The 108,044-nt window shown below is 63.7% G+C and carries 103 protein-coding genes and 5 tRNA genes (1 of these 108 running past the window's edge); 56 read left to right on the top strand and 52 right to left on the bottom strand.

Translation table 11 applies throughout. The features are described 5' to 3' along the window. Positions 1 to 25, top strand: partial view of an FAD binding domain-containing protein gene (locus RA21_RS00535; protein ID WP_039145483.1) — the 3' portion only. Its footprint begins 764 nt before the window's first position; 25 of the gene's 789 nt are visible here — the last part of the coding sequence; the start codon falls outside the window, past its left edge; it ends in the stop codon at positions 23 to 25. Between the two features lie 55 nt (positions 26 to 80). Here RA21_RS00535 and RA21_RS23385 read toward each other — a convergent pair whose 3' ends face one another. Both RA21_RS23385 and infC read right to left on the bottom strand, forming a co-directional pair. Beyond that, a complete protein-coding gene (locus tag RA21_RS23385; RefSeq protein WP_019295919.1) occupies positions 81 to 719 on the bottom strand; it encodes a methyl-accepting chemotaxis protein in 639 nt (212 codons plus the stop codon). 130 nt (positions 720 to 849) lie between these two features. Further along, complete coding sequence (gene infC / locus RA21_RS00545; RefSeq protein ID WP_342586016.1) at positions 850 to 1,407, bottom strand: translation initiation factor IF-3; 558 nt, start codon at positions 1,405 to 1,407, stop codon at positions 850 to 852. A gap of 360 nt (positions 1,408 to 1,767) precedes the next feature. On the opposite strand from infC, the gene RA21_RS00550 reads away from it, so the two are divergent. Continuing rightward, positions 1,768 to 2,325, top strand: coding sequence for a hypothetical protein (locus RA21_RS00550; protein WP_052257558.1), 558 nt, complete (start codon positions 1,768 to 1,770; stop codon positions 2,323 to 2,325). Between the two features lie 95 nt (positions 2,326 to 2,420). Here RA21_RS00550 and RA21_RS00555 read toward each other — a convergent pair whose 3' ends face one another. The 7 genes from RA21_RS00555 to cobA all read right to left on the bottom strand — a co-directional run bounded on the left by RA21_RS00555 (position 2,421) and on the right by cobA (position 7,964). After that, positions 2,421 to 2,933, bottom strand: coding sequence for a hypothetical protein (locus RA21_RS00555; protein ID WP_241483455.1), 513 nt, complete (start codon positions 2,931 to 2,933; stop codon positions 2,421 to 2,423). 135 nt (positions 2,934 to 3,068) lie between these two features. Then, positions 3,069 to 3,935, bottom strand: coding sequence for a ferredoxin--NADP reductase (locus RA21_RS00560; RefSeq protein ID WP_029204787.1), 867 nt, complete (start codon positions 3,933 to 3,935; stop codon positions 3,069 to 3,071). Positions 3,936 to 4,076: 141 nt separating this feature from the next. Then, the gene (locus RA21_RS00565) at positions 4,077 to 4,472 is read right to left on the bottom strand and encodes a DUF934 domain-containing protein (RefSeq protein WP_039145487.1); all 396 of its coding nucleotides are present in this window, start codon (positions 4,470 to 4,472) and stop codon (positions 4,077 to 4,079) included. Positions 4,473 to 4,477: 5 nt separating this feature from the next. Beyond that, positions 4,478 to 5,239: a phosphoadenylyl-sulfate reductase gene (locus RA21_RS00570; protein WP_052254166.1), complete on the bottom strand. Its 762-nt coding sequence runs from the start codon at positions 5,237 to 5,239 to the stop codon at positions 4,478 to 4,480. 4 nt (positions 5,240 to 5,243) lie between these two features. Next, positions 5,244 to 6,908 carry a nitrite/sulfite reductase gene (locus RA21_RS00575; protein WP_039145489.1) on the bottom strand — a complete coding sequence of 555 codons (1,665 nt, stop codon included), beginning with the start codon at positions 6,906 to 6,908 and terminating at the stop codon, positions 5,244 to 5,246. After that, the gene (locus RA21_RS00580) at positions 6,901 to 7,209 is read right to left on the bottom strand and encodes a DUF2849 domain-containing protein (protein ID WP_019295911.1); all 309 of its coding nucleotides are present in this window, start codon (positions 7,207 to 7,209) and stop codon (positions 6,901 to 6,903) included. The genes RA21_RS00575 and RA21_RS00580 overlap by 8 nt, the downstream gene beginning before the upstream one ends. Continuing rightward, on the bottom strand, positions 7,209 to 7,964 hold the full coding sequence (gene cobA / locus RA21_RS00585; protein WP_019295910.1) for a uroporphyrinogen-III C-methyltransferase: 756 nt from the start codon (positions 7,962 to 7,964) through the stop codon (positions 7,209 to 7,211). Before cobA ends, RA21_RS00580 begins: the two co-directional genes overlap by 1 nt. Before the next feature lie 209 nt (positions 7,965 to 8,173). Here cobA and RA21_RS00590 point away from each other — a divergent pair, with 209 nt between their 5' ends. Beyond that, positions 8,174 to 8,641 carry an Lrp/AsnC family transcriptional regulator gene (locus RA21_RS00590; protein WP_019295909.1) on the top strand — a complete coding sequence of 156 codons (468 nt, stop codon included), beginning with the start codon at positions 8,174 to 8,176 and terminating at the stop codon, positions 8,639 to 8,641. Positions 8,642 to 8,674: 33 nt separating this feature from the next. On the opposite strand, the gene RA21_RS22775 is transcribed toward RA21_RS00590, so the two are convergent. Then, a complete protein-coding gene (locus tag RA21_RS22775; protein WP_156131907.1) occupies positions 8,675 to 8,821 on the bottom strand; it encodes a hypothetical protein in 147 nt (48 codons plus the stop codon). A gap of 240 nt (positions 8,822 to 9,061) precedes the next feature. Between RA21_RS22775 and RA21_RS00595 the strand changes: the two genes are divergently transcribed. Further along, positions 9,062 to 9,970, top strand: a complete 909-nt coding sequence (locus tag RA21_RS00595) for a LysR substrate-binding domain-containing protein (protein WP_052257584.1) — start codon at positions 9,062 to 9,064, stop codon at positions 9,968 to 9,970. 185 nt (positions 9,971 to 10,155) lie between these two features. Here the strand turns inward: RA21_RS00595 and RA21_RS00600 are convergent, their stop codons facing one another. Beyond that, a complete protein-coding gene (locus tag RA21_RS00600) occupies positions 10,156 to 11,340 on the bottom strand; it encodes a cytochrome P450 (protein ID WP_039145491.1) in 1,185 nt (394 codons plus the stop codon). Positions 11,341 to 11,399: 59 nt separating this feature from the next. Here RA21_RS00600 and RA21_RS00605 point away from each other — a divergent pair, with 59 nt between their 5' ends. The 5 genes from RA21_RS00605 to RA21_RS00625 all read left to right on the top strand — a co-directional run bounded on the left by RA21_RS00605 (position 11,400) and on the right by RA21_RS00625 (position 18,250). Continuing rightward, positions 11,400 to 13,145, top strand: coding sequence for a sensor histidine kinase (locus RA21_RS00605; protein WP_039145493.1), 1,746 nt, complete (start codon positions 11,400 to 11,402; stop codon positions 13,143 to 13,145). Further along, positions 13,142 to 14,371 (top strand): sigma-54-dependent transcriptional regulator, encoded by a 1,230-nt coding sequence (locus RA21_RS00610; RefSeq protein WP_019295904.1) that lies wholly within the window; start codon positions 13,142 to 13,144, stop codon positions 14,369 to 14,371. Before RA21_RS00605 ends, RA21_RS00610 begins: the two co-directional genes overlap by 4 nt. A gap of 722 nt (positions 14,372 to 15,093) precedes the next feature. Then, positions 15,094 to 16,095 (top strand): DctP family TRAP transporter solute-binding subunit, encoded by a 1,002-nt coding sequence (locus tag RA21_RS00615; protein WP_039145494.1) that lies wholly within the window; start codon positions 15,094 to 15,096, stop codon positions 16,093 to 16,095. A gap of 101 nt (positions 16,096 to 16,196) precedes the next feature. Continuing rightward, positions 16,197 to 16,874, top strand: coding sequence for a TRAP transporter small permease (locus RA21_RS00620; protein ID WP_039145495.1), 678 nt, complete (start codon positions 16,197 to 16,199; stop codon positions 16,872 to 16,874). Continuing rightward, positions 16,874 to 18,250, top strand: a complete 1,377-nt coding sequence (locus RA21_RS00625) for a TRAP transporter large permease (protein ID WP_039145498.1) — start codon at positions 16,874 to 16,876, stop codon at positions 18,248 to 18,250. The genes RA21_RS00620 and RA21_RS00625 overlap by 1 nt, the downstream gene beginning before the upstream one ends. A gap of 167 nt (positions 18,251 to 18,417) precedes the next feature. Here RA21_RS00625 and tpiA read toward each other — a convergent pair whose 3' ends face one another. The 4 genes from tpiA to RA21_RS00645 form a co-directional block, all read right to left on the bottom strand. Next, a complete protein-coding gene (tpiA, locus tag RA21_RS00630) occupies positions 18,418 to 19,167 on the bottom strand; it encodes a triose-phosphate isomerase (protein ID WP_039145500.1) in 750 nt (249 codons plus the stop codon). A 137-nt stretch (positions 19,168 to 19,304) separates the two neighbouring features. Then, positions 19,305 to 19,664 carry a HesB/IscA family protein gene (locus RA21_RS00635; RefSeq protein WP_019295899.1) on the bottom strand — a complete coding sequence of 120 codons (360 nt, stop codon included), beginning with the start codon at positions 19,662 to 19,664 and terminating at the stop codon, positions 19,305 to 19,307. 173 nt (positions 19,665 to 19,837) lie between these two features. Beyond that, on the bottom strand, positions 19,838 to 21,061 hold the full coding sequence (locus tag RA21_RS00640) for a glycerophosphodiester phosphodiesterase family protein (RefSeq protein ID WP_039145502.1): 1,224 nt from the start codon (positions 21,059 to 21,061) through the stop codon (positions 19,838 to 19,840). 110 nt (positions 21,062 to 21,171) lie between these two features. Then, the gene (locus tag RA21_RS00645) at positions 21,172 to 21,534 is read right to left on the bottom strand and encodes an SUF system Fe-S cluster assembly protein (RefSeq protein ID WP_019295897.1); all 363 of its coding nucleotides are present in this window, start codon (positions 21,532 to 21,534) and stop codon (positions 21,172 to 21,174) included. Between the two features lie 239 nt (positions 21,535 to 21,773). Between RA21_RS00645 and RA21_RS00650 the strand changes: the two genes are divergently transcribed. Continuing rightward, the gene (locus RA21_RS00650; RefSeq protein WP_039145504.1) at positions 21,774 to 22,529 is read left to right on the top strand and encodes an outer membrane protein; all 756 of its coding nucleotides are present in this window, start codon (positions 21,774 to 21,776) and stop codon (positions 22,527 to 22,529) included. Between the two features lie 48 nt (positions 22,530 to 22,577). On the opposite strand, the gene RA21_RS00655 is transcribed toward RA21_RS00650, so the two are convergent. The 3 genes from RA21_RS00655 to rimK form a co-directional block, all read right to left on the bottom strand. Continuing rightward, on the bottom strand, positions 22,578 to 22,853 hold the full coding sequence (locus RA21_RS00655) for an NfeD family protein (protein WP_039146425.1): 276 nt from the start codon (positions 22,851 to 22,853) through the stop codon (positions 22,578 to 22,580). Continuing rightward, positions 22,853 to 23,743 carry an SPFH domain-containing protein gene (locus RA21_RS00660; protein ID WP_039146427.1) on the bottom strand — a complete coding sequence of 297 codons (891 nt, stop codon included), beginning with the start codon at positions 23,741 to 23,743 and terminating at the stop codon, positions 22,853 to 22,855. The genes RA21_RS00655 and RA21_RS00660 overlap by 1 nt, the downstream gene beginning before the upstream one ends. 266 nt (positions 23,744 to 24,009) lie before the next feature. Further along, entirely contained in the window at positions 24,010 to 25,416 is a 1,407-nt protein-coding gene (gene rimK / locus RA21_RS00665; RefSeq protein WP_039145506.1) for a 30S ribosomal protein S6--L-glutamate ligase, read from the bottom strand. A 70-nt stretch (positions 25,417 to 25,486) separates the two neighbouring features. Here rimK and tgt point away from each other — a divergent pair, with 70 nt between their 5' ends. The 4 genes from tgt to lon all read left to right on the top strand — a co-directional run bounded on the left by tgt (position 25,487) and on the right by lon (position 31,283). Beyond that, positions 25,487 to 26,617, top strand: a complete 1,131-nt coding sequence (gene tgt, locus RA21_RS00670; protein ID WP_019295892.1) for a tRNA guanosine(34) transglycosylase Tgt — start codon at positions 25,487 to 25,489, stop codon at positions 26,615 to 26,617. Positions 26,618 to 26,756: 139 nt separating this feature from the next. Beyond that, a complete protein-coding gene (locus tag RA21_RS00675) occupies positions 26,757 to 27,842 on the top strand; it encodes an alkene reductase (RefSeq protein ID WP_039145508.1) in 1,086 nt (361 codons plus the stop codon). 133 nt (positions 27,843 to 27,975) lie between these two features. Further along, complete coding sequence (locus RA21_RS00680; RefSeq protein ID WP_039146429.1) at positions 27,976 to 28,635, top strand: hypothetical protein; 660 nt, start codon at positions 27,976 to 27,978, stop codon at positions 28,633 to 28,635. Between the two features lie 236 nt (positions 28,636 to 28,871). Further along, a complete protein-coding gene (gene lon, locus RA21_RS00685; RefSeq protein ID WP_039145510.1) occupies positions 28,872 to 31,283 on the top strand; it encodes an endopeptidase La in 2,412 nt (803 codons plus the stop codon). A 318-nt stretch (positions 31,284 to 31,601) separates the two neighbouring features. On the opposite strand, the gene RA21_RS00690 is transcribed toward lon, so the two are convergent. Continuing rightward, a complete protein-coding gene (locus RA21_RS00690) occupies positions 31,602 to 32,657 on the bottom strand; it encodes a Glu/Leu/Phe/Val family dehydrogenase (protein WP_039145511.1) in 1,056 nt (351 codons plus the stop codon). Positions 32,658 to 32,790: 133 nt separating this feature from the next. On the opposite strand from RA21_RS00690, the gene RA21_RS00695 reads away from it, so the two are divergent. From RA21_RS00695 to RA21_RS00710, 4 genes are all read left to right on the top strand, one after another. Next, positions 32,791 to 33,246, top strand: a complete 456-nt coding sequence (locus tag RA21_RS00695) for an Lrp/AsnC family transcriptional regulator (RefSeq protein WP_019295887.1) — start codon at positions 32,791 to 32,793, stop codon at positions 33,244 to 33,246. Positions 33,247 to 33,379: 133 nt separating this feature from the next. Then, the gene (locus RA21_RS22185; protein WP_082008869.1) at positions 33,380 to 33,937 is read left to right on the top strand and encodes an HU family DNA-binding protein; all 558 of its coding nucleotides are present in this window, start codon (positions 33,380 to 33,382) and stop codon (positions 33,935 to 33,937) included. A 12-nt stretch (positions 33,938 to 33,949) separates the two neighbouring features. Next, positions 33,950 to 34,024, top strand: a tRNA-Val gene (locus RA21_RS00705). Positions 34,025 to 34,137: 113 nt separating this feature from the next. Next, positions 34,138 to 34,707, top strand: coding sequence for a histidine phosphatase family protein (locus RA21_RS00710; RefSeq protein ID WP_039145513.1), 570 nt, complete (start codon positions 34,138 to 34,140; stop codon positions 34,705 to 34,707). A 31-nt stretch (positions 34,708 to 34,738) separates the two neighbouring features. On the opposite strand, the gene RA21_RS00715 is transcribed toward RA21_RS00710, so the two are convergent. Beyond that, on the bottom strand, positions 34,739 to 35,443 hold the full coding sequence (locus RA21_RS00715) for a hypothetical protein (protein WP_019295884.1): 705 nt from the start codon (positions 35,441 to 35,443) through the stop codon (positions 34,739 to 34,741). A 237-nt stretch (positions 35,444 to 35,680) separates the two neighbouring features. Here RA21_RS00715 and RA21_RS00720 point away from each other — a divergent pair. The 4 genes from RA21_RS00720 (at position 35,681) to RA21_RS00735 (ending at position 36,334) form a co-directional block, all read left to right on the top strand. Further along, positions 35,681 to 35,756, top strand: a tRNA-Val gene (locus RA21_RS00720). A 200-nt stretch (positions 35,757 to 35,956) separates the two neighbouring features. Then, positions 35,957 to 36,033, top strand: a tRNA-Asp gene (locus RA21_RS00725). A gap of 81 nt (positions 36,034 to 36,114) precedes the next feature. Next, positions 36,115 to 36,191, top strand: a tRNA-Asp gene (locus RA21_RS00730). 66 nt (positions 36,192 to 36,257) lie between these two features. Next, a tRNA-Asp gene (locus RA21_RS00735) sits at positions 36,258 to 36,334 on the top strand. Between the two features lie 45 nt (positions 36,335 to 36,379). Here the strand turns inward: RA21_RS00735 and RA21_RS00740 are convergent. The 4 genes from RA21_RS00740 to RA21_RS00755 form a co-directional block, all read right to left on the bottom strand. Further along, positions 36,380 to 36,796: a nuclear transport factor 2 family protein gene (locus RA21_RS00740; protein WP_039145515.1), complete on the bottom strand. Its 417-nt coding sequence runs from the start codon at positions 36,794 to 36,796 to the stop codon at positions 36,380 to 36,382. Positions 36,797 to 36,851: 55 nt separating this feature from the next. Next, positions 36,852 to 37,073 (bottom strand): hypothetical protein, encoded by a 222-nt coding sequence (locus RA21_RS00745; RefSeq protein ID WP_019296794.1) that lies wholly within the window; start codon positions 37,071 to 37,073, stop codon positions 36,852 to 36,854. 125 nt (positions 37,074 to 37,198) lie between these two features. Beyond that, the gene (locus RA21_RS00750) at positions 37,199 to 38,077 is read right to left on the bottom strand and encodes an alpha/beta fold hydrolase (RefSeq protein WP_039145517.1); all 879 of its coding nucleotides are present in this window, start codon (positions 38,075 to 38,077) and stop codon (positions 37,199 to 37,201) included. A gap of 212 nt (positions 38,078 to 38,289) precedes the next feature. Further along, positions 38,290 to 39,681, bottom strand: a complete 1,392-nt coding sequence (locus tag RA21_RS00755) for a M20/M25/M40 family metallo-hydrolase (RefSeq protein ID WP_039145519.1) — start codon at positions 39,679 to 39,681, stop codon at positions 38,290 to 38,292. Positions 39,682 to 40,081: 400 nt separating this feature from the next. Here RA21_RS00755 and hemA point away from each other — a divergent pair, with 400 nt between their 5' ends. The 3 genes from hemA (at position 40,082) to ispG (ending at position 43,888) form a co-directional block, all read left to right on the top strand. Next, the gene (gene hemA, locus RA21_RS00760; RefSeq protein ID WP_029204868.1) at positions 40,082 to 41,305 is read left to right on the top strand and encodes a 5-aminolevulinate synthase; all 1,224 of its coding nucleotides are present in this window, start codon (positions 40,082 to 40,084) and stop codon (positions 41,303 to 41,305) included. A 130-nt stretch (positions 41,306 to 41,435) separates the two neighbouring features. After that, complete coding sequence (locus tag RA21_RS00765) at positions 41,436 to 42,662, top strand: helix-turn-helix domain-containing protein (RefSeq protein WP_039145520.1); 1,227 nt, start codon at positions 41,436 to 41,438, stop codon at positions 42,660 to 42,662. A gap of 104 nt (positions 42,663 to 42,766) precedes the next feature. Next, a complete protein-coding gene (gene ispG, locus RA21_RS00770) occupies positions 42,767 to 43,888 on the top strand; it encodes a flavodoxin-dependent (E)-4-hydroxy-3-methylbut-2-enyl-diphosphate synthase (protein WP_039145522.1) in 1,122 nt (373 codons plus the stop codon). A gap of 90 nt (positions 43,889 to 43,978) precedes the next feature. Here ispG and RA21_RS00775 read toward each other — a convergent pair whose 3' ends face one another. Together RA21_RS00775 and RA21_RS00780 are read right to left on the bottom strand one after the other, a co-directional pair. Further along, positions 43,979 to 44,743, bottom strand: coding sequence for a DsbA family protein (locus RA21_RS00775; RefSeq protein WP_039145524.1), 765 nt, complete (start codon positions 44,741 to 44,743; stop codon positions 43,979 to 43,981). Further along, on the bottom strand, positions 44,740 to 46,119 hold the full coding sequence (locus RA21_RS00780; protein ID WP_039145526.1) for a M48 family metalloprotease: 1,380 nt from the start codon (positions 46,117 to 46,119) through the stop codon (positions 44,740 to 44,742). Before RA21_RS00780 ends, RA21_RS00775 begins: the two co-directional genes overlap by 4 nt. Between RA21_RS00780 and RA21_RS00785 the strand changes: the two genes are divergently transcribed. The 3 genes from RA21_RS00785 (at position 46,118) to RA21_RS00795 (ending at position 51,250) form a co-directional block, all read left to right on the top strand. Continuing rightward, on the top strand, positions 46,118 to 47,263 hold the full coding sequence (locus RA21_RS00785) for a pyridoxal phosphate-dependent aminotransferase (RefSeq protein WP_039145528.1): 1,146 nt from the start codon (positions 46,118 to 46,120) through the stop codon (positions 47,261 to 47,263). The two genes, RA21_RS00780 and RA21_RS00785, sit on opposite strands and share 2 nt — an antisense overlap. A 92-nt stretch (positions 47,264 to 47,355) precedes the next feature. Then, positions 47,356 to 48,582 (top strand): N-acetylmuramoyl-L-alanine amidase, encoded by a 1,227-nt coding sequence (locus tag RA21_RS00790; RefSeq protein WP_039145530.1) that lies wholly within the window; start codon positions 47,356 to 47,358, stop codon positions 48,580 to 48,582. A 166-nt stretch (positions 48,583 to 48,748) separates the two neighbouring features. After that, complete coding sequence (locus RA21_RS00795; protein ID WP_039145531.1) at positions 48,749 to 51,250, top strand: penicillin-binding protein 1A; 2,502 nt, start codon at positions 48,749 to 48,751, stop codon at positions 51,248 to 51,250. On the opposite strand, the gene RA21_RS00800 is transcribed toward RA21_RS00795, so the two are convergent. Then, positions 51,244 to 53,241, bottom strand: a complete 1,998-nt coding sequence (locus tag RA21_RS00800; protein WP_039145533.1) for a Hint domain-containing protein — start codon at positions 53,239 to 53,241, stop codon at positions 51,244 to 51,246. The genes RA21_RS00795 and RA21_RS00800 overlap by 7 nt on opposite strands. Before the next feature lie 224 nt (positions 53,242 to 53,465). On the opposite strand from RA21_RS00800, the gene prfB reads away from it, so the two are divergent. Together prfB and RA21_RS00810 are read left to right on the top strand one after the other, a co-directional pair. Next, positions 53,466 to 54,593 carry a peptide chain release factor 2 gene (prfB, locus tag RA21_RS00805; RefSeq protein WP_039145535.1) on the top strand — a complete coding sequence of 376 codons (1,128 nt, stop codon included), beginning with the start codon at positions 53,466 to 53,468 and terminating at the stop codon, positions 54,591 to 54,593. Positions 54,594 to 54,838: 245 nt separating this feature from the next. Beyond that, a complete protein-coding gene (locus RA21_RS00810; protein ID WP_039145537.1) occupies positions 54,839 to 55,609 on the top strand; it encodes a DUF2189 domain-containing protein in 771 nt (256 codons plus the stop codon). 2 nt (positions 55,610 to 55,611) lie between these two features. Here RA21_RS00810 and RA21_RS00815 read toward each other — a convergent pair whose 3' ends face one another. Continuing rightward, a complete protein-coding gene (locus tag RA21_RS00815) occupies positions 55,612 to 56,409 on the bottom strand; it encodes a helix-turn-helix domain-containing protein (protein ID WP_241483456.1) in 798 nt (265 codons plus the stop codon). Between the two features lie 235 nt (positions 56,410 to 56,644). Between RA21_RS00815 and RA21_RS00820 the strand changes: the two genes are divergently transcribed. Further along, a complete protein-coding gene (locus tag RA21_RS00820; protein WP_039145540.1) occupies positions 56,645 to 56,998 on the top strand; it encodes a hypothetical protein in 354 nt (117 codons plus the stop codon). Between the two features lie 29 nt (positions 56,999 to 57,027). On the opposite strand, the gene ilvN is transcribed toward RA21_RS00820, so the two are convergent. Then, complete coding sequence (gene ilvN, locus RA21_RS00825; protein WP_019296778.1) at positions 57,028 to 57,588, bottom strand: acetolactate synthase small subunit; 561 nt, start codon at positions 57,586 to 57,588, stop codon at positions 57,028 to 57,030. 85 nt (positions 57,589 to 57,673) lie between these two features. Beyond that, positions 57,674 to 59,425 carry an acetolactate synthase 3 large subunit gene (locus RA21_RS00830; protein ID WP_019296777.1) on the bottom strand — a complete coding sequence of 584 codons (1,752 nt, stop codon included), beginning with the start codon at positions 59,423 to 59,425 and terminating at the stop codon, positions 57,674 to 57,676. Between the two features lie 403 nt (positions 59,426 to 59,828). On the opposite strand from RA21_RS00830, the gene RA21_RS00835 reads away from it, so the two are divergent. Next, positions 59,829 to 60,680, top strand: a complete 852-nt coding sequence (locus RA21_RS00835; protein WP_019296776.1) for a HalD/BesD family halogenase — start codon at positions 59,829 to 59,831, stop codon at positions 60,678 to 60,680. A gap of 67 nt (positions 60,681 to 60,747) precedes the next feature. Here the strand turns inward: RA21_RS00835 and RA21_RS00840 are convergent, their stop codons facing one another. Beyond that, positions 60,748 to 61,737, bottom strand: a complete 990-nt coding sequence (locus RA21_RS00840) for an MBL fold metallo-hydrolase (protein WP_039145541.1) — start codon at positions 61,735 to 61,737, stop codon at positions 60,748 to 60,750. 265 nt (positions 61,738 to 62,002) lie between these two features. On the opposite strand from RA21_RS00840, the gene RA21_RS00845 reads away from it, so the two are divergent. Continuing rightward, on the top strand, positions 62,003 to 63,151 hold the full coding sequence (locus tag RA21_RS00845; RefSeq protein ID WP_039145543.1) for a lytic murein transglycosylase: 1,149 nt from the start codon (positions 62,003 to 62,005) through the stop codon (positions 63,149 to 63,151). Positions 63,152 to 63,154: 3 nt separating this feature from the next. On the opposite strand, the gene RA21_RS00850 is transcribed toward RA21_RS00845, so the two are convergent. The 3 genes from RA21_RS00850 to RA21_RS00860 all read right to left on the bottom strand — a co-directional run bounded on the left by RA21_RS00850 (position 63,155) and on the right by RA21_RS00860 (position 66,320). Further along, the gene (locus RA21_RS00850; protein ID WP_039145544.1) at positions 63,155 to 64,123 is read right to left on the bottom strand and encodes a LuxR C-terminal-related transcriptional regulator; all 969 of its coding nucleotides are present in this window, start codon (positions 64,121 to 64,123) and stop codon (positions 63,155 to 63,157) included. 68 nt (positions 64,124 to 64,191) lie between these two features. Next, a complete protein-coding gene (locus tag RA21_RS00855) occupies positions 64,192 to 64,836 on the bottom strand; it encodes a response regulator transcription factor (protein ID WP_039146433.1) in 645 nt (214 codons plus the stop codon). A gap of 56 nt (positions 64,837 to 64,892) precedes the next feature. Beyond that, positions 64,893 to 66,320, bottom strand: coding sequence for a cache domain-containing protein (locus RA21_RS00860; RefSeq protein ID WP_039146436.1), 1,428 nt, complete (start codon positions 66,318 to 66,320; stop codon positions 64,893 to 64,895). 282 nt (positions 66,321 to 66,602) lie between these two features. Here RA21_RS00860 and RA21_RS00865 point away from each other — a divergent pair, with 282 nt between their 5' ends. The 3 genes from RA21_RS00865 to RA21_RS00875 all read left to right on the top strand — a co-directional run bounded on the left by RA21_RS00865 (position 66,603) and on the right by RA21_RS00875 (position 71,113). Further along, on the top strand, positions 66,603 to 67,685 hold the full coding sequence (locus RA21_RS00865; RefSeq protein WP_019296770.1) for a TRAP transporter substrate-binding protein: 1,083 nt from the start codon (positions 66,603 to 66,605) through the stop codon (positions 67,683 to 67,685). Between the two features lie 131 nt (positions 67,686 to 67,816). Then, entirely contained in the window at positions 67,817 to 68,743 is a 927-nt protein-coding gene (locus tag RA21_RS00870; protein ID WP_019296769.1) for a TRAP transporter small permease subunit, read from the top strand. A 15-nt stretch (positions 68,744 to 68,758) separates the two neighbouring features. Next, positions 68,759 to 71,113, top strand: a complete 2,355-nt coding sequence (locus tag RA21_RS00875) for a TRAP transporter large permease (protein WP_039145546.1) — start codon at positions 68,759 to 68,761, stop codon at positions 71,111 to 71,113. 152 nt (positions 71,114 to 71,265) lie between these two features. Here the strand turns inward: RA21_RS00875 and RA21_RS00880 are convergent, their stop codons facing one another. The 4 genes from RA21_RS00880 to RA21_RS00895 all read right to left on the bottom strand — a co-directional run bounded on the left by RA21_RS00880 (position 71,266) and on the right by RA21_RS00895 (position 73,567). Then, positions 71,266 to 71,649, bottom strand: coding sequence for a VOC family protein (locus RA21_RS00880; protein ID WP_039145548.1), 384 nt, complete (start codon positions 71,647 to 71,649; stop codon positions 71,266 to 71,268). Continuing rightward, on the bottom strand, positions 71,649 to 72,473 hold the full coding sequence (locus RA21_RS00885; RefSeq protein WP_039145549.1) for an arginyltransferase: 825 nt from the start codon (positions 72,471 to 72,473) through the stop codon (positions 71,649 to 71,651). Before RA21_RS00885 ends, RA21_RS00880 begins: the two co-directional genes overlap by 1 nt. A 130-nt stretch (positions 72,474 to 72,603) precedes the next feature. Beyond that, positions 72,604 to 73,035: an RDD family protein gene (locus RA21_RS00890; RefSeq protein WP_019296765.1), complete on the bottom strand. Its 432-nt coding sequence runs from the start codon at positions 73,033 to 73,035 to the stop codon at positions 72,604 to 72,606. A gap of 76 nt (positions 73,036 to 73,111) precedes the next feature. Beyond that, a complete protein-coding gene (locus RA21_RS00895) occupies positions 73,112 to 73,567 on the bottom strand; it encodes a DUF2852 domain-containing protein (RefSeq protein ID WP_039145551.1) in 456 nt (151 codons plus the stop codon). 476 nt (positions 73,568 to 74,043) lie between these two features. On the opposite strand from RA21_RS00895, the gene RA21_RS00900 reads away from it, so the two are divergent. Then, the gene (locus tag RA21_RS00900) at positions 74,044 to 76,851 is read left to right on the top strand and encodes a [protein-PII] uridylyltransferase family protein (protein WP_039145553.1); all 2,808 of its coding nucleotides are present in this window, start codon (positions 74,044 to 74,046) and stop codon (positions 76,849 to 76,851) included. Continuing rightward, entirely contained in the window at positions 76,832 to 77,104 is a 273-nt protein-coding gene (locus RA21_RS00905) for a hypothetical protein (protein WP_039145555.1), read from the top strand. Before RA21_RS00900 ends, RA21_RS00905 begins: the two co-directional genes overlap by 20 nt. Positions 77,105 to 77,113: 9 nt before the next feature. Here the strand turns inward: RA21_RS00905 and RA21_RS00910 are convergent, their stop codons facing one another. Then, the gene (locus RA21_RS00910; RefSeq protein ID WP_039145556.1) at positions 77,114 to 78,247 is read right to left on the bottom strand and encodes a glycoside hydrolase; all 1,134 of its coding nucleotides are present in this window, start codon (positions 78,245 to 78,247) and stop codon (positions 77,114 to 77,116) included. A gap of 245 nt (positions 78,248 to 78,492) precedes the next feature. Here RA21_RS00910 and RA21_RS00915 point away from each other — a divergent pair, with 245 nt between their 5' ends. The 4 genes from RA21_RS00915 (at position 78,493) to RA21_RS00930 (ending at position 81,610) form a co-directional block, all read left to right on the top strand. Beyond that, positions 78,493 to 79,161: a DUF6778 family protein gene (locus RA21_RS00915; protein ID WP_039145557.1), complete on the top strand. Its 669-nt coding sequence runs from the start codon at positions 78,493 to 78,495 to the stop codon at positions 79,159 to 79,161. An 83-nt stretch (positions 79,162 to 79,244) separates the two neighbouring features. Next, the gene (locus tag RA21_RS00920) at positions 79,245 to 80,459 is read left to right on the top strand and encodes an RSP_2647 family RNA methyltransferase (RefSeq protein ID WP_039145558.1); all 1,215 of its coding nucleotides are present in this window, start codon (positions 79,245 to 79,247) and stop codon (positions 80,457 to 80,459) included. A gap of 6 nt (positions 80,460 to 80,465) precedes the next feature. Continuing rightward, entirely contained in the window at positions 80,466 to 81,008 is a 543-nt protein-coding gene (locus RA21_RS00925) for an RSP_2648 family PIN domain-containing protein (RefSeq protein WP_039145560.1), read from the top strand. Between the two features lie 188 nt (positions 81,009 to 81,196). Then, a complete protein-coding gene (locus tag RA21_RS00930; protein ID WP_019296757.1) occupies positions 81,197 to 81,610 on the top strand; it encodes a hypothetical protein in 414 nt (137 codons plus the stop codon). A gap of 68 nt (positions 81,611 to 81,678) precedes the next feature. Here the strand turns inward: RA21_RS00930 and RA21_RS00935 are convergent, their stop codons facing one another. Further along, on the bottom strand, positions 81,679 to 82,365 hold the full coding sequence (locus RA21_RS00935; RefSeq protein ID WP_039145561.1) for a M48 family metallopeptidase: 687 nt from the start codon (positions 82,363 to 82,365) through the stop codon (positions 81,679 to 81,681). A gap of 57 nt (positions 82,366 to 82,422) precedes the next feature. Continuing rightward, positions 82,423 to 83,385 (bottom strand): sodium-dependent bicarbonate transport family permease, encoded by a 963-nt coding sequence (locus RA21_RS00940; protein ID WP_039145562.1) that lies wholly within the window; start codon positions 83,383 to 83,385, stop codon positions 82,423 to 82,425. 94 nt (positions 83,386 to 83,479) lie between these two features. Here RA21_RS00940 and RA21_RS00945 point away from each other — a divergent pair, with 94 nt between their 5' ends. Beyond that, positions 83,480 to 84,424 (top strand): LysR substrate-binding domain-containing protein, encoded by a 945-nt coding sequence (locus RA21_RS00945; protein ID WP_039145563.1) that lies wholly within the window; start codon positions 83,480 to 83,482, stop codon positions 84,422 to 84,424. Between the two features lie 93 nt (positions 84,425 to 84,517). After that, positions 84,518 to 85,690, top strand: coding sequence for a threonine/serine ThrE exporter family protein (locus RA21_RS00950; protein WP_039145565.1), 1,173 nt, complete (start codon positions 84,518 to 84,520; stop codon positions 85,688 to 85,690). On the opposite strand, the gene RA21_RS00955 is transcribed toward RA21_RS00950, so the two are convergent. The 5 genes from RA21_RS00955 to RA21_RS00975 form a co-directional block, all read right to left on the bottom strand. After that, complete coding sequence (locus RA21_RS00955; RefSeq protein WP_019296752.1) at positions 85,687 to 87,138, bottom strand: HD-GYP domain-containing protein; 1,452 nt, start codon at positions 87,136 to 87,138, stop codon at positions 85,687 to 85,689. The two genes, RA21_RS00950 and RA21_RS00955, sit on opposite strands and share 4 nt — an antisense overlap. A gap of 220 nt (positions 87,139 to 87,358) precedes the next feature. Then, positions 87,359 to 87,622, bottom strand: a complete 264-nt coding sequence (gene minE, locus RA21_RS00960; protein WP_019296751.1) for a cell division topological specificity factor MinE — start codon at positions 87,620 to 87,622, stop codon at positions 87,359 to 87,361. Between the two features lie 2 nt (positions 87,623 to 87,624). Then, positions 87,625 to 88,473 carry a septum site-determining protein MinD gene (gene minD / locus RA21_RS00965; protein WP_039145567.1) on the bottom strand — a complete coding sequence of 283 codons (849 nt, stop codon included), beginning with the start codon at positions 88,471 to 88,473 and terminating at the stop codon, positions 87,625 to 87,627. After that, on the bottom strand, positions 88,473 to 89,222 hold the full coding sequence (minC, locus tag RA21_RS00970; RefSeq protein WP_039145568.1) for a septum site-determining protein MinC: 750 nt from the start codon (positions 89,220 to 89,222) through the stop codon (positions 88,473 to 88,475). Before minC ends, minD begins: the two co-directional genes overlap by 1 nt. Positions 89,223 to 89,435: 213 nt before the next feature. Beyond that, positions 89,436 to 90,902 carry an alkaline phosphatase D family protein gene (locus RA21_RS00975; protein WP_052257559.1) on the bottom strand — a complete coding sequence of 489 codons (1,467 nt, stop codon included), beginning with the start codon at positions 90,900 to 90,902 and terminating at the stop codon, positions 89,436 to 89,438. 185 nt (positions 90,903 to 91,087) lie between these two features. Here RA21_RS00975 and RA21_RS00980 point away from each other — a divergent pair, with 185 nt between their 5' ends. Further along, positions 91,088 to 91,456 carry a hypothetical protein gene (locus tag RA21_RS00980; RefSeq protein ID WP_019296746.1) on the top strand — a complete coding sequence of 123 codons (369 nt, stop codon included), beginning with the start codon at positions 91,088 to 91,090 and terminating at the stop codon, positions 91,454 to 91,456. Positions 91,457 to 91,662: 206 nt separating this feature from the next. On the opposite strand, the gene RA21_RS00985 is transcribed toward RA21_RS00980, so the two are convergent. From RA21_RS00985 to RA21_RS01000, 4 genes are all read right to left on the bottom strand, one after another. Beyond that, positions 91,663 to 92,847: a vWA domain-containing protein gene (locus RA21_RS00985; protein ID WP_019296745.1), complete on the bottom strand. Its 1,185-nt coding sequence runs from the start codon at positions 92,845 to 92,847 to the stop codon at positions 91,663 to 91,665. A gap of 19 nt (positions 92,848 to 92,866) precedes the next feature. After that, positions 92,867 to 93,034, bottom strand: a complete 168-nt coding sequence (locus RA21_RS22780; RefSeq protein WP_019296744.1) for a hypothetical protein — start codon at positions 93,032 to 93,034, stop codon at positions 92,867 to 92,869. A 48-nt stretch (positions 93,035 to 93,082) separates the two neighbouring features. Beyond that, positions 93,083 to 94,444, bottom strand: a complete 1,362-nt coding sequence (locus RA21_RS00995) for a DUF2927 domain-containing protein (RefSeq protein WP_039145570.1) — start codon at positions 94,442 to 94,444, stop codon at positions 93,083 to 93,085. A 194-nt stretch (positions 94,445 to 94,638) separates the two neighbouring features. Continuing rightward, positions 94,639 to 95,478: an AAA family ATPase gene (locus RA21_RS01000; RefSeq protein WP_039145572.1), complete on the bottom strand. Its 840-nt coding sequence runs from the start codon at positions 95,476 to 95,478 to the stop codon at positions 94,639 to 94,641. Positions 95,479 to 95,653: 175 nt separating this feature from the next. Between RA21_RS01000 and dksA the strand changes: the two genes are divergently transcribed. Then, positions 95,654 to 96,076 carry an RNA polymerase-binding protein DksA gene (gene dksA / locus RA21_RS01005; protein ID WP_039146440.1) on the top strand — a complete coding sequence of 141 codons (423 nt, stop codon included), beginning with the start codon at positions 95,654 to 95,656 and terminating at the stop codon, positions 96,074 to 96,076. A gap of 104 nt (positions 96,077 to 96,180) precedes the next feature. Continuing rightward, entirely contained in the window at positions 96,181 to 97,347 is a 1,167-nt protein-coding gene (locus RA21_RS01010) for an FAD-dependent monooxygenase (protein ID WP_039145574.1), read from the top strand. Positions 97,348 to 97,455: 108 nt separating this feature from the next. Here RA21_RS01010 and xth read toward each other — a convergent pair whose 3' ends face one another. Beyond that, the gene (gene xth / locus RA21_RS01015; RefSeq protein ID WP_019296739.1) at positions 97,456 to 98,262 is read right to left on the bottom strand and encodes an exodeoxyribonuclease III; all 807 of its coding nucleotides are present in this window, start codon (positions 98,260 to 98,262) and stop codon (positions 97,456 to 97,458) included. A 277-nt stretch (positions 98,263 to 98,539) separates the two neighbouring features. Between xth and RA21_RS01020 the strand changes: the two genes are divergently transcribed. The 3 genes from RA21_RS01020 to RA21_RS01030 all read left to right on the top strand — a co-directional run bounded on the left by RA21_RS01020 (position 98,540) and on the right by RA21_RS01030 (position 101,368). Then, a complete protein-coding gene (locus tag RA21_RS01020; protein WP_241477367.1) occupies positions 98,540 to 99,292 on the top strand; it encodes a DUF6749 family protein in 753 nt (250 codons plus the stop codon). A 97-nt stretch (positions 99,293 to 99,389) separates the two neighbouring features. Beyond that, complete coding sequence (locus RA21_RS01025) at positions 99,390 to 100,451, top strand: DUF6902 family protein (RefSeq protein WP_039145578.1); 1,062 nt, start codon at positions 99,390 to 99,392, stop codon at positions 100,449 to 100,451. Continuing rightward, complete coding sequence (locus RA21_RS01030; protein WP_019296736.1) at positions 100,451 to 101,368, top strand: DMT family transporter; 918 nt, start codon at positions 100,451 to 100,453, stop codon at positions 101,366 to 101,368. The genes RA21_RS01025 and RA21_RS01030 overlap by 1 nt, the downstream gene beginning before the upstream one ends. 112 nt (positions 101,369 to 101,480) lie before the next feature. On the opposite strand, the gene RA21_RS01035 is transcribed toward RA21_RS01030, so the two are convergent. Next, positions 101,481 to 101,804, bottom strand: coding sequence for a HesB/IscA family protein (locus tag RA21_RS01035; RefSeq protein WP_019296551.1), 324 nt, complete (start codon positions 101,802 to 101,804; stop codon positions 101,481 to 101,483). A gap of 91 nt (positions 101,805 to 101,895) precedes the next feature. Here RA21_RS01035 and RA21_RS01040 point away from each other — a divergent pair, with 91 nt between their 5' ends. The 6 genes from RA21_RS01040 to RA21_RS01065 all read left to right on the top strand — a co-directional run bounded on the left by RA21_RS01040 (position 101,896) and on the right by RA21_RS01065 (position 107,987). Beyond that, on the top strand, positions 101,896 to 103,047 hold the full coding sequence (locus RA21_RS01040) for a deoxyguanosinetriphosphate triphosphohydrolase (protein ID WP_039145579.1): 1,152 nt from the start codon (positions 101,896 to 101,898) through the stop codon (positions 103,045 to 103,047). A 381-nt stretch (positions 103,048 to 103,428) separates the two neighbouring features. Next, complete coding sequence (locus RA21_RS01045) at positions 103,429 to 103,821, top strand: GFA family protein (RefSeq protein WP_039145581.1); 393 nt, start codon at positions 103,429 to 103,431, stop codon at positions 103,819 to 103,821. Between the two features lie 302 nt (positions 103,822 to 104,123). Next, complete coding sequence (locus RA21_RS01050; protein ID WP_039146443.1) at positions 104,124 to 104,423, top strand: YciI family protein; 300 nt, start codon at positions 104,124 to 104,126, stop codon at positions 104,421 to 104,423. Next, positions 104,420 to 104,758 carry a YciI family protein gene (locus RA21_RS01055; RefSeq protein WP_039145583.1) on the top strand — a complete coding sequence of 113 codons (339 nt, stop codon included), beginning with the start codon at positions 104,420 to 104,422 and terminating at the stop codon, positions 104,756 to 104,758. The genes RA21_RS01050 and RA21_RS01055 overlap by 4 nt, the downstream gene beginning before the upstream one ends. A gap of 165 nt (positions 104,759 to 104,923) precedes the next feature. Further along, complete coding sequence (argS, locus tag RA21_RS01060) at positions 104,924 to 106,669, top strand: arginine--tRNA ligase (RefSeq protein WP_039145584.1); 1,746 nt, start codon at positions 104,924 to 104,926, stop codon at positions 106,667 to 106,669. Positions 106,670 to 106,787: 118 nt separating this feature from the next. Further along, positions 106,788 to 107,987 (top strand): SPOR domain-containing protein, encoded by a 1,200-nt coding sequence (locus tag RA21_RS01065; protein WP_039145586.1) that lies wholly within the window; start codon positions 106,788 to 106,790, stop codon positions 107,985 to 107,987. The last annotated feature ends 57 nt before the right edge of the window (positions 107,988 to 108,044 follow it).

Here is a 108,044-nt window from a genome sequence, read left to right on the forward strand (position 1 = left end):
ACGCGCGGTGGCCGCAGCGGGCTGAACCGCCGCAAGCTAAAGACATGCGCAGGCGCCGGTTACCGGTGCCTGTTCCCGTGTCAGTGCTTCAGATAGCCGGACATTTCTTCCAGCAGGTTCTGAGTCTTGCCGGACAGTTCGCGGATCTCGGTGGCAATGACGGCAAAGCCCTTGCCCATTTCGCCGATCCGCGCCGCCTCGATCGAGGCGTTGAAGGAGATGAACTTGATGTTCTTGCCAACCCCTTCGGCAGTGGCGATGGTCGCGCGCATCTGTGCGTCACGCTCTTCCTCGCGCTGCTGCTGCGCCTCGCGCAGGGTCTGCACCATGTCCTTGAGAAAGTCCGAGACCGCCGGTTCCAGCCGGTAAAGGCAAAGGGCGGCCAGATCCGGCACATTGCGAACGTGCGCCAGTACGGCGCCGTCAGCCTGGCCGGCCGCACTGTGGAGCGGTTCCAGCAACTCCAGGCAGGACTGGCGCTTGCCCTCAAGCTCCGCCGGAAGAGTATAGGCGCAGTCCGCCAGCAGGGCATCCAGCCCGCCGCCGAGCATATCGCAAGCGGCGCAGATACGCCGCACCGACAGGTCCAGCACATCCTCTGCATTGGAGCTGTCCGCACCCTCCGGCGCCTGCGCCAGCGCCAGCAGCGACAGCGCGGCAATCCGGCTGGGGCCAATGGCCATGAAGGCGGTGTTCTGAACGTCGGTCAAGCTGGTCATGCGTCTGCCTTCACTGGAGATGGCACCTGTATAGCGGGCAGGCGTTAAGGCAGCGCTAACCGAAGCAGACAAAAAAAGCCCCGCAGGCGGCGGCCTGCGGGGCTGTGCCTGGCACCAGCGGTGCACCGGCTTATTTCTTGGCGAGCGGCCCGATCAGCATGATCATCTGGCGGCCTTCCATCTTGGGGAAGTTCTCGACCTTGCCGATCTCCTTGGTGTCCTCGGCAACCCGCTCCAGAAGCTCGCGGCCAAGATTCTGGTGCGCCATTTCGCGGCCGCGGAAGCGCAGGGTGACCTTCACCTTGTCGCCGTTCTCCAGGAACTTCACGACATTGCGCATCTTCACATCGTAGTCATGGGTGTCCGTGTTGGGACGGAACTTGACCTCTTTGACCTCGATGATCTTCTGCTTCTTGCGGGCTTCGCTCTCGCGCTTCTGCTGTTCGTATTTGAACTTGCCAAAGTCCATGATCTTGCACACGGGCGGATTGGCGTTGGGCGAGATTTCAACCAGATCAAGTCCGGCCTCTGCCGCCATGTCCATGGCTTTTGCCGGGTGCACAACCCCGACGTTTTCGCCATCGGCGCCGATCAGGCGGATTTCGGGGGCGCGGATTTTTTCGTTGACGCGCGGGCCGGTGTCTCGTTGCGGCGGCGCGTTATGAGGTCTGCGGGCTATGACTGCGATCCTTCTGTCATTGCAAAAAGTGCGGGAACGCTACTGCCCCCGCGTCTGTGATTCAAGCGTTATGGGCGGTATGGCGGCAGGAAAGCCGCATTTCAAGGCCGCATGTTGCAAAAGGCCCGGAAAACAGAAGCGAAACTGGTCCGGATTGCAGGTGAAGCGGGCGGCGCAACCGTCTGAAAAAACCGCAATTGCGGCGGGGTTCCGCCAGTTTGGCGCGGCCGGGCGGCGCGGCGCCGCCCGTGATGCATATGTGCCAAACTTCCCCCTTGAGCTGTGCCCCGTGCATTGCCATCTGGCAGGCAGATGCCGCGCGTGGCGCGGCCCGGCCCCGGACGGGCCGGCAGGAGTGAGGAGAGACCTATGAAACAGTTGTTGATCGTGCTGGGCCTGGGTGCCGCAGCGGTGGTTGCCTATCTGCTGGTGAGCGGCCAGGACGCGCAGGAGCCCGCCCCGGCTGAAGCACCCGCGGTGCAGGAAGAGCAAAGCAGCACCGATCCGGTGACTTCGGAAGAACCGGCGGCAGCGGCAGAAGACGCCGCCCAGGACGCGGCTGAGGCAGTGGAAGAAGCCGTCGAGTCAGGCGCCGAGGCAGCAGGCGACGCGGTTGAAGCGGCGCAGGATGCGGTAAACGAGGCCGCCGGCGCGGTGACGGAAACCGTCGGCGATGCGCTGGACAGCGCGTCCGATGCGGCTGGCGAGGCCACCGGCACCGCAGCAGATGCAGCAGCCACAGCGGTTGACAGCGCTGCAGAAACTGCAACAGGCGCGGCGGATGCGGCTGCAGATGCTGCTGAGGCGGCACAGGACACTGCCACCGGGGCGCTGGACAGCGCAAACACTGCCGCTGAGGAACTGCTGAACCAGTCCGGCGCTGGCGAAACCGGTGCGGCTGACACCACGGCAACCGGCAGCGACTGATAGCCTCCGCCAAGGCGGGAACAAAAACAGGCGGCTGGGGAACCCCGGCCGCCTTTTTTGATTGTCCGGTTGAACCGCGCCGCGGCGGCCGCCGGTCAGTGCGGCCGCGCCTGCGCCTGCTGGGCAAGGCGCGCCATATGCTCCAGCGGTGCTTGGGCTGCGGGCTGTTCAGAGGGCGATTGCGGCACCAGGAACGTCAGGAAGCTCTCCCAGCCGCCGCTGGCGCCGCCTTGCTTGCGGGCGCGTTGGATCTGCAGCTGTGCCACCGCGAGCAGGTCCAGCGCTTTGCCGCCGTCGTAGTCCTTGCCGGTGAGGCCGGCCAGATGGCTGCGGAAACGGTCGCCCATCGAATTCAAAAGCAGCATCGGCGCGGTCATCGGCTGGCCTTCCTGCACCAGCGCGTCGAACATCAGGTCGATGTCCTGCGGTGTCATGGCGCGCAGGTCGAAACGGGCCTTGATGGCGGCAATCCTGTCCTGCAGCGGCGGCTGCACCGGGTCGGGGCGGTTCTGGAAGCCGGACAGCGCGGCGCGGACGCGGGCCTTGCCTGCTTCGGTTCTGACGGACTGGAAGACGGGCGCCTGCCCGGGGGCCGTTTCGTTATGCATCTGCTGTTGCTCCATTCTGGATCTCAGCAGCAGAATTACCGATTCATCCCCAACAAAAGATAAACGGGAGGCGGCAGCCTCCCGTCAAATCCGTGTCAAAATTCGGGCAGCCCGCAGGGGCGGGCCAGCGCCGGATCAGTCCAGGAATGCCTTCTCGACCACGAAATGTGCGGGCTTGGAGTTGGCGCCTTCCTCGAGGCCGTAAGTGTTCTCAAAGAGGTCCTTGAGCTCCAGGTTGAAGGCCAGGTTGCCGCAGATCATCGCCCGGTCGCTTTCCGGGTTCAGCGGCGGCACGCCGAGATCGGCAAAGGCCTCGCCGGAACGCATCAGGTCGGTGATGCGGCCCATCTTGGGGCTCTCTTCGCGGGTGGTGGTCGGGTAGTACTTGATCTTCTTCCAGAAGCCTTCGCCGATCACCTCATTCAGCAGTTCGTCGTCCTTCAGGCTCTCGATCAGCTCAGCACCATAGGTCAGCTCGCCTGCTTCACGGCAGGTGTGGGTGATGATCACCTCGTCGAATTTCTCATAGGTTTCCGGCTCGCGCAGCAGCGAGGCGAAGGGGGCAAAGCCGGTGCCGGTGGCAAAGAACCAGATCCGCTTGCCCGGAACCAGCGCGTCATGCACCAGGGTGCCGACCGGCTTGGGGCGCAGGATGATCTCGTCGCCTTCCTTGATGTGCTGCAGCTTGGAGGTCAGCGGGCCGTCCTGCACCTTGATCGAGTAGAATTCCATTTCCTCGTCCCAGGAGGGGGAGGCAATGGAATAGGCGCGCAGCAGGGGCTTCACCTTGCCAGTCTTGGGATCGGGATCGTTCATCAGGCCGATCATCACGAACTCGCCGGAGCGGAAGCGCAGGGAGGCAGGCCGGGTGCAGCGGAAGGAGAACAGCCGGTCGGTCCAGTGTTTCACCTGGGTCACGGTCTGGGCGTCGGGCAGGGCCGGCACGGCTTTGGCCGGTTTCGGGTCGGTTGCAGTGTCGGTCACGGGTGTCATCTCATTCATCGGTTCCACTGCCGGAGGAGTAGCCGGCACCTCTGATTAGTCTTTGATACAGGTCAGGAAAACCCCCTGTTTTGCGAAACCGGCCCCGCGTCTGACGCAACGGAGCCGGTTTCAGGGAGTGTCCCGGGTTAAGGGGCTGGCTTAGCGGGCAGCGGTGCTGCCGCGCAGGCGGGCCTGATAGCTGTGGTCTTTCCAGTTGGCGCGGGCGAGCCACTGGTCCTCGGGCTGGCGGGCGGCCAGCTCGTCGGTCAGCTCAACCTCGTCAAAGCCGGAGCGGCGGGCCATGGCGTACTGGTCGGCGATCACATGGCCGAAGGCGCGCAGGCGGCCCTCAAAGCCCTTCAGCCGCAGCTGGCGGGCCAGGGTGAAGCCGCGGCCGTCGGCAAAGCTGGGGAATTGCACCCGCACCAGCTCCACGCCGTCCAGCGATACGTCGTTCAGATTGGCGTCCGAGGCCAGCTCCAGCACGTTGCTGCCCTCAAAGCCGCCGGTCCAGTCTTCGGCGGCAAAGCCGGTGTCGGTCACGATAACAGTCATCTCACTCACGCTCCTGTGCGTACCATTTGGCCGTCCACCACGTGGATGCCGCATTCTTCTTTGTTCTCCCCGCGCCACCGTCCGGCGCGCGGGTCTTCGCCTTCCTTGACCGGGCTGGTGCAGGGCGCGCAGCCGATCGAGGGATAGCCCTTGGCCACCAGCGGATGGCGGGGCAGGCGGTTCTCATCCATATAGGCGCGCACATCTTCCGGCGCCCAGTGGGCCAGCGGGTTGATCTTCAGCCGCCCGGTGCCTTCTTCGACCTCGAAGAACTCCAGCGCCGCACGGGTGCCGGACTGGAACCGCTTGCGGCCGGTGATCCAGCCGTCGTAGTCCGCCAGCGCCTTTTGCAGCGGCACGGTTTTGCGCAGCGTGCAGCAAGCGTCCTTGTCGCTGAACTTGAGGGCCCCGTAGGGGTCCTTCTCGGCGATGTCATCGGCGCGGATGATGCGCACATTGCGCAGGCCCAGCCGCTCGCTCACCTCCTGCTGATAGATCAGCGTTTCGGTGAACAGCAGTTCGGTGTCCACGAACACAACCGGGGTCATCGGGTCGATGATCGCGGCCATGTGAAGCAGCACCACGGATTCCGCGCCGAAAGAGGAGACCAGGGCGATGTGCCCTGCATCCCGCAAAGCGCCCTCCATCACCGAGGTGGCCGAATGGTGGCGGAAGCGCGCATTGAGCGCCTCCGCCTTGGCGGCCAGCTCCCGGTCCCGGATGAGGTCTTCCTCTCCGGCGGGCTTGTTTCCGGCTGTATGGAACATCAGATCAGGCGACCTTTTTCTGAGCCTCGGGGTAAAGCGCGGCCTTGAAGGGATCCATGCCAACCCGGCGGTAGGTTTCGATGAAGGTCTCCTCGGCGTTTTCGCGCACCGACAGGTAGGTCTCCACGATCCGTTCCACCGCAGGCACGATTTCGTCATAGGCGAAACCGGGACCGGTGCGGGTGCCGATGGCGGCATTTTCCGACGCGTCGCCGCCCAAGGTGATCTGGTAGTTCTCCACCCCTGCACGGTCCAGGCCCAGGATGCCGATGTGGCCCACATGGTGGTGGCCGCAGGCGTTGATGCAGCCCGAGATCTTGATCTGCAGGTGGCCGATGTCATGCTCCAGCTTCAGCTCGTCAAAGCGGGTGGCAATCTCCTGCGCGACCGGGATCGAGCGGGCGGTGGCCAGGTTGCAGTAGTCCATGCCCGGGCAGGCGATGATGTCCGAGATCAGGCCGAGGTTTGCGGTGGCCAGCCCGTGTTCTTTCAGCTTGGCGTGGATTGCCGGCAGGTCCGACTTGTGGACATGCGGCAGGATCACGTTCTGCTGGTGGCTGATGCGCAGCTCGCCATAGCCGTACTGCTCTGCCAGGTCCGCCATCACGCGGATCTGCTCAGCCGATGCGTCGCCCGGGGTTGCCCCATGCGCCTTGATCGAGATGGTGGCGATGGCGTGGCCCTCGGCGCGGTGCGCGTGCAGGTTGGTGTCGGCCCAGGCGCGGAACACCGGGTCGTTGGCATAAGCTGTGTCGAACGCATCGGTCGGGGCGGAGCGGAACTCCGGCGCCTGGAAATGCGCCTTGATCTCTTCCAGCAGCTCCTGGTCGGTGCCGTCGTACTGGCCGCGGATGGTCAGGAAGGCTTCCTCGGTCATCGCGCGGTAGGTGTCGATGCCGTTCTCGGAGACGGTGATCTTGATGCGCGCCTTGTACTTGTTGTCGCGGCGGCCCAGCACGTTGTAGACGGTCAGAACCGCCTCCAGATAGGGCAGCAGATCCGCCTGCGGCAGGAACTCGCGCAGCACCTGGCCGATCATCGGGGTACGGCCGAGGCCGCCGCCAACGATAACCTTGAAGCCCAGCTTGCCGTCCTTCTCGACCACCTGCAGGCCCACGTCATGGGCGCGGATCACGGCGCGGTCGGTGTCGCTGCCAGTGATGGCGATCTTGAACTTGCGGCCCAGGAACTGGAATTCCGGGTGGTCGGTGGACCACTGGCGGATCAGCTCGGCATAGGGGCGGGGATCGGTCAGCTCATCCGCGGCGGCACCGGCGAAATGGTCGGCGGTGGTGTTGCGGATGGTGTTGCCCGAGGTTTGGATCGCGTGCAGGCCGACCTCACCCAGCGCGTCCAGCATGTCCGGCAGGTCACGCAGTTTCGGCCAGTTGTACTGGATGTTCTGGCGGGTGGTGAAATGGCCATAGCCCTTGTCCCACTTCTCCGCCAGCAGCGCCAGGGCGCGCATCTGGTTCGGGTTCAGGGTGCCATAGGGGATCGCAACCCGCAGCATATAGGCGTGCAGCTGCAGATAGACGCCGTTCATCAGGCGCAGCGGGCGGAATTCTTCCTCGGTGAGGGAGCCGTCGATGCGGCGCTCGACCTGGGCGCGGAACTGGGCGTTGCGTTCGGCCAGGAAGGCTTCGTCGAATTCATTGTACTTATACATTGGCTTCAGCCTCCTGTTTGCCGTGGAAGTAGTTCGAGGGTCCGGTGCGGCGGAATTCCTCGCGGAAGTGGGTCGGCTCGGGGCCGTTCGGGCCTGCCTTGGCGTCGGCCAGATAGGCGCCGACGATCTTGATGTTCTGCTTCTCCGCCTCGATCAGGCGCAGCTGGGCGTCTGCCTCGTCCGTGATCAGCTCAGCTTCGGACAGGTCGCGGGTCCAGGTGTCCTGGGCGGTGAAATAGATCACGTCGCCCTCGAGCAGGTCGTTGGCGGTGATGACTTTGGGTGTAAAGGCGCGGGCCATTATGCAAGCTCCGTTTTGAGATCGTTCAGGGCTGCCGCCGCCTGGCGCGGGGCAAGTCCCAGGAATGTGAGGGCAGGGCCGTCGAAACCAGCCGCATCCAGGTCGGCGGGCAGGCGGTCCAGCGTTGTTTCCAGCACCCGCTGTTCGGGGCGCGAGGCGTTTTCGATGATGGTCACCGGCGTTGCGCGGTCGGCGCCATGCATGATCAGGCGGCCCTGCACGAAGCGGGCGGATTTCTTGCCCATATAGACCGCGGCAACCTCGCCCGGGCGCGCCAGTGCGGCCCAGTCGTGATCGGCAAAGCCGGTCATCGCATGGCCGGTCAGGAACCGGACCGAGGTATTGCGGCCGCGCTGCGTCAGGCTCTGGCCGATAGCGGCCACGGCAGCGGAGGCGGCGGTGATGCCGGGGATGATGCTGTAGGCGATGCCCGCTTCCTCGCAGGCGGTCAGCTCTTCATCGAGGCGGGCAAAGATCGCAGGATCGCCGCCCTTCAGCCGCAGAACCTTCTTGCCCTGCTTGGCCAGCTCCACCAGCCGGGCGTTGATGTCCGCCTGAGAAACCTGAGCGCCAAAGCCTTCCTTGCCTGCGTCTTCCAGCACCGCCTGCGGGCCGGCCAGTTCAAGGATCTCTGCGCTCACCAGACGGTCATGCAGGATCACGTCGGCGGCTTGCAGCGCGCGCAGGGCTTTCAGGGTCAGCAGCTCTGCATCGCCGGGGCCGGAGCCCGCAAAGCACACCTGGCCCGCAACCATACAGTCCATGCTGCCACGGACGTGAGTGGCGGCATTGGCAGCATGTGTCGATGGTGCGGACATTCCTGTACCCTCTGAGTGTGTTTGACTTGGGGTTAGATATAGGAAATATTCCCGGTATTGCGCTATATGGGCGGATAAATAAGAACAATGGTTTTGCCGCGGCGGGACATCGGGCCGATTGGTCCTCACAAAAGGAGAAAACAGGAATGACGGTGCGGATCGACGGCACGGACCGGAAAATTCTGGCTGAACTGCAGCGCGACGCCAGCCAGTCGCTGGATGAAATAGCCCGCCGGGTGGGGTCTTCCAAGACCCCGGTGTGGAATCGCATCCGCAAGCTGAAGGAGGCCGGGGTGATCGGCCAGCAGACGGTGCTGCTGGATGCGGATTCCCTGGGGTTTGAGGCCTGTTTCTTTGTCCTCATCCGCACCTCGGAGCATGAGGCGGAATGGCAGGCCAAGTTCCTGAAGGCGCTGCAGGAACGCCCCGAGGTGCAGGAGGCGCACCGTCTGGCGGGCGATATCGACTATATCCTGAAAGTGCGGGTGCAGAACGCCCGTGCCTATGATGTGTTCTATCAGGCGCTGATCTCAGAGGTGAAAGTGCACAATGTGACCGCGCTTTTGTCGATGGAAGAGATTAAGTCGACCACCATGCTGCCGCTGGGCAGCTAGAGGGTAGGGCGGCCGGCTGGCCGCAGCTGATCGTCACAGAGGCGGGCGCAGCAGCAGGTGGCGCCCATCTTGCAGCCGCCAGGGTGATGTGTCTTCGGCGGATGCTTGCGGCACTACGCCAATATCGGCCAGCAGGTGCGGAGAGATTTCCGACAGCCGCTCCATGTCGCGGCGCGGCACATGGACCGTTTTCCGGGACGTGTTTGTAAAAGGCTCAGCTTTTCTCAGCCCTATCAGGGCTGCAATCCAATCAAACACGCTGCGGGCCGGACCCGCATGGTGCCGGATGTCTGCTGTTTCACAATTTGAACTCATGGCTGTTCCTCCATTCAGGCCTCTGAGAGATAGGGGCGGAGGGGGCTTGCGCGCAAACCAGTTAATCTCCACCATGGTTCAGGAAAACTGACCCATGGTGAGATGATGCGCTTGCCGCCCCTGAATTCCCTGCGCGCCTTTGAGGCCGCCGCCCGCTACGAAGGCTTCATCGCGGCTGCGGAGGAGCTGTTCGTGACGCGCGGCGCCATCAGCCGCCAGGTGAAGATCCTGGAGGACCACATCGGCGTGCCGCTGTTTCACCGCAACGCCCGCGGGGTGGCGCTGACGGCGGCGGGGCAGCGGCTTTACCCGGTGCTGACCGAGGCCTTTGCGATGATGCAGCGCGAGGTGGAGCGGGTCACGGCGGATGCCTCCGAGCTGCGGGTGATCTGCCCGCCGACCCTGTCGCTGCGCTGGCTGCTGCCGCAGCTGGAGCAGTTCCGCATCGCGCATCCGGAGATCACCCTGCGGCTGGCCACCGACTTCTATGGCAGCAAGGGGTTTGAACGGTCGGAATACGATCTTGGCATTTCGTTGGAAAACATCCCGGGACGGCCTGCGGATATCGAGGTCATGCCGCTGTTCGGCATGATCCTTTCACCCGCTTGCGCGCCATCGCTGCTGCCTGCGCTTGCGGACGGTCCTGCGGCGCTGGCGGGTCTGAGGCTGCTGCACGAAACCCCGCGCCGCCAGGACTGGCACACTTGGCTGCAGCATTTCGGGGTGGAGGCGGTGGACCCGGACAGCGGTGAAGTTTTCCCGAACCTCGACATGGCCACCCGCGCGGCGGTGATCGGGACCGGTGTGGTGATGGCCGATTTGGTGCTGTGCCGCGACGAACTGGAAAGGGGGGATCTGGTGCTGCCCTTCCCGGACATGGCCTGCACCACCCCGCAAGGATCTTATGCGCTGATCGGCGAACGGCAGAAATGGAACGACCCCAAGGTGGCCGCCTTCCGGGAGTGGCTGCTGAACAGTCCCGGCATGGCGGCCCTGCCGGCCTTGCCGAAGTGACATCCGGGCCGGGCGCGGAAGGAGGGCGGGAGGGGGCGCTGCCCCCTCGGCGCCGGGGCGCCTCACCCCCGGAGTGTTTTGCCAAAGGTGAAAAAGGGGGGGCGTCACGCCGCGTCAGCGGCGCCTGGCCCAACTGTGCAAGGGGATCTGTGATCCCTGCGGCGCGGGCGGGAGCGCCCCGGTCCTCAGCTGCGGGCGACCATCAGCCGCGTGAGGCCGTGGAAGTGATAGGTGTTCGAGTACTCCGGCTCTGCCGCCAGTTTCAGGTCCGGGCAGTGTTCGAACAAGATGGGCAGGGCAATCTGCATCTCCAGCCGGGCCAGCGGCGCGCCGACGCAGAAATGCAAGCCCCCGCCGAAGCTCTTGTTCACTTTCGGCAGGCGGGATGGGTCGAAGCGGTGCGGATCGTCCAGCGCCGATGCGTCGCGGTTGGCGGCGCCCAGCAGCAGGGCCACTTGGTCGCCGCGCTGGAAGGTGTGGCCGAAAACCTCTGCCTCCTCATAGGCGTAGCGGGTGAACATGTGCAGGGGCGGGTCGAAGCGCAGGATTTCCTCCACCAGCCCCTCGATCCCCTCCGGCGCCAGCCACTCCGGCTGCCAGCCCTGCTGCAGCATCGTCTTCACACCATTGCCCAGCGAATGCACGGTGGCCTCATGGCCCGCATTCAGCAGCAGGATGCAAGTGCCGATCAGCTCGTCTGTTGACAGCTTGTCGCCTTCCTCCTCCGCCGCGATCAGCCGGGTGATCAGGTCGTCGCGGGGATCATTGCGGCGCTCCGCGATATAGCCGCGCAGAAACTCGGTGAACTCCTGCGAGGCCTTGGCCGCGGCGTGTTCAGTGTCTTCCGTGCGCGACGCTTGGTACATCGCAACCATCTTGTGCGACCAGTCCAGAAGCTGCGGCGCCATCGCCTCCGGCACCCCCAGCAGGCGGCAGATGGTGATCACCGGCACCTGGGTGCAATAGGCGTCCAGCAGGTCAAAGGGCTGGTCCGGGAAGCTGCCAGCCAGCTGGTGGCACAGCTCCCGGATACCCGGCTCCAGCGCCGCAATCTCGCGCGAGGTGAAGGCGCGTAGCACCAGGCGGCGCAGGCGGGTGTGGCGGGGCGGTTCGGCATCTAGCATCGAATGCGCCTCCACCGCCAGGAAGGGGGCCAGATGGGCGGGGCCGGGCTTGCGCAGCTCTTCCGGAACCTCGCGGCCGAAGCGGCGGTCGCGCAGCAGCATATGCACCGCGGAATGGCCGAAGGCAGCAACCATGCCGTAGTCCTGCCAGTGGTGCAGCTGCCCATGTTTCCGGGCTTCGGCATAGAAAGAATAGGGGTCCTGCACAAAGGCGGGATCGGTGGGGGATTGGATTAAAGTCTTCATATACCGGTTGTTGCTGTTGCGTCTGGTCAATGCAAGGGCCGCTTTGATAACGTGCCGCAATGAAAACACAGCACTATCTTCGCTGGAGCCTGCCTGCCGGGTTCCTTGTGGCCGTGGCGGCACTGGCGCTTGCGGTCTGGTCTTATGGATACCGCCAGGCTCTGAACGGCCTGGCAGAGCGCAGCGCCGCGGATCTGGCGCTGGCGTCTGACCGCGTCAGCACCCAGCTTCAGGTCTATCAGGAACTGGCGGTGCTGACGGCGGAGCATCCGGCGCTGGCAGACCTCTCGACGCCGGCAGCGCAAGACGAGGCGGCGGAGCTGCTGCGCGCGGTCGCCGACAAGACGGCAGCGCTGGATGTGTTCTTTGCTGCCGCGGACGGGCGGGTGCTGGCGGCTGCCGAGGGGGTGACAGGTGCCAGCGTGGCAGCGGAGGATTATTTCATCCGGGCCACGCAGGGCGCGCTGGGCACAGGCCATGGCGTGCTGCCCGCGGAGGGCAAACGCGCCTATTTCTATGCAGCCCCCGCCTTTTCCGGTGAGGGCCGGGTGCGGGGCGCGCTGGTTGTGGTCGCAGATGTGGGGGACGTGGAGCAGACCTGGCGCGGCTCCTTGCCCGCGGTGTTCTTTACCGATGAGCGCGGAGAGGTGTTCATTGCCAACCGCACGGAGCTGCTGTTCTGGCAGCGCGGCGCTGACGGACAGAACCCGAGCGTGACGGGACGCGACTATTTTGCCGGGCATGAGATCTGGAGCCTGGAGGGCAGCCCTTACCTGCCTGCCCAGGCGCTGCATCTGACAGTTGGCCTGCCGGTCATCGGCATGACCGGGGAGATCCTGGTGGACGTGGCGCCGGCCCGGCAGATTGCGCTGCTGCAGGCGGCGGCGCTGGCGGCAGTGTGCCTGGCGCTGGGTGCGATGCTGTTTATCGTGATGGAGCGCCGCCGCACCCTGGCGGAGGCCAACGCGGTGCTGGAGAGCCGGGTCGAGCAGCGCACCCGTGATCTGTCGGCGGCCAACACCCAGCTGCGCCGCGAGGTGCGCGAGCGCGAGGAGGCCGAGGCGGCCCTGAAGCGCGCGCAGGAGGAGCTGGTGCAGGCGGGCAAGCTGTCGGCACTGGGGCAGATGTCAGCAGGCATCAGCCACGAGCTGAACCAGCCCCTGATGGCGATCCAGCAATATGCCGAGAACGGCGCTGCCTTTCTGGAGCGCGGCAAGGCGGAGCGGACCGGCGAAAACCTGGGCCGGATTGCCGATATGGCGGCGCGGATGGCGCGGATCATCAAGAACCTGCGTGCCTTTGCCCGCAATGAAAGCGAGCCGATGGGGCAGGTCGATCTGGTGCAGGTGATCGACGCCGCAGTGGAGCTGACGATGCCGCGGCTGAAGGCCGACCGCATCGACCTGCGGTGGACCCCGGCTGCCTGCGGCGGGCCGGTCCATGCCTGGGGCGGCGAGGTGCGGCTGACGCAGGTGTTTGTGAATCTGATCAACAACGCCGCCGATGCGATGCAGGGACAGGTGGAGAAGGTGATCTCGATCAGCGTTGACACTGGCCCGCGGCTGCTGGTGCGGGTGCAGGACAGCGGTCCCGGCATCAAGGAGCCGGAAAAGATGTTTGATCCCTTCTATTCCACCAAGGCAGTGGGCAGTTCCGAGGGGATGGGGCTGGGGCTGTCGATCTCCTATGGGCTGGTGCAGAGCTTTGGCGGCAATATCCGTGGTGCCAATACCGGCGGCGGCGCGGTGTTCACGGTGGAGCTGGAGCCGTGGCGCGAAGGTGCTGAAAAGGGAGACGCGGCATGACCCGCAAGGTGCTGCTGGTAGATGATGACGCGGCGGTGCGGGAGGCGCTGGCGCAGACGCTGGAGCTGAACGACCTGGATGTGGTCGCCTGCGGCTCGTTTGTGGCGGCGAAGGATCACATCACCTCTGCGTTCGATGGCATCATCGTGTCTGACATCCGGATGCCGGGGCGGGACGGGTTTCACCTGCTGGACTATGCCCGCGGTGCCGACGAGGAACTGCCGGTGGTGCTGCTGACCGGCGAGGGTGACATTCCGATGGCGGTGAAGGCGATGTCGCAGGGGGCGTTTGATTTCCTTGAGAAACCCTGTGCGCCCGCCGACTTCCTGCCGGTCTTGGAGCGCGCGCTGAAGACCCGGGCGCTGGTGCTGGAGAACCGGCGGCTGAAGCATCAGCTGGAAACCGGCGACCCGGCAGCGCGGCTGCTGTTCGGGACCTCGCCGCAGGCCAAGGAAATGCGCCAGCGGGTGCGGGCGGTGGCGCCGACGGGGGCAGAGGTGCTGGTCACCGGCGCGCCGGGCAGCGGCATTTCCAAGGTGGCGGAGGTTATCCACCTGATGTCGCCCGCCGCGCAGGGGCCCTTTGTGAAACGCCCTGCCGCCGGGCTGGCGGCGGACACTGTGGCGGAGCTGTGCCAGGAGGCGGCGGGCGGCTCATTGTTCCTGGACGAGGTGCAGGCGCTGCCGGAGGCGGCGCAGTATGCGCTGCTGGCGCAGCTGGAACAGGGCGGCGGGGTGCGGATCATCGCGGGCTCCAGCGCTGATCTGGCGGGCAAGGCGGAAGCGGGCGGGTTCAGCGCGGATCTGTTTTACCGGCTGGATGTGATGCGGGTGCGGATCCCCTCGCTGGCGGAACGGCCCGGCGACATCCCGGTGCTGTTCCGCCATTACGTGGCACAGGCGGCGGAGCAGGCGGGGATCGAGGCGCCGGAGGTTTCGCAGGACCATCTGGCGGCGCTGATGGCGCAGGACTGGCCGGGCAATGCGCGCTCATTGATGTCGGCGGCGATGCGGTTTGTGCTGGGAATGCCGGAAGAGGCCGCAGCGGCGGCCGGGCTGGGACTGGCAGAGCAGATGGCGCAGGTGGAGCGCTCGCTGCTGATTGCGGCGCTGGGCCGCGCCAACGGGCGCGCGGCTGCGGCCGCGGAAGCCCTGAAGCTGCCGCGCAAGACGTTTTACGATAAGCTGGCCCGCTATGGCATCCGGCCTGAGGATTACCGCCGCTGAGGGCGCTGGGGCCGGGAGCCTTGCGGTTCGTACTGACCGGCGCTGAGGCCGGGGTAATCAAGGAGGCGGCGCCGCCGGAAAGCCCCATCGGGGCCGTGGGCGGAGGGAGGACGGGGGTCGCAAGCCCCCATGTCCGCTGAAGCCTTCGGTGCGGGACGCCCCTGAAACCTATTAAGAGGTGGTCCGGGGGCCCTGTGATCTCCTGGTGGTGCGGGGTGTCAGTCCGTACCGTTGTCGCGACGGGAATGAGTATCGCAGGCCCGGGTTAAAGAGCGGCAAGCGGTGCGTACGGTGGGTGCGCAACACCCTTCTTAGACCGGGTCGCTTGCGGCCCGGTCTGCGCCTGCCTGCCCGTCAAACCACAGGTTTGCCTCCGGCAAAACGGTCAGGCGCATTCGCGCCCGCCCAGGCAGGCGCAGACCTATCAGTTGCAAACATGCTCGTGATTCCTGCAGTTTTGTCTGGCGCTAACATTTGTGCGGTTTTTCGCACAAAGCCCTGAAAGCCCTGTGCGGGATTTCGCACAGCTTGTTGCGGGCGTTGTTGATACGCTTTTGATGTCTCCCGTAAGTGTATGCAAAGACGCAGATAATTCTGTGAAATGGTGATTCTCGAATCAATTGTTGAGCGGTTTTCCGCAACTTGGGATGCTTTTGCCAGGCCTCAGTCCTGCGCTGAGTGCACCATCGGATTTACAGACGATTTTTCTGGGAGGAAAAACCATGAAATTCCTGACAACTGCCGCCACCGCATTGGCTCTGGCTGTTTCCGCAGGCGCCGCAAGCGCCGCCTGTGATGACGGCGAAATCGTGGTGAAGTTCAGCCACGTCACCAACACCGACAAGCACCCCAAGGGGATTGCTGCGGCGCTGCTGGAAAAGCGCGTGAACGAAGAGATGAACGGCACCATGTGCATGGAGGTCTATCCGAACTCCACGCTGTATAACGACAACAAGGTGCTGGAAGCGATGCTGCAGGGCGATGTGCAGCTGGCCGCGCCGAGCCTCTCGAAGTTCGAGAAGTTCACCAAGCAGTTCCGCCTGTTCGACCTGCCGTTCATGTTCAAGAACATCGAAGCCGTGGATGCCTTCCAGGCGTCCGAGACAGGGCAGGAGATGCTGAACTCGATGCAGCGCCGCGGCCTGCAGGGGCTGGGCTACTGGCACAACGGCATGAAGCAGATGTCCGCCAACAAGCCGCTGGTCGAGCCCACGGATGCCAACGGGCTGAAGTTCCGCGTGCAGTCCTCTGACGTGCTGGTGGCGCAGATGGAAGCGATCGGCGGCTCGCCCCAGAAAATGGCGTTCTCCGAAGTTTACGGCGCGCTGCAGCAGGGGGTTGTGGACGGGCAGGAAAACACCTGGTCCAACATCTACGGCAAGAAGTTCTTTGAGGTGCAGGACGGCATCACCGAGACCAACCATGGCGCGCTGGATTACCTGGTGGTGACCTCCGTGGACTGGCTGGACAGCCTGGATCCGGCAGTGCGCGACCAGTTCCTGACCATCCTGAACGAGGTGACCGCGGTGCGGAACGCCGAGTCGACCAAGGTGAACGGCGAAGCACGCCAGGCGATCATCGACGCCGGCGGCGTGGTGCGCGAACTGACCCCTGAGCAGCGCGCGGCCTGGGTCGAGGCGATGAAGCCGGTCTGGGAGAAATTCGCAGGCGACGTCGGCCAGGAGAAGATCGACGCGGCGCAAGCCATCAACGCAGGCCTCTAAAGGCCATCTCCGGGGTGCCCTGCGCGGGCGCCCCGTGACCGCAGGCGGCGCGGGGATCCGCCGCCTGCACCCTTACTTTCCGCAAAACTTGGGAGGCAGCCATGGCGGGGTCCAGAACCGGCCCGAGCGGGCTTATCAATTCACTCGAAGAAACCCTGATCGCGCTTCTGCTGGGGCTGATGACGGCGATTACATTCGCCAATGTGATCGCGCGCTTCGTGTTCAATTCCAACATTCTGTGGGCACTGGAACTGACGGTGTTCCTGTTTGCCTGGCTGGTGCTGCTGGGGGCGTCTTACGCGGTCAAGACCCACGCGCATCTGGGCGTCGATGCCATCGTCAACATGCTGTCGCCGGGCGCGCGCAAGGCGGTGGGCCTGTTTGCCGCTGGCTGCTGCATCGTGTTTTCGCTGCTCTTGCTGAAGGGGGCTTATGACTACTGGGCGGTGTTTGCCGACCTGCCGCCCACCTCGGGCCGCTGGTTCCCGACCGGGCTGGACATGAAGGCGCGCAGCCAGAGCTTCTATGAGGTGCAGGACGTGCCGATGGTGGCGGTGTTCAAGTTCTTGGAGGACCTGATCAACTACGGCGATTCTTACGAGAAACTGCCGAAGGTGGTGCCTTACGTGGTGCTGCCGGTGTCGATGCTGCTTCTGGTGTTCCGCTTCATCCAGGCGGCGTTCCAGATTGCCCGCGGCGAGGCTGACCGGCTGGTCGCCAGCCATGAAGTCGAAGATGAAATTGCAGAAGTGCAGGCGCAGCGCGGGGAGCATGACTGATGGAAGTGGTAATCCTCTTTGCGATGGTGATCGGCCTGCTGCTGATCGGGGTGCCGATTGCGGTGTCCCTGGGCCTCAGCTCGACAATCTTCTTGCTGATCTACTCCGACAGCTCTCTGGCCTCGGTCGCAGGTACGCTGTTTGAAGCCTTTGAAGGGCATTTCACCCTGCTGGCGATCCCGTTCTTCATTCTGGCGTCGTCTTTCATGACGACGGGCGGCGTGGCGCGGCGGATCATCCGCTTCTCCATCGCCTGTGTCGGCCATCTGCCGGGCGGTCTGGCGATTGCGGGTGTCTTTGCCTGCATGCTGTTTGCCGCGCTGTCCGGGTCGTCGCCTGCAACCGTGGTGGCCATCGGCTCCATCGTGATCGCAGGCATGCGGCAGGTGGGCTACACCAAGGAGTTCGCAGCCGGTGTGATCTGTAACGCAGGCACCCTGGGCATTCTGATCCCGCCGTCGATTGTGATGGTGGTCTATGCGGCTGCTGTGGAAGTCTCCGTCGGGCGGATGTTCCTGGCCGGTGTCATTCCGGGCCTGCTGGCTGGTCTGTTCCTGATGGTCACCATCTATGTGATGGCCAAGGTCAAGAACCTGCCGAAGGGCGAATGGAAGGGCTGGGGCGAGATCATCACCTCGGGCCGTGAGGCCGGCTGGGGCCTGTTCCTGATCGTGATCATCCTGGGCGGCATCTATGGCGGTATCTTCACGCCGACTGAGGCGGCAGCGGTGGCGGCGGTCTATGCCTTCCTGATCGCCTCGTTCGTCTACAAGGACATGGGGCCGCTGTCGAACGGCGAGGGTGAAGCGAAGACGCCGCTCATGAAAAAGCCCTATGCGCTGGTCACGGCCTTCTTCCACAGCGACACCAAGCATACGCTGTTCGAGGCGGGCAAGCTGACCGTGACGCTGCTGTTCGTGATCGCCAACGCGCTGATCCTGAAGCATGTGCTGACCGATGAGCAGGTGCCGCAGCATATCGCCAATGCGATGCTGTCTGCCGGTTTCGGCCCGGTGATGTTCCTGATCGTCGTGAACGTGATCCTGCTGATCGGCGGCCAGTTCATGGAACCCTCGGGCCTGCTGGTGATCGTGGCGCCCTTGGTGTTCCCGATTGCCATCGAGCTGGGCATCGACCCGATCCATCTGGGCATCATCATGGTGGTGAACATGGAGATCGGCATGATCACACCGCCGGTCGGCCTGAACCTGTTCGTGACCTCGGGCGTGGCGGGCATGCCGATGATGGGGGTGGTGCGGGCCGCGCTTCCGTTCCTGGCGGTCTTGTTCGTCTTCCTGATCCTGATCACCTATGTGCCGTGGCTGTCGACCGTGCTGCCAAACGCGGTGATGGGGCCGGAGATCATAACGAACTAGGCAAGTTCGCAATAAGAAAACGCCCCGGGGTACCGGGGCGTTTTTCGTTTTAAGGCAGGGGCGCAGCCCCTCTTGTCCCTTCGGGCCAATTCACCCGGGGGTATTTCGAACCAGAAAGAAGCGCGCAGGAGTTGCTGCTTCTTTCTGGTCTTAAATACCCAATAGCCTCAGCTGGCCTCAAGCGCGGTGATGATCGGGGAGAAATCCGCGGCCTTGAGGCTGGCGCCGCCAACCAGCGCGCCGTCGACGTTGGAGACGGCGAAGATTTCCGCAGCGTTAGACGGCTTCACCGAGCCGCCGTAGAGCAGGCGGATGCTGTCTGCCGTCTCAGCCCCGAAACGGGCGGTGAGTTCGGCGCGCAGGAAATCATGCACTTCGGCGATTTGTTCCAGGGTCGGCACCTTGCCGGTGCCGATGGCCCAGACCGGCTCATAGGCGATCACGGTGTTTGCGCCTGTGGCATTGGCCGGGACGGAGCCTGCGAGCTGAGTGCCGGCCACTTTCAAAGTGTCGCCGGCTTCGCGTTCTGCCAGGGTTTCGCCGATGCAGATGATGGCGATGAGGCCTTCTGCGATGGCGGCCTCGGCCTTGGCGCAGACCTGGGCGTCGCTCTCGCCGTGGTCGGCGCGGCGTTCGGAGTGGCCGAGGATCACGGCAGAGGCGCCTGCGTCCTTCAGCATCGCAGCCGACAGATCGCCGGTGTGGGCGCCGGAGGCGTTTGCGTGGCAGTCCTGGCCGCCGATGGCGACGGCGCTGCTGTTGGCGGTGTCCGCGGCGCGCGACAGGAGGGTGGCAGGCGGGCAGATCAGGATATCGGCTGCGGGGGAGGCATGGCTTTCCGCCAGGGCCGCCAGTTCAGCGAGGTTTTCGCCGGTGCCGTTCATCTTCCAGTTGCCTGCTGCCAGTTTCCGCCGCATGGGGGTGCCTCCGAATGTCCTGTTTGGGCGTGACTGGTAGCACCGGCGGCGGAGCGGTGCAATTCGCTTGAGAGCCTGGCTGAAAAGCAAAGGGCGGGGAAAGCCCCGCCCGGTGTTTTCTGCCAATGTGTGCCGGATCAGGTGCCGGGAACTTCTTTGAAGGAGATCGACTCGCCGCAGCCGCAGGCCTCGGACACATTGGGGTTGTTGAACTTGAAGCCGCTTTCCAAGAGCGTCACCTCATAGTCGATTTCGGTGCCGAACAGGAACATCTGCGCCATCGGCGCGATCAGGATGCGGGCGCCGTCCTGTTCCACAACCTCGTCATTGGCGTCGGGCGCGTCGACATATTCCATGGTGTATTCCATGCCCGCGCAGCCGCCCTTCTTGACGCCGATGCGCAGGCCGGCATGGCCGTCCTTTGCCATCAGCTTGGCGATCTGGGCCGCAGCCTTGGGCGTCATGGTCACCGCCTGTTTGCCGGGAATGCCGAACATGTATGTCTCCTTGCGCTTCCCTAGTTATCTAGGATGGCCGCCGGGGCGGCTCAACCCCGGATGCGACCGGGAAGCCATAACATATACCTGCTATGCAGAATTAAAAGAGGCCGCCTCCTGGGCAGGGAGGCGGCCGGTGATGGGGGTGTCCGTCTTTTGGGGAGGGACGGGCGTCAGAGCCCCATGCAGTTCGCGTAGTAGGTGGTGGTGGCGGGCCAGTCGGAGAACACGCCCTCAACCCCCACGTTCTGGGCCAGCACGTCCAGCAGTTGGTAGTACATGCTGTCGTCGGCGGTGAGGTCTGCAACTGACTGGAAGTACCAGCCGCCGCCGGTGGCCAGCGGGCCGGAGCGTTCCAGGGTCCAGGTGATCAGCTTGAGGCCTGCCGCCTTGGCTTCTTTGGCATAAGCCGAGGGGACGATCTTGCCGTCCGCGGACGTCACCAGCATCCACATCGGCGGGGCGATGTAGTTGACGCCTTTGGCGTGCAGCGCGGCAAAGTCGTGCGGGAAGGTCGCCGGGTTGTTGTGGTCGAAGCCTTCGAGGTCGTAACTGGCGTCCAGGAATACCGCCTGCTTGCCGAATTCGGGTTCGTTTTCAATCCAGTAGAGCACGTCATCCAGGTTGAAGCTTTGCGCCCAGACATCCGAAGCGGGGATGCCGGCGGACTTGTATTCGTCGATCAGTTTCTGGGCGTAGTCTGCCTGGGAGAAGCCGTTGAAAGGCATCTCCACCGCCGGGCTCTTCAGCTCCGGGGTGAATTTGGCGCCGAGCGATTTGAACAGGGCGATCGATTCCGCGTGGGTCATGCTGGTGGCGTCGCCGGCAAACAGGGTGGAGCGCCAGTCAGCGGTGCCGCCCTGGTAGGCTGCGGCGGTCAGAGCCGTCTTGTCGGCACTGTCCATCTTGGGCTGCAGGCTGCGGAATTCGGCCAGGGTGATCTCAGACGTGCGGCACTCGGCAGCGGCAGGTGTTTCACCGTCCGCAGGGGTGAAGGGGGTGACGCAGGTGTCCGCCAGGTCCGAGGTCAGGATGTTGGTGGTGGTGTGCAGGTCGTTCTGGGCGTGGCGGCAGACCAGTTCCAGATCCTTGGTGAAGGTGACATCGCATTCCAGGATGCCGGCACCCATCTGCGCGGCGGCGATGTTGGATTCGGCGGTGTGTTCGGGGAACATCAGCGGCGCGCCGCGGTGGCCGATGGAGAAATCCGTGCGCTGCGGCGTCTGGCCCAGGCAGGACTGCAGCTTCTCTTTCAGCGCGCCCTCGGGCAGCTTGGAGATCAGATAGGCGGGGCGGGGGCCGTAGCTGAGGCCCGCATCCGCTGCCACTGGCGGATTGCCGGCCAGGGCGGCGGTGGACACAAGCAGGGCGGCTGCCGAAGTCAGGGCGAGGCGCATGAATTTTTCTCCGGTTGGTCAAATTTGCGCAGAGCGTGCCGCGCATATGTAACAACCGGATTGCGCCCGCATGACGGGCGCATCAAACTTCCATGACAACTGGAGCGGGGCTACATGAAGCCCAGTTCGAGGCGCGCCTCGTCGGACATCATCTCCATGCCCCAGGGCGGTTCCCAGGTGAGTTCGACATCAACGCTCTTGACGCCGTCGACCGGGGAGACGGCATCAATCAGCCAGCCCGGCATCTCACCTGCCACCGGGCAGCCCGGCGCGGTCAGGGTCATGATGATCTTCACGTCATTCTCGTCCGTGATGTCGATGGTGTAGATCAGGCCCAATTCGTAGATGTTCACCGGGATTTCCGGGTCATAGACGGTGCGGCAGGCGTCGACGATGGCCTCGTACAGCGGGTGGCTGACGGAGGAGGGCGCGATCAGCGGGGCGCCTTCGAGCGGTTCGGCAGGGTTGGTCATGAGGATCCCGGTTCTATATTCCGACGGTTTATATAGGAAATAAGCGCCCCGGCGTCCAGAGGCGGCAGGCGCCAAGACGCCGATGATCTGCGACTCTTGCGATGTGAATATTTGATTTGCACCCGGATTCGCGCTAAGTTGTGGTTCCCCATCATGTTTTTGTGAAGGCTGCCAGGCTGCAGCGGACCGGTATCCGATTGCCGGTCGTGATCCAGTCTGGGCGGGTCCGGGGAGGAGCCATGCCTGAGCTGTCTGCATTTCACCGCGTTTTCGCACGCATTATGCTGGCGGCGGCTGCGGTATTGGCTGCTGCCGCGCCTGCCCGGACCGAGGGCAGCTGGCAGTGGCAGCTGACGCCCTTTGTCCTGGCGCCCTCCATCGACAGCACCACAGAACTGGGTCTCGCCGGCGGCGATGTGGAGATTGATGCCGGTGATGCATTTGACCAGCTGCGGGCTGGGGGCATGCTGCAGTTCGAGGGGTTTCACAGCAGCAACTTCGGGTTCCGGCTGCGCTATTCGATACTGGATGCCGATGCGGACGGGGCCACTGCAATGGGACCGGCATCGGTGCGTTATGATCAGAATCTGGGCGAGGCGGTGATGACCTACCGGTTCGAGCGCGGATTGGACCAGTTCGAACTGTTCGGCGGCGTTCGCCACTGGGATGTGGATGTGACGGCCAGCCTGCCCGGCGGCATGGTGCGGCGCGGCGCCGACTGGACCGATCCGGTTGCAGGCTTTCGCTGGCAGCGCCGCCTGTCGGATGACCTCAGCCTGATGCTGGAGGGGGATATCGGTTTCGGCGGCAGTTCCGATGAAAGCTGGTCAGCCATGGGCGGGGTGATCTACGACCGCTGGGACCGGGCCTCGATCTACGTCATGTACCGCGGGCTGGGTGTGGAGTATCAGGAAGGCACCCGCGGCACCCCAGGCTTTTTCCGCCATGATGCGGTGACGCACAGCCTGCTGGCGGGGGTGGGGTTCAGATTCTGACAGCCCGGATCAGGTGCGGGGCGCGCGTTTGGCGCCCCGGCAACAGGTTTAATCGTTGATATCGTGATTGAAGGTCTTCACCTGGCCTTTGGGCAAGGCGAAGAACTTGCGCATCACCAGCCAGGCTGCCAGCGACAGCACGGCGAAGATCAACAGCAGCGGCGGCAGGCCGAAGCCCGCACCGGCCAGCAGCAATAGGGACACCACCGCGGCGCCGATGGCAAAGCCCAGGAAGACAAAGCCCGGTGCCAGCACCTCGAGGATCGCCAGCGCCAGTGCGCCGGCGCCCCAGACCCACCACAAGGCCCAGAAGGGTGTGTCCATCATTTGGCTCCTTTCAGCAGGTTGAAGGCGTTGCCAAAGGCCTCCAGCGCGTGGGCGGGAACGACGATGGTCTGCTTGCCGTCGCCGTTGCCGAGCGCATTGAGCGATTCCACCTGTTTCAGGGCGACCTGGTACTGCGCCGCCTCCAGCCCGTTTTCGGCAATCGCCTTGGCAACAACTTCGGTCGCGTAGGCCTCGGCCTCGGCTTGGATGCGGCGGGCCTTGGCGGTTTGTTCAGCCGCGTACAGCTCTGCGTCGGCCTGCAGCTCCACGGCGCGTTTCTGGCCCTCGGCCTTGGTGACCTCGGCGCGGCGGGCGCGTTCGGCGTTCAACTGCTGCAGCATGGCGTCGCGGGTGGCCTGATCCAGGTTCACGTCGAGGATCTCGGCGCGGGTCACTTCGATGCCCCAATCATCCACGGCGGTCTCTACCGCTTCCTGGATGCGGGTGATCAGTTGGGCCCGGTTCGACTGCACCTCATCCAGGTCCATCTTGCCGATCTCCGCGCGCACGATGCCGGCCACGGTGGTGGCGATGGCGCCATCGACGTCGCGGATCCGGTAGACGGTCTTTTCCGGCTCAAGGATGCGGTAGAAGACAGAGGTGTCGATCTGCACCAGCACGTTGTCCTTGGTGATCGCATCCTGGGTGGCATTGGGCAGCTGGCGTTCCAGGATCGAGATCTTGTGGCGGGCCACATCCAGGAAGGGCACGATGAAGTTGATGCCCGGCCCCAGCACCGAATGCAGGCGGCCAAAACGCTCGACCACGTATTTCTCCGACTGCGGCACGATCTTGACCCCTTTGAGGATCACGATGATCAGCAGGATAGCACCCAGCAGATACAGCAGGTTGCCGGACAGGAGGTCGAGGATCAGGTCTTCGTTCATGTAAAATTCCTTTGGTTGTTCAGCAGGGGCCGCAGGGGCGGCGGGCGCGGTTTGCGCCGCCGGATCAGGCGGCCCGCCGGGCAGGGGCTGTGCGCCGGAAGTCTTGGCCTTGTTCAATGATATGCCCCGTTGTGTGCAATGGTATACAAATGGGTTCTGACAGCGCTGGTTTCAAGAGTTTCAGGCGTATATGACGCGGGCTGGCGCAGGCTGGCAAGCCCGGACAGGCTTGCCGCCCGGTGACTGTTGCCGGGTTATTTGCGGTTTCAGCTGCTGGTCGGTTTCAGCCGCCGCATCGGGGTGGGGCGGACCCGGTCTTCGATTTCGCCGTAGATGAGAGCGGCGATGTTTTTGGACGAGGTCTTCTCGATCCCCTCCAGCCCGGGGGAGGAGTTCACCTCCAGCACCTTGGGGCCGGTCTCAGAACGCAACAGGTCCACGCCCGCCACGTTGAGACCAAAGGCGCGGGCAGCGCGCACGGCGGTGGCGCGTTCTTCCTTGCTGATGCGCACCGTTTCGGCGCTGCCGCCCAGGTGCAGGTTGGAGCGGAAGTCGCCCTCTGCCCCCGAACGTTTCATCGACGCGACCACCTTGGAGCCGACAACAAAGCAGCGGATGTCGACGCCCGCGGCTTCCTTGACGAACTGCTGCACCAGGAAGTTGGCCTTGAGCCCGCGGAATGCGGTGATGACGCTTTCGGCGGCTTTCTTGGTTTCCGCCAGCACCACGCCTTTGCCTTGGGTGCTTTCCAGCAGCTTCACGATCAGGGGCGCGCCGCCGACGATCTGGATCAGGCTGCCGGTGTCCTTGGGCGAGGCGGCGAATGCGGTGGCGGGCATGCCGATCTTGTGGCGGGCCAGGATCTGGTGCGCGTGCAGCTTGTCGCGGCTGGCGGTGATGCCTTCGGAGCCGTTGACGCAGAAGGTGCCCAGCGTTTCGAACTGGCGCAGGAGCGCGGTGCCGTACTGGGTGACAGAAGCGCCGATGCGCGGGATCACCGCGTCATAGCGGGGCAGGCGTTTGCCGTCATAGTGGATTTCCGGTGCCAGCGCGTTCAGCGCCATGTAGCAGCGTGTGGTATTGATCACCTCCACCGTGTGGCCGCGGCTTTCGCCCTCTTCCACCAGGCGGCGGGTGGAGTAATTGTCCTCGCGGCTGAGCACAGCGATGCGCAGGGCGCGCTTGGGCGCGGATTTGCGGATATTGGCAGAGGCGTAGACGGAATAATCCAGTGCGGGCTGGCACATGCGTTCGCCGGGCACCACGGTCACGTTTTCGGTCAGCGCCTGGCGGCCCAGCAGCATGTGTTTGGCCATGCCGCGCCGGTCGGTCAGCGTGAGTTCCACCGGCCAGGACTCGCCGCCGATCTCCATCGGGGTTTCGATCACAAAGCGCATCTCGCTTTCGCCGTTTGACGATGTCACCTCGCGCCGGTCCTTGATCAGGGCAGAGCAGGGGATTTCCAGATCATACTGGCCGGGAATGGGATGCACCATGAAGCGCACCTTGGGGGCGCTTGCCGGGCCGAAGGTTTCGATCCCCGTGGCATGCAGCGACGAGGTGCGGGCGCCGGTGTCGACCTTGACCCGCAGGGCAGGCAGGCCGAGGTCCGGCAGGCTGACCCATTCCTCCCAGCCGAGTTTCAGTTGCGGTGCAGGGTCGGCTGTGGACATGGGCTTGGCTCCTTGGCATTAGGGGTGAATCACCGGGATGCCGGTTTGAGTGTAACGGCAGGAATACGAGATGGCAGAGCTTTTCAACTTCGAACTGAAGGCAACCGACGGCAAGGCGCGCACAGGTGTTATCAATACGCCGCGCGGCGAGATCCGCACGCCTGCTTTCATGCCGGTTGGCACTGCCGCAACGGTCAAGGCGATGATGCCGGAGAGCGTGCGTGCGACCGGGGCCGACATCCTGCTGGGCAATACCTACCACCTGATGCTGCGCCCGACGGCAGAGCGGATCGACCGGCTGGGCGGTTTGCACAAGTTCATGAACTGGGAACGCCCGATCCTGACTGATTCAGGCGGGTTCCAGGTGATGTCGCTGGCGGGTCTCAGGAAGCTGACCGAGAAGGGCGTGACCTTTAAATCCCACGTTGACGGCTCAAAGCATGAGCTGACGCCGGAACGCTCGATGGAGATCCAGCGGCTGCTGGGGTCTGACATCGTGATGTGTTTCGACGAATGCCCGGCGCTGCCGGCGGACCGCGACCGGATTGCCGAGTCGATGCGGCTGTCGATGCGCTGGGCGGAGCGGTCGCGCGAGGCGTTCGGCGACCGTCCGGGTCATGCGCTGTTCGGCATCATGCAGGGCGGGCTGGAGCAGGACCTGCGCGAGGAAAGCGCCGAGGCTCTGAAGAAGATCGGATTCGAAGGCTACGCGGTTGGCGGTCTGGCTGTGGGCGAGGGGCAGGAGGCGATGTTTGAGTGCCTCGATTATGCTCCCGGTTTCCTGCCCGAGGACAAGCCGCGCTATCTGATGGGTGTGGGCAAGCCGGATGATATCGTCGGCGCCGTTGCGCGTGGCATCGACATGATGGACTGCGTGCTGCCGTCGCGGTCGGGCCGCACCGGTCAGGCCTTCACCCGCTACGGCGTCGTGAACATCAAGAACGCCCGCCATCAGGACGACCCGCGGCCGCTGGACGAGCAGTGTTCCTGCCCGGCGTGCAGCAACTATTCGCGGGCCTATCTGCACCATGTGTTCCGCTCCAACGAGATGATCTCGGGCATGCTGTTGACCTGGCACAACCTGCATTACTTCCAGGAGATTATGCAGGGCATGAGGGAGGCGATTGCTGCCGGAACGTTTGAGGCCTGGCAGAAGGACTTCCACGACACCCGCGGGCAAGGGGATATTGAGCGGTTGTAAAGCCGCGCGATTGAACAGTCTGCTGTGCGCAGGTGAGCAGCTGTTCTGGCCGGCCCCTGCTTGAACGCGCGGAGCGGAATGCTCAGGTCTTTCCGGCAACGTTCCTGTTGCTGGAAACTTTGACCGGAGGGAAATCCCCGTGAGCCAAGAATTGTTTTCCGCCAGCATTGCTGGTGCAATCGAGCTGAAAAACCGCATCGTCATGGCGCCGCTGACCCGAAACCGGGCTGACGACCAGACCGGCGAGGTTTTGGACCGGCATGTGGAGTACTATGCCCAGCGGGCGGGTGCCGGCCTGATCATCACCGAGGGCAGCCAGATCAGCCCCGAGGGCAAAGGCTATATCCAGACCCCGGGCATCCACACGGCGGCGCAGGCCGCGGCCTGGCGCAAGGTCACTGATGCGGTCCATGCGAAGGGCGGCAAGATTGTCATTCAGCTGTGGCATGTCGGGCGGATCACGCATGACTCGCTGCTGCCCGGAGGCACCCATGCTGTGTCTTCCACGGATGCCGCTGCAGAGGCCCAGACGTTCACCCATAATGGTTTTGAGCCGACCGCCAAGCCGCAGGCGCTGAGCGCTGAAGGCATCCAGCGGGTGGTCGCCGATTACGTGCAGGCTGCAAAATACGCCAAGGACGCAGGTTTCGACGGGATCGAACTGCATGCGGCCAACGGCTACCTGCTGGAGCAGTTCCTGAAGGACGGGGTGAACACCCGCACCGATGCCTATGGCGGTTCCCCGGAAAACCGCGCCCGGATTGTGTTCGAGATTCTTGACGGGCTGCTGACGGTTTGGGACGCCGGCCGCATTGGCCTGCGCCTGTCACCCTTTGCCACCTTCAACGATGTGTCGGAAAGCGATCCCGTGGAACTCTACACGCCGCTGATCCAGCGTCTGAACAGCTATGGTCTGGCCTACCTGCACATGGTCGAAGGGAACCCCGGCGGCGCCCGTGAGGGTGATTTCGAAGCTCTGCGGAAAATCTATACCGGCACCTACATGGCCAACAACGGCTACGACCGTGCAACTGCGCTGGCGCGGACGGCATCCGGAGAAGCCGACCTCGTGGCCTTTGGACGCCCCTTCATCTCCAACCCGGACCTGGTTGACCGGCTGGCAGCGGACGCACCCCTGAACGAAGGCAACCCGGAAACCTTCTATGGCGGCGGAGATGAAGGTTATACCGATTACCCGGTGCTGGAGCAGGTGGCGGCCGAGTAGCCCCCGGACCTTCAGACCAGGGGTTTGCGGCCGGGCAGCACACGCCCGGTCGCAGATAGCGGGCCATGCGCCCGCGTTCACCTGTTATGAAGACCTGATCCGCTATCCTCGCGCCAAAACGCGGAGGATGGCGATGACTATTTGGCGTGCGCTGGCCGTTGCGGCCCTGCTGGGCGCTTCTCCGGCGGCTGAAGCGCAGACTGAGCAGAGCAACGCGGCGCCGGGTTCCCTGGCGGAAGCTTCAAGCTTTTTCAAGGCGCCGCCGCTGGATGGCTGCCGTATCTCCATTGACGATTTGATCAAGGGCGGCTCGCAGGCCTTGCGCGGGCAGTGGGTCGTGCAGAAAGGGCCGGGGGAAACCGGGCTGACAGCGGGCGGGCGCATCGAAATGGTGGCGTTGCCGCAGCGCAGCGGCGAGGTGCTGCGGCTGGGATTCCGCAACGGGCGGATGGTGGCGGATTCCGCCGCCTTGGGGTTTCTGCCCATCGGGGTCGAGGACCGGGCGCCGCTGAAGCCCGGCACGGGGCTGAGGGCCGAAAGCGTGGGCCGCGGCGATCTGGCGGACGGAACGGAGGTTTATCTCGATGACCTGGCGCTGGGCGCGCTGCCCTGCGGTGCGGACCAGCTGTTGCGGCTGAACCTGCAGGCGGAACACGACAGTGGGACCGGAGAGGTGCTGCGGCAGGACATCCGGCTGTTTCTGATTGACCAGGGCCGGATGAGCGGAACCTACCGGGAAACCGGGCCGGGCGGGCGGCTGGAGCGCGGTCTGATTACATTGATGCGGCGCTGACAGGCCCTTGCGGAGTTATCCACAGGGAAGCCTCGAAAGGCCTTCATCATTTGCTCACCCTTCCTGCATTTGCGCCCTTGTGGTCCCGGCGCGCAGCGGGCAAGGTGAGCCCCAGCCTTGAGGATGCGCGGTTGAAAATCCAGAGCCGCCCCACCAAGTAAAGACATCCAATGAGGAGACGGGCCAAAGCTGCCAATACCGGGGCCGGGCCGTCTTGCCTAACCAAAGGACCGAGTATGCAAGAGCCACTCAATTCCTCCTACCCAGTCCTGCCGCTGCGCGACATCGTGGTCTTCCCCCACATGATCGTGCCGCTGTTCGTGGGCCGGGAAAAATCGGTGCGCGCCCTGGAAGAGGTGATGGCCGACGACAAGCAGATCCTGCTGTCGAGCCAGATCGACCCCTCCGAGGACGATCCCGAAACCGATAGCATCTACACCGTGGGCGTGCTGGCCAATGTGCTGCAGCTGCTGAAACTGCCCGATGGCACCGTCAAGGTGCTGGTCGAGGGGCAGAGCCGTGTGAAGATCACCGAGTTCCTGGAAAACGACAATTTCTTCGAGGCCAAGGCCGAGGAACTGAGCGAGATCCCGGGTGACGTCACCACCACCGAGGCGCTGGTGCGCACCGTGGGCGACGAGTTCGAGCGTTACGCCAAGGTCCGCAAGAACATCCCCGAAGAGGCGCTGTCTGCCGTCGGCGAAACCGCGGAGCCGGCCAAGCTGGCCGACCTGGTGGCAGGCCATCTGGGCATCGAAGTGGACCGCAAGCAGGAACTCTTGGAGACGCTCTCTGTCAGCGAGCGGCTGGAGAAGGTCTATGGCCTGATGCAGGGCGAAATGTCGGTCCTGCAGGTCGAGAAGAAGATCAAGACCCGCGTCAAATCCCAGATGGAGAAGACCCAGCGCGAGTACTATCTGAATGAGCAGATGAAGGCCATTCAGAAGGAGCTGGGCGACGGTGAGGAAGGTGCCGGCGAAATCGCCGAGCTGGAAGAGAAGATCGCCGCCACCAAACTGTCGAAAGAGGCGCGCGAGAAGGCGGATGCGGAGCTGAAGAAGCTCAAGAACATGTCGCCGATGTCGGCGGAAGCCACCGTGGTGCGCAACTACCTCGACTGGATGCTGTCGATCCCGTGGGGTAACAAGTCCCGCGTCAAGAAAGACCTGAACAAGGCGCAGGAGATCCTGGATGCGGATCACTATGGTCTGGAGAAGGTCAAGGAGCGGATCGTCGAGTATCTGGCGGTGCAGCAGCGCTCGGCCAAGCTGAAGGGGCCGATCCTCTGCCTCGTCGGCCCTCCGGGTGTGGGTAAAACGTCGCTGGGTAAATCCGTGGCCAAAGCCACCGGCCGCGAGTTCATCCGCATTTCGCTGGGCGGTGTGCGCGACGAGTCCGAGATCCGCGGCCACCGCCGCACGTACATCGGCTCGATGCCCGGCAAGATCATCCAGGCGCTGAAGAAGGCCAAGACCACCAATCCGCTGATCCTGCTCGATGAGATTGACAAGATGGGCCAGGATTTCCGCGGCGACCCGGCCTCGGCGATGCTGGAGGTGTTGGATCCGGAACAGAACAACACCTTCATGGATCACTACCTGGAGGTGGAGTACGACCTGTCGAACGTGATGTTCCTGACCACCTCGAACAGCTACAACATGCCCGGGCCGCTGTTGGACCGGATGGAGATCATTCCGCTGTCGGGTTACACCGAGGACGAAAAGCGCGAGATCGCCAAGCAGCACCTGATTTCCAAGCAGGTGAAGAACCACGGCCTGAAGGCCAAGGAGTTCGAGCTGACCGACGACGCGGTGACCGAGATGATCCGCACCTACACCCGCGAGGCCGGCGTGCGGAACCTGGAGCGCGAGATCGCCAAGGTGGCACGGAAGTCGCTGACCAAGATCGTCAAGAAAGAAGCCGAAAGCGTGACCGTTACGGCGGACAATCTGGACGACTTCCTGGGCGTCAAGAAGTTCCGGTATGGTCTGGCTGAGCTGGAGGACCAGGTGGGTGTTGTCACCGGTTTGGCCTATACTTCTGTCGGCGGTGAGCTGTTGTCGATCGAGGCGCTGCGGCTGCCCGGTAAGGGCCGGATGAAGACCACCGGCAAGCTGGGCGACGTGATGAAGGAATCGATTGAGGCGGCGTCGAGCTATGTGCGCTCGGTCAGCCCGCAGATCGGCATCAAGCCGCCGCAGTTCGACCGGCTGGATATCCACGTGCACGTGCCGGACGGCGCAACGCCGAAGGATGGCCCGAGCGCCGGCCTGGCGATGGTGACCGCGATCGTGTCGGTGCTGACCGGCATCCCGGTGCGCAAGGACATTGCGATGACTGGCGAGGTCACCCTGCGCGGCAATGCCAGCGCCATTGGCGGCCTCAAGGAGAAGCTGCTGGCGGCGCTGCGCGGCGGCATCAAGACGGTGCTGATCCCGCAGGAGAACGAGAAAGACCTGCCGGAGATCCCGGACAACGTGAAGGAGGGGCTGGAAATCATTCCGGTGTCCCATGTGTCCGAGGTTCTGGAACACGCGCTGGTCTCCAAGCCCGAACCCATTGAGTGGGATGAGGAGGCCGAAGAGGCGGCTGCGGCCAAGGCGGCTCTGAAAGGCTCCGGCGAGGGGGCAGGCGCAACAGCGCACTGATCCGCGGTTCACGCAAGTAAGTAAAAGAAAAGGGCGGTCCGAGGGGGCCGCCCTTTTTAGTTTTCTCTTCCGTTCTGGCCCTTCTTTCCGGGGCGTATAGTTTTGTGTGGCAGCGAGTGGAGCAGGTGCTCCCGCCCGCTGCCGGCAGCGCTTTCAGCGCCGCCGCAGCGGTTGGGCATGGCGCCGCACCTGCGGTGCGGCGCCCGGCCTGCCCCGCATGGGGCAGGCCGCCGGGCCCAAAATCCGGATGGTGCCCGGCTACAGGCTGGACGCTTTGCGGCTGCGGGAGTGCGCCCGCAGGGCTGCTGACAGAAAAGCTCAGGCGGCCTTGCTGGCCTGTTCCATCTTGGCCTGGACGGTGGCAATGGCCATTTCTGCCGGGCTGACATCCGCCGACTTGGCCTGGGCCAGGATTGCCGCCATGGTTTCATCCAGCGCCTGCAGCTTCTCGGTAACAAAGCCCTCGCGGTCCTTGATCCGCTGGATCTCGGTCGCGACGTTGATGATGCCGCCGCCATTGGCCACAAAATCGGGCGCATAGAGGATGCCGCGGGCGTGCAGCGCGGCGCCGTCTTCCGCCGTGGCCAGCTGGTTGTTGGCGCCGCCTGCCACGATGTCCGCCTTAAGCTGCGGGATGGTTTCAGCGTTCAGGATGCCGCCGATGGCGCAGGGGGCAAAAACGTCTGCCTCGGCGCTATAGATCTCTGCCAGCGGCACCGCCTTGGCACCGAATTCGGCAATTGCCTGCTCGACACGGGACTCGTCGATGTCGGTGACAACCAGCTTGGCGCCTGCCTCGTGCAGGAACTGGCAGAGGTACCAGCCGACGTGGCCCAGGCCCTGCACCGACACGATGACGCCGTCCAGATCGCGGCTGCCGTGCTTGTGGGCGCGGGTGGTGCGGATCGCATTGAAGATGCCGCGCGCGGTGATCGGGGAGGGGTCGCCGCTGGCGAACTCGCCGTCGGCCAGACCAGCCACGAAGCGGGTTTCCTCTGCCAGGATGGCCATGTCCGCCGGGCTCATGCCCATGTCCTCGGCGGTGATATAGCGGCCGTCCAGGCCCTCGATGGCGCGGGCAAAGGCGCGCAGCAGCTCCGGCGACTTGTCCTTGGCCGGATCGCCGATGATCACCGCCTTGCCGCCGCCCAGGGTCAGGCCCGCCGCCGCGTTCTTGTAGGTCATGCCTTCGCTCAGGCGTTTGACGTCGGTCAGGGCTTCGTCTTCGCTGGCATAGGGGCGCATGCGCAGCCCGCCGGCCGCCGGGCCCAGCTGGGTGGAATGCACAGCGATAAAGCCCAGGAGGCCAACCGAGGGCTCCTCGACGCGGTAAATCTCTTCATGGGTGGCGGAGGCCACGGCGGTCACTGTCATCTGGATAGCTCCTGCAAAACTTTCGCCAATCATATCCTCCCGCGCGCGCCGGTTTTCACCAAAAGAGGTCTGTTAAGGCGGGTGCAGTTGGCGGTAAACTCTGAAATGTGAGGCTGGATTAGAGGAAACCCCTATGGATTCGATAGACCGCAAGATTGTCGCCGCGCTTCAGCGCAACGGCCGGCTGAAGATATCAGAATTGTCGGAGATGGTTGGCCTGTCGCCCACCCCCTGCGCGCGCCGGGTCGGCAACCTGGAGGAAAGCGGCGTGATCAGCGGCTATTCGGCGCGGGTGGATCAGGCCAAGCTGGGTCTGCCTGTGACGATTTTTGTGGCGGTGGAGCTAGAACGGCAATCCACCGACGCGCTGCAGGCCTTTGAGAAGGCGGTGCGCAAGTTCGATCAGGTGATGGAGTGCTACCTGATGACCGGCACCCGCGATATCCTGCTGCGGGTGGTGGCGGAGGATCTGCCGGATTTCGACCGCTTTCTTGAGGACCGGCTGATGCGGGTGCCCGGCATCCGCAACACCCGGTCCAGCTTTACCCTCAGGACAATGATACAACGCGACGCGCTGCCGTCCTGCTGACCGGTTCACGGCTGTGGGGCAGGTGTGTTAGGGTGAAGGCACAAAACAGGCCCGTCTGCCCGTCCGCTGTGCTCCTCAGGGCCGCAGGAAAGAGGCAAAGCGGGCGGATAAAGACAGGCAAACGGGGCATCATATGGCACGAGCAACCAGAAAAACCAGCACATCCGCGCGCAAAAGCGGCACGCGCAAACCAGCGGCACGCAAGACGGGCACGCTGACGGCAAGAGCCGCAAAGGTCTCCGGCGCGGAACCGGCGGCTGCTGAACCGCAGTCCCGCACGGCACCGGAGCCGAAAGCAGTTTCTGCAGCAGAGGCGCAGGCTGCGCCGCCAACGGTGGTTGTTGCGGCCGCCGCGCCGGTGGTGTCTGCTCCTGAGCTGGCAAAAAAGGAACTGATTGAAAAGGCGGTCGAACGGTCCGGCGTCAAGAAGAAGGACGCCAAGCCTGTGGTTGAGGCGGTTCTGGCGCTGCTGGGGGAGGCGGTGGCCGAGGGGCGCGAGCTGAACCTGAAGCCCTTTGGCAAACTGCGCATCAACCGCAGCCAGGAACGCAGCAATGGCACCGTGTTTGTCTGCAAACTGCGCCAGCCCTTGGCGGCCTCAGAACCGCAAACCGCCACGCCTGAAGAAAATGCCGGGGGAGGTGAAAATTCTTCCAATGACCCTCTTGCAGAGCCTGCGGCGGAAGGCTAAAAGCCGCCTCACGGGTGATTAGCTCAGTGGTAGAGCGCTTCGTTCACATCGAAGATGTCAGGAGTTCAAATCTCTTATCACCCACCATCATTTTGAAAGGCGCTCCCTGAAATGGTTGAGCGCCTTTTGCTTTTCCGGGGTTTCACTGGCGGCTTTGCGGCGTTACCACTTTGCCTGAAAAACCGGGCAGGGGGCATATCATGCAGTTTCCGAAAATCTGGCTGCTGCGGCACGGGCAGACCGAATGGAATGCAGAGCGCCGTATCCAGGGGCAGCTGGAATCACCGCTGACAGCCCTGGGAGTGGAGCACGCCCGCCGCCAAGCCGTGCTGATGGCGCCGGTTATGGCGCAGAAACCGGCCTGTTTTGCCTCTCCGCTGGGACGGGCGCAGCAAACCGCGGATATTGCCCTCGGCGGTGCGCCTTTTGTAACCGACCCGCGGCTGGCCGAGGCATATGCCGGGGCGTTTCAGGGCATGACGCTGGAGGAAGTGGCGGCAGAATATCCGGGCATCCATGGCGCCAATCCGCGCAATCTGGATCTGTTCTGCGAAGCGCCGGGCGGTGAGGGATACGGCAGTTTCCATGCTCGCATCCTTGATTTCATGCAGTCGCTGACCGGCCCGTCGGTGGTGGTGGCGCATGGGCTCTTGGGGCAGGTGATGCGCGGTATTGTTTGCGGCCTGACGCGCGACCGGATGGCGGCGCTGCCGAACGGGCAGGGCTGCGTCTATGTGCTGGAAAACGGGACGGAAACGGTCCTGGAGTAGGGCGGCCGGTTGGGCGGCGGCCCTTGCCGGGTCAGAGACCCGGCAGCTTGTTCACCAGGCCGCGGCGGCCGAAGGTGGTGCCGCGGTTGGCGCCGAAATCCCATTTGAGGCCGATGCCGACAAAAGCCTCGTTGCCGGACAGGTTCTGCGCTTCGGCATTCAATGAGCCAAGTTCGCCGTAGAACTTGGCGCCTTTGCCAACGTCATACTGCGCGCTGGCGGCGATCCTGGTGAGTTCGATATTGCCCAGATCCAGGTGGTCGAGGCCTGCGCCGACGGTGAACTGGCTGTTCACATCCCTGCGGAAGGCAACACCGGCGATGGTGCCGGAAATCGCGCCGTCGTCGCCTTCACCCAGGTAGAACTCGGCATCGGCAAACCCGAATTCATGCCCGGCCTCGATGCCGTAGAAGTCATACTCATCCCGGCCGGTTTCCTCGATACCGTAGAACAAGCCCAGCGAGGTGGTGCTGCTGACATGGGCGATGCCGTGCAGGGTGGCATTTGCGCCTTCCAGGTCCGTCAGGTTGAAATCGGCGTAAAACAAGTCGAGCTGGGTGGAGAAGCTGCGGGAGAAGCCCAGTTCCACGGCGCCGCCAACGGCGGTGCGGGCATAATCGGTGTCATCGGCAAAGGCCGAGGTGGACAGGTCAAAGCTGCCGCCGGTGATTTCCGCGGCTTGCAGGCTGCCGGCCAGGGCTGCGGCTGCGCAGGCTGCGCTGAAAAGGCGTTTCATGGATACTGCTCCGGTCGTGTAATCGCTTCCGGCCTCTGCTTTTTCCGGGCCGGTTGCGCAGATTGCTATCCCTTCGCGCCGCCGCTTGGCAAATGGCTTGAACCTGCTGCCCTCTGGCTGCGGTGAAGTGTTGCCCCGCTGCCCTGCATCGTCCGGGACAGATGGCGCCGGAAAGTGAAAAAACTTCTGCCCGCCCCCTTGCGCAGTCCGGCGCCATTGTCTAAATCCCCGCTCAACGGGTCGTTAGCTCAGTTGGTAGAGCGCTTCGTTTACACCGAAGATGTCGGGAGTTCGAGCCTCTCACGACCCACCATTCACCTCCTCCGAAGATAAAGAAATATCCCGCGCAAGTGTTTGCTGCGGTTGAGTTTTTTATGATGTTTCAGTGTGGTATCCGGGGGTTGCCATTTTTTTCCGGGAAAGTTCTGAAAAAGGCAAAACACCGCTTGACGGGTCACCGGGCGGAGAATATTACAGCCCAACATTCGGCAGCGATGCTCGAATGTGCAGCGGGCGGTTGTAGCTCAGTTGGTTAGAGTACCGGCCTGTCACGCCGGGGGTCGCGGGTTCGAGCCCCGTCAACCGCGCCACTGCTGCGCCCCTTCCCGGGGCCGAACAGGGACCGCCCCGGAGGGGACTGGATCGGAGACGATCCGCCGCAAGGCGAAAATGCGGTTGTAGCTCAGTTGGTTAGAGTACCGGCCTGTCACGCCGGGGGTCGCGGGTTCGAGCCCCGTCAACCGCGCCACTTTCGCCCGTCGCCCTGGCGTATCAGGGTCCGCCCCGGAGGGGACCATAGCCGAAAGGCCCATGCGCGGTTGTAGCTCAGTTGGTTAGAGTACCGGCCTGTCACGCCGGGGGTCGCGGGTTCGAGCCCCGTCAACCGCGCCACTTTCTTCCTCAGTTTTAAGGAATTAGAGACGCGTCCAGCGTGTGTCATCCGTGTTCCGGTGGGCTTCCCGGGGCCGCTGTGACTTCGGGGGTGTCCTGGCTGAAGCTGTTGCGCCAGCCTGCTGCGCTTTTTTCCCACAGGGACGAAATCAGCATCGATTTCCATGCCGTGGTGCCGGCGGGGAGATAGGCCGCTCGGTAGCTGAGCAGCACGGCATCCGGGCTGATGACGCGCAGCTGCGCATCGCTGAGGCGGTAGCCCGCCATCACCGGTCCGTTTTGCAGCTGATCGCAGTGGCCTGATTTGTCCGAGAAGCCACTGGGGTAGACGCCCAGGAAGTCCTCGGTCAGCATCTGCCCATCGGCCTCGGGGTCACCGGCAACCAGCGCCTCCCAGACCTTGGTTTCCAAGGCGACGAACTCGGCCAGCCGCGGGCCGCCGGTCAGAATCGTTTGTGTCATGAAACCAGCCTGACCGCCGGAAGCGGGGCGGGCAAGCGGTATGGCGGCGGAGCGGTCAGATAGCAGGCGGGTTCGGTGCCGCCTCTGTGTCGTGGCGCCAGCCGGTCAGCTCCGCATCGACCCATTTCTTGAGCCGGTCAAGATCGGGCTTGGGATTGGATTCCAGATAGCGCAGCAGCACCCTTGTACCGTGCTGATAACCGGCACGGTAGCTTTCCTCCGGGTCGGTCTGGTTGCCCTCGAACCCCGGCGGGCGGTTGAACCTGCTTTGTGTCATCTCTGCCTCCGTGTGCAATTCGATCAGGTGTTTCCGCAAGGTTAGGGCAAGAGCGATAAGCAAGTCTTAACCTGGTGCGTAAAACGAACATCAAAGCCGCTGGCAGTGGCGGATTTTCCAGCGGGTCAAGGCGGTGGCAGCGGGCTGAGAAAGCTGAGCAGCGCAGCGGCGGTCTCAGCCGGGGCGCTGTCGATGAAGAAGTGCCCGCCGGGTACACCGCGGGCCGCCATGTTCTGCAGCCGGGGCGCCCAAGTGGCGGCGACGTCATAGGCTCGCGCCATGGCGCCGTCGGCGCCGTAAAGCACCAGCGCCGGACATTGAACCTGACGGTCCAGATCGCGGGCATCGTCATGGAAATCCAACTCGATCGCGGCGCGGTAGTCGTTGCACATGGCATGGACGCAGGCCGGATCTGCCCAGGCACGGCGGTAGGCGGCCAATGCATCAGACGGGAAGTCCGATAGCGATGCACCGCCCCAGCCCAAAAGGCAGCTTTCGAAATAGGCCTGCGGGTCGGCGCCGATCATCCGTTCCGGCAGCGGCGCGGGCTGGGCCAGGAAGAACCAGTGGTAATAGGCGCGGGCGACCTTCTGTGTCAGCTGATCCAGCAGCCGGTGTGTCGGGATAATGTCCATCACGGTGAGGCTTGCGACGGCTTCGGGGGCGTCCAGCGCCAGCCGGTGGGCAGTTCGGCCGCCGCGGTCGTGGCCCGCCAGGTGAAAGCGCGGATATCCCAGTGCCTGCATCAGCGCCAGCTGGTCGGCGGCCATGTTGCGGAAGCTCATCGCTTCCACGCCTTCAGGCTTGGAGCTGGCGCCATAGCCGCGCAGGTCGGCGGTCACCACGGTGTAATTGCGGGCGAGGCCGGGGATGGTGTGTTCCCACATTTCTTTGGTTTGCGGGAAACCATGCAGCAGCAGAAGCGGCGGTCCATTGCCGCGTCTTGTATAGGCGATCTGCTGGCCGTTCACCTGACGTGTGCCGGTCTCGATGGCGGCTGGCATGGCTCTCTCCCTTGGCTGACGGGCGCACGCGCATTGGAGCCAGAGCGGCGTTCCAGATCAAGCCTGCCGCTGCGTTCGGGAGAAAGGGGAGGGCTCCCGCGCCTTGGCGCGGCATCGAAGAAGCGCTCGTCAGAGCACCGGTGACGGGCGGGAGAATGCCCCTCCTTGCGGGGCCGGTGGCGGGGCGGACGATTTGCCCGCCCTGCGGCTGCTTATTTCTGCGTCAGCGCGTCCAGGATGCGGGCCCAGGAGCGGATGCCCTTGTGGAAGCTTTTCAGGTCATACTTCTCGTTGGGCGAGTGGATGGCGTCGTCGTCATTGGCGAAACCGGCCAGCATCGATTCCATGCCCAGGATCGACTTGAAGAAACCCGCGATCGGGATCGAGCCGCCCATGCCGCAGAACACCGCTTCGCGCTGCCATTCGTCCGACAGGGCGGCGCGGGCGGCGGTGAATTCGGGACGGGTGATGTCCATGACTGACGCCTTGGAGCCTTCGAGATCGTTGTCCCAGACCACCTTGCAGTCGGGTTTCAGCTGCGCCTCCACATGTTTGCGGATTTTCACCCGCAGTGCGTCCGGGTCCATGTCGCCGACCAGGCGGCAGGTGATCTTGCAGTGCGCCTCCGACGGGATCACGGTCTTGGAACCCGCGCCGTTGTAGCCGCCCCAGAGGCCGTTCACCTCAAGCGTCGGGCGGGCCCATTGCTGTTCCAGCACCGAGCGGTCCTTTTCGCCGTGCGCCTGGGTGTAGCCGGCGTTGTCGAGGTAGTCCTTTTCGTCAAAGCCGCAGCCTTCCCACTGGCGCAGTTGGTCCTCGGGCACCTCATGCACACCTTCATAGAAGCCTTCGACAGCGACCCTGCCGGTCTCTTCGTCATAGAACGAGGCGACGATGCGGCTGAGCTCGCGCAGGGGGTTCAGGCCGGGGCCTCCGTAGTGGCCGGAGTGCAGGTCGATGCGCGGGCCAACGAGAGTGAACTCATCCTTGAGCATGCCGCGCAGCTGGGAGGAGATCGACGGCACCCCGCGCGACACCATCGAAGTGTCGCAGATCAGCGCGATGTCGGCCTTCAGATCTTCTGCGTTGGCTTCCATGAAGGGAATGAGCGAGGGGGAGCCGCTCTCCTCTTCACCCTCGAAGAAGAAGGTGATGCGGCAGGGCAGGGAGCCGTTGACGGCTTTCCAGGCGCGGCAGGCCTCGACAAAGGTCATCAGCTGGCCCTTGTCGTCCGACGATCCGCGGCCGCGGATCACGGTGCCGTTCGGGGTTTCCTCCAGCTGCGGCTCAAACGGCGGTGTGTTCCAGAGGTTCAGTGGGTCGACCGGCTGCACATCATAATGGCCGTAGAACAGCACATGCGGCGCGTCCGCGTTCTCCTCGCCCACATGGCCGACCACCATCGGGTGGCCCGGGGTCGCGCGTTTTTCCGCCTTGATGCCGATGGAGTTCAGATCGGCGACCAGCCAGTCGGCAGCCTTGTCGCATTCCGCCTTGTAGGCCGGGTCGGTGGAAATCGACTGGATCCGCAACAGCTCCATCAGCCGTTCGGTTGCGGCGTCCAGCTCTGCGTCGATCCGGTCCAGAACGTCATTCAGTGCCATCTATTGCTCTCCTGTTTGTCCGGGCAGGCCCTGGAATTTGGGCCAATTTGCCGCGGACCCTAGCAGCGCGGCTGGGGAGGGGCCAGAGGCCTCAGCGCTGGATTTTCAGGGCATTTTCTGCTGCTGAGGTTTCCGATCCGGTGCATTATATGGAAAAATGGGAAACAGATACGACGCAAACGGCCAAAGGTTGGCCGCAGCTGTCCTTGCCTGGTTATTGTTTAAGTTCTATTTGACCTGCATCAATGTTGCGCACCCGTGGCGGCGCGTATTCAGTTGATCGAAGGGACTGCCTCAGGTAACCAGTCGCGAACGTGATTGTGGCCTAATCGTCAGAAGACCCGTGCCCTTTACACAGCCCGCGTGCTCCGCAAGAGCACAATTAGCTATGGAGATGCCGGTGGACTATACCGCGAAACTGGACGCAGCGATTGCCAGCCTTCACGAAGAGGGCCGTTACCGGACCTTCATCGACATCGAACGTAAGAAGGGCCATTTCCCGCACGCGGTGTGGAACCGGCCCGATGGCAGCAAGCAGGACATCACTGTCTGGTGCGGCAACGATTATCTGGGCATGGGGCAGAACCCGGTGGTGCTGGATGCGATGCATGATGCCATCGACGCTACCGGTGCAGGCTCTGGCGGGACCCGCAACATCTCCGGCACCACAGTCTATCACAAGCAGCTGGAGGCGGAGCTGGCCGACCTGCATGGCAAGGAAGCCTCGCTGCTGTTCACCTCCGCATATATCGCCAATGACGCGACACTGAGCACGCTGCCCAAGCTGTTCCCGGGGCTGATCATCTATTCCGACGCGCTGAACCACGCCTCCATGATCGAGGGCGTGCGCCGCAATGGCGGCGCCAAGCGCATCTTCCGCCACAACGATGTGGCCCACCTGCGCGAACTGCTGGAGGCCGACGACCCCAAGGCGCCCAAGCTGATCGCTTTCGAATCGGTCTATTCGATGGACGGCGACTTTGGCCCGATTGCCGAAATCTGCGACCTGGCGGATGAATTCGGCGCATTGACCTATATCGACGAGGTGCATGCGGTTGGCATGTACGGCCCGCGCGGCGGCGGCGTCACAGAGCGCGACCGCCTGGCCCACCGCATCGACATCATCAATGGCACCCTGGCCAAGGCCTATGGCGTGATGGGCGGCTATATCGCCGCCTCGGCCAAGATGTGCGATGCCATCCGCTCCTATGCGCCGGGCTTTATCTTCACCACCTCGCTGGCGCCTTCTGTTGCAGCAGGGGCGGCCGCTTCCGTCGCCTATCTGAAGGGCGCGCAGGACCTGCGTGACAAGCATCAGGATCAGGCCAAGGTGCTGAAATTGCGGCTGAAAGGCCTGGGCCTGCCGATCATCGACCACGGCAGCCACATCGTGCCGGTGATTGTCGGCAACCCGGTCCATACCAAGGTGCTGTCCGATCACCTGCTGGAGGATTACGGCATCTACGTGCAGCCGATCAACTTCCCCACCGTGCCGCGCGGCACCGAACGGCTGCGCTTCACGCCGTCGCCGGTGCACGGCCCCAAGGAGATCGATGCGCTGGTCCATGCAATGGACGCATTGTGGTCGCATTGTGCGCTGAATCGTGCCGAACTTGCCGGGTAACCTACTGATCAGTGTAAATTAACGCCGAGTGTGTTACGCTGTTGCTAATCAATGAACGGATCTGAGTCGCAAATGTGATTCTTTCACCGTACAGAAACGATGGCGGCAGGCATATTATGGGACGGCAGGCATGATCGGGCGCTTCACCCAGCGCAAGCAAGATGAGCATGGCGGAACGGCAGAGCCGAAGGGTTTTGACGATTTCGAGCTGAAGCTTGGCGACGTGATGCGCGGCGAGCGGGCGACGATGGGCAAGTCGCTGCTCGACGTCCAGCGCGAGTTGCGGATCAAGGCCTCCTATATCGCTGCCATCGAAAACTCCGATCCTTCCGCGTTTGACACGCCCGGCTTCATCGCCGGTTATGTACGGTCCTATGCGCGCTATCTGAACATGGATGCCGAGCAGGCGTTCCAGGATTTCTGCAAGGAAAGCGGCTTTTCTGTAGCCCATGGCATGTCGGCAGAGGCTTCCAGCCGCAGCAAGTCCGGCAAAGCGCCGGCGCCTGCGTCCAAGGGCCTGGGCGGCGATGCCTTTGCCTCGCCGAATACTCCGTTCATTCCCGCGCCCAGCAGCATCCTCAGCCAGATTGAGCTGCGTGCCGTCGGCTCGCTGATGGTGCTGGCCGGCCTGATTGGCGGCATTACATATGGCGGCTGGGCCGTCCTGAAAGAGGTGCAGCAGGTGCAGTTTGCACCGGTGGACCAAACCCCGGCAGTGCTGGCGGATCTCGACCCGCTGAGCAGCGCGGTGCTGGAGGTTGCCGAGGGCAGCCAGGACCCCGCGGCTGAGGCGTTGGACCGGCTGTACCGTCCGCAGGCGCTGGATGTGCCGGTGCTGGTGGCGCGTGACGCACCGATTTCCACCATTGACCCGTCGACGCTGGGCAATTTTGCGGCGCCGGATGTGCCCACGATCAGCCTGGCGGAGGCCAGCCTGCCGTTTGACGGTGCCGGGCCGCTGCAGCAGGGTGAGCAGGGACCGCAGGTGCCCCAGGTTCTGGCCGAGGTTACACCGGGTGTCGAAATGGTTGCGGTGCGCCCCTCCTGGGTGCAGGTCACCGCGGCGGACGGCAGCGTGATCCTGGAAACTATAATGGACGCGGGCCAGCGGTTCCAGGTGCCGGTGACCGAGGACGCGCCGAAACTGCGCACCGGTGAAAGCAGCGCGATCTACTTTGCCGTCAATGGCCAGCATTTCGGCCCGGTCGGCGAGCGCGGCCAGGTCACCAAGAATGTCGAGCTGTCGATGGACGCGATCACCGGCCGGTTTGAACTGGCGGATCTGCAGGACGGCAGCAATGAGGCGTTGGCCACTCTGGTTGCGCAACTGCAGGCCGAACAGCCTCCGCAAGAATAACGCCCGCGCAGGAATTCGCAAAAGACGCCCGGTGCCGCCATTGCAGCGCCGGGCGTCTGCACGTATCTAGACCGCAACAGGATCCAGCCGGGACACCAGCCGCAATGTCGATCAATCACATCCGCCCCTGGCGCCATATCGAGCGCCGCAAGAGCCGCCAGATCCATGTGGGTAACGTGCCCGTCGGCGGCGACGCCCCGATCGCGGTGCAGACTATGACCAACACGCTGACCACCGATGTGGCCGCAACGGTCGCACAGGTTCAGGCGGCGGCAGAGGCGGGCGCTGATCTGGTGCGGATCTCGGTGCCGGATGAGGCTTCCTCTAAGGCGCTGAAGGAGATCGTGCGCGAAAGCCCGGTGCCGATCGTCGCTGACATCCATTTCCACTACAAGCGCGGTATCGAGGCCGCCGAGGCCGGGGCTGCCTGCCTGCGCATCAACCCGGGCAATATCGGTGACGAAAAGCGCGTGGCTGAAGTGATCAAGGCGGCGCGCGACCACAATTGCTCGATCCGCATCGGGGTGAATGCTGGGTCTCTGGAAAAGCACTTGCTTGACAAATACGGCGAGCCTTGCCCTGAAGCGATGGTGGAGAGCGGTCTCGACCATATTCGCATCCTGCAGGATCATGACTTCCACGAATTCAAGATCTCGGTGAAAGCCTCCGACGTCTTCATGACCGCCGCCGCCTACCAGCAGCTGGCGGAAGCCACCGACGCGCCCATTCATCTTGGCGTGACTGAGGCCGGCGGTTTTGTCTCCGGCACCATCAAATCGGCGATCGGCCTGGGCCAGCTTCTTTGGATGGGCATCGGCGACACCCTGCGCGTCAGCCTCTCTGCCGATCCGGTGGAGGAGGTGAAGGTAGGTTTCGAGATCCTCAAGTCTCTCGGCCTGCGCCATCGCGGCGTCAACATCATCTCTTGCCCCAGCTGCGCGCGGCAGGGGTTTGACGTGATCAAGACGGTGGAAACACTGGAGGAACGGCTGGCCCATATCCACACGCCGATGAGCCTGTCGATCATCGGCTGCGTGGTGAACGGCCCCGGCGAGGCGCTGATGACCGATGTCGGTTTCACCGGCGGCGGCGCGGGCTCCGGCATGGTCTACCTGGCGGGCAAGGCCAGCCACAAGATGTCCAACGAACAGATGGTCGACCACATCGTCGAAGAGGTCGAGAAAAAGGCTGCCCAGATCGAGGCGACTCAAGAGGCGGCGGAGTAGGGCGTTTCAAACGCCAGCTATGCTTCTTCTTTGCAATAATACTCCGGGGTCCGGGGCAGAGCCCCGGACCAGCCGGTTCAACTTAACCTGTCAGCTCTGCTGCTCGCGGATTTCCGCCACCATCAGCTCCATCTGATCGGCGGGCAGGTAGCCGCGCAGAAGCTCGGTGCCCAGCACAAAGGTCGGGGTGCCGGAGATTGCCATCTTCTGTGCCAGCGCACGGGTCTGGCGCAGCTCTGCGGTCACCTCTTCGCTGTCCATCTTGGCAAAAATTGCCTCAGCATCCAGCGACAGGCCGTCTGCCAGGCGGCGCAGGGCGACCTCGTTCGGCTCACCTCCGAATTCGATCAGCGCGTCATGCACATCCTTGTAGGCATCATCGCCTGCCACCTGTTTGGTTGCGACGGCAAAGCGTGCGGACAGAACGGAAGCGTCGCCCAGGATCGGCAGTTCCTTGATCACCAGGCGGATATTACCATCGCTTTCCAGCAGCTTGGCCACTTCCGGTGCGGCCTTGCGGCAGTAGCCGCAGCGGTAGTCCATGAATTCGACCAGGGTAATGTCGCCGTCAGGGTTGCCGCCAACCCAGGAATATCCGTCGTTTTGCAGCTCCGCCAGATTGTCGGCAACCAGCGTGTCATCGCGGGCGGCTTCGGCCTGCTGCTGGCGCTGTTCCAGAAGGTCGACGGCCTCCAGGATCAGCTCTGGATTGGCCAGGATGTACTCGCGCACTTCCTTGCCGAAGGCCTCGCGTTCCGCCTCCGACATTGAGCTGATGTCAAAGGCCTGCGCCGGCGCGCCCAGGAGGGCCAGGGCAGTAGCCGCGGCTGTGGCGGTGCGGGTGAAAAGGGTCATTTGCGTCTCTTTCTCTTCTGAGCTTGTTCATAGGCCACCAGCACATCCTGCGCCCGCCGGGCGGCGGGGGATCCGGCTGGCAGCAGGGCGGTGGCCCGTTTGGCGTGAATGCCGGCGTCATTCAGACGCCCTTGCAAGGCATAGCGTTCGGCAGTGACCAGGGCGGCCATGCCGTTTTGTCCGGTCTTGGCATAGGCCAGCGACATGTCGCGCAGCAGCACTGTATTGCGGAAGTCGATGGCGCGGGCGCGTTCCATGGATTTCAGTGCCGCTTTGGGCTGGCTCGCGGCCAGCTGTGCGCGGCCGTAGCCGGTCAGGATCAGCGGGTCCTTGGGGGCAAGGCTGACGGCCTTGCCATAGGCGGCTAGTGCCGCGGACCACTGGCGGTTCTCGATCAGGATCTGGCCCTTGAGTTCGTAATAGAATGGATCGGAAGGCCGTGCAGCCAGCGCGCCGTTTACCGCCTTCAGCGACTTTTTCAGGTTTCTCTGCCGGTGATAGGCGGCGGCCTCGCGCATCAGGCGGACGTCCTTGTACTGCTCCTCGCGCACTCGGCGCAGGGTCCATTTCGGCGCGCGGGTAAAGGCCGACAGCTTGCCGCGGACCCGGGCGAACCAGTATTGCGCGTCCGGGCTGGTCTGGCCCTTGTCGCCATAGGCGGCCAGATAGGCCTGCGCGGCCCGCATACGGTCGCGGCTGAGGGGGTGGGAGCGGGTGTAGGGATCCTGGGTACCTGCACTCAGCACTTCCTGGCCTGCAAAGGCGCGGTGCAGATCGACCAGTCCCTGCGGGCTGATGCCTGCCCGGTTCAGGTAGTCAGCGGCGGAACGGTCGGCGCTGCTTTCCTCTGCCCGTGTGTGGGCCAGGAAGCTGCGGAAGGCCGAGCTTTGGGTGCCGATGGCAATGCCCGCCGCCGCATCCCCGCCGCCTGCCGCCGCAGCCAGCGCGGCCAGTGCCAGGCCAAGACCGGCAGCACTGTTGGCAGAGCGCAAGTTCTGCATTCGCCGTGACAGGTGGCCGTTGGTGATATGGGCCGCCTCATGGGCTAGCACGGCTTGCAGCATTTCCGGTGAGGTGACCTTGAGGATCAGCCCGTAATTCACAAATATCGTTCGAGAATCCAGGACGAATGCGTTGAAGGACGAGTCGTTGACCAGCAGGATGCGAACCCGGTTTGCGTTCAAACCCGCGGCGCGCAGAACCGGGGCCGCCAGCCGGTTCAGCCCGTATTCGATATCCGGATCGCGCAGCAGCGAGATAGACGCCGCCTGCGCCGCCGCTGCAAATTGGACAAGCGTGCAAACCAGAAGAGCCGGGATTGACGCCAGCCGGAAGAAACGGTCAAAACTCATGCGCGCACATTGGGAGATTAGCATGCGAAACTCAACCCGGTCCGAGGTCGATCCCTTCATTGTGATGGATGTGATGGAGGCTGCCCGCAAGGCTGAGGAGGCGGGCCGCCACATCATCCACATGGAGGTGGGCCAGCCGTCGACCGGGGCGCCATCCGGGGCGCTGAAGTCGCTGGGGAATGCGTTGGAGAACAACGCCTTGGGCTACACGGTTGCTCTGGGCCTGCCAGCCCTGCGCAAGCGGATCGCGCAGCTCTATGGGGAGTGGTACAATGTCGATCTGAACCCAGAGCGGGTGATCGTGACGCCGGGTTCCTCCGGCGCTTTTCTGCTCAGCTTCACCGCTTTGTTCGACAGCGGCGACCGCGTGGGCATCGGCGCGCCGGGCTATCCCTCCTACAGGCAGATCCTGAAGGCGCTGGGGCTGGTGCCGGTGGACATCCAGACCGCACCGGAAAACCGGCTGCAGCCGGTCGCGGCGGACCTCAAGGGGCAAAAGCTGTCCGGCCTGATGGTTGCCTCGCCCGCCAATCCGACCGGCACCATGCTGGACCGTGCGGCGATGGGGGCGCTGATCGATGCGGCCAGGGAAGAAGGCGCCAGCTTTATCTCCGACGAGATCTATCACGGGCTGGAATACGAGGCGAAGGCAGTCACGGCGCTGGAGCTGACCGACGAGTGTTATGTCATCAATTCCTTCTCCAAGTTCTTTTCGATGACCGGTTGGCGGGTCGGCTGGATGGTGGTGCCGGAGGATCATGTGCGCGTGGTCGAACGGATCGCCCAGAACATGTTCATCTGCGCGCCGCACGCCAGCCAGGTGGCGGCGCTGGCCGCACTCGATTGCGAAGACGAGATGCGGGATAACCTGGCTGTCTACGCCAAGAACCGCCAGCTGATGCTGGACGGGCTGCCGAAGGCCGGTTTCACCAAGATCGCACCGCCGGACGGGGCGTTTTATGTCTATGCCGATGTGTCCGACCTGACGGATGACAGCCGCAGCTTTGCCGCGGAAATTCTTGATAGTGCTGGCGTTGCCGTGACGCCGGGGCTGGATTTCGATCCCGTCCGCGGCGCCACCACGCTGCGGTTCTCCTATGCGCGCTCCACCGCGGATATCGAGGAAGGCCTGGCAAGGCTGGCGCTGTTCATGGCGTCGCGGGATTAAGCCGCGGATAGACGCAGAAGGCGGATTTCCAATCACGCGCAAATTGCCTAGTCTGCCGGCCAAAAGGCCGGAGGGCCAGGCATGAGGCAGATATGGGCAGACTGATCACACTCACCGCGTTGATCTGGGCACTGGCAGCAGGCGCCTGGGCGCAAGGCGGCAGCGGCTTCAGCGGGCTGGCGCGCATTGATGCCGGGGCCAGCCAGGTGCGCGATGCCGGGCCGGGGGCAGAGATCACGCTGGGTCTCAGCCAGGGGGTGCCGTACCGGCTTTTCACCCTGACGGAACCGCCGCGTTTGGTTCTGGATTTCCAAGAGGTCGACTGGACCGGGTTGACGGCAGAGAAACTGCTGCAGGGGGATCAGGTCACCGCGGCGCAATTCGGCACTTATGTTCCCGGCTGGTCGCGTCTGGTGCTGCAACTGGCGGGACCGATGAGGGTGGCCTCTGCCGCTTTGTCGGTTGATCAGGTGACAGCGGCCGCAACACTGACAGTTGCGCTGGAACAGGTCACAGCGGAGGAGTTTGCCGCCAGCGCCGGGGCACCGCAGGACCCGCGCTGGGACCTGCCCGCACCGGAACCCATGGAGGCGAAGGCGGCGCGGGATGAGAACGCGCCGTTGCTGGTGATGCTGGATCCGGGCCACGGCGGTATTGATCCAGGTGCTGAGACAGAGGTTGTCGTAGAAAAGCACCTGATGCTGCAATTTGCCCGGGAGCTGGGCGAGGCGCTGGTGCGGTCCGGCCAGTTCACCGTGTTGTTGACCCGCGATGACGATTATTTTGTCTCGTTGGAGCGCCGCATCGCAATGGCGCATCAGGCGGGCGCGGACGTGTTCATTTCGCTGCATGCGGATACGATTTCCGAGGGCCGCGCCCACGGCTCGACCGTTTATACCCTGTCCAAAGAGGCCTCGGACGCGGCTTCAGCCAAACTGGCGGAGCGGCATCTGCGCGGTGACCTGCTCTCTGGCACCGACCTGAGACAGGCTGACGACGGCGTGACGGCTGTGATGCTGGACCTGGCCCGTCAGGAAACCCAGCCGCGCAGTGACGCGCTGGCGGCGGCGCTGATCGACGGGCTTCGGGCGCAGGGGCGGCCGATCAACAACCGGCCGTTGCGCTCTGCCGGGTTTTCGGTGCTGAAATCCGCCGATATCCCGTCCGTGCTGGTGGAACTTGGGTTTCTGTCCAGCAAGCGCGATATCAAGAATCTGGTAAACGCAGAGTGGCGCGCCAAGGCCGCCCGCGGCATTCTGAACGGGCTGATTGCCTGGCGCATCGAAGATGATGCCCGCCGGGCGCTGGTGCGGCAGTAGGCATATTTGCGCCGGAATCAGCGGATCATCTGCAAATCGGGGCCGGGTGCGGTGAAATCTGCTAGGATTTTCCCACCTTCCCCGGCGCCTATCCCCTGTTTCCCGTTTTGACGAGGGCGCTTGCCGTCCCTATATAGGCGGCACCCCGCGTGAAAGGCCAACATCCGTGCTCAGGTTCATATTCTCTTTCTTCGGCTCCATCTTCAGCACCATCACCCTTGGCGTGGCGATGGTGGCGCTGACCATTGGGGCGGTGTTCTGGATCTATGGGCGCGACCTGCCGAGCCATGAATCGCTGGCCCAGTACCAGCCGCCGACGATCAGCCGGATCTATTCGGGCGAGGGGCACCTGATTGACGAATTCGCCAAGGAACGCCGCCTGTTCACCCCGTCGCATGAGATCCCGGATCTGGTGAAACAGGCCTTTATCTCGGCGGAAGACAAGAACTTCTACAGCCATTCCGGTTATGACGCCCGCGGTATCGCCGCAGCGGCGATCGAGGCGGTGCGCTCGCGCGGGCAGAACGTGCGCGGTGCCTCCACCATTACCCAGCAGGTGATGAAGAACTTCCTGTTGTCCGGCGATCGCCGGGCCGAGCGCAAGATCAAGGAGATCATCCTCGCCACCCGGCTGGAGGAAACGCTCGACAAGGAACGCATTCTGGAGCTGTACCTGAACGAGATTTTCCTCGGCCAGAACTCCTATGGCGTGACCGCGGCGGCGCAGACCTATTTCAACAAGACCCTGAGTGAACTGGAGCCGCATGAGGCGGCGACGCTGGCCTCGATGCCCAAGGCGCCGTCGGATTATCACCCCGTGCGCCAGAAGGAGCGCCTGCTGGCGCGGCGCAACTATGTGCTGCGGGAGATGCGCGAGAACGGCTATATCTCCAAGGATGTTTATGACGTGGAGGTGGCGCAGCCGCTGCGCTCGGTCCAGAACGGCGATTTCGAGGGCTTCCGCACCACGCTGCCGCCGCGCGATTACTTTACCGATGAAATCCGCCGCCAGCTGACAGAGGACTTCGGCGAGGGTGAGTTTTTCACCGGCGGCTTTACCGTGCGCGCGACCATCGACCATGACATGCAGGCCGAGGCGGCGCTCGCGATGCGCGGCGGGCTGGAGAAATACGACCGTTCCCGCGGCATCTGGCGCGGCACCGGCGTCAAGCTGGAAGAAGAGCAGCTGAAGGACGAACCCACTTGGCGTGCAGCGCTGGCAAACGCCAATGTCTCCCGCGATATTGTGCTGGGCGGGCGCTGGTATCCGGCAGTGGTGCTGGAGGTCGGCGACAAGTCCCTGACCGTTGGTGTCGAACACAGTGAAGGCACAGGCTCTGTCCCGCGCTCCGACATCAAATGGATGAAAGGCAGCTTTGCTGACAACTTCACCCGCGGCGACGTTGTGCTGGTCCGCGCCGAGAAGAAGGACGATGCCTTCAGCCACTGGTCGCTGCGGCAGGTGCCTGAGGTCCAGGGCGGCTTTGTTGCGATGGACGTGAACTCCGGCCGGGTTCTGGCGATGCAGGGCGGCTTCTCTTACCAGCATTCGGTGTTCAACCGTGCCACCCAGGCGATGCGCCAGCCGGGTTCCAGTTTCAAGCCGTTTGTCTATGCCGCGGCACTGGACAGCGGCTACAGCCCGGCGACCATCGTCGTCGACGCCCCGATCGAGATCAACACGCCGCAGGGCCTGTGGCGGCCGAAGAACTCCACCAACAAGTTCTACGGTCCGACGCCCTTGCGCACCGGCATCGAGATGAGCCGGAACCTGATGACCATCCGCCTGGCGCAGGAGGTCGGGATGCCGGTTGTGGCGGGCTATGCAGAACGCTTTGGCGTCTATGACAATATGGGGCCGTTCCTGGCCAACTCTCTCGGGGCGGAGGAAACCACGCTTTATAAGATGGTGGCGGCCTATGCGATGTTCGCCAACGGCGGCGAGCGGGTGCAGCCGACGCTGGTGGACCGGGTGCAGGACCGTTTCGGCAAGACCATCTACCGCCACGATGATCGCGACTGCGTGGATTGCTCGGACCCGACCCTGGCGCCCGGTCAGGCGCCGCGCATTGTCACCGACCGCGAACAGGTGATGGACCCGATCACCGCCTATCAGCTCACCTCGATGATGAAGGGCGTGGTTGACCGCGGCACCGCATCGAGCGTGATCAACCTTCCGGTGCCCACCGCGGGCAAGACCGGCACCACCAACGATTCCCGTGATGTCTGGTTTGTCGGCTTCACATCCAACATCGTGGCTGGCTGCTACATGGGCTTTGACCAGCCCCGCCCGATGGGACGCGGCGCCTATGGCGGCACCATGTGCGGCCCGGTGTTCCAGCAGTTCATGAAGAAGGCGACCGAAAAATTCGGCGGCGGCCCGTTCGAGGTGCCGGAAGGCGGCCATTTCATCAAGATCGACCGCTACACTGGCGCGCGGCTGCCTGACGGCGCCTCTGGTGCCTATGTGGTGGCGGAGTATTTCCGCGACGGGGCGGAGCCGATCTTCGGCCTGACCTATGACGGCGGCTTTGCGATGGGATCGAACCTGCCGCTGATCGAGGAAGTTCAGCAATCCGGCCGCCAGGTCACCACCTCCAGCGGCGGCACTGCGGTGCTGGGACCAAAAGCGACCTTCGGCACAGTCAGTTCCGGAGGGCTTTACTGATCCAGCGGACTGGGCGGCAGCAGCAATGCCGCCTCGCAGCGGGAGGCGCAGAGGCGGGCGGTGCGCCCGCCTTCGCCGCTGTGCCAGCGCAGGTCGGGCATGATGCAGAACAGTTCCTCGCGCACCGGTTCTTCCAGCGCTGAGACCGCCTGAATACCCGGGTGGAAGCTCTCGGAGGCGGCGCCCTCGGCATAGATGATCTCGTGCTGGCCAAACAGCACATGCACATAGGTCACGGTGCCGCCTGGCTCCCGCCGGATGGAGCGGTCATTGAGCATATGCACGGCGGAGACCAGCACCTCGCTCTCACCAAACAGCAGGCTGGCCTGGGAACCGCTGAACAGCATCCGGTGCTGCGGTGAGACCAGCAGGTCGCGCTCTGCCCCGAACTGGCCTGCCTTGATGCGGATCGGAGCCAGGTTGCCAGTCGCGGGCACCGTTGACTGGCTGATCCAGCGCACTGGCTGCAGGCCGTTGTCGCGGGTCATCACCAGATCGCCGGGACGCAGGGTTTCGATGGCGCGCAGGCCCCCAGACGTGGCAATGCGGGTGCCTGCGGCAAAGCAGATGATGTTTTCGATGCCGGAAAAGTAGACGGTACTGCCGTCCAGCAAGGTGGCGCTGCCGGTCTTGCTGCCGCCGGTGTCATCAGTAATGACCAGCGTGCCCTTGTCCAGCTGGCCGTTGAAGTCCAGCGTGTCGCCAGTGGTTTCACCGTCATCGCCGCCAGTTATGGTGATGTCGCCGGTGACGAAGGCTTCGTCGGACACGATTGTGAAATAGTCGTCACCTGCGCCGCCGCTGGCAGAATCCCCTTCGCCAGCAATTATGCTGTCGTCGCCCGCGCCGCCGTCCAGCGTATCGGCACCGCTACCACCGGATATCGTGTCATCGCCGCCCTGGCCATAAATCACGTCATCGCCGTCGCCGCCGTCGATGCTGTCATCCCCGTCCGCGGGCACTTCCGGGGGCACCGCAAAGGTGATGTCGGTGACCATGTAGTCGGAGCCGTCGGTGCCATCGGTCTGCAGGTTGGCGGACAGCACCAGCTGGTCGAAGTCGCCATAGCCACTGATGTCGATGGTGCCGGTGCCAGAGCCCGCAACATCCTCAGTGAAATCCCCTTGGGCGACCAGAACGCCGTCCTTGTAGATGGCCCAGTGGCCCTCTTCGCCGTTCGACTGGGAATAAAGATGCTTAAAGGTGACGCTGACATCGTCGGTATCCTGGTCGAAGTCGACGATCAGTTCCTCTGACACGCCTGAGGCTTTGTCATATCCGATCTGGGCGTCAACCCCGCTGTCAGAGTCGGAAATCGCACCGGCCACGCCATAGCCGCCATCGTAGTAGTCGATGTTGGCAGCACTGGTGTTGCCTGCAACGGTCTTAGCCGTGACGGTGAAACCGCTGCTGGTGTCGGTGACATTGGCGTCGGTGATGCTTTGGTCGGAGTCTGTCAGGCCCGCTTCGCTGCTGCTGTCGCCATAGATCGTGTCATCGCCGCTGCCGCCTGCCAGACTGTCGCCGCCTTCACCGCCGAACACCATGTCGTTGTCGGCGCCTGCATCCACGGTATCGTCGCCCGCCCCGGCCTCGACCGTGTCCTGATTGCCTGAAGCGCCCCCGCCGTTGCCATTGTCGATCTGGTCGCCGTCGGCGTCGGTATAGCTGCTGTCGATGGTGTCGGCGCCACTGGTGCCCTCAACCTCGCCATCGGTGTCTGAATAGGCAGGCGGACTGTCTGCGCTGGCAGAGCTGACCGAGTCGACAGGACCGTAATTCGGTACGAAATAGACGTTGCCGTTGGTCGCCAGATAGTAGACGCCCGGTTCCAGTTCGTTGGTATAGGTCGTGCCGCCGTGCGTTCCGCTCCAGACCCAGTTGCCGGCGCCCAGGTTCTGGTCGGTGGTAAAGGAGGAATAGGTGGATGTGATCGTATCGCCGTGATCAAGCGATCCGTCTCCAAGCTGGACAAGATATCCGCTGGGCATGGTCCCAATTCCCCAAATCCATGGCGGGCCGGACGGCCGCGCATTGCAAACCCCAGCGTCAAGCGGGCCGCGTTAATTCCGCGTATTCTTCAGGGTGGAAAACGTGCTGCATTTTATATGTATTGTCTGAAGCTGCCGGTACGTGCCGGAACGTCCTGGCCGCTTGCCCGCAGCGCAAGGGTGGTTTATCACGCAGGCCTGATCTCAGATTGCAAGGACCTCCCATGCGCGCGGAAACCCAGAACATCGTCGCAGACATCGAGAAATCGCTGGAGCTGCTTGCCCAGCGGTTGAACTGGGAAACCGCCGAATACCGGCTGGAGGAGTTCAACGCGCGGGTTGAAGACCCGAACCTGTGGGATGATCCCGAAGCCGCCCAGAAACTGATGCGCGAGCGCCAGGCGCTGGTGGATTCCATTGATACCTACAAGGGCATCAAGCAGGATCTGTCGGACAACATCGAGCTGATCGAACTGGGCGAGATGGAAGACGATGCCGAGGTGATCAAGGATGCCGAGGCGGCGCTGGTTGCGCTTAAGGAGAAAGCGGCGGAGAAAGAGCTGGAAGCGCTGCTGGACGGTGAGGCGGATGCCAATGACACCTTCCTGGAGATCAACGCAGGCGCCGGCGGCACCGAGAGCTGCGACTGGGCCTCGATGCTGGCGCGGATGTATGTGCGCTGGGCCGAGAAGAAGGGCTACAAGGTCGAGCTTCAGTCCGAAAGCGCAGGTGACGAGGCGGGCATCAAATCCGCCGCCTACAAGATTTCCGGCCACAACGCCTATGGCTGGCTGAAATCCGAAAGCGGCGTGCACCGGCTGGTGCGGATTTCGCCCTATGACTCGGCGGCCAAGCGGCACACATCGTTCAGCTCCGTCTGGGTCTACCCGGTGGTGGACGACAATATCGAGATCGAGGTGAACCCTTCTGATATCCGCGTTGACACCTACCGCTCCTCCGGTGCCGGCGGCCAGCACGTCAACACCACCGACTCGGCGGTGCGGATCACCCACATCCCGACCGGCATCGTGGTGACCTCGTCTGAGAAATCGCAGCACCAGAACCGCGATATTGCAATGAAGGCGCTGAAATCGCGCCTCTACCAGCAGGAGCTGGACCGCCGTAACGCTGCCATTAACGAGGCGCATGAGGCCAAGGGCGATGCCGGCTGGGGCAACCAGATCCGGTCTTACGTGCTGCAGCCCTACCAGATGGTAAAGGATCTGCGCACCCAGCATGAGACCTCTGACACCAAGGGGGTGCTCGACGGCGATCTGGACGGTTTCATGGCTGCCACCCTGGCGTTGAATGTCGCCGGTAAAAGCCGCGCGGACGCGCAGGCTGAGGACTGATCCCGGCGATGTCCGGCCGGGGCATCTGACAGTTTTCAAGGGGCAGCCTGCATGGGCTGCCCTTTTTCTTTGTGCAGTTTCTGCTTCGGGCAGGTGCCGCTAAATCATGCATCTGTAAGGCATTTTATTCTGCGGATTTCGCGGCTAGGCTCAAATGAAGCATTTTTGATGCCGCTTTTGAAAAGGATGCAGGCCATCCGCGACCGGACAGAAAACAGGGCCTGCCGGAGGGGAGGAGTACCGCGATGACACCCGAAAAACCCTTTGGTGTGCCGCCGCTGCAGCGGGTCACGACGCAAATGCTGTTTGAGGCGCTGCGCCGGGGCTGGGCAGATTTCCGAAGGAAGCCGCTTTACGGGCTGTTCTTTGCTTCGGTCTATGTGCTGGCTGGCTGGCTGATGGCCTGGATCACCGTGCGTACCGGCACCACATACTGGCTGGTGCTGGCAGCCATCGGGTTCCCGCTGATCGGCCCCTTTGCCGCGGTTGGCCTTTATGAGGTGTCGAACCGGCTGGAACAGGGCAGGGGAATCGCAGTTGGCCGGATTTTGGGTGTCGTGGTGCAGCAAAGCCGCCGCCAGCTGCCGTCGATCTGCGCCATCATCGTGGTGGTTTTCCTGTTCTGGTTCTTTCTCGGCCATATGATCTTTGCCCTGTTCCTGGGGACTGCCACCATGACCAATATTTCCACCTCAGCGGAAGTGTTCCTGACTGCCAACGGGCTGATCATGCTGGCCGTCGGCACTGTAGTCGGGGCGCTGTTTGCATTGCTGCTTTACATGATCACGGTGATTGCACTGCCGCTGCTGCTGGACCGCGAGGTGGATTTCGTCACCGCGATGATTACCAGCTTTCAGTATGTGCAGCAGAATTTTGTGGTGATGATGATCTGGGCCGGAATGATCGCGGTTCTGACCTTTGCGGCGTTGCTGCCGTGGTTCCTGGGTCTGTTTCTGGTGTTGCCGCTGCTGGGCCACGCCACCTGGCACATCTACAGGCTGACAGACGCCAGTTAGCGTCAGTGGAAAGGTTGAGTGGTGTTGAGAAGGCGCCGATGGAAGGGCAGCAGGGAGTCTTCATCGGCAAACCCGGCGCTGCGGGCGGCGGCCAGAACCTGGGCCGTGTCGCGGCCCAGATGCTCATAGACCATCCGCGTCACCCGCTCGCCGGTGCCGCTTTCGCGGACGGTGCGGGCGACGTAGCCTGACCAGAAGTTGTTCTGCAGCGAGGCAACCCGCGCCAGGTAGTTGAAGGAATAGGTCATCGCCTTGCGCCGCGCGATGACAAAGGCAACGCCGTCCTCGTGGCCGCTGATGTAGCCGCGAAACTCGCGCACGCCGGGGCTGGCCGGCAGACCCTGGCTGAGCATTGCTTCCTTGGCCTCGAACCCCTTGATATAGGTGACACCGGCCTCGCGGAACACATAGACCAAGCCGATCACGAACTTCTCTTCATTGATGAAGCTGCGGCGGGTGAAGCGATAAAATCCGGAAGGGAAAAACTCTTCAGTCAGCTGCTGTACGCCGTGGCCCAGAAAGTCAGCCAGAAAGGCGCCATTTACAACCTGGCCTGCCTTTGAAAGCGTCTCCACCGGATCCAGCAGAATGCGGGCGTCAACGTCAAAGAAACGGCAGATACGGTCCAGAACATCAGGGCGCGGGAAACTTTCACCGGACAGGTACCGGTTGAATTGGGTGCGGTTGATCCCCAGCTGCCGCGACAATTCAGAAATCGACCGGTATTGCCGCGCCAGTTGACGCAAGTTGGCGCCAAACATGTTCCTTAAGTCAGCTGGAGAGCGGTTCTGGCTGTTCATTCGGGGTCCTGACTGTCCGGCTTTTACGTAGAATTTTCCCCTTTTACCGAAGGCTTATGCCAGTTTTCGGCATCACCGGACCGGTCTGTGCCGCCTACCTGCGTCAGGGGTGTCGCTAATTCACGTCAGAAGGCTAATTGAACTGACACAAAATGCAATAGCCCAACCCGATTTTTGTCATGTTGGCGTCAGCTTAATTGGTTCAGAATTGGGGGGCGGCAATACGAGGACTGGTATGATTGGAGTCATTTTATGGAGTGACGCCCCCCTGACCAAAGCCGTTATATGGTGCGACGATCAAGGGGACCTTGCTTTTTTCACAAACAAGGCTGACGCAGGCTTTCCAGAGCTGAACCCGGGTGATTGGGTTGAGTTTGACATAATCCTGAGTGGTAATATTCGAATTGCAGAAAATCTGTCTGTTGTCGTGGAGCAGGGCAGCCCTGATTTGGCCGACCGGCTGAGCGCAACAGCGGAATGCGGTGAGAAGGCGGAGCCCGATTGCCAGGAGCAGAAGGTTGTTCCCTTCCCGCTGCAGGCAGCAGAAAAGCGGCGCGTTTCCGCACCGCTTCGCAACGTTCAAGGATAACGCCGGCCCTTAACGGGCCGGGGACAGGGTCAGTTGCCGCGCAGAAGGGCGGCAACGCCGGTGCGGGCAATCTCGGCCAGACCCAGAGGGCGCATCAGATCGGCAAAGGCATCGATCTTTTCCGGCGCACCGGTGATTTCAAAGACAAAGCTGTTCAGGGTACTGTCGACCACGTTGGCGCGGAAGATATCCGCCAGCCGCAGCGCCTCGACGCGTTTGTCGCCTTCGCCTGCCACTTTCAGGATTGCCAGTTCGCGCTCCACTGCGGCGCCTTCGACCGTCAGGTCATGCACGTCGCGGACCGACACGATCCGGCCTAGCTGTGCCTTGATCTGCTCGATCACCTGCGGGGTGCCGGTGGTGACAATGGTGATGCGCGATAGGTGGCCGGTATGGTCCACCTCGGCCACGGTGAGGCTTTCAATGTTGTAGCCGCGGCCCGAAAACAGGCCGATCACCCGGGCCAGAACTCCGGGTTCGTTTTCCACCAGCACCGCAATGGTGTGGCGCTCCTGCACGTCCGAAAACGTCGGGCGCAGGTTGTAGGCGGAGTGGCGGTTGGAGCCTTTTTTGATATGCAGGGCAGACATTCGTGGTCTTCCTCTCGTATGTCGGTGCCAGGAAATTCGAATTTCCTGGCAAATTTCTTCGAAGAAATTTGCGGCGCCGCCGCGGTTACACCAGCACTGCGCCGCCGGCCTGGATGACGCCCTGCGTCTCAGCCTCGCCCAGCAGCATCTCGTTATGCGCCTTGCCCGACGGGATCATCGGGAAGCAGTTCTCGTGCTTCTCGACCAGGCAGTCGAAGATCACCGGCCCGTCATAATCTATCATTTCCATGATCGCATCATCCAGGTCTTTGGGATCGCTGACGCAGATGCCCTTGGCGCCGAAGGCCTCTGCGAGCTTCACGAAATCAGGCAGTGCCTCGGACCAGGAGTGGCTGTAGCGTTCGCCGTGCAGCAGCTCCTGCCACTGGCGCACCATGCCCAGGCGCTCGTTATTGAGGATGAACTGCTTCACCGGCAGGCGGTACTGCACAGCGGTGCCCATTTCCTGCATGTTCATCAGCCACGATGCCTCGCCCGCGACGTTGATCACCAGCGCGTCCGGATGCGCCATCTGGGCGCCGATCGAGGCCGGGAAGCCATAACCCATGGTGCCAAGCCCGCCGGAGGTCATCCAGCGGTTCGGATCCTCAAAGCCCAGGTATTGCGCGGCCCACATCTGGTGCTGCCCGACCTCGGTGGTGACGTAACGGTCACGGCCTTTGGTCAGCTCCTCCAGGCGCTGCAGCGCGTACTGCGGCTTGATGGTCTTTTCCGAGTTCTTGAAGGACAGGCAGTTCACCGCGCGCCATTCGTTGATCTGCTTGTGCCACTTGTCCAGCGCCTCGCGGTTCACCTTGCGGCCGCGCGACTTCCAGACCTTCAGCAGGTCCTCCAGCACATGGGCCACATCGCCGACAATCGGGATATCGACCCGGATCACCTTGTTGATCGAGGAGGGGTCGATGTCGATATGGGCTTTCTTCGACTTCGGGCTGAAGGCGTCGATGCGGCCGGTGATCCGGTCGTCGAAGCGGGCGCCGATGTTGATCATCAGGTCGCAGCCGTGCATCGCCATGTTGGCCTCGTAAAGGCCGTGCATGCCCAGCATCCCCAGCCAGTTCTTGCCGGAGGCCGGATAAGCGCCCAGCCCCATCAGGGTGGAGGTGATTGGAATGCCGGTGGCATCGACCAGCTCACGCAGCAACTGGCTCGCTGCAGAGCCGGAGTTGATGACGCCGCCGCCGGTATAGAACACCGGGCGCTTGGCCTTTTCGATGGCCTCGACCAGCTCGGTGATCTCTTCCATATCACCTTTGACCTGGGGCTGGTAATGCGAGGCCGACGGCTTCGGGCCCTGATACTTGCCATTGGCGAACTGCACGTCCTTGGGGATGTCGACCAGAACCGGGCCGGGGCGGCCGGATTTGGCGACGTGGAATGCCTCGTGCAGGGTGCCGGCCAGCGCATCGGTGTCCTTGACCAGCCAGTTGTGCTTGGTGCAGGGGCGGGTGATGCCGACGGTATCCGCCTCCTGAAAGGCGTCGGAGCCGATCATGAAGGTCGGGACCTGGCCTGTCAGAACCACGATCGGGATCGAGTCCAGGAGAGCGTCGGTGAGACCTGTGACCGCATTGGTGGCACCGGGACCGGACGTCACCAGCACAACGCCGGGCTTGCCGGTGGAGCGGGCATAGCCTTCGGCGGCGTGGACCGCGCCTTGCTCATGGCGGACCAGCACGTGACGAATGTCATTCTGCAGAAAGATCTCGTCATAGATCGGCAGCACGGCGCCACCTGGGTATCCGAAGACTACGTCCACACCCTGATCCTTCAGGGCTTGGACAACCATCTTTGCGCCGGTCATTTCACGTGTCATCTGCTTTTTGCTCCAATTGGCGGCATCGTCCGTTACGCATAAAAAAAGCCCCCGATTTCAGGTCGGAGGCGCATGGGTTCGATTATGGTCTACCGTTACCGGCCCATGCGCTTGGTTCCTACGATTACGACTAGGGTGGTCACTGCCACAGGCTCCTTCTTGCGTTGCGGGCGACATTATGTCTGCCGGACAGGGGCGTCAACCGCGAAAGCTGTCAAAAAACACCGGTTCAGGGACATTTTCTTGCTTGCAGGCGGGGGTGCGGCGAAATTTCCGCGAAAACGGGTGCGGTTTTCCGTGCGGATTCGTTCAAAACCGGCACCGGGATGTCCCGTTTGTGCCAGATCGGCCAAACCGCAGCAGGCAAGCTCACCTTAAAAGAGGCGACAGGGAAGGACATACAATGGCTGAACTTGCAGAACTGGTGGATCTGGGCCGGTATCCCATCGACCGGCCCGGCTCGCCTGCCTATGCGCGGATGATGGCGGACGTGCAAAGCGAGCTGGAGGCTGACGGCTGCGCGGTGCTGCCGGGATTTGTGCATGAAGACGGCATCGCCCGGCTGGCAGCAGAGGCAGATAGCGTGGCGGATCAGGGGCATAAGTCGTTCAGCCGCACCAACGCATATTTCTCCAAAGACGACCCGGCACTGCCGGAAGACCATCCGGTGCGCCAATTCTATGACCGCTCCAACGCCTTCATTCCAGCGGACAATTTCGGCGCCGCCAGTCCGCTGCGGACAATCTATGAATTTCCCGGCTTCATGCCCTTCATCCGCGAGGCATTGGGCGAGCCGGAGGGCCGTTTCTTCCGCTATGACGACCCTTTGGCGGACGTGATCATCAACATGGTCGAGGAGGGCGACGGCTTCCCCTGGCATTTTGATACCAACAACTACACGGTGACACTGGCGATCCAGAACGGCGAGACAGGCGGCGATTTCGAGTACGCGCCAATGCTGCGCACGCCCACGGATGAAAACTACGACGGTGTGGCGCGGGTGCTGGCGGGCGGCTCGCCCCTGGTGCGCAGGCTGGTGCTGCAGCCGGGCGATCTGCAGATCTTCCGCGGCCGCTATTCATTGCACAGGGTAGCCCCGGTCGAAGGCCCGCGCAGGCGCTACGTCGGCATCTTCTCCTTTGTCGAGACTGAGGGCATGTGCGGCGGGGTGGAGCGCACCAGGCAGCTTTATGGCCGGGTGCTGCCGCGCCACTACGAGCGCGAAGGACTGCGTGCAGACGCGCTGCGGGACTGACAAAAACGGGCGCCCCGGGGGGGAGGGCGCCCGGACGGGCACAACAATGTTGCGGCAATGCCGAGGATTACTCCGTCAGCGCGTTATGCCCGAAATACAGAAACTCCTTGTCCATCCCCTGCACATCCGCCGCCGCCAGCGACAGAGAGGCGCCGTCCAGCATTTTGAAGCTTTTCTGGTCCTTTACCCAGGTGTCGGCGGGCTGCAGCGTCGACAACGTATAGGTGGTGGTCTCCGACAGGTAGTGGGTAGGGATCACCACCTTGGGCTGGATACGTTCCACCAGCGCGTTGGCCTGCTCATAGGACAGGATGTGCTCGGAACCGTCGACCGGCAGGGTCAGCACGTCGATGCGCCCGATGGCATCCCAGAACCCGTCTGCCGGGTCGGGCCGGTTATCGCCCCAAATCAGGGTGCGGATGCCGCCGGTCTCCACCACATAGGTCACCATGTCCATGTGGCCCGGGTTGTTGGGCGGGCAGGCCTCAACCCCGAATTCCGCCAGGGCGTTGGTCCAGGGGTACCAGCCCGGCGCGACGCAGGCGTGCTTGTCGGCATAGCCAGTGATCTTGAGATCCGCGAATTCGAAACTGCCGACCATCCGGTCCAGCACCATGGTTGATTGCGGGCGGTCGATGGCGTCATGGTCGAAATGGGTGTGGGTGGACATGGTGATATCCACCAGCGTTTCCGGGAATTTCTGCTTGAACCACAGTCCCCAGGCTCCGGAGGGATCGTCCCGCCACGGATCGAACAGGATTGAGGCCCCGCCGGGCGAGGTGATCTTGAGGGCGCAATGGCCATAGAAATCGATCTTCACCTCGCCATCCGTAAAGGCGGACATGTTCTGCAGGTCGATCACGTGGTTGTTGTTGCCGGGCTGCAGCCAGTCGGTTGATTGCGCCTGTGCGCTGGTGCTGCCCAGCAGGCCGGCGGCCGTTCCGACACCTGCTGCGCCTGCGGCTGCAAAGAAGCTGCGCCGGGACAGACCGGGCGCCAGGCCATCCTTGCGGCCATCAAGCCTGGCCGGTTTCAGGTCCTTCTTTTGCTCATCCATTGGTTCCGTCTCCCTGTTGTTGTCTGGCCGCCGCCTTGGCGCAGCGATGCAAACAGGCTAGGCATCAACGGCTCTAAGGGGTGCCCCGGAAGATTGTGGGGGTAATATGGGGCCAATCCCCATAATTTGGGCAAATGTACCAGCGGCGGGTCCTTGCTGTGGAGGAAATCCGGGCCTTGGCGCACCTGCTGGTTTCTGGCAGCCTGTTTTCAAAGGATCCGGACGGAGCCGGGCAGCTAATCACCTATTGGAGCGGGCAGAGAGCATGAACATCACACGGCGTCATTTCGGATTTGGCCTGGCAGCCTTGGGGCTGGGCGCCTGCAGCAGCACGGTACCGGCAGGCAGCGGCCCCAGCGGCACATCCGGCCTGCCTGCAGACCTGCGGCCGGTGCCAAACGCGGGTTATGACGCTTGGGTCGCCGCCTTTCGAACACGGGCAGAAGCCCGCGGCATTTCCCAATCCACCCTGCGCGCCGCCTTCCGCGGGGCAGGGTATCTGCCCGGCGTGGTCAAGCGCGACCGCAACCAGACCGAATTCAAACGCTCGCTGGAGGATTACCTCTCCATCGCCGTTTCGGACGAGCGCCTTGCCAAGGGCCGCGCCGCCTTTGCCCGCCACCAGTCCACGCTGCGCACGCTGGAGCGCAGCTATGGCGTCGATGCGGAAATTATTTGTGCGATCTGGGGGCTGGAGAGCTTCTTTGGCGAGCGCCGCGGCAACGTTCCGGTGATTTCCGCCACCTCGACGCTGGCCTATGACGGGCGGCGCGGAGCGTTCTTTGAAAAACAGCTGCTGGCGGCGCTGAAGATCCTGCAGAACGGCGACATCACGCCAGCCCGCATGACCGGCAGCTGGGCCGGTGCCATGGGGCATACCCAGTTCATCCCGACCTCTTATCAGGCCTTTGCGGTGGATTTCACCGGCGACGGCCGCCGCGACATCTGGTCGGAGGACCCGACCGACGCACTTGCCTCCACTGCCGCGTATCTGCAACGGAACGGCTGGACCCGCGGCCTGAAATGGGGCGGCGAGGCCGGTGCGCCGGGCACCCCTTCGGGCCGCAGCCTGCAGCCGCAACCGGGCGGGCCGGTGTTCACCGTCACCAGCAACTTCAATGCGATCAAGCGCTACAACAATTCGGATGCCTATGCGATTGGTGTGGGCCATCTGGCCGACCGCATTGCCGGCGGCGCCCCGCTGCGCGCCAGCTTCCCGCCGGACAAATACGGGCTGACCAAGGATGACCGCATCCTGCTGCAGAAACGCCTGACCGCGCGCGGTTTTGACACCGGCGGCGCCGATGGGGTGCTGGGGCCGAAAAGCCGTGCAGCGATCAGCGCCTACCAGTCCAGCCGCGGCTTGCCGGCAACCGGCGACCCGTCGCAGGCACTGCTCAGCAGTCTAAACTAGCGGCTACTCTGCCGAACTCAGCGCAATCAGATGCTGGCGCAGGTTCTCGCGCCGGCTGAGACCCAGTTTCTGGCGGATGTTGTTGCGGTGGAAATCAATGGTGCTGGTTTCGCGCCCCAGGGTGGCGGCGATCTCCTTGGTGGTGCGGCCCATCATGATCAGCTGCATGATCTCGGTCTCCGCTGGCGTCAGCTGCTCCAGCGTCTGTGCCAGCTTGGACGAGAGCGCCGAGGTAATGTTCTTCAGATTGTCCTCGATCATCATCAGATAGGCGCTCTGCAGCTCGCGCCCCGCATCCAGATGCCTGAGCTTGGCCACATAGGGCAGCACCATTCCCTTGATTTGCTGCACGATCTGCTGCTCGCTCTCGTGGCGCGATGCCTCCACGTTGTCGATCAGCACCCGCAGTGCGGTGTTGGCTTCCTCCAGCGCCTTAGTGCGGCGCTTGATGGTGTCCTCCCGCGCCCGCACCGTCTCGCGCAGTTCTGCCTGTGCCTGCTTTCGCTGGGCCACCTCCAGCAGCAGTGCCAGATCACCCTCGACCACCCGGCAGAACTCCTGCAGCCCTTTGCGGAACATCAGCGCGCGTTTGTTGCGCCGGGTGTCGAGCACGCAGATGGTGCCGTAAATCTCCCCGTCCGGCCATTTGATCGGATAACCGATGTAAAAGGACATGGCGTGCTCCATGTCCTCGTTGTCCTGCCAGCGCGGTTCGCACTGGGCGTCCTCGACCACCAGTTCACCGTCGTTCTCAAAGACGCCAAAGCAATAGAGCTTTTCGTTCAGATGGTATTTGCGGCCCGGATAATAGGGGTTGTTCTCTGAAGTGTTGGAAACCTTGACCCGGTGGTCCAGATCGACCGTTGCCATGATCAGCGCGGCAGGCACATCGGTCAGCTCCGCCACCAGATCCACCACCCGCTGCCATTTGGCCTGGGTCTGCGGGGGGATTGCGGGCTTGTCTGTGGTCATGGCGCAGCTCCTTGACGCGCAAGGCTAGGGCAGGGGCTGCGGATCACAAAGGAAATTCTAGATGGCGTTCAGAACCCGGCGCCGGTGCCCTGCAGCACGCCATGCTCCAGCGCATAGCGGGTAAGGCCGGCGGTGGAGGAAATCCCCAGCTTGCGCTTGATGTTCTTGCGGTGAGTCTCGACGGTTCTGACAGAAATATCAAGCGTTTGCGCGACTTCCTTGTTGGACTTGCCCTGTGCCAGTTCCAAGAGGATCGTCTGCTCGCGCCCGGTCAGCGCCTCGCGGATATCGCCGTCCTTGGGTTTCAGCGAGCCGGCCGCGCCGGTGCAGAGGTAGGTCTTGCCCTGCATCACCGCGTCGATCGCCTGCTTGATCTCCTCTGTGGGAACATCCTTCAGAACGTACCCCATGGCGCCGTGGCTGAGCGCGGTGGAAATATATTCGGCGCTGTCATGCATCGACAGGATCAGGATCCGGGTGCCGGGGTGCTGTTCCAGGATGATCTCGGTGGCGCTGAGGCCGCCCAGTTTGGGCATGTTGAGGTCCATCAGCACCACGTCTGGTGCCAGCCCGCCTATCCGGTCCACCGCATCCTGCCCGTCAGTCAGGGAGCCGACAACTTCGATATCGTTATAGCTTTCCAGGATCGACTGGATGCCTTCGGCCACCATCGGATGGTCATCCACGATCAGAACTTTCACCGGATCAGCCATCATCCCCCCAACGGCAGTTGTTGATGTTTCCCAAGGCCGCTGCTGCCGCCCCCAAGTTACGGCATTTGTGCAGGTGCGCCTTCCTCGCCAGGCGGCAGCAGGTGGCTCAGGGGCAGGCTGGCCTCGATCACGGTACCGCTCTGGGTGCCCCGTGATGACAGAATGCGCAAGGTGCCGTCAAGCTGCTCGATCCGTTCCTGCATGTTGCGCAGGCCGATCCCTGGTCCGGTGCGGGCGTCGCGCGGCGGCAGCCCGCGGCCGTTGTCAGAGATCCGCATGGTGGCGCCGCGGGTGTGGCCGCGCAGGTCGATGCTCACCTTGGTGGCCTCTGCGTGGCGTTCGATATTGGTCAGTGCTTCCTGCGCGATACGGTAGAGCGCAATCTTGGAATCCTGGTCCAGGCGGTTGCGGAACACCACGGTGGAAAACTCGGTCTCGATGCCGGTGCGCACGGCGAAGTCATCGGTCAGCGCCTTCAGCGCCGGTCCCAGGCCCAGATCGTCCAGTACGCCGGGGCGCAGGTCGCGGCTGATCCTGCGCACCTCTGTAATGGCGGTCAGCAGATTTTCTGTGCCCTTCTCAAGCGGTGCCTGAGCCGCCTCACTGTCGCCGCGAGACAGGCGGCGGCTTGTATTGTCCAGCGCATAGCGCACCCCCACCAGCAGCTGGCTGATGCCATCATGCAGCTCCCGCGCGACCCGGCCGCGTTCTTCTTCCTGAGCGTCGAACACCCGCTGGGTCAGCTCCTTCAGCTTGGCATCCGCCAGCCGCCGCTCGCGGATGTTCAGGAACATGCCTGAAGCAAAGACCAAAGCCAGCGAAATCAGCGTGATCGCACCGATATACAAGAACGTGCGCCGCACCCGCGCCTCCACCTCTGCCCGCGACGCGGCCACAGTGGCCAGCACATCGTCGATGAAGACGCCGGTGCCGATGGCCCATTGCCAGTCCTGCAGGCCCAGCACATAGGCGATCATCTGCGCCTCCTCACCGGTGGAGGGCTTTTCCCAGGTGAAACTGTGCCAGCCAGCCCCGTCACGTGCGAGGCGGATGAACTCGTCCACCACCGGCACGCCGGCGCTGTCGGTCAGGCCTGCCCAGTTGCGGTTGATGTATTCGGTCTGCCGCGGGCTCACCAGGTTGGTGCCGTCATAGTCGTAGACGAAGAAAAAACCGTCCTTGCCATAGATCATCGCGCTCAGGATCTGGGTGACCTGCTCCTTGGCCGCCGCATCATCCGGCGCCGCCAGGCCGTAGATATGGGCAAAGCCGTTGCGGGCCTGGGTCACGTAGTTGCGCAGTTCCGCCTTCTTGGCCTCCAGCAGCTGCATTTCCAGCGCCTGAATTTCGCGTTCGGCCAGGGCACGGGACTGATAACCCACCACCAGCGCAATCGCAGTGCCTGCCACGATCAGGGGCAGGGTCATCAGCAGCGATAGTTTCTGCGCATAGTCGGGGCGCAGCAAAGAACGGAACAGGCGCATGAGCACTCCGCTGGAATGGGTCAGAATCGTGTACCGAATCATTGCGCAGCCGCCCAGAGGAATCAAAGGGGCAGGTGTGGTTTGCACTTTATGGATGAGCGGCAAGTTTTCACATCGCGCATGAAATGCATGCGATTTGCTGCAATTACCGGCAAAAACGTTCCGTTCTACGCAGTACTAGGTATTCACATAAAATTCACCGCCGCTAGGCTGACCGCACTCGAACCGATCCGCCTTGGGGGGACCTGGGGCAATCCGAATTGATAATGGGAGGAATAATTAATGGATCGCCGTTCTTTCTTGAAAACATCCGCGCTGGGCGGGTCCGCAGCAGCAGCCAGCACCCTGGCGGCACCGGCCTATGCCCAGGGCAACCGCACCCTGACCATGGTTACCACCTGGGGCCGCGGTCTGGCAGGCGTGCATGACTCGGCGCAGTACGTTGCCGACACCATCACCGCCATGTCCGACGGCAGCCTGACCATCGACGTCAAGGCCGCAGGCGAGCTGGTTGGCGCGTTCGAAGTGTTCGACGCCGTGACCGCAGGGCAGGCCGACATGTATCACGCTGCTGACTATTATTTCGTCAGCCAGCACCCGGGCTATGCCTATTTCACCGCCGTGCCGTTCGGCATGACCCCGCAGGAACTGGTGAACTGGTACTACCATGGCGACGGCCATGCGCTGCATGACGAGCTGGGCCAGATCTTCGGCCTCAAGTCCTTCATCGGCGGCAACACCGGCCCGCAGGCCGGCGGCTGGTTCAACAAGGAAATCAAAGGCCCCGAAGACTTCAATGGCCTCAAGTTCCGGATGCCGGGCCTGGGCGGCAAGGCGCTGGGCAAACTGGGCGCCTCCGTGCAGAACATCCCGGGCTCCGAAGTGTATCAGGCGCTGTCCTCCGGCGCGATCGACGGCACCGAGTGGATCGGCCCCTGGGCGGATGAGAAGGCTGGTTTCCAGGAAATCACCAAGACCTACTACACCGCCGGCTTCCACGAGCCGGGCGCGGCGCTGTCGGTTGCCACCAACCGCGAAGTGTTCGAAGGCCTGTCGCCTGCGCATCAGAAGATCATCGAGATGGCATCGGCTGCCGGCCACCAGTGGAGCCTGGCGCAATTCATGAACAACAACGGTGCAGCGCTGCAGCGCCTGCAGTCCGGCGGCGTGAAGACCCTGGAATTCCCCGACAGCGTCTGGGATGCCTTCGGCTCCGCGACCAAGGAAACCCTGGACGAGTTCATGGGCGACGAGCTGTTTGCAAAAATCCGCAACAGCGTTGAAGCTTCGATGAAAGCCTCCTCCGGCTGGATTACCAAATCCGAAGGCGCCTACCGCGTTCAGCGCGACCGCGTCCTGGGCTGATCCGCCTGACCGGCATCAACCGGATCCTCCGCCTGCGGCGGGGGATCCTTTTCCAGTTGCGTGACGCGGGACTTTGGCCGGCCAAACGGCCGCGCGCCTGACCCGCCGCAGCAAAGACCCCCGGGGGAAACATGCAGGAAGAGAGTGGCCTCACCTTCTTCGGCGCCATAGCGGGCGGATTGCTCTGGCTGGTCCAGAATATCGCCGGCGCCTTTTACAATTTCGGCTATGCCATCACCCATCCGCAGCTCTGGCTCGACTGGTCCGACAAGGCCTCGATCATGCGCTTCGTCTACTATGGCGGTTCGGTCGAGTTTTTCTTTGTCGTCTTCACCGCCTTCCTTGTGCTGACCGCCATCGGAATTTACTTCCGCGGCTTCATGTGGGGCATGGTCCGCGGGCTGGAGGGGCTGGCCAACACCGTCGGCCGCTTCTTTGCCTGGGCGGGCCTCCTGATGGTGCTTCAACAGATCATCATCGTCTTCATGCAGCGGGTGTTTGCGCGGCCCGACATTAGCTTTGGCTTTGGCATTCCGTTCAGCCAGGACATCAGCTGGTTTGCCGAAGAGTTGAAGTTCTACAATGCCTTGGTGGTCTGCCTTTGTGTGACCTACACCTTCGTGCAGGGCGGTCATGTGCGGGTGGACCTGATCTATTCCGGCATCAGCTTCCGCGCCAAGAAGGTCGTCGACATGCTCGGCTCGCTCTTGTTCATGATGCCCGCCGCAGTGCTGACCTGGATGTACGGCTGGTTCTTCCTGTGGCGCCATCTGATCGTGCCGAAACCCTCGGCCTCGGACACGCTTGACCGGCTGGTGATGAAATCCCGCGCGCTGCGCTGGAACGTGGAGACCATCGGCTTCAGCCCTAACGGGTTCAACGCCTACTTCCTGTTCAAGATCCTGCTGGTGCTGTTTGCAGGCCTGGTGTTCCTGCACGCCATCGCCTTCTTCTACCGCTCCTTCCTGGAGTTCGTCGAAGGGCAGGGCAGCGAAAACAAATACCTCGACAAGGACAGCCTTGGAGAGGGTGAAGAAGCCTACGAAGGCACGCACTAAAGGGACGTCGGAAACATGCTATTTGGACTTGATGGCGTCGAGATCGGCCTGCTCATCGTATTCTTCTGCCTCTTCGGGGGCATTCTCTCCGGCTTCCCGGTGGCTTTTGCCATCGGCGGTGCCGGGATCATCTCCTTCGGGATCATCGCTGCGCTGGACAGCGCGGGCATCCTGATCCACCAGGCCATCGACACCTCGTCGCAGGCCTACCGGGATCTGGTGGGATCGGGCATCAGGCCCGATAAGATATCCGTTTTCCGCTACCCGGATTTGCCCAGGCTGGCCGAACCGGTGTTCACCCAGGGCTGGGAAGTGGCGCTGGACCGCAACGTCTCCTTCATCGTCAACCGGATGAATGAGCGGGTTTTGGCGGGCGCGTCGATTGAAACCCTGCTGGCGGTGCTGATGTTCGTGCTGATGGGCATCACCCTGGAACGCTCCAAGATCGCCAACGACCTGCTGACCACCATGGCGCGCGTCTTCGGGCCGCTGCCCGGCGGTCTGGCAGTGTCGATTGTGGTTGTGGGTGCATTCCTTGCGGCCTCCACCGGCATCGTCGGCGCTACTGTGGTGACCATGGGCCTATTGGCCCTGCCCACCATGCTGCGCAACAATTACTCGCCAGAACTGGCGACCGGCGTAATTGCTGCTTCTGGCACCCTCGGCCAGATCATTCCGCCGTCCATCGTGATCGTTCTTCTTGGTACCCTGGCAGGCGACCTCTACTCCACTGCGCAGGAGACCCGCGCGATGGAGGCTGGCTGTTCCGACGCGCTCACATACCTGGGCGAGCCGGCGGTGGTCTCGGTCGGCACATTGTTCCAGGCGGCGCTGCTGCCGGGCATCCTGCTGGCGATCCTCTATGCCACCTACGCCTTCGGCTATGCGCTGCTGAACCCGCATAAGGCGCCTGCGGTGAACATTGAGGGCGGCACCGGTGAGGTGATCACCCGCAATGAAGGGCTGATCTGGTTCCTGGGCGTGCCTGCGGCTTTGATCGGCGGCGCGATCCTGCTGAACAGCTTCAACGTGATCGGCAGCCAGAACATTGTCGTGTCCACCTTCTCAGATGCTGGTGAAACAGCTTCGCTGCGCACCAATGTCGGCGCGGAATGCAAGGCCTCGATGATTGAGCTGCACGGGCAGGAAGCATGGGATGCAGCTGTCGAAGAGCAGAAGGCCATCAACGAGGCTGGCGGCGTGGCCCTGGCCAAGCGGCTGAGCGAAGAGGAAATCACCGCCGCCCGCGACGCCAAGATCGCGTCCGCCGCGCCGATCGGCACCGGCATCACCGTGATCATGGTTCTGCTGGGTCTGGTGCTGGCCTTTGGCCGGGGTGTGGCGCCGTCGCGCGATGCCAAGCCGCTGATCCTGGGTTCCATCGGCATCCTGCTGATTGCACTGGTGGACCTGGTGGCGATAGCGCCGACTACCTCTGCCGGGGTGACGGTGCTGTGGATCGCGCTGCCGCTGTTGCTGGCGCTCTACGGTTGCCGCGAAGCTGCGGCCCGCTGCGCCAAAAACGATCTGATCCGGGTGGTGTTCCCGCCGCTGGTTCTGATCGTTGCGGTGCTTGGCTCGATCCTGGGCGGCATCACCAACCCGACGCCCGCTGCGGCGCTGGGGGCAGGCGGCGCCATCATGCTGGCGGCCTACCGCAAGCTGCAGGATGAAGGCAAATCGGGCAAGATCATCATCTGGTCGACCTTTGCCGTCATGCTGTGCATCCTGATCGGCATGAACTTCGACCTGCGGGTGAACCAGGGCGGCGTCTCAGTCGAGAGCTGGATCGCCTTCTTTGCAGCCTATGCGATGTATCTCTACGCGCTGTTCGGCCTGCTCTATGGCTGCTGGGTTCTGTTCCGCTCCGGCGTGCTGACCCCTGTGGTGCGGGAAACCGCCAAGGTGACCTCCATGGTCTTCACCATCCTGATCGGCTCTCAGCTGCTCAATCTGGTGGTGATCTCCTTTGGCGGTGAACACTACATCCAGCAGTTCCTGAAGAGCTTCGACAACGAGATGACGGTCTTCCTGATCGTGATGCTGGTCTTGTTCTTCCTGGGCTTCGTGCTGGACTTCCTGGAGATCATCTACATCGTGATCCCGATCGTCGGTCCGGTGATCTACGGCGGCTCGTTCGACCCCAAGTGGGTGACCATTATGGTGGCGGTGAACCTGCAGACGTCGTTCCTGACACCACCCTTCGGCTTTGCGCTGTTCTACCTGCGCGGGGTGGCGCCGAAAGAGGTTACAACGGCCCATATCTACCGCGGGATCGTGCCTTTCGTGCTGATCCAGGTGGTGGGCATCGGAATCCTGTGGATGTTCCCGTCGATCGTGACCATCGTACCGGCGCTGATCCCGAACTGATCCGGGCGGCAGGCAAGAAACGGAAAAGGGGCCCCGAGCGGGCCCCTTTTGCATGTTCGGAACGGGCAGGGGCGCTGCCCCCCTCTGCGCGCGCGGCGCGCATTCACCCCGGAGTATTTGCGGAAAGATGAAAAAGGAGGCAGCACGGGGCCTCAGGAGAACTGGATCAGGTCCCAGCGGTTGCCGAAGGGATCGCGCCACACGGCGACGGTGCCATAGGGCTCATGCCGCGGCTCTTCCTCGAAGATCACCCCCTTGGCCAGCATCGCGGCATGGTCGCGGGCAAAATCATCCGTCGCCAGGAACAGCCCGACGCGGCCGCCGAACTGGTTGCCGATCACGGCCTCCTGCTCAGCCCCTTCAGCGCGGGCCAAAATCAGGCTTCCCTGTTCGGCCCCAGGCGGCAGGATGCGGACCCAGCGCTTGCGGCCCTGGTCAATATCCTCTGCCAGCTGCCAGCCCAGCTGGGTGCAGTAAAAGGCGATGGCGGCGTCGTAATCCGCCACCACCAGCGAAACGGCATGGAGGAATTGCATCAGCGTTTCTTGTGAATCGGCTGTTCAGGCAGCTGGATATTTGCAACCTGCTCGGCAATCGGATCGGTCGACAGCGGGTGGCTGGCCGTCTCGAACTGCGTCGGGTCACTCATCTTTTTCCATTCGCTCTGGTGATAGATCTCCAGACCGGAGAACTTGGCCTTGTAGCCCATCTTCTGGCTGCCGGGCACCCAGTAGCCCAAGTACACATAGGGCAGCCCCGCCTCCTGCGCGATCTTGATGTGATCCAGGATCATGAAGGTGCCGAGCGAGTCCTGAGGCCGGTCCGGGGCGTAGAAGGAATAGACCATGCTCAGCCCGTCCTCCAGCACATCGGTCAGCGACACCGCGGTCAGTTCGCTGCTGCCGGGTGCCGCATATTCCACCACCCGGCTGCGCACCGGGGTTTCCTCGATCATTGCGGCGTACTCAAAGACGTCCATATCAGCCATGCCGCCATCGGCGTGGCGGCTGTCAAGATAGCTGCGGAACAGGGCAAACTGATCCTCGGTCGCCCAGGGTGAGGTGGCGCGCCGTTCAAGATGCGCATTGCGCTTCAGGGTGCGCTTCTGGCTGCGGCTGGGGCTGAAGGCTGCAACGTCGATCCGGGCCGACAGGCAGGCCGAGCATTCCGAACAGGACGGCCGGTACAGCACATTCTGCGAGCGGCGGAACCCTTGCTGGCTGAGGCTGTTGTTCAGTTGATCCACCCCGTCGCCCTGCAGCGCGGTGAACAGCTTGCGCTCCATCCGGCCCTCCAGATAGGGGCAGGGCTGCGGCGCAGTCACATAGAACTGCGGGGCAATCGGAAGAGTATGGCGCATCGGAACCCGTCAGCAGTTTCGCGGAACAGGCGGAACAGATCGCCTGCGGTCCCAAGGATGATAGCAACGCGGTTCCGGTGCGCCAAGCGGTCTTGTGGAAAATGGTTTAACGCTGTCTTGCCGGTTTCATTCAAACCCGACGGTTCAGCATCACGGTGCCGAGGAAATGGTCGGTCAGGCCTTGGCCGCGCGTGGAGGTCAGCATCAGGATCACCGAGATCACCTGCAGCACCGGCAGCGCCAGCGACAGAGTGTAGCCCGCGGTGTGCAGCGCAGCCATGCCGCTGTCCATGCGGCGGCCTTCGCCGTCGCGCAGCTCGATACCCGCAAAACGCATGCCCCAGGTGGCGGACCCGTTGGCGATGGTCACGGTGCGGTAGGCAAAACCAACGGCCAGATACAGAAGCGGCCAGATGAAAAGCCCGGTGAAGGCGGTCAGCACCACGGCACCGGCGCTGAGTGCAAAAATCAGGATGCTGTCGACGATCCAGGCGATCAGCCGCTTGGCGGGAACAGACGCATAGAATTCTGCCTGGTAGTCAGGATCGGGCAGGGCGGTCATACATGGGTCCTTTGCTGAATGGTCACTAGGAAGCCCCGCCCAGACGGGTGGGCGGGGCAGCCGGAGGGGGCTTGGATCAGTGGCGCTTGGGCTCGCCCCGTTCTTCATCCTCGTCCTCCAGGTCCTCGCTGGCGGCGGTGCGGGCGCGTTCGTCCATGAATTCGTCGAACTCTGCCTTGTCCTTGGCTTCGCGCAAGCGCTGCAGGAAGGCCTCAAAATCATGCTGTTCCTGTTCCAGGCGGCGCAGCGTGTCGGCCTTGTAGGCGTCAAAAGCGCTGTTGCCGGAGGGTTTCATCGCCGAGTAGCCATGGCGGGCCCAGGATTTGCGGTGGCGGCAGGAGGATTTGCTGAACATGCGTTTGCTCCAGATCATGTAGAAGAGAAGGGCCAGGCCAACCGGCCAGAAAAACACGAAACCCAGGACCATGGCGGCGATCCAGGCGCCTTTGCCCTTGCTGTCCAGCCAGGCTTCGCTGCGGGAAAACCAGCCCTGTACCGGGGCGGCAGGGGCGGTCGGGGTGAAACTCGTCATCGGGGTCCTCCAGGTTTCGGTGAATGTAAATCCCTTTCACATGATTGCATATCGGAAGCCGCCAGCGGGCTTTCAAGCCCTCATGTAAATCTTTTTCACATTTTTTCGGAGGCAGAAGGCAGAGACCTGCAATTGCTACAGTGAAGAGGGGCACGACCTGGCCGCGCGCGCAAACATTGTTGGGGAAGATGCGCGGTTACACTCCGGTTGCGATACCAGGTCAAGGGAAACTGCGCCTAAGAAACTGCTGCTGGCGGAACCTGTCCAAAAACCGTCAGACCAATCCGGGCATCCCCAGGGAACAAAACACTCTTTACTTCGAAACGGCTCCGCAACGGGAGCATAACCGTAACGTTAACATTACTTTAAAATTCGATTTTAACCTATTCGGGTATTCCTGACCCAAGGTAAACCTATGCGGCAGCGCGGCAATTCACCCATTGACGGCATCCTGCCTGCGGAACAGTGTCGTTTCCATGACGACTGAGCTGACGATTTCCCGCATCCCCCGCCCTTACGATCCGGAGCTTGGCGCCGAGGCGCGCGCGCTGGTACCCGCGCTTTCAGGCGATTTGGCAGACCTGGTGGCCGGGGCCTGCGGGTCCAGCCCGTACCTGAAGGAGCTGACGGACCGGGAGGCAGGCTGGCTGCCTCAGGCGCTGCACGATCCGGAAGCCGCAGTACAGCAGGTTTTTGCGGATTGCCGCGCGCTGGAAGCTGCGCAGCTGAAACCGGGGCTGCGCCAGGCCAAGCGGCGGCTGGCGCTGCTGACTGCGCTTTGCGACCTCTCGGGCGGCTGGAGCCTCGAGCAGGTAACCGGGGCGCTCACCGATTTCGGGGCGCTGTGTGCAGACGTTGCGATCAAGGCGGAGATTGCCAATCTGATCCGCCGCAAGAAGCTGCCCGGCCTCACGCAGGACGACGTGGAAACCGCCGGCGGCATGAGTATCCTGGCCATGGGCAAGATGGGCGCGCATGAGCTGAACTACAGCTCCGACATCGACCTCATCTGCCTGTTCGACGAAACCCGCTTCGACCCGGATGATTTCTACGAGGCGCGCCAGGGCATGGTGCGCGCGACTAAGAACATGTGCGCCGCGCTCAGCGACCGCACGGGTGATGGCTATGTGTTCCGCACCGACCTGCGGCTGCGCCCGGACCCGGCGGTGACCCCCGTGTGCCTGGCGATGGAGGCGGCGGAACGCTATTACGAAAGCCTGGGCCGCACCTGGGAGCGCGCCGCCTATATCAAGGCGCGCCCCTGCGCAGGCGACATCGCCGCGGGGGAACGCTTCCTGAACACTCTGCGCCCCTTCGTCTGGCGGCGGCATCTGGATTTTGCCGCGATCCAGGACGCCCATGACATCCGCCTGCGCATCCGCGAGAACAAGGGCACCGGCGGCGCCCTGAACGTTCCGGGCCACGACATGAAGCTGGGCCGCGGCGGCATCCGCGAGATCGAGTTCTTTACCCAGACACGCCAGCTGATCGCTGGCGGGCGTGACGAAGACCTGCGCCTGCGCGGCACCGTCGAAGGTCTGGCGGCGCTGGCCGGCAAGGGCTGGGTGCCGCCGGAAGTGGCTGAGACCCTGACGGCCCACTACCGTGCCCACCGCGAGGTGGAGCACCGCATTCAGATGGTGCACGACGCCCAGACCCACCGGATGCCCAAGTCCGAAGACGGGATCGCCCGCATCGCCTGCCTGATGGACCTGGACCCGGCACAATTGCAGGCGGAGATCAGGACCCGCCTGGAGGAGGTGCATGAGCTGACCGAGGGGTTCTTCTCTCCCGGCGCGGCGCCGCGGCCTGTGGCCCTGCCAGAGGACACTGCCGAACTGGACGGCGCCGTCATCGCCCGCTGGCCCACCTATCCGGCGCTGCGCTCCTCGCGCGGCGCGCGTATTTTCGAAAGCCTGAAGCCGGAACTTCTGGCCCGGGTGGCCAAGACCGCCAAACCGGCGGAAACCCTGCTGGCACTGGACGGCTTCCTGGCCGGACTGCCCGCGGGGGTGCAACTGTTCTCGCTGTTTGGCGCCAATCCGCAGCTGATCGATCTGCTGATCGATATCGCCGGTACCTCAAGCGATCTGGCCGCTTTCCTGTCCCGCAACTCCGGCGTTTTTGACGCGGTGATCGGCGGCTCCTTCTTTGATCCCTGGCCGGGAGCGACGACGCTGCGGGCGGAGCTGAGGACGCGGCTGCAGCAGGAAGACGACTATGAGGCGCGGCTCGACGCCACCCGGCGCTGGTGCAAGGAGTGGCATTTCCGCATTGGCGTGCATCATCTGCGCGGATTGATCGACGGCCATCAGGCCGGCGCCCAGTATGCAGAACTGGCAGAGGTGGTGATTGCAGGCATTGCGCCGGAAGTGCTTGCGCATTTCTCGAAAAAGCACGGTCCCCAGCCGGGCCGCGGTGCTGCCGTTCTGGCGATGGGCTCGATGGGGGCAGGGCAGATCAATTCGCAGTCCGACCTCGACCTGATCGTGATCTACGATCCCCAGGGCGTGGAAATGTCCGACGGCAAGCGCCCGCTGGCCACGCGACCCTATTTCGCGCGCCTCACGCAGGCCTTTGTCACCGCGCTGTCGGCACCGATGGCGCAGGGCCGCCTTTACGAGGTCGACATGCGCCTGCGTCCGTCGGGCACCCAGGGCCCCGTCGCGGTCAGCTTTGCAAGCTTCACTCAGTATCAGCAGAACGAAGCCTGGGTGTGGGAGCATCTGGCCCTGACCCGCGCCCGCACCATCGCAGGCGACCGCACCCTGACCACCGAAATAGAGGACTTCCGCACAAGCTTCCTGTCGGAACCGCGCGACAGCGGCAAGGTCCTGCGCGAAGTGGCGCAGATGCGCGAACGCCTCGCTGCGGCCAAGACTCCCGCTGGCGTCTGGGACGCCAAGAACGGGCCGGGGCGGATGATGGATATCGAATTGCTGTCACAGGCCGGCACGCTCACCTCCGCCTCCGCTGCCCGCGATGTGGCCTCCGGTCTTCGCGGCGCTGTCGCTGCCGGATGGCTGAATGACGCGGATGCAGAATACCTTGCTGATGGTTACCGTCTATTCTGGGCCGTGCAATGCGCAGCGCGGCTGCTCTCCGGCAAGGCCATTGATGCCGAAACCATGGGGGAGGGCGGGGCGCAGTTCCTCTGCCGCACCACCGGATTTGACCATCTGGAGGCGCTGGAACAGGAACTGCAAGACCGCTACAGCCGCTGCGCTGCGCTGATTGGCGAAACCTTGGAAAGGGAAGCGGCGGATGAAGAAGGGCAGCACTGAACAGGACCCGCGCGGTCTGATCTACGAGGCCTACCGGATCGAGGGCATCAGCGATTCCCAATGCCGCAGCATCTTCTTTGACTGGGCGCTGGGCATGGACGCTGCCCGCGACAGCCGCACGGATATTCAGGCGCTGCTGGATCTCTATGGCAATGCGCATCCGGAGCATCCAATGACCGCGGTGCTGCGCGACGGGCTGAAAGGTGCGGAAAAACCGCGCCGCCGCGGCGGCTGGCGCTCGCGCGAGCGCTAGGGCAGACGGCTACCAGAGGCTCAGTGTCTCAACAGACAGAATCGTGGGCAGGTGCCGGGCGATTTCCGACCAGCTTTCGCCCTCGTCAAAACTGGCAAAGACTGAGCCCGAGTTGGTTCCGAAATAGACGCCCGCCGCTGCATCGGTCGCCATCGCCTGGCGCAGCACGGTAAAGAAACACGCGCCCTGCGGCAGCCCGTCACGTTTGGCCTTCCAGGTCTCGCCGCCATCGGTGGACTTCCAAACCGCCGCCGAGGCATCCGGCGGAAACCGCCCGGCGGCATCACCGTTCAGCGGCAGCACCCAGATGGTATCCGGATCCTGCGGATGCACCGCAATGGGAAAACCGAAGGTGGAGGGCAGACCGGCGGTGATATCGCTCCAGGTGCGGCCGCCATCGGTGCTGCGGTAGGTTCCATGATGGTTCTGCTGATAGAGCAGATCGCCCGGGCCGCGCTGCATATTGTGCACGCAATGGCCGGTCTCGCCGTTGCGCGGTGCTGCCGGGTGATGATGCTCCGTGCAGAGCGTGTCGTTGGACAGGCGGTTGCGCCGCTCCCAGCTGTTGCCGCCATCCTCCGTGGCAAAGACCCCGGCGGCTGAGATGCCAAGCCACAGCTTGTCCGCATGGCCCGGATCGCTCAGCAATGTGTGCAGAACCAGCCCCGCCGCACCGGGGTTCCAGCTCTCGCGCGACGGATGGCCGTCGAGCGCCGCATTCCTTTCCCACGTTTTGCCGCCATCCCTGCTGGATAGAAGCGTGGCCGGATTGGTGCCTGCGTATAAAACCCCATGGGCGTGGTGCAGCGACCACACGGCCTTGAGATCCTCAAAAGGCACCTCCACTGGCTCCCAATTGAAAAACGCCGCTGTTTCCGGGTCCGAGGCCGCCCACTCATCAATCTGGCCATTGGACAGTTTGCTCAGCTCCCAGGCCTCGCCATCTGCAGAGCGCCAGACCCCGGCACCGGGCCAGTCGCCGCCGCCGCCCGCCCACACCATGCCGCTGTCCGGATCACCGATCACATGATTGATGCACCAGCCGTCGCAGTGCGGGCCGGAGACGCTCCAGCCCTTGCCGTCCGGTGTCAGAACAAAGGCGCCTTTTGTCGTGCCGAGAAGAAGTCTTGCAGATCGGGTCATGGTAGCCTCCGGCCCTCAAGCATACCACAGCTTCGGGCCGCACCGAACCGGCAGCAGCGGCTGGGCGCACATCGGGTTTCTGCCTTGCTGATGCCGACAGTAAACGGAGCGTCAATATTCGTTAATTTTTCGCTAAATTGGACGTAAATTGTCCCAATTCTGCCCGGATTGACCGGCACCTTGCCATTGACCCCGCCCCCCGGACCCTCACCCGGCGGCGGCTTTATACGGCAAGGAGCTGACCCATGAAGATCATTCGCAGTCTTGCACTTGGTGCCCTCGGGCTGGCGGTTTCGGCCTGTGCGCAGGTGGATCTGCCATCCCGGAACCTCCCGTTTGAGCCTATGCCCGACGCCGCTATCAGCGTGCCTGACGGGTATGAGACACTGCCGCAGGCGGACCCGGTTCCGGCTCTGCGCGTCAGCCGTGTTACCGTGTCGGTGCCGCGCAGTCTCAAGGTCTCGGAATCCAACAGCTATCTGCCCAAGGGCGACATCGTATGGCGCGAGGATCCTCATGGCGACCGCTACACACAGGTGCAGGCGATCGTGCAGGCCGCAATGGAACGCGGCACCGCCACCCTGAACGGCCCGATCGAGGCGCAACTCAGTGTCGAGGTGCAACGCTTCCACGCGCTGACGCAGAAGGCGCGCTACACCACTGGCGGCATTCACGCCATCACCTTCAAGATGCGGCTGACGGACCCGGCCACCGGCGCCCTGCTGCGGCCTGAAAAGGTGATCGAGGCTGACCTTAAGGCCTTTGGCGGCGCCCGCGCACTGGAAGCCATGGCGCGCGGCCAAACCCAGAAGGTCCGCATCACCGGCCATTTGTCCAACGTGATCCGCCAGGAGCTGATCAAACCCGGCAGCTACAAGAACCCCCGCCTGGGCCTGCTGCAGGCCCTGCAGTAACGCCGGCGCGACGAGCGAAAGTTCTGAGGAGAGGGGCCACGCGGCCCCTTTTCCTGTTCGGGGCTAAGGGATAAGAGAGCCCTATGACAGCCTCCCCTGATGCGCCCCAGCGCCCCCGCGTGAAAATGAAGCCCAAGTCCAACGCCCGCGCCATCCGGCACGGGTTTCCCTGGGTTTATGCCAATGAACTGGTGACCGACCGCCGCACCCGCAAGCTGGCTCCCGGCACCCTGGCGGTGCTGGAGGATGAGGCGCAGCGCCCGCTGGGGCTGGTCTCGGTCAATCCTGAAAGCAAGATCATCGCCCGGATGCTCGACCGCGACCCGGAGGCGGAAATTGACCAGGCGTGGTTCGCCGCTCGCCTCACCCGTGCGCTGGAGATGCGCCAACGGCTCTATGATGCGCCCTTCTACCGGCTGGTGCATGCCGAATCCGATGGCCTGCCCGGCGTGGTGATCGACCGCTTCGGCGCGGCTTGCGTGGTGCAGCCCAACGCCGCCTGGGCAGAAGCGCATCTGGATATGCTCACCGCTGCCCTCGCAGAAGTGACCGGCGCCGAAGTGATCCTGAAAAACGCCTCCGGCCGCACCCGCGGGCTGGAAGGTCTGGATGACGTGAACCAGACCCTGCTGGGCGAGGCTCCCGCAGCGCCGGTGCCTGTGCAGATGAATGGCGCCACCTATATGGCGGATCTCACCGGCGGCCAGAAAACCGGGCTGTTCTTCGACCAGCGCGAAAACCACGCCTTTGCCGCCCGCCTCACTGCGCCCGGCGCCAAGGTGCTGGATGTGTTTTCCCACGTCGGCGGCTTTGGCCTGGCGATGCTGGCAGGCGGGGCAGGGCAGGCCACTTGCGTCGACGGTTCCGCCGCCGCGCTGGAACTGGCCGCGCAGGGGGCCGAGGCCGGCGGTTTCAAGGACAAGTTCACTGCCCGCCAGGGCGATGCTTTCGACGTGCTGACGGCGCTGGGGCAGGAGGGCGAAACCTTCGACGTCGTCATCTGCGACCCGCCCGCTTTTGCACCCTCGAAACAGGCGCTGGAGGCCGGTCTGCGCGCCTATGAGCGCGTCGCTAAACTGGCAGCACCCTTGGTGAAACCCGGCGGCTACCTGGGCCTCTGTTCCTGCTCGCACGCCGCCGATCTCACCCGCTTCCGCAACGCCTCGGCCCGCGGCATCGGCAAGGGCGGCCGCCGGGCGGCGCTCATCCATACCGGATATGCAGGCCCCGACCACCCGCAATTGCCGCAGCTGGCCGAAAGCGGCTATCTGAAGGCCGTGTTCTTCCGGCTGGACTGACCCGCGGTGAAGCTGCTGCTGGATACCTGCGTGCTCTACCCGACGGTGATGCGGGAAATGCTGCTGGGCGCGGCGCGCCTTGGCCATTTCACCCCGCTCTGGTCGGCCCGCATCCTGGGTGAATGGGAACGCGCGGCGCTGAAACTTGGCCCGGAAGGCGCGGCGCAGGCTGCGGCAGAGATCGCCCTGGTCCGCGCGGGCTGGCCCAAGGCCGAAGTCCCCGCAGCGCCGGGCGTCGAGGCGCGCCTCTGGCTGCCCGACAGCGCCGACACCCATGTTCTGGCCGCTGCCATAGCAGGCCACGCCGACGCCATCGTCACGGTCAATAACAAGGACTTCCCGCGCCACACATTGGCAGAGGAAGGCCTGGACCGCCTCGGCCCGGACGAGCTGCTCTATGGCTTCTGGCTGCAGGACAGCTCAGGCATGGAGGCGCTGGGGGCAGAGGTTCTGGCCGAGGCCAACCGGCTGTCCGGCGGCAGCTGGGAGATCCGCCCGCTGCTGAAAAAAGCCCGCCTGCCGCGGCTGGCCAAGGCGCTGGCGCGGTAACAGAACCACAGCCTGCAAATTTGCACGGCATTCTTCCAGCTTTCCGCTTGGCCGCTGCTGCGGTTCCCGTTTATCAAACGGAAAAGCCTGTTATTTAAAACATTTTTCAGGGACCAGAAATGCCAGCCAAACCTTGCCGCACCGCACTGCCCCCCCGTTCTCCGTCCCGTGCCCTCTCCGGACTGGCCATGGCGGCGGTGCTTGGGCTGTCCGCCTGCGCCAAGACGCCGGTGCCTTCTGTCCCTGCTCAGCCGGGTAAGTCCATCTCCGAAGCGCATGAGGCCGTCCGCCAGTGCGCTCCCGTTGCCCCCAAGGGCGGTAAGAATGCGGTTACCGGCAGTTATGTGGCCGGCGTGCTGTTGGGCGGGCTGATTATCGGCCCGGTGATCGTCGCCTCGAACGAGGATCACATCCGCGCCAACGGCGCCCGGCGCGCGGTGGACAAATGCCTGGAGGCACAAGGCTATACCCGCCGGGAAATGACGCCGGAGGAAGCGGCCTTCCTGAACGCGCTCTATGGATATCAGCGGCAGATTTTCCTGGATCACCTGGTGGCAGGCGGCACGCTCGAAGGGTTCAAGCAGGAATACGACGTTCAGTAACGCCGTTTCATCTTTTCTGAAATACTCCGGGGAGTTTGAGGGGCCGGCCCCTCAAATCCGCTGCGGCCTCAGCCCTTGGCCCATTTGTCTTCCAACCGCTCCAGCGCCGCGATGCGCTCTTCGGTTTTGGGGTGGCTCATCAGCCAGGCAGGCGCCATGCCGGCGCGTTGCTGGGTCAGTTCCTCAAGCTTCGCAAACAGGCTTTTCTGGGGTGCCAGGCCAATGCCCGCCTTGGTCAGCAGCGCCGCGGCGTATTCATCGGCTTCATACTCATCCCCGCGCGACAGCCGTGCCGCCAGCAGCGATGTCAGCACCCCGGCAATCCACGGCCCGATAAAAGGGATGTAGCGGCCCAGGATCATCATCAGCGCAGTGCGCAGGGCGTTCTGGCCGGAGAAGTCGATCATCCGCTTCTTCGCGTGCCCCAGCGCCACATGGCCCAGCTCATGCGCAATGACGGATGCCATCTCCTCGGCGCTGACATCACCGTTCTGGTACTTGCGGTAGAACCCGCGGGTGATGAAGATCCGGCCGTCCGGTGCCGCCAGCCCGTTCACCGGGTCGACCTCGTAGATGTGCACCGGGATGCGGGCCACATTCAGAGCCGCCGCCAGCCGGTCGGTCAGCTGCTTGAGTTTCGGGTCGGCCAGTTCGGTTGAGCGCTGGTCCAGCTCGCGGTGGGTGCGCCAGATCGAAATCCGGTACATCACAAGGCCATAGGCAACGGCCAGCAGTATGGGCAACAAGCGCAGCATGCCTCAGATATGGGCCGGAACGGGCGGCAGCGCAAGGCGTGCCGCCCGCAGGAACACTTACGACGCCAGCCAGTAGTACAGCGGCAGCCCGACCGTAATGTTGAACGGGAAGGTCACCCCCAGCGACAGCGTCAGATAGATACCCGATTCCGCCTTGGGCAGGGCGATCTTCATCGCCGCAGGCACCGCGATGTATGAGGCCGAGGCCGCCAGCACCATCAAGAGGAACAGGCTGCCGCTGCCCAGTCCGACCACCCAGCCGGCAGCATAGGCCAGCAGCGCGCCAATGACCGGCATCGCCACACCAAAGACAAACAGCCCCGGCGACAGCATCTCCCGGTTCTTGATCAGGCTGCGGCCCGCCGACAGGCCCATGTCCAGCAGGAACAGGCACAGGATGCCGGTAAAGGGCGTAACGATGAAGGGGGCAATCAGTTCCATCCCCTTGCCGCCGGTGATCGCACCGATCGCAAAGGCACCCAAAAGCAGCACAACCGAGCCATTGGCCAGCAGCTCGCGCCAGAACCCTTCCGGCCGCTCGCCGTTGCTGCCGGTGCTATGTGCCAGCCACAGCGCCGACAGGATCGCAGGCACCTCCATCGCCGCGGCCACCGCCACCATGTAGCCGTCATAGACCACCCCGGTCAGCTCCAAGAGGCTGGTTGCGGTGACAAAGGTCACGATGGAGATCGAGCCGTAATGCCCGGCCACCGCCGCCGCGTTCAGCGGGTCGAGCCGGGTCAAGACCTTAAGCAGCGCAAAGGCAAGGAACGGCAGAAGGAACGACAGCGCCACCCCCGCCAGGATGGTGGCAAACAGATCCGGGCTCAGCCCGTGCTCGGCCAGGCTGGCGCCACCCTTGAAGCCGATCGCCAGCAGCAGGTAAAGCGACATGAACTTGGCTGCGCCTTCGGGGATCGACAGGTCGCTGCGGGCAAAGGCGGCAATCAGGCCAAGTGCAAAGAACAGGATCGTAGGTACCAGCAGACTGCTGGCCAGCGTTTCGAGGGCGGTGGGCATCTGTCTCTCCATTCCGTTTTTTGCCCTCATGAATTGCACTGCAGCATAGTTCCAATATATTGTTTCTAAGTTTCACATAGGATCAGGCTATATTATGCGCCCAACCCTGCGTCAGCTCGAGTACATTGTCGCCGTGGCCCGGCTCGGCCAGTTCGGCCTGGCCGCGGAGGCGCTGAACGTCAGCCAGCCCAGCCTTTCGGCGCAGATTTCCGCGGTGGAGGAGGATCTGGGCACCCGGCTGTTCAAACGCGGCCGCGCCGGCGCCCAGCCTACGGCGATGGGGGCAGAGGTGATCCGGCGGGCGCAGAGGATCCTGGGGGAGGTCGACGACCTGCGTGCGGCCGTCACCGGCGGCGTGCCGTTCGGCGGGCGGCTGCGGCTGGGGGTCTTGCCCTCGATCGGACCCTATCTGCTGCCCAGGGCGGTCAGCGCCATCCACCGCACCCAGCCCAGCCTGCGCGTCATCGTGCGCGAGGAAAACACCCGCGACCTGGAGCAGGGGCTGAAGGCGGGACGCTTCGACATGATCATTTCCACGCCAGAGGATCACCCCAACACCCACCAGGTGCGCCTGTTCAGCGAACGCCTATGGATCGCCGCAGCGCTGGACGATCCGCTGGCGGCAGAGAGCGGGCCTGTTGATGGCAAGTCCCTGCGGGGTCGCAATTTTCTGACCCTGGACAGCGGCCACCGGCTGTCGCGTATCGTTTATGCGCTGGCCTCCGGCTTCGGCGGGGTGGTGGCTGACGACTATGAGGGCACCAGCCTCGATTCAATCCGCCTGATGGCGGCCTCCGGCGCCGGCGTCGCGGTGCTGCCGGAGCTTTACACCCTGCGCCAGCCGAAAGGCCACAGCGAGGTGATCTTCCGCTCGCTTGCTGCCGAGGGCGCCAGCCGCGACATCGCGCTGTTGCAGCGGGCAGGGGAGGAAAGCCAGACCGGCACCGGGTTCGTCAGCGCCGCGCTTCTGGATGTGGCGCGCAGTTTCGGCCTCAGTACTGGCGCAGCGGAGCCTGACGCCAGCCCTGACATCCAGTGATAGCAGCCATGCAAAAACCGCACTCGCTGCACCGCCCCGCATCCAGTATGGGGTGCCTTCCCAAAGACACCAGATAACAACGGCTTCCGGCACATGGCACCGCTCTCACAGCTCCGCAATATCGCTGACACCGGCGAGACCCTGCACCGCAGCGGCTGTGCGCCCTACAAGATCGAGAAATACCTGCAGTTCTATGCCCGCAAACAGGGCATCAACGTGATTGTGCAGGCCACCCCCACCTCGATCTCCTGCCAGTTCCCGGACGAGGACAACCAGTTCATCATCCGCCGCCTGGACCCGGCCCAGATCAACCTCAGCCTGCTGGCGCGCACCATCATCCGCATCAACGCGGTGGAGGACCCGGGGATCGAGGAACCGGGCCGCTATCCCGGCTGGCTGATCATGCTTGCCAATATCGCCATCCCGCCCGCCTTCCTGACCCTGATCGGCAGCGCGCTAACCACCATTGCGCTCTCGGCGGTGCTGGGATTCCTGGTCTGGCTCTGCCAGCTGTTCTGCCGCGGCGACCGGGTGATCCTGGTCGAATTCCTGTCGGCGCTGGTCGCCGGTCTCACCGTATCGCTGGTCAGCAGCATGGGGGTGGAGGTGCCGGTCTGGGGCACCTGCATTGCCGCCATCGTGCTGTTCGTGCCGGGGCTGTCGATTGCCAACTCGCTGGAATGCCTCGCCTTTAACGACGTGATCTCCGGCTCCAGCCTGTTCGCCCAGTCGATCTTCGTGCTGATGAAGCTGTTTATTGGCATTTATATCGGCGTCAGCATCGGCTCCGCGCTCTGGGGGGCAACGCCGCATGTGGAGAACGTGAACGAGGTCTTGTGGTGGATGCCCTTTCTGGCACTGCCTGCACTGTCGTTTTCCATCGGCGTGATCTTCAATGCCCGGTTGGCTGATATCCTGCGGGCGCTGCCGGTCACTGTGCTGGGCATGTGGGGACCGCTCTACCTCGGCTTCGGCGGCGGCTGGATCGTCGGCACCTGGGTCACCGCCATGTGCATCACCCTTTACGGCACCTGGCTCGCCAAGACGCTGAACCTGACCGGCGCCATCTACATCGTGCAGGGCATCCTCATTCTGGTCCCCGGCAGCCGGGTGCTGATGAGCGCAACACAGTCGCTGTTCAACGAGACGTTGATGGCGGATGCCAGCATCGGCCTGTCGGCGCTTCTCATGTTCTCCGCCATCGTGGCGGGGCAGGGGACGGCACTGGCGCTTTATTCACAGAAGAACCGCAACCTCGCCAGCTAGGCGCTGCGCTCAGCCGCCGGCAGTTCCCATTCACCGCCAGTCAGGGGCGCGTCAGAGGCAGAGGGCCAGCCGCTGGCGGTCACCGCATCCTGCAGCGCAGCGTAACAGTCGGGATCGATGCCGGGGCCTGCCAAGTCATCCATGATGGCATAGGTCTTCTCCAGCGGCAGCGCCGCGCGGTAGGGGCGGTCGGCGGTCAGCGCATCAAAGATATCGGCCACCGCCATCACCCGCATTTCCTGGGTCAGGCGGCTGGCGTCCAGGCCATAGGGGTAACCCTTGCCGTCCAGCCGCTCGTGATGCGCCGCGCTCACATCCGCCAATTCGCGGAAGGCATGTATCCGGCTCAGTACCTCATGTCCCAGCACCGGGTGCCGCTTCATCAGGGCAAATTCCTCGTCCGTCATCTTGCCGGGCTTGTCCAGAATGGTGTTGGAGATCCCCAGCTTGCCGATGTCATGCAACAGCGCCCCGCGTACCATCCAGCGGCGCCGTTCCGGGGTGTACTCTAATTGGTCGCAGATCATGCCGGTATAGCGCGCCACCCGCTGCGAATGGCCGTGGGTAAAGGGGCTCTTGGCGTCGATCACCAGCGAGAACGCGCGGGCGATCTCATCCAGGTACTCCTCGTCAACGGCATGGATGTGCTGCGCCTGCGGGGTGGCAAAGACTTCCGCCTCCAGCCCGGGGTCCTGCAGGTCAGGCAGGAACCGCGGCCGCCGGAGCACCGCGGTGAAGACCGGCACCAGATCCGGGTCGAACCAGCTGCCTGCGCGCCGCTCCAGCTCCTCCGCGGCGGCCTCCGCCCCCAGATCGGTGGCAAAGACATCGGCCACCTGCGCCATCAGCGCAATGCGCGCGAACAGCGGGATCGCCTCGCCCTTCAGGCCCAGCGGCTGACCGCCGCCGTCCCAATGCTCATCCAGGCAGGCGATGCCCTCCGCCACATCCTCCGAGAACCGCATCTGCCGGGCAATCGCCGCACCGCGGTTGCAGCGGGTTTCGATCAACTCGCCTGCAATTTCAGTATTCTTTGCCAGCACTTGCTTCAGCGTCTTCAGCCGGGTCCAGGGCGCCGCATTGGCCGCAGTATTGCGCCAAAGGAACGCCAGCCCCTGGCGTACACCGCTGACGGTCTTGAAGCTGCGTTTGAAGGAAAGATCATCGGCCATATACAGCTGGCAGATGCGGGCGGCGTTGGAACTGCAGCCCAGATCCTTCATCAAGAGGGTGAAATAGAGATCAGAGCGCGCTTGCGGCGCCAGCCCCAGCTCTGCCGCCACCTGCATGCCGATCCAGCAGCAGCGCACGCAATGGCCCTTGGGCTGGCCTTCTGTCAGGTCCAGCGCATGGCTGAGCGCGCCCAGCAGTTCACCAAGCCGCAGGATGTCCTGCGGCGCGGCGGTGCCGGCCTGACCGGGACTGTAGGGAGAAGTGTAATGTGTCATGGGCCTTCTGCAGGGCAAGTGCGGAAGGCCCATGACAACACGGGCAGGGTTAACCTGCCCTGACCCGGCGCAGGATAGGGGTGGGGATTCTGCGCCGGATTTTCGTAAAATTTCCAGGGCCGCCGGATAGGCAGCCCCATGTTCTGATTTTGAGGGCCGCAGGAAGGCCGCCCTTGCCAGGATTTCCGGGGCGGGCAGCACCGCCCCAGGGGCCCCGGCCCTAGTTCACACCCAGTTTTCCCGGGAACTCTATGTTGATCTCCAGACTCGACAACTCGTCACCGCGCTCCATGCGGATGTCGATCGCCTCGTCGCCGATCTGCATGTGGCGGCGGATCACGTCCAGGATCTCGCGCTGCAATTGCGGCAGGCAGTCGGGGCGGGCGCCGCCGCTGCCGCTGCGCTCATGCGCCAGCAGGATCTGCAGCCGTTCCTTGGCGGTGCTGGCCGAGGCCTTGCGGGGGCGGAGGGAAAATCCGAACATTCTTACACCGCCCGCCGAAACAGCCGCTGCAGCAGCCCGCGGCGCGGGTCGGCGGCAATCCGCATCTCGATCTGCTCGCCGATCAGCCGGCCCACCGCATCCTCATATGCGGCCGCTGCCGCAGACGGATCATCCAGCACCACCGGCACGCCCAGGTTGGAGGCGCGCAGCACCGCCTTGCTTTCAGGAATGATTCCCAGCAGCGGCACCGCCAGAACTTCCAGCACGTCTTCCACCGTCATCATCTCGCCGCTGTCGACACGGGCCTTGTCATGGCGGGTAATCAGCACCTGCGCCTTCACCGGCTCGGCGCCGGTCTTGCCGGCCCGCTCGGTGATGCTGTTCAGGAGCCCCAGCACCCGGTCGCTGTCGCGAACCGAGGACACTTCGGGGTTGGTCACCACAATGGCCTCATCGGCGAAATGCATCGCCATCTGGGCGCCGCGCTCGATCCCTGCCGGGCTGTCGCAGATGATGTAGTCGAACTCCTTGCGCAGTTCATCCAGAACGGTCTCGACGCCCGCCTTGGTCAGCGCGTCCTTGTCGCGGGTTTGCGAGGTCGGCAGCACCGCCAGGTTCTCCAGGCGCCGGTCGCGGATCAGCGCCTGCTTCAGCTTGGCGTCGCCCTGAATGACATTGATGAAGTCGAACACCACCCGGCGCTCGCAGCCCATGATCATGTCCAGGTTGCGCAAGCCCACGTCGAAATCGATCACCACAGTCTTATGCCCGCGCCGCGCCAGCTCTGCGCCCACCGCCGCCGAGGTTGTGGTCTTGCCGACGCCGCCCTTGCCCGAGGTGACAACGATCACCTTGCCCAGCGGTTCTTCCAATGTCAGGTCCTTGCTCATTACAGTGCCTCCACACACAGCCGGCCATCGCGCAGGAAAACCTGTGCTGCGCGGTTCAATAGCTCCGGCTCCAAATTCTCGTTTGTCCGGTATAGGCCCGCCACCGCCAGCAGCTCCGCGTCCAGCCGCTGGCAGAAGATGCGGGCGCTCTCGTCGCCTTCGGCTCCGGCCATGGCGCGGCCCCGAAGCAGGCCGTAGACATGGATATTGCCGCGCGCGATCAGTTCCGCGCCGGAGCTGACGGGGCCAACCACCACCAGATCGCCGCCCTCGGCCACCACCGTCTGGCCGGAACGCACCGGCCGGGTGATCACTACATTTTCCGGCGGGCGCAGTTTCTTGGGGATTTCACGGCGGGTGCCGGGGCCAGTGTTCAGCGGCGCATCCTTGCCGCTGGCCAGCGTGATCAGCCCGGCGTCCTCTGCAGCAGCGGCCTGGGCGGGGGTGGCGTTCTGCACCCCGAACACCGCCAGGTCGCGGCTGCGCAGGCTGTCAGCCAGCGCCCGCAGTTCAGCAGGCCGGTTCAGCCCCGGCGCCTGCGCCAGATCCAGAATCAGCGGTGCACCGTCAAAGAAATGCGGGCTCCAGCGCAGCTGCGCGTCCAAGGCGGCATAAAACGCCTGATCCAGCGGCCCGTCCTCGGGGCGCAGGGCGACAGCAGTAAAGTAGCGCCCGCGGATCTGGAACGGCTTCACGCTGGCGGCAGGCGCGCTGCCACGGGGTTTTATGTCTTGATGCGGCACGCTCACGCGATGCTCCTGCTCGGGGATTGGCGGGTTTTGCTGCCGCGCCTTTTTCTCTTGGGTAGCCCTTGCGGGATACGCCGTTCAACCATGGCAGGGCGGGTTCGGCGGACAAGCGCCTGCGCTGTGCCAGAGCGGCGGATTTCCGCAGGCAATCCATCTGCGGTTGAGCAGAAAAGGGTTGCCGTTCCCGCTGCCGCCAGCTGCCGCTGTCCGGGTCTACAGGGCCAGCGGTGAGGACCGGCCCGAGGTCTCCAGCTCCCAGCTGGCGGACCAGTCTGCGCCCCGGCGTTCCAGCACCAGATAGTTGCGCTCCGCCGCATACCGCCCGGCCTGACCGGGGATTCTGCGGATGCGGATCGGGTGGCCGGGCAGGGGCGCATCGCCCAGCCACGAGAGCAGCCCCAGCGCCTTCGCCCAGGCCTTGGGCGGTGCCCGGTGGGAAATGCCGGAGGCCACCAGCTGGTGCAAAACCTTGCCGCCGCCAAGCGCCATCTCGCCCCGTGCGGCCAGGTGGATCTCGCCGGAAACGGCCGTGACCTCGTGCCCCTCTTGCGCTGCCATGTCCCGCAGCAGCCGCAGCATCCGCCGCCATGAGGCCCGGTGCGCCCGGCTCTGCCACTGGTCGCGCAGGTCGTCCTCGTATTTCTGCATCCGCGGGATCAGCACCATCAGGAATTCCAGCAGCGACAACCGCGGCCCCAGCAGCGGCACGCTGGACAGGATCAGGCTGCGCCCGGCAAAGCGTTTCTCTGCCGCTGCTTTCATCAACCGCCAGCCGCCCCGCGCCATCACCCGCCGTCGGCTGCGTTCGGAGCGCAGATCGGGCGCCAGCAGCCGCAGCCCCGGCGCCTCAACACGCCAGCCCAGATGGCTGCCTTCGGGATCGGCAAAACGGGCAGGCAGGTCCCCATCGCAGCAGCCGTGCTGAAACAGCAGCGCCGCCTCCCGTGCAGCGGAAAACAGCGTCTGGCCGACAGGGGAATAGGTGCGCGAACGGCGCAAGGACCCCCAGCCGTCGCAGATGTCGTGGTCGTCCCACTGCATCAGCGACGGCACCCGGGCTGCGATCCAAGCAAACTCCGGTGCGGTGTAGACTGCCAAGTAGCGCTGCAGGAAGCGCTCGCGCAGGTGGCGGCGTAGATCCGACAGGTCCTCGCGTGCGGGATCGCGGGGGAAGCGGCTTGGCCAGCCTTCGCTCAAGGGATGGCCGTCTGTCACCTCATCCGCATAGACTTGGTCACCGCCATGCAGCAGCAGCGAAAAGGGCGCGGTGTGGTGCTCTGCTCCCATTCTGGCCCACATCGCATTGCGCTCAGTTCCGTCGCGGTCCAGATCGCCATGCTCCTCCCCGTTGCATGAGGCGTAGGCAATCCTCAGATCCCCGGAAAACCCGCCGGCCAGCTCATAGCGTGTGCCGTTCCATTGGTAGGCGGAAGGGCAGTCCGCCGGCAGGCTGAACCGCGCCCGCAGCACCGTTTGGGTGCTGTACTCCGCCAGCGGCGCGGGATGCGCTTCTCCGCGGTCCAGCTGAACAGGCGGCAGAGCCGCGCCTTTGGGCGCGATGAACAAGGCGGCCAGATGCATCCGGCCATCGCGCAGATCATCAAGGATCAGGATCGGGCCGGTTATTCGGCCTGTTGCCGGGCCTGTTATCGGGCCTGTTGTACGGGTGCTGCTGCTCATGCCGTCACAGCACCTAGGTGCGGGCGGCGGCGCAATCAACCGCTGGCGGCATGACTTTGTGGGGTCGTCCGGGTCTGCGGCAGAATTGCCGGTGGCGCTTCCTGGGCGGGTGTGGTCTGACTGCCCCCATATTGCCCAGCCGCCTCCGGCCCGCCCGAAGGCGCGGATTTTTCAGGAGATTTGACATGCAATGGAGTTTTCTGGCCGCCGCCCTTCTGGCCGCCCTGTGGATGATTGTTCATGCCTTTGTGGGAGGCCGTGAATGCGCCCGTCCCCTGGCGCAGGACCGGCAGCTGCCGGATGTGGTGCGCGAGACCACGCTCTTGTGCTGGCATCTGGTCACCGGCTGCCTGGCACTGATGGCGCTATTCCTGTTCCTCGGCGCCCGCGGATATGACGGGCTGGCGCTGGCCGGAACTGCAATGGCCGCGATGATGGCGATGGTTGGCCTGCTTCTGCCGCCGCTGCGCCGGGCGGGTTATGGCCTGCTGCCGCAAGGGTGGCTGTTTGTGCCTGTGGCCGCTCTGGGCGCTTGGGGGCTGGCGGGCGGTTAGCGCCAGGTCAAACACCAGCGCGGCCCTCCCGCCCGTCCAGCGTGCATGCGGCATGCCCGCCGCCCGGTTGGGCCCGGCGCCGGAGCCGCGGCTCCGGCGCGCATCCTGCCCGCAGGGCAGGATGCCATACCCAAGGCTGCAAGGGGGTGCGGCATCAGCCGCAGCACCTGCAGGCGCGGGAGGGCTGCCGGGTTTGGGGAAATGACCTAGCGGCTCAGCTCCCGCATGCCGCGTTCCAGGCCGTCCAGGGTCATCGGCACCATCCGGTTTTCGAAAATCTCACGGATCATGCCGATCGAATGGGTGTAGTCCCAGTATTTCTCCGGCACCGGGTTGATCCACAGGTTCGACGTCCAGGCCTCCCGCGCGCGCTGCAGCCAGACCTGGCCCGCTTCCTCGTTCCAATGCTCATTGGCGCCGCCGGGATAGGCGATCTCGTAAGGCGACATCGAGGCATCGCCGACGAAGATGCACTTGTAATCCGGCCCGTAGGTGCGCAGCACCTCATGGGTCGGGGTCTTCTCGTTCCAGCGGCGCTTGTTATCGCGCCAGACGCCCTCATAGAGGCAATTGTGGAAGTAGTAGTATTCCAGATGCTTGAACTCGGCGCGGGCGGCAGAGAACAGCTCCTCCACCACCTGGATATGCGGATCCATCGAGCCGCCCACGTCAAGAAACAGCAAGACCTTCACCGCATTGTGCCGCTCAGGCCGGGTTTTCACGTCCAGATAGCCGTGCTCAGCAGTGGAACGGATGGTGCCGTCCAGATCCAGTTCCTCCTGCGCGCCCTCACGCACCCAGCGGCGCAGCCGCTTCAGGGCGACCTTGATGTTGCGGGTGCCCAGTTCCACATCGCCGTCGAGGTTCTTGAACTCGCGCTTGTCCCAGACCTTGACCGCGCGCTGATGGCGGCTCTTGTCCTGGCCGATGCGCACGCCTTCGGGGTTGTAGCCATAGGCGCCAAAGGGCGAGGTGCCCGCTGTCCCGATCCACTTGTTGCCGCCCTGATGGCGGCCCTGCTGTTCCTTCAGTCGCTCCTTCAGCGTCTCCATCAGCTTGTCGAAGCCGCCAAGCGCTTCGATCTCGGCCTTTTCCTCCGCGCTCAGATGCTTCTCGGCCATCTTGCGCAGCCATTCCTCGGGAATGTCCACCGCCTCCATCACGGCATCAGCAGGTATCGCCTCCAAGCCTTCAAAGGTGGCGGCAAAGGCGCGGTCGAACTTGTCGATGTTGCGCTCATCCTTCACCATCGCCGCGCGGGCGAGGAAATAGAACGCCTCGATGTCATAGGTGGCCAGCCCCGCCTTCATGCCTTCCAGGAAGGTAAGGTACTCGCGCAGGGAAACCGGAATGGACGCCTTGCGCAGGTTTTCAAAGAAGGGCTGGAACATCGCGGGCCTCTGTCAGCAGTTACGCCAGCACCCGGTGGGTCAGGATGGTTGCCAGCAGCCCCAGAATACCAAAGATAATGGCATAGACAGCCCCGTATTGCAGCATGTCCAGGGTGTTGCCGCCACGTTTGCGGGCCTTCAGGGCGCCAATCAGGCCGCCCAGCAGAACGCCGATGATTACGATCATGGTTCTATCCGTCTGTTGTCTTTCAGGGTCAGTTTCTTGCGGGCCGTATCAGGAGCCGGTGGGGCGCAGCGCCGCGACTTCCTCCAGCCGGGCCTCGACCACCCAGTCCGGGCCAAAGCCGTAACGCGCCCATCCCAGGCTGTCCAGCCTGACCCGGCGCGCCTCAACCTGGCGGCTCTCCAGCTCCAGCGCCTCTGCTTGCAGCATCAGCAGCGTCGACAGCAGGGCAGCGTTTTCATGCGCGGCCGCGGCAGCTGCGGCAGGTTTCAGCCGGGCCAAGGCCGAGGCGCCGTTGCCGGTTGCAACGTCATAGGCCGCCAGCTGCACCGCGACCTTGGCCTGGTGGATACCGGTTCCGGGCAGCCGCTTAAGGAAATCCTGCGCGGTCAGGAAATGCTGCAGTGCCAGCTCCGGCTCGCGGATGTGCAGCATCCGGCCCAGCGTATAGTGGCTCAGCGCCCGGCGGTGGTCGCTCCAGCCCAGGTCGCGGGCGATCTCTGCCGCCCTGTTGGCGGCGCGCAGCCGTTCCCGCAGGGACGCCTGCGGCCCCAGTGCCTGTTCATAAGCTGCGGCCCAGGCCCGCGGCGTGTCCGGCAAACCGGGCGCAGCGGCCCGTGCACCGCGCGGGTTCAGCCGGGCCAGGATGGCGGGCAGCCGGGCGGCAACCTGCTCCCGGCTCATGCCGGTTTTCAGCTCCGGCGCGTAGGTCGCCCGCAGGATCAGCATATCGAACCCGGTCAGCACCGCGTGCATGTTGTCGTCGTTGAAAACCGAATCCGGCAGCCGGTAGAGGTCATTCAGCGGCCCGATCGCCTGGGCGAGCTCCTCATGCAGGCAGTCGCGCACTTCCTGCGGGCTGGTGTCATTCGGAATGAACACCGCCAGCCGGTCCCGCTCGCGCAGCAAGGCCCAGTTGGTGCGCGGGCTGCGCCGGTTGCGCCGGTATTCCGCCAGCGAGGAGACATTGGGCACCACGAAACAGGCCGCCTTGGGCAGCGCCCGGCGGATCTCGTTCCGGGACACCATCTGAATGGTGATGCTGGCGGTCTCGCCAGCGACCCGGCGGATGGGAATTCCGGCCTCTGTGCGCAATCTGGCCAGCAACGCGTTCAGCTCGCGGCTGAAGCCGGGGGATGGCGTGCCGGTCACGCGCAGGGTGATCTGGGTCTCGAACCGGGTGAACTGGGGCAGGGTGCTGCCGCCCTCCAGCTGGAAATGCAAATCCAGGAAGTCGCGGGCGATTTCCGCGTTGGCGCGCTGCGGAGCTTGCGGGCGCGGTGTGGTGAACACCTTGACCGGCGGCAGCGCCAGCGTCGCGGCAGCGGCGCGGGTCGGGGCCTCGACACGGGGCACGGGGGCCGTGCAGGCGGCAAGGGCAAGCGCTGCCAGAACACCTGCAGCCGCCTTCATAAGGCTGCACCCGCCGCTGCGGGGCTTCGTTTCCGGCTTGATAGTTGCGTCCGCGGGCACTCAGGCGTCTCCTGCTGGCCCGGCTGTCTCAGCCCGGCCCTGTTTCCTCTGATAGGGGAATGCATCAGCAATTTGAAGCGAAACAGGCAGACGCCGGGCAAAGCGCCCGCCGCCTGTGGCATCAGGCCGTGCCCTCAGCGCCGCCCGCGCGCCATAAAGGCCAGGCGTTCGAACAGATGCACGTCCTGCTCGTTCTTCAAGAGCGCCCCGTGCAGCTTGGGCAGGGCATTGGCGCCGTCCCGCGCAATGTCCTCCGGGCTCAGGTCTTCGGCCAGCAGCAGTTTCAGCCAGTCGATCACCTCAGAGGTCGAGGGTTTTTTCTTCAAGCCTTGCGTCTCGCGGATCTCATAGAACTGCGTCAGCGCCGCGGTCAGCAGCGCCTCCTTGATGCCCGGGTGATGCACCTCGACGATTTTCTTCATCGTTTCCGCATCCGGGAAGCGGATGTAGTGGAAGAAACAGCGGCGCAGGAAGGCGTCGGGCAGCTCTTTTTCGTTGTTGGAGGTGATGATCATGATCGGGCGGTGCTTCGCCTTGATCGTCTCGCCGGTCTCGTAGACGTGGAACTCCATCTTGTCGAGCTCCTGCAAGAGGTCGTTCGGAAACTCGATGTCAGCCTTGTCGATTTCGTCAATCAGCAGCACGACCTTCTCGTCCGCCTCAAACGCTTCCCACAGCTTGCCCTTGCGGATGTAGTTCTTCACGTCATGCACGCGTTCTTCGCCCAGCTGGCTGTCGCGCAGGCGGCTGACGGCATCGTATTCATAGAGACCTTGCTGGGCACGGGTGGTGGACTTCACGTTCCACTCGATCATCCGCAGCCCCAGCGCTTCTGCAACCTGCTTGGCCAGCTCGGTTTTGCCGGTGCCGGGTTCACCCTTGACCAGCAGCGGCCGCTCCAGCGTCACCGCCGCATTTACCGCCACCTTCAGGTCGTCGGTTGCAACATATTCCTTAGTGCCCTGAAATCGCATATCTTTCCCGTCTCAGCCGTGGTTGCCGTCTTGTTATCACGGTTTTAACCAAACAGCGCCACTATTGTGTAGTGACATTCCTGTCCGATAGGGATAAACGCTGCGGCAGAGGGGGATCCAAAGTGTTGAGGTATAGTTTATGACCAGCATGATGGGCCAGACCGAAGGAGCCGAAATGAAGCAAGAAGTGTTTCTGCCGGACGACTACCGACCGGCTGAAGATGAGCCGTTCATGAATGAACGGCAGACTGAATATTTCCGACGCAAGCTATTGGAATGGAAGCAGGACCTGCTGGCGGATACCCGCGACACGATTGAGGGGCTGCAGGACAGCACCCGCAACATTCCCGATGTCGCCGACCGCGCCAGCGAAGAGACCGACCGCGCGCTGGAACTGCGCACCCGCGACCGCCAGCGCAAGCTGGTCGCCAAGATCGACTCGGCCCTGCGCCGCATCGACGAGGGCGAGTACGGCTACTGCGAAGTGACCGGCGATCCGATCTCGCTGAAACGCCTGGATGCGCGTCCGATTGCAACCATGAGCCTGGAAGCGCAGGAGCGCCACGAGCGCCGCGAAAAGGTCCACCGCGACGATTAACCGCTGATTTTGGCGGCAACAACGCGACAAACATTGACGCCGGGGCCTTTTGCTCCGGCGTTTTTTGTTTCATTGGGGGCAGGCGGAGAATCTGCGGGAGCCCCATGGACCTCAAAGGCCTGAAAATAACCGTCATCGGCGCCGGCATCGGCGGTCTCGCGGCAGCGCTGTCGCTGCGCCGCTTCGGGGCGTCCGTCACCGTGCTGGAACAGGCCGAGGCGATCTCCGAGGTCGGCGCAGGCCTGCAGATCACCCCCAATGGCGTGCAGGTGCTGAAGGCGCTGGGGCTGGCGGATGATCTGGCCTGGTGCTCGCAGCGCGCGCGCGCCGTGGTGCTGCGCGGCCACCGCCGCGGCAAGCAGGTGCTGCGGCTGGATCTGGACGAATACGCCGCCGGGCTGCCCTATTACTTCGTGCACCGCTCCGACCTCATTGGCATCCTGGCCGGTGCTGCCCGGCGCGAAGGCGTGCAGGTGCGGCTGCTGCAAAAGGCAGAGCGCATCGAACCCGGTCCGCAGCCGGCCGTTCACCTGGTGAACGGTGCCCAGTGCGGCGGCGATCTGGTGGTCGGGGCCGACGGGCTGCATTCGAAAACCCGGGTGGCATTGAACCGAGAGCGCAAACCCGCCTTCACCGGCCAGGTCGCCTGGCGCGCCACGGTGCCCAACCACCTGAACCTGCCGCCGGAGGCGCAGGTGTTCATGGGGCCGGGGCGGCACCTGGTGGCTTACCCTTTGCGCGATGGCAGCCTGATGAACCTGGTCGCGGTGCAGGAGCGCCGGGCCTGGGCTGAGGAAGGCTGGAACCTCAAGGACGACCCCGCCAACCTGCGCGCCGCCTTCCGCGGTTTCGGCGGCAATGCTGCGGCGCTCTTGGAGGCGGTGGAGGAGGTGCTGCTGTGGGGGCTGTTCCGCCATCCGGTGGCAGAGCACTGGTTTGGCGAAAACACCGCCATTCTTGGCGACGCCGCGCATCCGACGCTGCCTTTTATGGCGCAAGGCGCCAATCTGGCGCTGGAGGATGCCTGGGTGCTGGCACGTTCCCTGCAAGAGGCAGCGGGGCTGAAATCCGGCCTGATGATGTACCAGGAGCGCCGCCGCGCGCGGGCAGAGAAGGTGGTGCAGGCCGCCAGCAACAACGCCTGGAAATACCATCTGCGCGCGCCGCTCAGCTGGCCTGCGCACCAGGTGCTGAAACTGGGCGGCCGCTTTGCCCCGGACCGCATGGTCAGCCAGTTCGACTGGATCTACCGCCACGACGTCACCGCCTGAATCAGGCCGGGGGCTGGGCGGGGGAGGCTCCCGCCCGTCGCGGTTTCATTGAAAATGAACCGCTCCCGTTGGGCGTGGCGCCGCGCTGACGCGCGGCGCGGGTTGTGTTCAGATGTCCAGGTCGACCCAGACCGGAACATGGTCGGACGGCTTTTCGCGGCCCCGCACATCCTTGTCGATCTGGCAGTCCCGCAGCAGGTCAGCGGCCTGCGGCGTGAGCAGGAAATGGTCGATGCGGATGCCGTCGTCGCGGTTCCAGGCGCCGGCCTGGTAATCCCAAAAGGAATAATGCCCCGGCCCCTGGTGCCGCGCCCGGAACGCCTCGGTGAAGCCCAGGTTGACGATCCGCTGAAACGCCGCACGGCTTTCCGGACGGTGCAGAGCGTCCTCGCGCCAGGCCTCCGGGCGCTTGGCGTCCTCGGCCTGCGGGATGATATTGTAGTCCCCGGCCATCAGCGCGGGCATCTCTTCGGCCATCAGCGCCGCGGCGCGGGTCTTCAGCCGCTCCATCCAGGCCAGCTTGTAGGCGTATTTGCCGCCCGCCACCGGGCTGCCGTCTGCCTCCAGCTCCACCGGGTTGCCATTCGGCAGATACAGGCCGCAGATCCGGATCGCCTGCTTGCCCACCACGGTGGCCTCGATCCAGCGCGCCTGTTCGTCGCTGTCGTCGCCGGGCAGGCCGCGGCTCACATCCTCCAGAGGCAGCTTGGACAGGATTGCCACGCCATTGAAGCTCTTCTGGCCGTGGGTTTCGACGTTGTAGCCGCGCTCCTCGAAGATCTCGCGCGGGAAGGCCTCATCCACTGACTTGATTTCCTGCAGCAGCACCACATCGGGCTGCGCCTCATCCAGCCAGTCCGGCAGCGCCTGCGCCCGGGCCTTGATGCCATTGATGTTAAAAGTGGCGATTTTCATGGCTTGCCTCCGGCGCAGAATTCTTTATTCGGGGCCGATCTATCGCTGAATCAGCGTCCCGGGGCAAGCCCGATGCGCGATTCGCGAATCACCTTTGGCGCTGCGACTCACTGGCGTTTTGCACAGGTGAAAAATACCCCTCAGGTTGAGTTTCTTTATTTTGCAATAATATACGTGTGAATAACACGGTGAATAACCTGTGGATGAATTGAAATAACTGAAATTGCGCAAAAAATAGCGGGTTGAAGTTAAAGTAAATGAAACTACAAAATACAATGTGAAATTGCATTTTATGTTTGCGCTGCGCGGCGCCCGTGCCAGCGTCAAGGAGCCTTTTGTCCTTAACGAATGGGGTTCCAAAATGACTGCTCAGCGTAAAATCCAGACCATCCGCGCCACCCGCCCGGCCGCAGGCGCCAGCCTGTTCGAGGGCGATGCAACAGAGATGTTCTCCTCCGGCTCCGCGCCTGAACTCAATGCGGGTCTGTCAGCAGGGGAAGGCGTTTCGCTGTTCTCCTCGGGCTCCATGCCGCAGACGGCAGAGAGCTGGGCAGGCGGGGAAACCGGGCTGTTCTCCAGCGGTTCGGCGCCGTCGGCCTGCAGCGAAACCGCGGCTGGCGATCTGGTGGAGATGTTCTCCTCTGGCTCCGCCCCTGCCGCCCGCGCTGACACCTCAGCGGGGGATTTGGTGCAGATGTTTTCTTCCGGGTCTGCACCCTTAAATCAATCTGAGGTTGCTTCCGGCAATTTGACTGAACTGTTTTCTTCTGGCTCCGCCCCGGCAATGGGAAATGAAACCGCCTCCGGCGATCTGACGGAAATGTTCTCGTCAGGCTCGGCCCCCGCGGCACAGGCCGGAACCGGCGCGGGCGAGGGGGTGGAAATGTTCTCCTCCGGCTCCGCTCCGGCCGCCACTGCAGAGGCGGGCGCGGGCGAGGGGACGCATCTGTTCTCCTCCGGCTCCGCTCCGGCGGCTGAGGCCCGCACCAGCAATGGCGACGCAACCCGGCTGTTTTCCTCCGGCAGCTGACCGGACCGGGGCCGGCCTCCCTCCCGGCCCCTGACCATCGGCGGTCCCGTATCCGGGGCCGCCCTTGCCGCGCCGCACATACCCGCAGGAGGTTTCCATGGCCCAGATCATCCCGTTCTTCTCACCTGCTGCCCGCCAGTCCCGGGCGGCTGCGCATGCTGCGCTGATCGGCGGTTTCGCCGCACAGCGGCGCACCCAGGAAGACGTGTTCTGGCTCAAGGAAAACGCCGAGCTGTTGAATATTCTGGAATGCACCAGAGCCGATGTTGCCGCTGAGGCCCTGGCGCCCTTGCAGGGGTTCTACGACGGTGCGGCGCGGCATATCAGTTTCTTCCGCCAGTATTACCGCTTCATCCTGTCGATCTGCCTGGATCTGGAAGACTTGGGTCATCCCGGGGAGACCGGCGCGCAGCTGGCCGCATGGATCCGCGCCGAAGGGCTGGCGCAGGCAGAGCTGTCCGACCTGCAGCGCGCCGAGGCCCGCCGCCTTTTGGCCCGCCGCGGCGAGACCCTGCAGGACGATGGGTTGGACGACCGGCTGCGCGCTTTCATCTCGCGCCCGGAAACCTTTGCGATTCCAAACAAAAAAGCCGCTTACGAGCTGACCCACATCGTCTTTTACCTGTCGGAATACGGCCGCCGCGACCCGCAGCTGCCGCAGGCGGCGCTGACCAGCCTGGAATTTGCGGGGCTGGTGGCCTTCCTCGACCAGAACGCTGATTTGCTTGCCGAAATCTGCATTGCGTTGCGCTATGCCGGCCAGCAGCCGCCCGCCGCCTGGGAGGGCTGGCTTGACAGGCATGTATCCGCCTTTACTCTATCAGAGCGAGAATTTTCTGGACTTCATGATTCTTATCACGAGTATTTTGTTGTTAACTGGCTCATGATCCTGTCCGGGCGAAAACCCTTCCGGCAGGCGGTTCCCGCGGGGGGCGTGCATGTGTCAGCTGTGCGGGGAGGAAGTATCTTGAGAAGCCTTTCAGAAGCAGTATTCGAGGCCGGAATGGCCCAGTCAGGCTGGAGTGCCGTCAAGCGGCGCACCGAGGCCATGCTGAACGAGGAAGAACACGGGCTGCTGAGCGCGGCCGAACGCAGCTGCGCCGGCTTTGCCCATTTCTTTGAAGGATTTGCCCGGGCGGGCAGCGCGGGGGCAGCGTGATGGGCTGTTCGCGAAACCAGGCTCTGGGCGGGGCCATGCTGGTGGTGGCCTATACTGGTCTGATCGCCTCTGCTGACGGGATCACGAAACTTTTGGCGGGCCAGTATGCGGCGGCGCAGCTTTACGCGCTGTCAGGGGCCATGGTGGTCGGATTCTGCCTGCTGGCGGACCGGCTCCCCCGGCTGCGCGGCGGCTTCCGCACCCGCTGCCCGCGGGCGATGGCGCTGCGCTCTGTGGCGACGCTGATTGCCGCTGTCTGTTTTTTCTATGCGTTCCGCCTGCTGCCCTTTGCCGAAGTGTTTGTCTTCATCGGACTGATGCCGCTTTTGGCGGGGGCGATGTCCGGCCTTGTGCTGAAGGAGCCGGTGCGCCCGGCGGCCTGGATTGCGCTGCTGGCTGGCTTTGCCGGGGTGCTGTTCCTGCTGCCCCATGGCGGTGACGGCAGCCATTCCGCAACTGGTCATTTCGTGGCCTTCGCGGCGGTGGTGTCCGGCACGTTTTCCATGACCATTGCACGGTTTATCGGCCGTTATGAAAGCAACGCGCTGGCGCAGGTGTTTTATCCGAACCTGACGCTGTGCGGTGCGATGCTGCTGGCGCTGCCATTTGTCTGGGTGCCGATGCCGCTGGCGGATGTTGCTTGGGCGGCAGCCTATGCGTTCCTGCTGTTCGGTGCGCGCTGGCTCCTGGTGGTGGCGCTGCGTCTGCTGGCCTCCTACGCCGTGACGCCGCTGATGAATCTGCAGTTCATCTGGATGGCAGTGATCGGCGCGGTGTTCTTTGGGGAGTTTCCGCCGGCCTCCACTTACTTGGGCGGCGCCATCGTTATTGCCTCCGGCCTCTATCTGGTCTGGGACCAGTTCGCACCCGCGATGCCGCGGCTGCGCAGTGCCGGGCGGCTGCAGACGGATCCGTGACATCTGGCTGAGAGGGTGCCGCGCCCCGCGAGGGGCGCCGGAATTATGCGATAATTCCGGCTCGGAAAACATCTGTTTTCCGGGCCGTTTTCCGCGCCGGTAAACGGCGGGATTACATGGAGAACGAGGTGCCGCAGCCGCAGCTGGAGGTGGCGTTGGGGTTTTCGATGGTAAACCGCGCGCCGATCAATTCCTCGGTGAAGTCGATCACCGCGTTTTCAAGGAACGGCAGGGAAACACTGTCGACGACAACTTTTTCGCCCTGGCCTTCGAGCACCAGATCGTCGTCCTTTGCCTCATCCAGAGCAATCTCGTACTGGAAGCCGGAGCAGCCGCCGCCTTCCACCGCGACACGCAGCGCCTGGCCCTGGTCCGCGGCGCCGATCTCGGCCAGCCGGGCAAAGGCGCGGTCTGTGACTTTGGGGGGCAGGTTCATCAGCTTTCTCCACGGGCGTAGGTTGCAGCGCAAAGCTTTATATAGAAAGGTGCAATTCAGGCGGCAAGATTTGTAAGGGAAAAGATTTCATATGCATGCGCCTTATGCCACGATGCCGGACCGCAGCCGCGGGCGGCAGGTGCCGGAGGAGGAGAGCTCCTTTCGTTCCCCCTACCAGCGCGACCGCGACCGGATTATCCACGCCAGCGCCTTCCGGCGGCTGAAACACAAGACCCAGGTGTTCGTGGAGCATGAGGGCGACAATTACCGCACACGTCTGACCCATTCGATCGAGGTCGGGCAGGTGGGCCGCACCATTGCCGGCGCGCTAGGGCTGAACCAGGAGCTGACCGAGGCAGTGGCGCTGGCGCATGACCTGGGACACACGCCGTTCGGCCACACTGGCGAGGATGCGCTGCATGCGCTGATGGCGCCTTATGGCGGCTTTGACCACAATGCCCAGGCGATCCGTATCGTGACCTGCCTGGAGCGCCACTACGCCGAGTTTGACGGCTTGAACCTGACCTGGGAAACCCTTGAAGCGATTGCCAAACACAATGGCCCTGTGGTGGGGGAGCTGCCCTGGGCGCTGGCCGAATGCAATGCCGCCATCGACCTGGAACTGCACACCCATGCCAGCGCCGAGGCGCAGGTGGCGGCGCTGTCCGATGACATCGCATATAACAACCACGACCTGCATGATGCGCTGCGGGCCGGGCTGTTTACCGACGGTGACTTGGCGCGGCTGCCGCTCTTGGACAGGGCCTATGGCGCGGTGGACCGGAAATACCCCGGCCTTGATCCCAACCGCCGCCGGCATGAGGCGCTGCGGCGGTTCTTTGGGTTCATGGTGGAGGATGTGATCAACACGGCCCAGCACTTGCTTGCGGAATCCGGCGTGCAAAGCGTCGAGGAGGTCCGCGGTCTGGGCCACCCGGTGGTGAAATTCTCCGATCCGCTGTGGCGCGACCTGAAGGAGATCCGCGCCTTTCTGTTCACCCGCATGTACCGGGCGCCCTCTGTGATGGAGAAGCGGGCCAAAGTTGCCAAGGTGGTGGAGGCGCTGTTTCCCTATTTTCTGGACAATCCGCAGGACATGCCGGAGCGCTGGCACGCGGAGATTGCGGCCGCACAGGACCGCACCGCGCTGGCGCGGATCGTCTCGGATTACATCGCCGGCATGACCGACCGTTTTGCCCTGCAGCTGCATGAGCGGCTGATCGGAGTGAAGGTCGAGGTGTAAGGGCTTCGGGCTGCTGCTGTTTTGCTGTACTTCAGTCTGCGTGCCTTTCAAGGGTTGGTTAAAGATGGCGGCGCCGCCAACGGGGGCGGAGGGTAGGGCCGGAACGCCAGCGCGCCCCGGGTCCGGTCAAAAGCTTCATCACTCAGACGTCCCTGCACCTTTTGTAGAGGTGGTCTTGGGGATCCTGGTCTCCTGTTCGCACGGGGTGCCAGACCCGCGCCTTGTGCTGCAGCGGGGGCGACTGTCGCATAGTCCGGTTAAGGACCGGAAAGCGGGGCGTGCGGTGCTGACAGTGTTTGCGCAACGCCCTGTGGCGGCTTGTTTGGCAACAGGTGTTCCTGTAATGTTCTCATTAAATTCATGTTAGAGAGGATAGCCGGAATGATTGAGGGAAGCTGCTGCTGCGGCGCGGTCAGGTTTGAATTGCTGGCGCAGCCCGCTTTGATGGGCACCTGCCACTGCTCGCGCTGCCGCAAGGCCGGGGCCAGCACTATTGTCTTTGTGAAGAAAAAGGACTTGCACTGGGTGGCGGGCAAGGAGGAAGTGGCGCTGTATCAGCCTGCGCCGCCCTATAAATACGGCCGCTGTTTCTGCCGGATCTGCGGCAGTTCCTTGGGGGAAATCCTGTCGGAGGAGGAAAGCTTCCCGGTCGCCGCCAATGCGCTGGACGGGGCGCTGGAGGTGGCAAACAGCTTTCATGAGTTCGTTAGTGAGAAGCCCGGCTGGTACGAAATCTGCGACGGGGCAAAGCAGTCGGAGGGGCATCCTTCGTAGGACAAGGACGTTTTCAGCCCCGAGTCCGGTAAATCCTGTCACGGTGTTGCAAGGGACGAGGGGGGGTGCTCAGGGGGCAATTTTGATCGGGCCGCTTGAGGCCAGGTCTGCGCCTGCCTGCCCTCCGGCAGGCGCATTCGTGCCAGCCCAAGCAGGCGCAGACCCATCTGCAGTGCCCCTCCGGCCTTTCCGGGTATTCTGAAAACCCGCCAAATTGGCCGTAAGCCGTGTTATGATCTGGCCCTATGATGCCGCGGGGCATCGGCGTTATCCGCGAGGGGAGGCATAACGAGGGGAAAGCCATGGCACGCTGGACCGTCACATTCACGGACAAGCCCGAAATGGACCGGGTGCGCAGCGACAAGAAGCGGCGCGAGGCGCATATCGCCTATGTGCGCGCACGGCCTGAGCTGCAGATCGGCGGCGCGCTGGCGATGCGGCCAATGCAGGACTTCCCGGGCGCGATCTGGAACGTGGAGGCTGAAACCCGCCAGGATGTGGAACGGCTGATCCTGCAGGACCCGTATTACGTGGCTTCCTTGCGCACCTATAAAATAACCGAATGGGGCACCGCCTCCGCCATCCAGGGGATGTTTTCATGACCGCCGCCCGTGAAGCCCGCAAATCCGCGCCCGCTCTCACCCGCTGGGCCGTGCTGTTCCGCGATGCGCCTGCGATGATGGATGTCCGCGCCGACAAGGCCCGGCGCGATGCCCATGTGGCCTATGTCGAGGATCATCCGGAACTGCGCATCGGCGGCGGGTTGAAGCCGGACACAGATGGTGATTTCTGCGGCGCCTTGTGGATTGTCGAGGCCGAGGACCGGATCGAAGTGGAGCATCTGATCCATGGCGATCCGTTTTACGTGCCCGCCTTCCGCTCCTACGAGATCTTCACCTGGGGCAAGATCCTGGAAGACCGCACCGCGGTGTTGTGAGGCGCGCGCCGCGGCAGCGGCGCAATTTTCTTGAGGAAGAAAATTGGCTGGAAAATTCGAATTTTCCGGTGCCGCCTGCCTGAGGGTCCGGGCAGCCTTTGCAATCCTGTTGACCCTTCCGGCGGCCCCCGGTATCCGCAGTGCTGAACAGTTGGGACGCCAGACATGAACCTCTTTACCGATATCCGCACGCTTGTGATTGACAGCCTGACCGCCATGACCGGCGAAGGCGCGCTGCCCGAGGGGCTCGATTTTGCCAATGTGGCGGTGGAGCCGCCGCGTGATGCCGCCCATGGCGACATGGCAACAAATGCGGCGATGGTGCTGGCCAAGCCCGCCAAGATGAAGCCGCGCGACATTGCCGAGGCGCTGGCGGCCAAGCTGGCCGCGGATGAGCGGATCACCTCGGCTGAGGTGGCAGGCCCTGGCTTCCTCAACCTGCGGCTGGCCCCCGGCGTCTGGCAGGCGGTTCTGAAATCAGTCCTGGACGCAGGCACGGATTTCGGCCGCTCGGACATGGGCGCGGACAAGCGCGTGAACGTGGAGTATGTCTCTGCCAACCCGACCGGTCCGCTGCATGTGGGCCACACCCGCGGCGCGGTCTTTGGCGATGCGCTGGCGGCGCTGCTGGCCTATGCCGGTTATGACGTCACCCGCGAATACTACATCAACGACGGCGGCGGCCAGGTCGATGTGCTGGCGCGCTCTGTCTACCTGCGCTACCTGGAGGCGCACGGTCAGGAAGTGGCCTTTGCTGACGGCACCTATCCGGGCGACTATCTGGTCCCGGTGGGGCAGGCGCTGAAGGACAAGGTGGGCGATGCCTATGTCGGCAAGGGCGAAGACGTCTGGCTGGCCGAGGTGCGTGAATTCTCCACCGATGCGATGATGGAGCTGATCCGCGAGGACCTGGCCCAGCTCGGCATCAAGATGGACAAGTTCTACTCCGAGAAGTCGCTCTATGGCACCGGCAAGATCGAGGCGGCGCTGGCCAGCCTGGAATCCAAGGGGCTGATCTATCAGGGCGTGCTGGAGCCGCCGAAGGGCAAGAAGCCCGACGATTGGGAGCCGCGCGAGCAGACCCTGTTCAAATCCACCGATCACGGCGACGACGTCGACCGGGCGGTGAAGAAATCCGACGGCTCCTGGACCTATTTCGCGCCGGATATCGCCTATCACTTCGACAAGGTGGAGCGCGGCTTTGACGAGCTGATCGACATCTTCGGCGCCGACCATGGCGGTTACGTCAAGCGGATGAAGGCGGCGGTTTCGGCGCTCTCCGACGGCAAGGTGCCGCTGGATATCAAGCTGTGCCAGCTGGTGAAGCTGTTCAAGGACGGCCAGGAATTCAAGATGTCCAAGCGGGCAGGGACCTTTGTCACCCTGCGCGATGTGGTGGATGCAGTGGGCGCCGACGTCACCCGCTTCATGCTGCTCACCCGCAAGAACGACCAGGGCTTCGACTTCGACCTCGACAAGGCGCTGGAGCAGTCCAAGGACAACCCGGTGTTCTATGTGCAATACGCCAACGCGCGGATCTGCTCGACCCTGCGCAAGGCGGAGGAGCAGGGCATTGCCGCAAATGACGCCACCCTGAACGCTGCCGACCTCAGCCTGATCGCCGATCCGGCGCAGCTGGCGGTGGCCAAGAAGCTGGCCGAATGGCCGCGCCAGGTGGAAATCGCCGCCCGCACCCATGAACCGCACCGGGTGGCCTTCTATCTCTACGATCTCGCGTCTGAGCTGCACGGGCTCTATCACCTCGGCAAATCCAATGAGGATTTACGCTTTGTTAAGGAGAGCAGCCAATCGGCAACACATGCGAATTTGGCGCTGGCGCGGGCCGTTTCCGTTGTCATTTCCGCAGGTCTTGGTATTCTTGGCGTGAAACCGGCAGAAGAGATGCGATAACCAAAGGGGCCTGCCCCCTGAGGGAATAAATCACACATTCCGCCGGACTGAGGCAGTTCAAGAGACTTGGGGTGCAGCACCGGTTCAGGTGCTGCCGAACCGAGCAGTGAGGCGGACAATGGCGTATTTTGCGCAGGCGGGCCAGGGCCACGCCTATTCACAGGGCGATGGCCGGCAGCAGGACACCGCAGCTGGCGGCTCTTACGGGCAGCAGTACTCCGATCAGACCTATGCAGGGCAGCAGTATACCGGGCCTGGCGCTGAACCAGCCTATGGCTATGAAGACCCGGCCTATGGCTATCAGTCAGAGGGGCAGGGCTACGGCGCGGATGAGAACGCGGCCTATGCCGCGGCGCCTGCGGGGCTGCGGGCGCGGTTTTCCAAATCCTTGAGCATTCTGGGCGCGGTGGCCTCCATCGCGCTGGTCGCGGGCGTCGGCTTCTGGGGCTACAAGCTGGTGATGCGCGACGTCAGCGGTGTGCCGGTGGTGCGTGCCGCCGAAGGCCCGATGCGTGAACAGCCCGCAAACCCGGGTGGCAGCCAAGCCGACCATCAGGGGCTGGCCGTGAACGCAGTGGCCGCCCGCGGCAGCGCCGAGGCGCCCGCCGACCGGCTGACCCTGGCGCCCTCTGCCATTGAACTTACAGAAGACGACAAACCGCTGCCGGAACTGGCGGCAGAGGCCGCGCCGGTTGCGGACGTGCCCGCCGCCCCGGCAGAACCGGAGGCCCCAGCAGCCCTTGGCGCCGAGACAGGTGTCAGCGAGGAGGCAGTGGCGTCCTTCCAGAACGGCGATATCGATGCGCTGGTGGCGGAGCTTGCGCGCGAGGCCGAGGATGTTTCCGCGGCGGTGCCTGCCTCGGCAGCCGCGCCCGCGATTGTGCAGCCGGAGCCGCTGCAGCCTGCGCTGGCCGCTGCCACGGTTTCTCCGGCGCTGCTGAATGCGCCCGGCGTCAAGGTCTCGCTGCGGCCCTCGGCCCGGCCCGCACGGTTCAGCCCGGCTCCGGCCGCTGCCGCGCCGGCAGCGCGTGCCGGAACCGTGGATGTGGACCCGGCAACCCTGGCGGCCGGCACCCGTCTGGCGCAGCTGGGCGCCTATGAAAGCCCCGAGGTGGCGCGCGCCGAATGGGACCGCATCAGCGCCCGTTTCCCGGAGTATCTGGAAACCAAGCAGCGGGTGATCCAGCGCGCCGAAAGCGGCGGCCGCACCTTCTACCGGCTGCGGGCGATGGGCTTTGACGGGCTGTCGGATGCGCGCAGGTTCTGCTCGGCGCTGGTTGCAGGCAATGCCGATTGCATTCCGGTAACCACCCGGTAACAGTACAGATGGCAGACTAGTGTTCCGCCCGGCCCGCGAGGCCGGGCAGCGCCCGTC

It is taken from the genome of Leisingera sp. ANG-DT, from assembly GCF_000813785.1.
Classification (GTDB): domain Bacteria; phylum Pseudomonadota; class Alphaproteobacteria; order Rhodobacterales; family Rhodobacteraceae; genus Leisingera.

What these genes read in the sequence shown, in the direction of transcription:
- RA21_RS23385 (WP_019295919.1), bottom strand. Translation starts at nt 719, where the DNA reads ATGACCAGCTTGACCGACGTTCAGAACACCGCCTTCATGGCCATTGGC.
- RA21_RS00550 (WP_052257558.1), top strand. Translation starts at nt 1,768, where the DNA reads ATGAAACAGTTGTTGATCGTGCTGGGCCTGGGTGCCGCAGCGGTGGTT.
- RA21_RS00555 (WP_241483455.1), bottom strand. Translation starts at nt 2,933, where the DNA reads ATGCATAACGAAACGGCCCCCGGGCAGGCGCCCGTCTTCCAGTCCGTC.
- RA21_RS00560 (WP_029204787.1), bottom strand. Translation starts at nt 3,935, where the DNA reads ATGAATGAGATGACACCCGTGACCGACACTGCAACCGACCCGAAACCG.
- RA21_RS00565 (WP_039145487.1), bottom strand. Translation starts at nt 4,472, where the DNA reads ATGACTGTTATCGTGACCGACACCGGCTTTGCCGCCGAAGACTGGACC.
- RA21_RS00570 (WP_052254166.1), bottom strand. Translation starts at nt 5,239, where the DNA reads ATGTTCCATACAGCCGGAAACAAGCCCGCCGGAGAGGAAGACCTCATC.
- RA21_RS00575 (WP_039145489.1), bottom strand. Translation starts at nt 6,908, where the DNA reads ATGTATAAGTACAATGAATTCGACGAAGCCTTCCTGGCCGAACGCAAC.
- RA21_RS00580 (WP_019295911.1), bottom strand. Translation starts at nt 7,209, where the DNA reads ATGGCCCGCGCCTTTACACCCAAAGTCATCACCGCCAACGACCTGCTC.
- cobA (WP_019295910.1), bottom strand. Translation starts at nt 7,964, where the DNA reads ATGGTTGCGGGCCAGGTGTGCTTTGCGGGCTCCGGCCCCGGCGATGCA.
- RA21_RS00590 (WP_019295909.1), top strand. Translation starts at nt 8,174, where the DNA reads ATGACGGTGCGGATCGACGGCACGGACCGGAAAATTCTGGCTGAACTG.
- RA21_RS00595 (WP_052257584.1), top strand. Translation starts at nt 9,062, where the DNA reads ATGCGCTTGCCGCCCCTGAATTCCCTGCGCGCCTTTGAGGCCGCCGCC.
- RA21_RS00600 (WP_039145491.1), bottom strand. Translation starts at nt 11,340, where the DNA reads ATGAAGACTTTAATCCAATCCCCCACCGATCCCGCCTTTGTGCAGGAC.
- RA21_RS00605 (WP_039145493.1), top strand. Translation starts at nt 11,400, where the DNA reads ATGAAAACACAGCACTATCTTCGCTGGAGCCTGCCTGCCGGGTTCCTT.
- RA21_RS00610 (WP_019295904.1), top strand. Translation starts at nt 13,142, where the DNA reads ATGACCCGCAAGGTGCTGCTGGTAGATGATGACGCGGCGGTGCGGGAG.
- RA21_RS00615 (WP_039145494.1), top strand. Translation starts at nt 15,094, where the DNA reads ATGAAATTCCTGACAACTGCCGCCACCGCATTGGCTCTGGCTGTTTCC.
- RA21_RS00620 (WP_039145495.1), top strand. Translation starts at nt 16,197, where the DNA reads ATGGCGGGGTCCAGAACCGGCCCGAGCGGGCTTATCAATTCACTCGAA.
- RA21_RS00625 (WP_039145498.1), top strand. Translation starts at nt 16,874, where the DNA reads ATGGAAGTGGTAATCCTCTTTGCGATGGTGATCGGCCTGCTGCTGATC.
- tpiA (WP_039145500.1), bottom strand. Translation starts at nt 19,167, where the DNA reads ATGCGGCGGAAACTGGCAGCAGGCAACTGGAAGATGAACGGCACCGGC.
- RA21_RS00635 (WP_019295899.1), bottom strand. Translation starts at nt 19,664, where the DNA reads ATGTTCGGCATTCCCGGCAAACAGGCGGTGACCATGACGCCCAAGGCT.
- RA21_RS00640 (WP_039145502.1), bottom strand. Translation starts at nt 21,061, where the DNA reads ATGCGCCTCGCCCTGACTTCGGCAGCCGCCCTGCTTGTGTCCACCGCC.
- RA21_RS00645 (WP_019295897.1), bottom strand. Translation starts at nt 21,534, where the DNA reads ATGACCAACCCTGCCGAACCGCTCGAAGGCGCCCCGCTGATCGCGCCC.
- RA21_RS00650 (WP_039145504.1), top strand. Translation starts at nt 21,774, where the DNA reads ATGCCTGAGCTGTCTGCATTTCACCGCGTTTTCGCACGCATTATGCTG.
- RA21_RS00655 (WP_039146425.1), bottom strand. Translation starts at nt 22,853, where the DNA reads ATGGACACACCCTTCTGGGCCTTGTGGTGGGTCTGGGGCGCCGGCGCA.
- RA21_RS00660 (WP_039146427.1), bottom strand. Translation starts at nt 23,743, where the DNA reads ATGAACGAAGACCTGATCCTCGACCTCCTGTCCGGCAACCTGCTGTAT.
- rimK (WP_039145506.1), bottom strand. Translation starts at nt 25,416, where the DNA reads ATGTCCACAGCCGACCCTGCACCGCAACTGAAACTCGGCTGGGAGGAA.
- tgt (WP_019295892.1), top strand. Translation starts at nt 25,487, where the DNA reads ATGGCAGAGCTTTTCAACTTCGAACTGAAGGCAACCGACGGCAAGGCG.
- RA21_RS00680 (WP_039146429.1), top strand. Translation starts at nt 27,976, where the DNA reads ATGACTATTTGGCGTGCGCTGGCCGTTGCGGCCCTGCTGGGCGCTTCT.
- lon (WP_039145510.1), top strand. Translation starts at nt 28,872, where the DNA reads ATGCAAGAGCCACTCAATTCCTCCTACCCAGTCCTGCCGCTGCGCGAC.
- RA21_RS00690 (WP_039145511.1), bottom strand. Translation starts at nt 32,657, where the DNA reads ATGACAGTGACCGCCGTGGCCTCCGCCACCCATGAAGAGATTTACCGC.
- RA21_RS00695 (WP_019295887.1), top strand. Translation starts at nt 32,791, where the DNA reads ATGGATTCGATAGACCGCAAGATTGTCGCCGCGCTTCAGCGCAACGGC.
- RA21_RS22185 (WP_082008869.1), top strand. Translation starts at nt 33,380, where the DNA reads ATGGCACGAGCAACCAGAAAAACCAGCACATCCGCGCGCAAAAGCGGC.
- RA21_RS00710 (WP_039145513.1), top strand. Translation starts at nt 34,138, where the DNA reads ATGCAGTTTCCGAAAATCTGGCTGCTGCGGCACGGGCAGACCGAATGG.
- RA21_RS00715 (WP_019295884.1), bottom strand. Translation starts at nt 35,443, where the DNA reads ATGAAACGCCTTTTCAGCGCAGCCTGCGCAGCCGCAGCCCTGGCCGGC.
- RA21_RS00740 (WP_039145515.1), bottom strand. Translation starts at nt 36,796, where the DNA reads ATGACACAAACGATTCTGACCGGCGGCCCGCGGCTGGCCGAGTTCGTC.
- RA21_RS00745 (WP_019296794.1), bottom strand. Translation starts at nt 37,073, where the DNA reads ATGACACAAAGCAGGTTCAACCGCCCGCCGGGGTTCGAGGGCAACCAG.
- RA21_RS00750 (WP_039145517.1), bottom strand. Translation starts at nt 38,077, where the DNA reads ATGCCAGCCGCCATCGAGACCGGCACACGTCAGGTGAACGGCCAGCAG.
- RA21_RS00755 (WP_039145519.1), bottom strand. Translation starts at nt 39,681, where the DNA reads ATGGCACTGAATGACGTTCTGGACCGGATCGACGCAGAGCTGGACGCC.
- RA21_RS00765 (WP_039145520.1), top strand. Translation starts at nt 41,436, where the DNA reads ATGATCGGGCGCTTCACCCAGCGCAAGCAAGATGAGCATGGCGGAACG.
- ispG (WP_039145522.1), top strand. Translation starts at nt 42,767, where the DNA reads ATGTCGATCAATCACATCCGCCCCTGGCGCCATATCGAGCGCCGCAAG.
- RA21_RS00775 (WP_039145524.1), bottom strand. Translation starts at nt 44,743, where the DNA reads ATGACCCTTTTCACCCGCACCGCCACAGCCGCGGCTACTGCCCTGGCC.
- RA21_RS00785 (WP_039145528.1), top strand. Translation starts at nt 46,118, where the DNA reads ATGCGAAACTCAACCCGGTCCGAGGTCGATCCCTTCATTGTGATGGAT.
- RA21_RS00780 (WP_039145526.1), bottom strand. Translation starts at nt 46,119, where the DNA reads ATGCTAATCTCCCAATGTGCGCGCATGAGTTTTGACCGTTTCTTCCGG.
- RA21_RS00790 (WP_039145530.1), top strand. Translation starts at nt 47,356, where the DNA reads ATGGGCAGACTGATCACACTCACCGCGTTGATCTGGGCACTGGCAGCA.
- RA21_RS00800 (WP_039145533.1), bottom strand. Translation starts at nt 53,241, where the DNA reads ATGCCCAGCGGATATCTTGTCCAGCTTGGAGACGGATCGCTTGATCAC.
- prfB (WP_039145535.1), top strand. Translation starts at nt 53,466, where the DNA reads ATGCGCGCGGAAACCCAGAACATCGTCGCAGACATCGAGAAATCGCTG.
- RA21_RS00810 (WP_039145537.1), top strand. Translation starts at nt 54,839, where the DNA reads ATGACACCCGAAAAACCCTTTGGTGTGCCGCCGCTGCAGCGGGTCACG.
- RA21_RS00815 (WP_241483456.1), bottom strand. Translation starts at nt 56,409, where the DNA reads ATGAACAGCCAGAACCGCTCTCCAGCTGACTTAAGGAACATGTTTGGC.
- RA21_RS00820 (WP_039145540.1), top strand. Translation starts at nt 56,645, where the DNA reads ATGATTGGAGTCATTTTATGGAGTGACGCCCCCCTGACCAAAGCCGTT.
- ilvN (WP_019296778.1), bottom strand. Translation starts at nt 57,588, where the DNA reads ATGTCTGCCCTGCATATCAAAAAAGGCTCCAACCGCCACTCCGCCTAC.
- RA21_RS00830 (WP_019296777.1), bottom strand. Translation starts at nt 59,425, where the DNA reads ATGACACGTGAAATGACCGGCGCAAAGATGGTTGTCCAAGCCCTGAAG.
- RA21_RS00835 (WP_019296776.1), top strand. Translation starts at nt 59,829, where the DNA reads ATGGCTGAACTTGCAGAACTGGTGGATCTGGGCCGGTATCCCATCGAC.
- RA21_RS00840 (WP_039145541.1), bottom strand. Translation starts at nt 61,737, where the DNA reads ATGGATGAGCAAAAGAAGGACCTGAAACCGGCCAGGCTTGATGGCCGC.
- RA21_RS00845 (WP_039145543.1), top strand. Translation starts at nt 62,003, where the DNA reads ATGAACATCACACGGCGTCATTTCGGATTTGGCCTGGCAGCCTTGGGG.
- RA21_RS00850 (WP_039145544.1), bottom strand. Translation starts at nt 64,123, where the DNA reads ATGACCACAGACAAGCCCGCAATCCCCCCGCAGACCCAGGCCAAATGG.
- RA21_RS00855 (WP_039146433.1), bottom strand. Translation starts at nt 64,836, where the DNA reads ATGGCTGATCCGGTGAAAGTTCTGATCGTGGATGACCATCCGATGGTG.
- RA21_RS00860 (WP_039146436.1), bottom strand. Translation starts at nt 66,320, where the DNA reads ATGCGCCTGTTCCGTTCTTTGCTGCGCCCCGACTATGCGCAGAAACTA.
- RA21_RS00865 (WP_019296770.1), top strand. Translation starts at nt 66,603, where the DNA reads ATGGATCGCCGTTCTTTCTTGAAAACATCCGCGCTGGGCGGGTCCGCA.
- RA21_RS00870 (WP_019296769.1), top strand. Translation starts at nt 67,817, where the DNA reads ATGCAGGAAGAGAGTGGCCTCACCTTCTTCGGCGCCATAGCGGGCGGA.
- RA21_RS00875 (WP_039145546.1), top strand. Translation starts at nt 68,759, where the DNA reads ATGCTATTTGGACTTGATGGCGTCGAGATCGGCCTGCTCATCGTATTC.
- RA21_RS00880 (WP_039145548.1), bottom strand. Translation starts at nt 71,649, where the DNA reads ATGCAATTCCTCCATGCCGTTTCGCTGGTGGTGGCGGATTACGACGCC.
- RA21_RS00885 (WP_039145549.1), bottom strand. Translation starts at nt 72,473, where the DNA reads ATGCGCCATACTCTTCCGATTGCCCCGCAGTTCTATGTGACTGCGCCG.
- RA21_RS00890 (WP_019296765.1), bottom strand. Translation starts at nt 73,035, where the DNA reads ATGACCGCCCTGCCCGATCCTGACTACCAGGCAGAATTCTATGCGTCT.
- RA21_RS00895 (WP_039145551.1), bottom strand. Translation starts at nt 73,567, where the DNA reads ATGACGAGTTTCACCCCGACCGCCCCTGCCGCCCCGGTACAGGGCTGG.
- RA21_RS00900 (WP_039145553.1), top strand. Translation starts at nt 74,044, where the DNA reads ATGACGACTGAGCTGACGATTTCCCGCATCCCCCGCCCTTACGATCCG.
- RA21_RS00905 (WP_039145555.1), top strand. Translation starts at nt 76,832, where the DNA reads ATGAAGAAGGGCAGCACTGAACAGGACCCGCGCGGTCTGATCTACGAG.
- RA21_RS00910 (WP_039145556.1), bottom strand. Translation starts at nt 78,247, where the DNA reads ATGACCCGATCTGCAAGACTTCTTCTCGGCACGACAAAAGGCGCCTTT.
- RA21_RS00915 (WP_039145557.1), top strand. Translation starts at nt 78,493, where the DNA reads ATGAAGATCATTCGCAGTCTTGCACTTGGTGCCCTCGGGCTGGCGGTT.
- RA21_RS00920 (WP_039145558.1), top strand. Translation starts at nt 79,245, where the DNA reads ATGACAGCCTCCCCTGATGCGCCCCAGCGCCCCCGCGTGAAAATGAAG.
- RA21_RS00930 (WP_019296757.1), top strand. Translation starts at nt 81,197, where the DNA reads ATGGCGGCGGTGCTTGGGCTGTCCGCCTGCGCCAAGACGCCGGTGCCT.
- RA21_RS00935 (WP_039145561.1), bottom strand. Translation starts at nt 82,365, where the DNA reads ATGCTGCGCTTGTTGCCCATACTGCTGGCCGTTGCCTATGGCCTTGTG.
- RA21_RS00940 (WP_039145562.1), bottom strand. Translation starts at nt 83,385, where the DNA reads ATGCCCACCGCCCTCGAAACGCTGGCCAGCAGTCTGCTGGTACCTACG.
- RA21_RS00945 (WP_039145563.1), top strand. Translation starts at nt 83,480, where the DNA reads ATGCGCCCAACCCTGCGTCAGCTCGAGTACATTGTCGCCGTGGCCCGG.
- RA21_RS00950 (WP_039145565.1), top strand. Translation starts at nt 84,518, where the DNA reads ATGGCACCGCTCTCACAGCTCCGCAATATCGCTGACACCGGCGAGACC.
- RA21_RS00955 (WP_019296752.1), bottom strand. Translation starts at nt 87,138, where the DNA reads ATGACACATTACACTTCTCCCTACAGTCCCGGTCAGGCCGGCACCGCC.
- minE (WP_019296751.1), bottom strand. Translation starts at nt 87,622, where the DNA reads ATGTTCGGATTTTCCCTCCGCCCCCGCAAGGCCTCGGCCAGCACCGCC.
- minD (WP_039145567.1), bottom strand. Translation starts at nt 88,473, where the DNA reads ATGAGCAAGGACCTGACATTGGAAGAACCGCTGGGCAAGGTGATCGTT.
- RA21_RS00975 (WP_052257559.1), bottom strand. Translation starts at nt 90,902, where the DNA reads ATGAGCAGCAGCACCCGTACAACAGGCCCGATAACAGGCCCGGCAACA.
- RA21_RS00980 (WP_019296746.1), top strand. Translation starts at nt 91,088, where the DNA reads ATGCAATGGAGTTTTCTGGCCGCCGCCCTTCTGGCCGCCCTGTGGATG.
- RA21_RS00985 (WP_019296745.1), bottom strand. Translation starts at nt 92,847, where the DNA reads ATGTTCCAGCCCTTCTTTGAAAACCTGCGCAAGGCGTCCATTCCGGTT.
- RA21_RS22780 (WP_019296744.1), bottom strand. Translation starts at nt 93,034, where the DNA reads ATGATCGTAATCATCGGCGTTCTGCTGGGCGGCCTGATTGGCGCCCTG.
- RA21_RS00995 (WP_039145570.1), bottom strand. Translation starts at nt 94,444, where the DNA reads ATGAAGGCGGCTGCAGGTGTTCTGGCAGCGCTTGCCCTTGCCGCCTGC.
- RA21_RS01000 (WP_039145572.1), bottom strand. Translation starts at nt 95,478, where the DNA reads ATGCGATTTCAGGGCACTAAGGAATATGTTGCAACCGACGACCTGAAG.
- dksA (WP_039146440.1), top strand. Translation starts at nt 95,654, where the DNA reads ATGAAGCAAGAAGTGTTTCTGCCGGACGACTACCGACCGGCTGAAGAT.
- RA21_RS01010 (WP_039145574.1), top strand. Translation starts at nt 96,181, where the DNA reads ATGGACCTCAAAGGCCTGAAAATAACCGTCATCGGCGCCGGCATCGGC.
- xth (WP_019296739.1), bottom strand. Translation starts at nt 98,262, where the DNA reads ATGAAAATCGCCACTTTTAACATCAATGGCATCAAGGCCCGGGCGCAG.
- RA21_RS01025 (WP_039145578.1), top strand. Translation starts at nt 99,390, where the DNA reads ATGGCCCAGATCATCCCGTTCTTCTCACCTGCTGCCCGCCAGTCCCGG.
- RA21_RS01030 (WP_019296736.1), top strand. Translation starts at nt 100,451, where the DNA reads ATGGGCTGTTCGCGAAACCAGGCTCTGGGCGGGGCCATGCTGGTGGTG.
- RA21_RS01035 (WP_019296551.1), bottom strand. Translation starts at nt 101,804, where the DNA reads ATGAACCTGCCCCCCAAAGTCACAGACCGCGCCTTTGCCCGGCTGGCC.
- RA21_RS01040 (WP_039145579.1), top strand. Translation starts at nt 101,896, where the DNA reads ATGCATGCGCCTTATGCCACGATGCCGGACCGCAGCCGCGGGCGGCAG.
- RA21_RS01045 (WP_039145581.1), top strand. Translation starts at nt 103,429, where the DNA reads ATGATTGAGGGAAGCTGCTGCTGCGGCGCGGTCAGGTTTGAATTGCTG.
- RA21_RS01050 (WP_039146443.1), top strand. Translation starts at nt 104,124, where the DNA reads ATGGCACGCTGGACCGTCACATTCACGGACAAGCCCGAAATGGACCGG.
- RA21_RS01055 (WP_039145583.1), top strand. Translation starts at nt 104,420, where the DNA reads ATGACCGCCGCCCGTGAAGCCCGCAAATCCGCGCCCGCTCTCACCCGC.
- argS (WP_039145584.1), top strand. Translation starts at nt 104,924, where the DNA reads ATGAACCTCTTTACCGATATCCGCACGCTTGTGATTGACAGCCTGACC.
- RA21_RS01065 (WP_039145586.1), top strand. Translation starts at nt 106,788, where the DNA reads ATGGCGTATTTTGCGCAGGCGGGCCAGGGCCACGCCTATTCACAGGGC.